At 60.7% G+C, this 98459-nt stretch carries 89 protein-coding genes and 3 pseudogenes (1 of these 92 only partly in view); 43 read left to right on the plus strand and 49 right to left on the minus strand.

Annotated features, from left to right (window positions below; genetic code table 11):
• The 5 genes from ACODSR_RS12255 to ACODSR_RS12275 form a co-directional block, all read right to left on the minus strand.
• Positions 1-213: the beginning of a tetratricopeptide repeat-containing sulfotransferase family protein gene (locus ACODSR_RS12255; protein ID WP_489076833.1), read on the minus strand. The gene continues 1353 nt to the left of window position 1, outside the view; only the first 213 of its 1566 coding nucleotides appear in the window; its start codon is at positions 211-213; its stop codon lies beyond the left edge, outside the window.
• A complete protein-coding gene (locus tag ACODSR_RS12260; RefSeq protein WP_489076835.1) occupies positions 210-1211 on the minus strand; it encodes a HupE/UreJ family protein in 1002 nt (333 codons plus the stop codon). Before ACODSR_RS12260 ends, ACODSR_RS12255 begins: the two co-directional genes overlap by 4 nt.
• Before the next feature lies 1 nt (position 1212).
• On the minus strand, positions 1213-2016 hold the full coding sequence (locus ACODSR_RS12265; protein ID WP_489076837.1) for a peptidyl-prolyl cis-trans isomerase: 804 nt from the start codon (positions 2014-2016) through the stop codon (positions 1213-1215).
• Between the two features lie 456 nt (positions 2017-2472).
• A complete protein-coding gene (locus tag ACODSR_RS12270; protein ID WP_489076839.1) occupies positions 2473-4656 on the minus strand; it encodes a xanthine dehydrogenase family protein molybdopterin-binding subunit in 2184 nt (727 codons plus the stop codon).
• On the minus strand, positions 4653-5105 hold the full coding sequence (locus ACODSR_RS12275) for a (2Fe-2S)-binding protein (RefSeq protein ID WP_489076841.1): 453 nt from the start codon (positions 5103-5105) through the stop codon (positions 4653-4655). Before ACODSR_RS12275 ends, ACODSR_RS12270 begins: the two co-directional genes overlap by 4 nt.
• A 168-nt stretch (positions 5106-5273) precedes the next feature.
• Here ACODSR_RS12275 and ACODSR_RS12280 point away from each other — a divergent pair, with 168 nt between their 5' ends.
• The 10 genes from ACODSR_RS12280 to ACODSR_RS12325 all read left to right on the plus strand — a co-directional run bounded on the left by ACODSR_RS12280 (position 5274) and on the right by ACODSR_RS12325 (position 16522).
• The gene (locus ACODSR_RS12280; protein WP_489076842.1) at positions 5274-6770 is read left to right on the plus strand and encodes an agmatinase family protein; all 1497 of its coding nucleotides are present in this window, start codon (positions 5274-5276) and stop codon (positions 6768-6770) included.
• A gap of 96 nt (positions 6771-6866) precedes the next feature.
• Positions 6867-7715: an urease accessory protein UreD gene (locus ACODSR_RS12285; protein ID WP_489076844.1), complete on the plus strand. Its 849-nt coding sequence runs from the start codon at positions 6867-6869 to the stop codon at positions 7713-7715.
• 4 nt (positions 7716-7719) lie between these two features.
• Positions 7720-8022 (plus strand): urease subunit gamma, encoded by a 303-nt coding sequence (locus ACODSR_RS12290; RefSeq protein ID WP_489076846.1) that lies wholly within the window; start codon positions 7720-7722, stop codon positions 8020-8022.
• A gap of 139 nt (positions 8023-8161) precedes the next feature.
• On the plus strand, positions 8162-8467 hold the full coding sequence (locus ACODSR_RS12295) for an urease subunit beta (protein WP_489076848.1): 306 nt from the start codon (positions 8162-8164) through the stop codon (positions 8465-8467).
• A gap of 127 nt (positions 8468-8594) precedes the next feature.
• Positions 8595-10307, plus strand: a complete 1713-nt coding sequence (gene ureC / locus ACODSR_RS12300; protein ID WP_489076850.1) for an urease subunit alpha — start codon at positions 8595-8597, stop codon at positions 10305-10307.
• Between the two features lie 127 nt (positions 10308-10434).
• Positions 10435-10929, plus strand: coding sequence for an urease accessory protein UreE (gene ureE, locus ACODSR_RS12305; RefSeq protein WP_489076852.1), 495 nt, complete (start codon positions 10435-10437; stop codon positions 10927-10929).
• Positions 10889-11599 carry an urease accessory protein UreF gene (locus ACODSR_RS12310; protein ID WP_489076854.1) on the plus strand — a complete coding sequence of 237 codons (711 nt, stop codon included), beginning with the start codon at positions 10889-10891 and terminating at the stop codon, positions 11597-11599. The genes ureE and ACODSR_RS12310 overlap by 41 nt, the downstream gene beginning before the upstream one ends.
• Complete coding sequence (gene ureG / locus ACODSR_RS12315; protein ID WP_489076856.1) at positions 11596-12228, plus strand: urease accessory protein UreG; 633 nt, start codon at positions 11596-11598, stop codon at positions 12226-12228. The genes ACODSR_RS12310 and ureG overlap by 4 nt, the downstream gene beginning before the upstream one ends.
• A complete protein-coding gene (locus tag ACODSR_RS12320; protein ID WP_489076857.1) occupies positions 12228-15587 on the plus strand; it encodes a hybrid sensor histidine kinase/response regulator in 3360 nt (1119 codons plus the stop codon). The genes ureG and ACODSR_RS12320 overlap by 1 nt, the downstream gene beginning before the upstream one ends.
• Positions 15584-16522, plus strand: a complete 939-nt coding sequence (locus ACODSR_RS12325) for a response regulator (protein ID WP_489076859.1) — start codon at positions 15584-15586, stop codon at positions 16520-16522. Before ACODSR_RS12320 ends, ACODSR_RS12325 begins: the two co-directional genes overlap by 4 nt.
• A gap of 119 nt (positions 16523-16641) precedes the next feature.
• Here the strand turns inward: ACODSR_RS12325 and ACODSR_RS12330 are convergent, their stop codons facing one another.
• From ACODSR_RS12330 to ACODSR_RS12355, 6 genes are all read right to left on the minus strand, one after another.
• A complete protein-coding gene (locus ACODSR_RS12330; RefSeq protein WP_489076861.1) occupies positions 16642-16920 on the minus strand; it encodes a hypothetical protein in 279 nt (92 codons plus the stop codon).
• Positions 16917-18500, minus strand: a complete 1584-nt coding sequence (locus ACODSR_RS12335; protein WP_489076863.1) for a PepSY-associated TM helix domain-containing protein — start codon at positions 18498-18500, stop codon at positions 16917-16919. The genes ACODSR_RS12330 and ACODSR_RS12335 overlap by 4 nt, the downstream gene beginning before the upstream one ends.
• Entirely contained in the window at positions 18497-18802 is a 306-nt protein-coding gene (locus ACODSR_RS12340; RefSeq protein ID WP_489076865.1) for a hypothetical protein, read from the minus strand. Before ACODSR_RS12340 ends, ACODSR_RS12335 begins: the two co-directional genes overlap by 4 nt.
• Before the next feature lie 111 nt (positions 18803-18913).
• Positions 18914-19948: a ribosome small subunit-dependent GTPase A gene (gene rsgA / locus ACODSR_RS12345; RefSeq protein WP_489076867.1), complete on the minus strand. Its 1035-nt coding sequence runs from the start codon at positions 19946-19948 to the stop codon at positions 18914-18916.
• Positions 19949-20001: 53 nt separating this feature from the next.
• Positions 20002-21501, minus strand: coding sequence for a UxaA family hydrolase (locus tag ACODSR_RS12350; RefSeq protein ID WP_489076998.1), 1500 nt, complete (start codon positions 21499-21501; stop codon positions 20002-20004).
• 70 nt (positions 21502-21571) lie between these two features.
• On the minus strand, positions 21572-22351 hold the full coding sequence (locus ACODSR_RS12355) for an N-formylglutamate amidohydrolase (RefSeq protein WP_489076868.1): 780 nt from the start codon (positions 22349-22351) through the stop codon (positions 21572-21574).
• A gap of 14 nt (positions 22352-22365) precedes the next feature.
• Here ACODSR_RS12355 and ACODSR_RS12360 point away from each other — a divergent pair, with 14 nt between their 5' ends.
• From ACODSR_RS12360 to ACODSR_RS12375, 4 genes are all read left to right on the plus strand, one after another.
• On the plus strand, positions 22366-22488 hold the full coding sequence (locus ACODSR_RS12360) for a hypothetical protein (RefSeq protein WP_489076870.1): 123 nt from the start codon (positions 22366-22368) through the stop codon (positions 22486-22488).
• Positions 22489-22564: 76 nt separating this feature from the next.
• A complete protein-coding gene (locus ACODSR_RS12365) occupies positions 22565-23392 on the plus strand; it encodes a transglutaminase-like domain-containing protein (RefSeq protein WP_489076872.1) in 828 nt (275 codons plus the stop codon).
• A gap of 112 nt (positions 23393-23504) precedes the next feature.
• Positions 23505-23957 (plus strand): PA2169 family four-helix-bundle protein, encoded by a 453-nt coding sequence (locus tag ACODSR_RS12370; RefSeq protein WP_489076874.1) that lies wholly within the window; start codon positions 23505-23507, stop codon positions 23955-23957.
• Positions 23958-24194: 237 nt separating this feature from the next.
• On the plus strand, positions 24195-25343 hold the full coding sequence (locus ACODSR_RS12375; protein ID WP_489076876.1) for an extracellular catalytic domain type 1 short-chain-length polyhydroxyalkanoate depolymerase: 1149 nt from the start codon (positions 24195-24197) through the stop codon (positions 25341-25343).
• A 100-nt stretch (positions 25344-25443) separates the two neighbouring features.
• Here ACODSR_RS12375 and ACODSR_RS12380 read toward each other — a convergent pair whose 3' ends face one another.
• Positions 25444-25740 carry a hypothetical protein gene (locus ACODSR_RS12380; RefSeq protein ID WP_489076878.1) on the minus strand — a complete coding sequence of 99 codons (297 nt, stop codon included), beginning with the start codon at positions 25738-25740 and terminating at the stop codon, positions 25444-25446.
• Between the two features lie 181 nt (positions 25741-25921).
• On the opposite strand from ACODSR_RS12380, the gene ACODSR_RS12385 reads away from it, so the two are divergent.
• The gene (locus tag ACODSR_RS12385) at positions 25922-28000 is read left to right on the plus strand and encodes a TonB-dependent siderophore receptor (protein ID WP_489076880.1); all 2079 of its coding nucleotides are present in this window, start codon (positions 25922-25924) and stop codon (positions 27998-28000) included.
• Here ACODSR_RS12385 and ACODSR_RS12390 read toward each other — a convergent pair.
• The gene (locus ACODSR_RS12390) at positions 27988-29052 is read right to left on the minus strand and encodes a LacI family DNA-binding transcriptional regulator (protein WP_489076882.1); all 1065 of its coding nucleotides are present in this window, start codon (positions 29050-29052) and stop codon (positions 27988-27990) included. The two genes, ACODSR_RS12385 and ACODSR_RS12390, sit on opposite strands and share 13 nt — an antisense overlap.
• A 255-nt stretch (positions 29053-29307) precedes the next feature.
• Between ACODSR_RS12390 and ACODSR_RS12395 the strand changes: the two genes are divergently transcribed.
• The 6 genes from ACODSR_RS12395 (at position 29308) to ACODSR_RS12420 (ending at position 39237) form a co-directional block, all read left to right on the plus strand.
• Entirely contained in the window at positions 29308-31683 is a 2376-nt protein-coding gene (locus ACODSR_RS12395; RefSeq protein ID WP_489076884.1) for a TonB-dependent receptor, read from the plus strand.
• A 136-nt stretch (positions 31684-31819) separates the two neighbouring features.
• A complete protein-coding gene (locus tag ACODSR_RS12400; protein WP_489076886.1) occupies positions 31820-33454 on the plus strand; it encodes a glycoside hydrolase family 3 protein in 1635 nt (544 codons plus the stop codon).
• Entirely contained in the window at positions 33448-35382 is a 1935-nt protein-coding gene (locus ACODSR_RS12405; protein ID WP_489076888.1) for a glycoside hydrolase family 3 protein, read from the plus strand. Before ACODSR_RS12400 ends, ACODSR_RS12405 begins: the two co-directional genes overlap by 7 nt.
• Positions 35383-35386: 4 nt before the next feature.
• Positions 35387-36319, plus strand: a complete 933-nt coding sequence (locus ACODSR_RS12410; protein ID WP_489077000.1) for a formylglycine-generating enzyme family protein — start codon at positions 35387-35389, stop codon at positions 36317-36319.
• A gap of 29 nt (positions 36320-36348) precedes the next feature.
• Entirely contained in the window at positions 36349-37956 is a 1608-nt protein-coding gene (locus ACODSR_RS12415) for a sulfatase family protein (protein WP_489077002.1), read from the plus strand.
• 24 nt (positions 37957-37980) lie between these two features.
• Complete coding sequence (locus tag ACODSR_RS12420; protein ID WP_489076890.1) at positions 37981-39237, plus strand: MFS transporter; 1257 nt, start codon at positions 37981-37983, stop codon at positions 39235-39237.
• A gap of 3 nt (positions 39238-39240) precedes the next feature.
• Here the strand turns inward: ACODSR_RS12420 and ACODSR_RS12425 are convergent, their stop codons facing one another.
• Positions 39241-40242 carry a GlxA family transcriptional regulator gene (locus tag ACODSR_RS12425; RefSeq protein ID WP_489076892.1) on the minus strand — a complete coding sequence of 334 codons (1002 nt, stop codon included), beginning with the start codon at positions 40240-40242 and terminating at the stop codon, positions 39241-39243.
• Between the two features lie 124 nt (positions 40243-40366).
• On the opposite strand from ACODSR_RS12425, the gene ACODSR_RS12430 reads away from it, so the two are divergent.
• Both ACODSR_RS12430 and ACODSR_RS12435 read left to right on the plus strand, forming a co-directional pair.
• On the plus strand, positions 40367-41146 hold the full coding sequence (locus ACODSR_RS12430) for an SDR family NAD(P)-dependent oxidoreductase (protein ID WP_489076894.1): 780 nt from the start codon (positions 40367-40369) through the stop codon (positions 41144-41146).
• Between the two features lie 28 nt (positions 41147-41174).
• On the plus strand, positions 41175-41948 hold the full coding sequence (locus ACODSR_RS12435; RefSeq protein ID WP_489076896.1) for an alpha/beta hydrolase: 774 nt from the start codon (positions 41175-41177) through the stop codon (positions 41946-41948).
• Positions 41949-42077: 129 nt separating this feature from the next.
• Here ACODSR_RS12435 and ACODSR_RS12440 read toward each other — a convergent pair whose 3' ends face one another.
• The 5 genes from ACODSR_RS12440 to ACODSR_RS12460 all read right to left on the minus strand — a co-directional run bounded on the left by ACODSR_RS12440 (position 42078) and on the right by ACODSR_RS12460 (position 48310).
• Positions 42078-44552 (minus strand): TonB-dependent siderophore receptor, encoded by a 2475-nt coding sequence (locus ACODSR_RS12440; protein WP_489076898.1) that lies wholly within the window; start codon positions 44550-44552, stop codon positions 42078-42080.
• A gap of 342 nt (positions 44553-44894) precedes the next feature.
• Positions 44895-45647 (minus strand): FadR/GntR family transcriptional regulator, encoded by a 753-nt coding sequence (locus ACODSR_RS12445; protein WP_489076900.1) that lies wholly within the window; start codon positions 45645-45647, stop codon positions 44895-44897.
• 64 nt (positions 45648-45711) lie between these two features.
• The gene (gene manD / locus ACODSR_RS12450) at positions 45712-46920 is read right to left on the minus strand and encodes a D-mannonate dehydratase ManD (RefSeq protein WP_489076902.1); all 1209 of its coding nucleotides are present in this window, start codon (positions 46918-46920) and stop codon (positions 45712-45714) included.
• A 70-nt stretch (positions 46921-46990) separates the two neighbouring features.
• Positions 46991-47362 carry an MFS transporter gene (locus tag ACODSR_RS12455; RefSeq protein WP_489076904.1) on the minus strand — a complete coding sequence of 124 codons (372 nt, stop codon included), beginning with the start codon at positions 47360-47362 and terminating at the stop codon, positions 46991-46993.
• A gap of 42 nt (positions 47363-47404) precedes the next feature.
• On the minus strand, positions 47405-48310 hold the full coding sequence (locus tag ACODSR_RS12460; protein WP_489076906.1) for a LysR family transcriptional regulator: 906 nt from the start codon (positions 48308-48310) through the stop codon (positions 47405-47407).
• Between the two features lie 113 nt (positions 48311-48423).
• Between ACODSR_RS12460 and ACODSR_RS12465 the strand changes: the two genes are divergently transcribed.
• The 9 genes and pseudogenes from ACODSR_RS12465 to ACODSR_RS12505 all read left to right on the plus strand — a co-directional run.
• Positions 48424-50715, plus strand: a complete 2292-nt coding sequence (locus ACODSR_RS12465; RefSeq protein WP_489076908.1) for a TonB-dependent receptor — start codon at positions 48424-48426, stop codon at positions 50713-50715.
• Positions 50712-51689, plus strand: coding sequence for an MBL fold metallo-hydrolase (locus ACODSR_RS12470; RefSeq protein ID WP_489076910.1), 978 nt, complete (start codon positions 50712-50714; stop codon positions 51687-51689). Before ACODSR_RS12465 ends, ACODSR_RS12470 begins: the two co-directional genes overlap by 4 nt.
• Positions 51690-51733: 44 nt before the next feature.
• Positions 51734-52849 carry an FAD-dependent oxidoreductase gene (locus ACODSR_RS12475; protein ID WP_489076912.1) on the plus strand — a complete coding sequence of 372 codons (1116 nt, stop codon included), beginning with the start codon at positions 51734-51736 and terminating at the stop codon, positions 52847-52849.
• Between the two features lie 11 nt (positions 52850-52860).
• Positions 52861-53763, plus strand: a complete 903-nt coding sequence (locus tag ACODSR_RS12480; protein ID WP_489076914.1) for a VOC family protein — start codon at positions 52861-52863, stop codon at positions 53761-53763.
• A gap of 3 nt (positions 53764-53766) precedes the next feature.
• A complete protein-coding gene (locus tag ACODSR_RS12485; protein WP_489076916.1) occupies positions 53767-54924 on the plus strand; it encodes an alpha/beta hydrolase family protein in 1158 nt (385 codons plus the stop codon).
• Entirely contained in the window at positions 54924-55400 is a 477-nt protein-coding gene (locus ACODSR_RS12490; RefSeq protein ID WP_489076918.1) for a hypothetical protein, read from the plus strand. The genes ACODSR_RS12485 and ACODSR_RS12490 overlap by 1 nt, the downstream gene beginning before the upstream one ends.
• A gap of 10 nt (positions 55401-55410) precedes the next feature.
• Positions 55411-55980, plus strand: a complete 570-nt coding sequence (locus tag ACODSR_RS12495; protein WP_489076920.1) for a cupin domain-containing protein — start codon at positions 55411-55413, stop codon at positions 55978-55980.
• A gap of 64 nt (positions 55981-56044) precedes the next feature.
• Positions 56045-57031: a fumarylacetoacetate hydrolase family protein gene (locus ACODSR_RS12500; RefSeq protein WP_489077004.1), complete on the plus strand. Its 987-nt coding sequence runs from the start codon at positions 56045-56047 to the stop codon at positions 57029-57031.
• Positions 57032-57427: 396 nt separating this feature from the next.
• Positions 57428-57672, plus strand: a pseudogene (locus tag ACODSR_RS12505) (IS5/IS1182 family transposase); the annotation flags it as partial.
• 130 nt (positions 57673-57802) lie between these two features.
• Here the strand turns inward: ACODSR_RS12505 and ACODSR_RS12510 are convergent.
• From ACODSR_RS12510 to ACODSR_RS12520, 3 genes are read right to left on the minus strand one after another with little or no spacing between them, the layout of a single operon-like run.
• On the minus strand, positions 57803-58192 hold the full coding sequence (locus ACODSR_RS12510; protein WP_489076922.1) for an EthD domain-containing protein: 390 nt from the start codon (positions 58190-58192) through the stop codon (positions 57803-57805).
• Positions 58193-58229: 37 nt separating this feature from the next.
• Positions 58230-59156 (minus strand): DUF6473 family protein, encoded by a 927-nt coding sequence (locus tag ACODSR_RS12515; protein ID WP_489076924.1) that lies wholly within the window; start codon positions 59154-59156, stop codon positions 58230-58232.
• A 58-nt stretch (positions 59157-59214) separates the two neighbouring features.
• A complete protein-coding gene (locus ACODSR_RS12520) occupies positions 59215-60216 on the minus strand; it encodes a sulfotransferase family protein (protein WP_489076926.1) in 1002 nt (333 codons plus the stop codon).
• 475 nt (positions 60217-60691) lie between these two features.
• Between ACODSR_RS12520 and ACODSR_RS12525 the strand changes: the two genes are divergently transcribed.
• Entirely contained in the window at positions 60692-62935 is a 2244-nt protein-coding gene (locus ACODSR_RS12525) for a TonB-dependent receptor (RefSeq protein ID WP_489076928.1), read from the plus strand.
• A 159-nt stretch (positions 62936-63094) separates the two neighbouring features.
• On the opposite strand, the gene ACODSR_RS12530 is transcribed toward ACODSR_RS12525, so the two are convergent.
• From ACODSR_RS12530 to ACODSR_RS12575, 10 genes are all read right to left on the minus strand, one after another.
• Positions 63095-63301, minus strand: a complete 207-nt coding sequence (locus tag ACODSR_RS12530; RefSeq protein ID WP_489076930.1) for a hypothetical protein — start codon at positions 63299-63301, stop codon at positions 63095-63097.
• Between the two features lie 310 nt (positions 63302-63611).
• The gene (locus ACODSR_RS12535) at positions 63612-64475 is read right to left on the minus strand and encodes an SDR family NAD(P)-dependent oxidoreductase (protein ID WP_489076932.1); all 864 of its coding nucleotides are present in this window, start codon (positions 64473-64475) and stop codon (positions 63612-63614) included.
• Between the two features lie 12 nt (positions 64476-64487).
• Positions 64488-65393: an LLM class flavin-dependent oxidoreductase gene (locus ACODSR_RS12540; protein ID WP_489076933.1), complete on the minus strand. Its 906-nt coding sequence runs from the start codon at positions 65391-65393 to the stop codon at positions 64488-64490.
• Between the two features lie 174 nt (positions 65394-65567).
• Positions 65568-67805: a TonB-dependent receptor gene (locus tag ACODSR_RS12545; protein WP_489076935.1), complete on the minus strand. Its 2238-nt coding sequence runs from the start codon at positions 67803-67805 to the stop codon at positions 65568-65570.
• A 158-nt stretch (positions 67806-67963) separates the two neighbouring features.
• Positions 67964-68350, minus strand: coding sequence for an EthD domain-containing protein (locus ACODSR_RS12550; protein ID WP_489076937.1), 387 nt, complete (start codon positions 68348-68350; stop codon positions 67964-67966).
• 44 nt (positions 68351-68394) lie between these two features.
• Positions 68395-69345: an SDR family oxidoreductase gene (locus ACODSR_RS12555; protein WP_489076939.1), complete on the minus strand. Its 951-nt coding sequence runs from the start codon at positions 69343-69345 to the stop codon at positions 68395-68397.
• A gap of 70 nt (positions 69346-69415) precedes the next feature.
• Positions 69416-71386 carry an oxidoreductase gene (locus ACODSR_RS12560; protein ID WP_489076941.1) on the minus strand — a complete coding sequence of 657 codons (1971 nt, stop codon included), beginning with the start codon at positions 71384-71386 and terminating at the stop codon, positions 69416-69418.
• Between the two features lie 78 nt (positions 71387-71464).
• Complete coding sequence (locus ACODSR_RS12565) at positions 71465-72217, minus strand: SDR family NAD(P)-dependent oxidoreductase (protein ID WP_489076943.1); 753 nt, start codon at positions 72215-72217, stop codon at positions 71465-71467.
• 357 nt (positions 72218-72574) lie between these two features.
• On the minus strand, positions 72575-73267 hold the full coding sequence (locus ACODSR_RS12570; protein ID WP_489076945.1) for a TetR/AcrR family transcriptional regulator: 693 nt from the start codon (positions 73265-73267) through the stop codon (positions 72575-72577).
• Positions 73268-73330: 63 nt separating this feature from the next.
• Positions 73331-73936 carry a TetR/AcrR family transcriptional regulator gene (locus ACODSR_RS12575; RefSeq protein WP_224551170.1) on the minus strand — a complete coding sequence of 202 codons (606 nt, stop codon included), beginning with the start codon at positions 73934-73936 and terminating at the stop codon, positions 73331-73333.
• A 147-nt stretch (positions 73937-74083) separates the two neighbouring features.
• On the opposite strand from ACODSR_RS12575, the gene ACODSR_RS12580 reads away from it, so the two are divergent.
• Entirely contained in the window at positions 74084-75382 is a 1299-nt protein-coding gene (locus ACODSR_RS12580) for an NtaA/DmoA family FMN-dependent monooxygenase (protein WP_489076947.1), read from the plus strand.
• A gap of 5 nt (positions 75383-75387) precedes the next feature.
• On the opposite strand, the gene ACODSR_RS12585 is transcribed toward ACODSR_RS12580, so the two are convergent.
• Positions 75388-76695 (minus strand): MFS transporter, encoded by a 1308-nt coding sequence (locus ACODSR_RS12585; protein ID WP_489076949.1) that lies wholly within the window; start codon positions 76693-76695, stop codon positions 75388-75390.
• Positions 76696-76922: 227 nt separating this feature from the next.
• Here ACODSR_RS12585 and ACODSR_RS12590 point away from each other — a divergent pair, with 227 nt between their 5' ends.
• Complete coding sequence (locus tag ACODSR_RS12590) at positions 76923-79307, plus strand: TonB-dependent receptor (RefSeq protein WP_489076951.1); 2385 nt, start codon at positions 76923-76925, stop codon at positions 79305-79307.
• A gap of 175 nt (positions 79308-79482) precedes the next feature.
• Here the strand turns inward: ACODSR_RS12590 and ACODSR_RS12595 are convergent, their stop codons facing one another.
• From ACODSR_RS12595 to ACODSR_RS12605, 3 genes are read right to left on the minus strand one after another with little or no spacing between them, the layout of a single operon-like run.
• Complete coding sequence (locus ACODSR_RS12595; protein WP_489076953.1) at positions 79483-79905, minus strand: nuclear transport factor 2 family protein; 423 nt, start codon at positions 79903-79905, stop codon at positions 79483-79485.
• Between the two features lie 55 nt (positions 79906-79960).
• Positions 79961-80386 carry an SRPBCC family protein gene (locus tag ACODSR_RS12600; protein WP_489076955.1) on the minus strand — a complete coding sequence of 142 codons (426 nt, stop codon included), beginning with the start codon at positions 80384-80386 and terminating at the stop codon, positions 79961-79963.
• Positions 80383-81294: an LLM class flavin-dependent oxidoreductase gene (locus tag ACODSR_RS12605; protein ID WP_489076957.1), complete on the minus strand. Its 912-nt coding sequence runs from the start codon at positions 81292-81294 to the stop codon at positions 80383-80385. Before ACODSR_RS12605 ends, ACODSR_RS12600 begins: the two co-directional genes overlap by 4 nt.
• 502 nt (positions 81295-81796) lie before the next feature.
• On the opposite strand from ACODSR_RS12605, the gene ACODSR_RS12610 reads away from it, so the two are divergent.
• From ACODSR_RS12610 to ACODSR_RS12625, 4 genes are all read left to right on the plus strand, one after another.
• Positions 81797-82306 (plus strand): SRPBCC family protein, encoded by a 510-nt coding sequence (locus ACODSR_RS12610; RefSeq protein WP_489076959.1) that lies wholly within the window; start codon positions 81797-81799, stop codon positions 82304-82306.
• Between the two features lie 209 nt (positions 82307-82515).
• Positions 82516-84090, plus strand: a complete 1575-nt coding sequence (locus ACODSR_RS12615; protein WP_489076961.1) for a Re/Si-specific NAD(P)(+) transhydrogenase subunit alpha — start codon at positions 82516-82518, stop codon at positions 84088-84090.
• A gap of 13 nt (positions 84091-84103) precedes the next feature.
• Positions 84104-85555, plus strand: a complete 1452-nt coding sequence (locus ACODSR_RS12620) for an NAD(P)(+) transhydrogenase (Re/Si-specific) subunit beta (protein ID WP_489076962.1) — start codon at positions 84104-84106, stop codon at positions 85553-85555.
• 60 nt (positions 85556-85615) lie between these two features.
• Positions 85616-86446, plus strand: a complete 831-nt coding sequence (locus ACODSR_RS12625; RefSeq protein WP_489076963.1) for an alpha/beta fold hydrolase — start codon at positions 85616-85618, stop codon at positions 86444-86446.
• A 39-nt stretch (positions 86447-86485) separates the two neighbouring features.
• On the opposite strand, the gene ACODSR_RS12630 is transcribed toward ACODSR_RS12625, so the two are convergent.
• From ACODSR_RS12630 to ACODSR_RS12665, 8 genes are all read right to left on the minus strand, one after another.
• A complete protein-coding gene (locus ACODSR_RS12630; RefSeq protein WP_489076964.1) occupies positions 86486-86806 on the minus strand; it encodes a nuclear transport factor 2 family protein in 321 nt (106 codons plus the stop codon).
• Between the two features lie 242 nt (positions 86807-87048).
• Positions 87049-87828 carry an SDR family NAD(P)-dependent oxidoreductase gene (locus ACODSR_RS12635; RefSeq protein WP_489076966.1) on the minus strand — a complete coding sequence of 260 codons (780 nt, stop codon included), beginning with the start codon at positions 87826-87828 and terminating at the stop codon, positions 87049-87051.
• Positions 87829-87850: 22 nt separating this feature from the next.
• Positions 87851-88237, minus strand: a complete 387-nt coding sequence (locus tag ACODSR_RS12640) for a nuclear transport factor 2 family protein (RefSeq protein WP_224551156.1) — start codon at positions 88235-88237, stop codon at positions 87851-87853.
• 55 nt (positions 88238-88292) lie between these two features.
• On the minus strand, positions 88293-88643 hold the full coding sequence (locus ACODSR_RS12645) for a Rieske (2Fe-2S) protein (protein ID WP_489076968.1): 351 nt from the start codon (positions 88641-88643) through the stop codon (positions 88293-88295).
• Positions 88640-89125 carry a cobalamin B12-binding domain-containing protein gene (locus ACODSR_RS12650; RefSeq protein WP_489076970.1) on the minus strand — a complete coding sequence of 162 codons (486 nt, stop codon included), beginning with the start codon at positions 89123-89125 and terminating at the stop codon, positions 88640-88642. Before ACODSR_RS12650 ends, ACODSR_RS12645 begins: the two co-directional genes overlap by 4 nt.
• Entirely contained in the window at positions 89047-90693 is a 1647-nt protein-coding gene (locus tag ACODSR_RS12655) for a methylmalonyl-CoA mutase family protein (RefSeq protein ID WP_489076972.1), read from the minus strand. Before ACODSR_RS12655 ends, ACODSR_RS12650 begins: the two co-directional genes overlap by 79 nt.
• A 9-nt stretch (positions 90694-90702) precedes the next feature.
• Positions 90703-92103, minus strand: a complete 1401-nt coding sequence (locus ACODSR_RS12660) for an aromatic ring-hydroxylating oxygenase subunit alpha (protein WP_489076974.1) — start codon at positions 92101-92103, stop codon at positions 90703-90705.
• Positions 92104-92387: 284 nt separating this feature from the next.
• Complete coding sequence (locus tag ACODSR_RS12665) at positions 92388-92567, minus strand: hypothetical protein (protein ID WP_489076976.1); 180 nt, start codon at positions 92565-92567, stop codon at positions 92388-92390.
• A 236-nt stretch (positions 92568-92803) separates the two neighbouring features.
• Here ACODSR_RS12665 and ACODSR_RS12670 point away from each other — a divergent pair, with 236 nt between their 5' ends.
• The 4 genes and pseudogenes from ACODSR_RS12670 to ACODSR_RS12685 form a co-directional block, all read left to right on the plus strand.
• Positions 92804-93694: an SDR family NAD(P)-dependent oxidoreductase gene (locus ACODSR_RS12670; protein WP_489076978.1), complete on the plus strand. Its 891-nt coding sequence runs from the start codon at positions 92804-92806 to the stop codon at positions 93692-93694.
• A 57-nt stretch (positions 93695-93751) separates the two neighbouring features.
• Positions 93752-94100: pseudogene (locus ACODSR_RS12675) on the plus strand (IS630 family transposase); the annotation flags it as partial.
• Positions 94101-94102: 2 nt separating this feature from the next.
• On the plus strand, positions 94103-94282 hold the full coding sequence (locus ACODSR_RS12680; protein ID WP_489076980.1) for a hypothetical protein: 180 nt from the start codon (positions 94103-94105) through the stop codon (positions 94280-94282).
• Positions 94283-94335: 53 nt separating this feature from the next.
• Positions 94336-94515, plus strand: a pseudogene (locus ACODSR_RS12685) (acyl-CoA dehydrogenase family protein); the annotation flags it as partial.
• A gap of 169 nt (positions 94516-94684) precedes the next feature.
• Here the strand turns inward: ACODSR_RS12685 and cofC are convergent.
• The 5 genes from cofC to cofH all read right to left on the minus strand — a co-directional run.
• Positions 94685-95272: a 2-phospho-L-lactate guanylyltransferase gene (gene cofC, locus ACODSR_RS12690; protein WP_489076982.1), complete on the minus strand. Its 588-nt coding sequence runs from the start codon at positions 95270-95272 to the stop codon at positions 94685-94687.
• Positions 95269-96201: a 2-phospho-L-lactate transferase gene (cofD, locus tag ACODSR_RS12695; protein WP_489076984.1), complete on the minus strand. Its 933-nt coding sequence runs from the start codon at positions 96199-96201 to the stop codon at positions 95269-95271. The genes cofC and cofD overlap by 4 nt, the downstream gene beginning before the upstream one ends.
• Entirely contained in the window at positions 96198-96956 is a 759-nt protein-coding gene (cofE, locus tag ACODSR_RS12700; RefSeq protein ID WP_489076986.1) for a coenzyme F420-0:L-glutamate ligase, read from the minus strand. The genes cofD and cofE overlap by 4 nt, the downstream gene beginning before the upstream one ends.
• 42 nt (positions 96957-96998) lie before the next feature.
• On the minus strand, positions 96999-97640 hold the full coding sequence (npdG, locus tag ACODSR_RS12705) for an NADPH-dependent F420 reductase (protein ID WP_489076988.1): 642 nt from the start codon (positions 97638-97640) through the stop codon (positions 96999-97001).
• Between the two features lie 25 nt (positions 97641-97665).
• A partial coding sequence (gene cofH, locus ACODSR_RS12710; RefSeq protein ID WP_489076990.1) for a 5-amino-6-(D-ribitylamino)uracil--L-tyrosine 4-hydroxyphenyl transferase CofH occupies positions 97666-98459 on the minus strand: 794 nt, incomplete at its 5' end.

Below are 98459 nucleotides of genomic sequence, written 5' to 3' on the forward strand. Positions count from 1 at the left end.
GGCCAGATGCTCGGCCACCGGCCCGCGCGCCACCGCCTGCTCCAGCATCGGCAGCGCCTTGGCCACCTGGCCCGCTTCCGCCGCCGCCAGCCCCAGCAGGAAGAAGCCGGCGGGCTGGTCGGGATGCATCATCGCCATTTGCTGCGCCGCCTGCGCCGCCTGCGCCAGATCACCCCGCTCCAGTGCCGCGCGCGCCCGCGCCTCCAGGCTCATGCCGACCCCATGGTGAAGCCCACCACCCGCTCGATCATCCAGAAACAGCCGACAATCCCCGCGCCATAGAGCGCCGCCTGCCGCACCATCTGCTGCCGGTCGAAAATTGCGGCAAGCGTCATAACGCTCAGCACGCAACCGACGAAGAATAGCTGCCCTAGTTCGACCCCGCCATTGAAGAAGAGTAGCCCCGGCAGTCGCTCCTGCGGCGCGACGCCCAGTTCGCGCAGTACCGTCGCAAAGCCAAGGCCATGGAGCAGACCGAAACTGGCCACCACCGCCAGTTGGCGACGTTGCTTGCCCGGATCGGGAAGCGCATCGTCGCGGGTACGGATCGCCTCACGCGCCATGAAGGCGATGGAGAGCGCGATCACCGCCTCGACCGGCGGCACCGGCACTGACACGACATCGAAAAAAGCCAGCGCCAGGCTGAGCGAATGGCCGATGGTGAAAGTGGTGACGAGCAGCAGCAGGAAGCGCCCGCGCGCCAGCAGGCAGAGGCACAGCACGAAGGCCAGATGGTCCCAGCCACCCAGAATGTGGACGATCCCCTCCCAGGTATAATCGACCGCAATCTCCGGCAGCGCCCGCTCGCGCGCGGCGACCGCGCCGATCGGCAACGACAGGCTGTCGCCGTCGGGCTGGAGCGCCTGCCGGACGCGGGTGCCGGTCGCGGTGGAGAGGAACGTGCCGCCATCGACTGCCCAGGGGGTGAGGATGACGTCATCGGGGGCGATGGCGCGGTCGCAGGCGATGGTGATGGCATAGCGGGTGACGGTCGCCTCATTGAACCGCTCACGCACACTTTCCCGGCACCCGTCGGGCAAACCGAGCGAGGCATTGCTGGCCAACACCGAGGGGATGGAGGCGCTGAGGTCAAAGCTGCCGGGGTCGATGCCCGGCTGGATGCTATAGTCGCCGACCCGGAATATATCCGCCTGCGCCGGGGCGGCCAGGCCCAGCAGCAGGAATAACATCCAAAGCGCGCGAACCATCATATTATGGCTCCACCCGGATATGATAGCGATCCTCCAGCCGGGCGACTTCCTTGTCCACCAGCGCGCCGGTTTCTGCCGCCAGATAATCCTGTTTCACCTGATCGCGCACCGCCGGATAGGGGAGCATCGCCGCTGCGCCCCGGTCCTGCACCCGCGCAAAATGCCAGCCGCGGGTCGAGCGGAGCGGGCCGATCCATGTGCCGGTCTGCGCTTTGTTCACCGCGTCGAGGAAGGGCGCGCCGAACATGCCGCGCAGCATCGAGACGCCATAATCGGGCAGGTCATGCCCCATCCAGAAATCATCGCCCTTCACCGCCCCGCCCGATTGCAGCCGTGCCAGCAGCGCAGGGGCATTGGCAGGCGCGTTTTCGAAAAACACATGGGTAAGCGACAGGCGCGGTTCGGCGCGGTAGAGGTCGCGATGGGTGGCGTAATAGCCGATCAGCGCGTCCTCGCTCGGTTCGGGCGGCGCACCCGCGATCAGGAAGCGGACGCGGTCGATCAGCCGCTGCTTGGTCGTCTTGTCGGTCATGTGCATCCCGCGATCCACCGCTTCACGGAACAACAGTTCGTCAGCGACATAATCATGGATCAGCCTGGCTTTGGCGGCCGCGTCGGGTGCCTTGCCCGCCATCATCGCATAATCGTCGGACAGGCTTTGCTGCACCGATCGCGGCACCTCGATCGTCTCGCGCCGGGCGGTGACCGCCCAGTAGAGCAGGAATATCGCGCCCGCCGCGGCCAGAAAGACGATGAACGGATCGCGGGCGGCGATCCCGCGCAGCATGGCAACCAGTCGGCGCATCAGCGCAACACCCTTTCACATGCGCCCGGCAGGCAGGCGTCGATAGCGGTTATGACGAGGCGCTGGATGCGTCCCTCTACGTCAAATGACGCATGGGTTGGGGTCAGAGCGGCGCGACGGCGACATGACAGGTGGGTTACGGCTGGCGAGGCAGGGAATGGTTCGTCCATCCGATCAAGTAGAACAGAGGAAATCCTGCATTGGAAGGGGTCATGATGGGGTGTGAGGTTAGGGGAGTGTGCTGACGCGAGGTGGCGTAGGCCCACCCCCTAACGCTTATGATGGCCGCCCGCCAATTATCGACGCCGTCATCCTGACGGAAGTCAGGATCCATTGGCTCTACCTCTGCGCAAAATGCGCAAAGGTTGCGTGAATGGATCCCGGATCAAGTCCGGGATGACGGGAAGTTAGAAACGCCACGCCATCTTCTACGCTTCCCGCTCAAAGGATGTCGCGTTACGCCAGCATCTCTGCCGTGACCGGCAGCGACCTTATGCGTTTGCCCGTCGCGGCGTGAATAGCGTTGACCAAAGCCGGGATCACCGGTGGCAGCGCGGGTTCACCAAGGCCGGTGGGCGGGTAATCGGTCTTGACGAATTCGACGTGGATGGTGGGCGTGTCGGGGATGCGCTGGAGCGGGTGAGTGTCGAAATTAGCCTGCTCGATCGCGCCTGCAGCTTGCGTGATGACCTGTCCAGCCAGCGCCTGCCCCAGCCCTTCGATCACCGATCCCTGCACCTGATGCAGCGCGTTGATCGGGTTGATGATCTGGCTGCCGACATCGCCCGCGACCCAGACATTTTTGACCTTCGGCACGCCGTCGGCAACCGCCACCTCCAGCACCTCGGCGAAATAGCCGGCATGGCTGTAATAGAAGGCAAAGCCCTTGCCCTGCCCCTTGGACAGCGATTTACGGTTAGCCCAGCCGCCCATGGCCAGCGCTTTCTCGATCACACCCTTTGCGCGCGCGGTGACGAAGGGCGGGCGGTTGGCGCCCTGGCTGACCTGCGCGGTTTTGGACAGGAGTTCGAGCATGAGCGTGGGCAGATCCTTGCCCGCCGCCGCCGCAACTTCGTCCATGAAGGCCTGATAGACGAAGGCCAGCGCATTGGAGCCGGGCGCACGCAGCCAGCCGGTCGGCATGTTGGTCGACAGGAAACTTTGTTCCAGCAGCACATTGTCCAAAAGGCCTGCGGGCAGTTCGCCGGGCGACAGTTCGGCCGACCGCACCGGCTTGCCATCCTTGCCGAAGGTGATGAAATGATCGTGGAAGGCGGTCAGCGCGCCACTTTTGTCCAGCGCGGCGCGGAAGCCGTGCCAGCCCGCCGGGCGATAGAAATCGCGGCGCATGTCGTCGGCGCGGCTGAAGAGCAGTTTGACCGGCACGCCCGGCACCTGCGCGGCAACAAGCGACGCCTGCACCATATAATCGTTCATCAGCCGCCGCCCGAACCCGCCGCCGATGCGCGTGAAATTGATGCGGATCTTCTCCGGCGGCAGACCCAGCGCCTTGGCCACCAGCCCGCGCCCGCTTTCCGGGTTCTGGGTCGGCGCCCAGATTTCAATGGAACCATCCTTGAACAAAGCGGTGCAATTTTGCGGCTCCAGCGTCGCATGGGCTAGGAAGGGATAGCTGTAATCGGCGGTCACGACCTTGCCCGCCGACGCGAAGGCGGTATCGACGTCGCCGGTGCGCACAATGTCGCCATCCGCTTTGCCCTTGGCGCGGGTCGCCGCCTGCGCGGCATAGCCCTGCGTTGAAAAGCCGGTGACCGCGCTGTCGTCCCATTCGACTTTCAGCGTCTCGCGCGCCTGATTGGCGGTCCACCAGCTTTTGGCGAGGATGGCGACGCCGTCAAAGCCCGATTCAGGCGTGCCGTTGCCCTTGAGCATCAGCACATGGGCAATACCGGGCAGCGCGCGGACCGCGTCCAGATTGGCCGATTTGAAGGTGCCGCCAAAGGCCGGACAGGTTTCCAGCACGGCATAGAGCATGTCCGGCAGCTTGAAATCGATGCCGAACAGCGGCTTGCCCGCGACGATGGCAGGGGTATCGACCCCGCCGATGGACTGGCCGATGATGCGGAAATTCGCCGGGTCTTTCAGGGTGAGCGTTGCGGGATCGGGCGGAGTGAGCTTTGCGGCGGCGGCCGCGAGCGCGGCGTAGGGGATCGACTTGCCCGATTTGGGATCGGTCACCTTGCCGCTGGCTGTCGTGAGCGTGCCAGCCGCAACGCCCCATTGCGCTGCTGCGGCAGCGACCAGCATCGCCCGCGCCGCTGCCCCTGCCTGCCGCGTGGGCAGCCATTCGCGCGGGGTCGTGCGGCTGCCGCCTGCGCTCTGGCCGCCGAAAATCCTGGCGTCGGCATGGGTCTGTTCGATGCTGACCTGCGCCCAGTCGACGTCCAGTTCCTCGGCGATCAGCATCGGCAGCATGGTCTTGGCGCCCTGGCCGATCTCAGCATTTTTCGCGCCGATGATGACGCGATTGTCGGGCAGGATGCGGATGAAGGCGTTGAGGATGACCGGCGTGCCGTCCGCCGCTTGCGCGATCGCCACGTTCAGGTCGAACAGCAATCCGCCGCCCGCAATCAGCGAGGCGGAGATGAAGCCCCGGCGGGAGAGGGTCGCGGCGCTCATGCGACTGCTGCCTTGATCGCGGCGCGGATGCGGACATAGGTGGAGCAGCGGCACAGATTGCCCATCATGGCCGCGTCAATATCCTCGTCCGTGGGTTTGGGCGTCTGGCTGAGCAAAGCGGTGGCGCTCATGATCTGCCCGGCCTGGCAATAGCCGCATTGGGGGACGTCCTGCGCGATCCAGCTGGCAGCAATGCGCTTGCCGACATCCGTGGCCGCCGCGCCCTCGATCGTGGTGATCGCCGCGCCCTTCACATCGCCCAGCAAGGTCTGGCAGGATCGCACCGCCTGGCCATCGACATGGACGGTGCAGGCGCCACACAGGCCCGCGCCGCAGCCGAATTTGGTGCCGACCAGGTCGAGATCCTCGCGCAATACCCACAGCAACGGCTTGGCCGGATCGCCCTCCACCTGCCGCTTGGCTCCATTCACCGTCAGACTGATCGCCATCTCGCCCACCTTAGACTGTATCGCGCGCATTAGAGGCTGATCGGCAGGCATCTGTCCAGTCGGTTCAGCACCACAGCGTCCCGCGCAAAGCTACGTCAATCGCCCCATTGGTTGCGGGTGGATCGCGCCCTAGCCTTACCGCGACGCAGTAATCGGGGGCAGGACTGTATGACGTTCAAACGCATGGCACTGGGCGCGCTGCTGGCCGCGACGGTGATTTCGTCGGCGGCGGTGATCGCGCAATCGGACAAGCCCGCCATCCCCGCCGCGCTGGAAGCCAAGATCAAGACCCTGTCCAAGGCGAAGCGCGACTTCCTGATTTCCGACCCGGCCGAAATGTTCGCCGGTTCCTACGACAAATTGTTCGAGCGGCTGCAAACCAAGACCCCGCAGGAGATCGACGCCTATATCGAAGGGATGATGGCGGCGGTCGAGGCGTCGAAGTTCAATGCCAAGACCGATATGGCAGCGATCCCGCTCGACACGGACAATGAGAATTTTAACGGCTGGAAGCTGCGCCGCCCCGACGGGCTGGACCCCAAGCGCGAACCGGGGCCGTTCGAGCTGAGCTATTACGCCAACGGTCGCGGCGGCGGCGTCTATGGCGGCGGGATTGCTACCTTTGCAGGAGCGCCGGTCGCGATCTTCCCTGAAGATCTGGTCGCGGGCAAGGTGGACGTGGCGATCGTCGGCGCGCCGCTCGACATGGGATCGGGCTATCGCGGGGCCAAGGGCGGGCCGTCTGCGATGCGGACCCAATATGGCGCGGGCGGCATCGACATGTACACCATGGTCGATCCATCCAAGGAACTGAAGATCGTCGATTATGGCGACATCGCGATCGACAATATGTCGACCGAACGTAGCGTTGCTCATGTCCGCGAACGGGTGGCGGAGATCGCCCGCACCGGCGCCTTGCCCTTCATCGTCGGGGGCGACCACAGCCTGGAATATAGCGATGTCGCGGGGCTGGCCGATGTCCATGGCAAGGGCAGTTTCGGCGTCGTCCATTTCGATTCGCATTATGATGCGGGCAAGGGCGGCGTCCATTTCATCACCCATGGCGCCCCGGTCTATCGCGCGGTCAAGGAAGGTCATGTCCAGGGCAAAAATTATATCCAGGTGGGGCTGCGCGGGCCGTGGCCGGAAAAGGAAGGCTTTGAATGGATGCGCGACAATGGCGTGCGCTACCATGCGATGCCGGAGATCGAGAAAAATGGCTGGGCCGCCACCATGGAAAGGGCGCTGAAGGAAGCGCGCGAGAGCGGCAAGAAGATCTTTATCTCCTTCGACGTCGATGTGCTGGACCCCGCCTTCATCCCCGGCACCGGCACCCCGGTTCCGGGCGGGCTGACGATGCGGGAAGCGATTCCGATCGTGCGGCGGCTGTGCGCGGAAAATGAGCTGGTGGGCTTCGAGATCGTCGAACTCGCCCCCGTGCTGGACCCGACCTATCGCAGTGCGTTGAACGCCAATTTCATCATGCACGCCTGCCTGACCGGGGTGGCGATGCGCAAGAAGGGGATCAGGCAGGTCGGTTATCTGTCCGACCTGACGACCGAACATGGCCAGCCGGGCTATGGCGAGAAAGCCGCGAAGGAGGGCAAGACCGAGAAGGTCGATCCGGGTTACGGGCGGGGTGGCAGGCGGCGTCCGACAACCTGAGGCTTGGCGCAGTAGATGGCGGGCCAGAGCCGCCCTTTCGTTCCATACGTCATATGCCCCATGTCGTGACCTGCCGCGCCTGATCAGATGCTGTCCATGACCCTGCAACGCGCCATCACCGTGCCGCCCAAGTCCCGGCACCAGCGCGTCGATGGCCGCGCCATGGTGGCGTTCGGGCCGCGCGGCATTCGCGACATGATGCAGGTTGCCCCGGCCCGGCTGCTATTTCCCGACGGGCGGGAGGGTGATTTTCCGCTGGCCGTCACCGTCACCACCTGCGGCGGTCTGACTGGGGGAGACCGTCTGGCGCTCGACATCATCGTCGATCCTGGCGTCGCCGCGACCATCGTGCCGCAGGCGGCGGAGAAACTCTATCGCGCGCTGGACGAGGATGAACCGACCCGCATCGACACGCGCATCAGCATCGGCGCAGGCGCGACCTGCGAATGGCTGGCGCAGGAAGCGATCCTGTTCGATCGCAGCCGGATGCGCCGCACGCTGGAGGCCGACATGGCCCCTGACGCGCGCATGCTGGCAATGGAGATGCTGGTGCTGGGGCGCAGCGCCATGGGGGAAAGCTATCAAAGCGGGCTGATCCACGACAGCTGGCGCATCCGCCGGGGCGGACGGCTGGTCTGGGCGGATGCGCTGCATGTCGAGGGTGATTTCGCAAAAGAGGGCCGCGCGCCCTTCGGCTTTGGCGATGCCAGCGCCATCGCTACCTTGGTCTATGCCGGGCCGGATGCCGCCGACTATCTCGATCTCGCCCGCACTTTGGTCGAGGCACCGACCGGCGGCGCGACCAGCTTTGACGGGCTGCTGATCTTGCGCCTGACCCGCAACGACGCGCAGGCGCTGCGCAAGGATGTGATGCGCGCGGCGGGCGTGTTGCGCGCCGCGATATTCGGCCTATCGCCCTCCATGCCCACCATCTGCTACTGTTGATCCCATGAACCTGACGCCGCGCGAAAAGGACAAGCTGCTGGTCGCGATGGCCGCGATGGTCGCGCGGCATAGGCTGGCGCGCGGGGTGAAGCTGAACCATCCCGAAGCGATCGCACTGATCACCGACCATGTGGTGGAGGGCGCGCGCGACGGCCAGTCGGTCGCCGCGCTGATGGCCAGCGGCGGTCATGTCCTGACCCGCGACCAGGTGATGGACGGCATTGCCGAGATGATCCACGACATTCAGGTCGAAGCAACCTTCCCGGACGGCACCAAGCTCGTCACCGTGCATCGGCCGATCCGGTGAGTAACAACGCGCTTGCCTCTACCCCCGCGTTCGCCCTGAGCTTGTCGAAGGGCAAGGCTGAGCCTGTCGAAGCCCCTTCACTTCGTTCAGGCGAGGGCTTCGACTTCGCTCAGCCCGAACGGTCGTGGAGGAATAGCGCATGATCCCCGGCGAAATCATCCCCGCCCCCGGCGAAATCATCCTGAACGCAGGGCGGGTGCCTATCAACCTGACCGTCGCCAATAGCGGCGACCGGCCGATCCAGGTGGGCAGCCATTATCATTTCGCCGAGACGAACCCGGCATTGCTGTTCGATCGCGAGGTTTCGCGCGGCTATCGGCTGGACATTGCGTCCGGCACCGCCGTGCGTTTCGAGCCGGGGCAGAGTCGCGACGTGCAGTTGATCCCTTATGCGGGGGACAGGATCGTCATCGGTTTTCGCGGCGATGTGATGGGGGCATTGTGAGAACGTTTCTCTCTCCGTTCGCCCTGAGCGAAGTCGAAGGGGTCGGCAGAGCGAAGCGAAGCCACTTCGCTCCGCTCAGTAGAAGGCTTCGACTTCGCTCAGCCCGAACGGGGAAGAAGGAAGCATTATGCCCGTAACCATCCCCCGTCGCGCCTATGCCGGGATGTTCGGCCCCACCACCGGAGACCGGGTGCGGCTGGGCGACTCTTCCCTCCTCATCCGGGTCGAGGACGACCTGACCGTCTATGGCGAGGAGGTGAAGTTCGGCGGGGGCAAGGTGATCCGCGATGGCATGGGGCAAGGCCAGATGAGCCGCGCGGACGGCGCGCCCGACACGGTCATCACCAACGCGCTGATCCTGGACCATTGGGGGATTATCAAGGCGGACGTGTCGATCCGCGACGGGCGCATCGCCGCGATCGGCAAGGCGGGCAACCCGGACGTCCAGCCGGGCGTCACCATTCCCATCGGTCCCGGCACGGAGATTATCGCAGGCGAAGGCCGTATCCTGACCGCAGGAGGCATCGACGCGCATATCCATTTCATCTGCCCGCAACAGGTGGAAGAAGCCCTCAACGCAGGGATCACCACCATGCTGGGCGGCGGCACCGGCCCGGCGCATGGCACGCTGGCGACGACCTGCACGCCGGGCAGCTGGCATATCGGGCGGATGTTGCAGGCGCTGGAAACCATGCCGATGAATTTCGGCCTGATGGGCAAGGGCAATGCCAGCCAGCCCGCCGCGCTGGTCGAAATGATCCGCGCGGGGGCGTGCGGCCTGAAACTGCATGAGGATTGGGGGACCACCCCTGCCGCGATCGACTGCTGCCTGTCGGTCGCGGACGAGTTTGATATTCAGGTCGCGATCCACACCGATACGCTGAACGAAGCGGGCTTCGTCGAAAGCACGATCGGCGCGTTCAAGGGCCGCACCATCCACGCCTTCCACACCGAGGGTGCGGGCGGCGGTCATGCGCCCGACATCATCAAGCTGGCGGGGCTGCCCAATGTCCTGCCCTCCTCCACCAACCCGACCCGGCCCTATACCGTCAACACGATCGAGGAACATCTCGACATGCTGATGGTGTGCCACCATCTCGACCCGCGCATTGCCGAGGATGTCGCCTTTGCCGACAGCCGCATCCGCAAGGAGACGATCGCGGCGGAAGATATTCTCCACGACCTGGGCGCTTTCTCGATGATGTCGTCGGACAGTCAGGCGATGGGGCGGGTCGGCGAAACCATCATCCGCTGCTGGCAGAGCGCCGACAAGATGAAGCAGCAGCGCGGGTCTTTGGGATCGGACGATGCTGACAGCGACAATTTCCGCGCCAAACGCTATATCGCCAAATATACGATCAACCCGGCGATCGCCCATGGCATCAGCCATATCGTCGGGTCGATCGCGGTGGGGAAACTCGCCGATCTGGTGCTGTGGTCCCCTGCCTTCTTCGCGGTAAAACCCGATCTGGTGATCAAGGGCGGCAGCATCGCGACCGCACCGATGGGCGATCCCAATGCCAGCATCCCTACGCCCCAGCCGGTCCACTACCGGCCGATGTTCGGCGCACTGGGTCGGGCGGGCGCGCTGTCGGCAGTGCATTTCGTGTCGGCTGCGGGGATAGCGGACGGGATTGGCGAGCGGTTGCAACTGGCGCGGCCATTGGAGGCAGTGCGCAACACGCGCGGGGGGATCGGCAAGGCGTCGATGCTATTGAACGATGCGATGCCGCATATCGAGGTCGATCCCGAAACCTATGAGGTGCGGGCGGATGGCGAATTGTTGACGTGCGAACCGGCAGGCGTGCTGCCGTTTGCGCAGAGATATTTCCTGTTTTGACAAGCTACCCTAACCGCCCTTCACCCTTCATCCCCGCGAAGGCGGGGACCCATCTCCGGGCCTCGCATCTGGGGATGGGGTGGGAGGTGGGTTCCCGCCTTCGCGGGAATGATGGAGTGATTACATCATGTTGACCGCCCACACCGTCCTCCCCCACGGCCACTGGTCCGGCCCCGCCGCCGACCATATCATGCTGGACCATGACGCGCGCCACCGCCGTCGCTGGGTCTATACTGCCGACCATGGCACGCTGTTCCTGCTCGACCTGGCCCGTGCGACGGTGCTGAATCATGGCGATGCGGTGCAACTGTCCGACGGGCGGCTGGTCGAAATCCTCGCCGCACCCGAAGCGCTGGTCGAGGTCACCGCCGCCGATCCTTCCGCGATGATCCGCCTCGCCTGGCATATCGGCAACCGCCATATGCCCGCCGAACTGCACCCCCACGCGATCCGCGTGCGCGACGATCATGTCATCAACGCGATGCTGGAGGGGCTGGGCGCGACCGTCACGAAAATCCACGCCCCCTTTACCCCCGAAGGCGGCGCATATTCCGGCGGCGGCGGGCACCATCATCACGGGCATGATCATTCCCACGATCATCATCACGATCATGCTGGCTGACGCCGCGCTCCACCGCCTGCTGGCCTGGACCTCGCCCTCCTATCCGGTGGGCAGCTTCACCTACAGCCATGGCCTGGAAACCGCGGTCGAGGATGGCCGCATCACCACAGCTGGCCATGTCACCGCCTATGTCGAGGCGGTGCTGGCACGGGGCGGCGGCTGGATCGATGCTGTGCTGTTCGTTCACGCCCACCGCGCCGCGCATGATGAGGCAATGTTCGACGCCCTGTCCGAACTCGCCGCCGCCTTTCGCGGCAGCAGCGAAACCGCGCTCGAAAGCCGCCAGCAGGGTGGCTCCTTCCTGTCGGTCACGCGGCGGGCATGGCCGCACCCCGCACTCGACTCTTTCGCGGCGCGCAACGGCGATCACCCCATCGCCCATGCCACCGTCATGGCGCTGGCCTGCGCCGTCCACGCCATTCCACTGGAGCCCGCGCTGCACGGCTGGCTGCACGCGACCGCCGCCAACCTTGTCTCGGCGGGCGTACGGCTCGTGCCGCTTGGCCAGACCGATGGCCAGTTGGCGCTGGCCGCGCTATCCCAGGCCATTCCAGCCATTGCAGAGAGGGCGCTCCACACGTCGCTCGACGATCTCGGCACTGCCGCGCCAGACCTCGAACTCGCCAGCCTTTCCCACGAAACACTCTATACAAGGTTGTTCCGATCATGACCTCTCATAACGGTCCCCTGCGCGTCGGCATTGGCGGCCCGGTCGGCTCCGGCAAGACCGCGCTGACCGACCGGCTGTGCAAGGCGATGCGCGATCATTTTAATATCGCCGCCATCACCAACGACATCTACACGCGCGAGGATGCGGAGTTTCTCACCCGATCCGGCGCGCTGGTGCCTGAACGGATCATGGGGGTGGAAACCGGCGGCTGCCCGCACACCGCGATCCGCGAGGATGCCAGCATCAATCTGGCCGCCGTCGACACGATGCACCGCAAATTTCCCGGCCTTGAACTCATCTTCATCGAAAGCGGCGGCGACAATCTGGCCGCGACCTTCAGCCCCGAACTGGCCGACATCACCATCTATGTCATCGACGTGTCGGCGGGCGACAAAATTCCGCGCAAGGGCGGCCCCGGCATCACCCGGTCGGACCTGCTGCTCATCAACAAGATCGACCTGGCCCCGCTGGTCGGCGCGGATCTGGGCGTGATGGACCGTGACGCGAAGAAGATGCGCGGCGACCGCCCGTTCCTGTTCACCAACCTCAAGGACAATATCGGGCTGGCTGCGGTCATCGACTTCATCGTCTCCACTGGCGGGCTGCGCCCCTACCCTGCCGCGATCTGATGGATCGCGCCGCCTATGTCCTGCGCGAAAAGCGGCTCTACAATAAATGGGTCGCCAGCCAGACATTGGAGGATTATGCCCTGCGCTACACCGCCGACAACGCCCGGCGCTGGTCGGCGGGGCAGGTCGCCAACACCGCGATCGGCGCGACCGCCTTCCTCGCCTGCGAAGCGATCGGCGCGTCGATTACGCTCACCTATGGCTTTGCCAACAGCGTCGCGGCCATCGCCGCCGCCGTCGCCCTGATGTTCGTCATCGGCCTGCCCATCGCCTATCACGCGGCCAAACATGGGCTGGACATCGATCTGCTGACGCGCGGCGCAGGGTTCGGTTATCTTGGTTCCACCCTCACCTCGCTGATCTACGCCAGCTTCACCTTCCTGCTCTTCTCGGTCGAAGCGACGATCATGGCGGTCGCGCTGACCGCGATGACCGGCATGGCGATGAGCGTCGCCTATCTGGTGAGCGCCCTCATCGTCATTCCGATTGCTCTCTACGGCATGAGCGCCATCACCCGGTTCCAGAATGCGACGCAGGGCATCTGGATCGCGCTGCAAATTGCGCCGATCGCCTATATCCTCTGGTCCGGCCCTTCGGCGCTGGCGGAATGGTCCCGCTTCACTGGCCAGTTGGGCGCGAAAGATGGCAGCGTCAGCCTGCTCTATTTCGGCTTCGCGCTGTCCACCCTGCTCTCTCTCCTCCCCCAGATCGGCGAGCAGGCGGATTATCTGCGCTTCCTGCCTAGCGCCAAAAAGATCGGCAAAGGCAAATGGTGGGCGGCGATGCTGGCCGGGGGGCCGGGCTGGACGCTGATCGGCGGCATGAAGCTGCTGCTTGGTTCCTGGCTCGCCCATTATCTGATCGGCGGCGCGGCTTTGGCCAGTGACGCCTCCAACCCGACGGCGATGTTCCACGCGATCTTCACCGCCATGTCGGGCCATGCCGGACTTTCGCTGGTGCTGACCGGGCTGTTCGTCATCATCTGCCAGCTCAAGATCAACGTCACCAATGCCTATGCCGGGTCGATCGCCTGGTCCAATTTCTTCGCCCGTCTGACCCACAGCCATCCCGGCCGCGTCGTGTGGCTGATCTTCAACGTGTTGCTCGCACTATTGCTGATGGAAGTCGGCATTTTCGACGCGATCGAGGCGATATTGATCCTCTACGCCACCGCCGCGGCGGGCTGGATCGGGGCGCTCGCCGCCGATCTGATGATCTCCAAGCCGCTCGGCCTCTCCCCCGCAGGCATCGAATTCAAGCGCGCACACCTCTATGACATCAACCCGGTCGGCATCGGCGCGATGCTCTTGTCGATCCTGATATCAGGCTGCGCGCATCTGGGCCTGCTGGGCGATGTGGCGCAGGCCTTCGCGCCGGTCATCGGCATGGCCGTCGCCTTCACCGCCGCACCGCTGATCGCGCTCGTCACCCATGGCCGCTATTATATCGCCCGCCGCGCCGAGGCGACGGAGGGGGACGACGCCAACAGCTGCATCATCTGCGAAAACAGCTTCCAGCCGGTCGACATGGCGCATTGCCCCATGTATGCCGCGCCGATCTGTTCGCTCTGCTGTACGCTGGAGGCACGCTGCCATGATCGCTGCAAGAGCGACAGCCGCGCGACCCAACAGGCCGCGCGCTGGCTTGAACATCTGCTGCCGCAACGCATAGCCCGTTATGTCCACACGCCCGTGGGTCATTTCTTCGCCGTCATGGCCGCCATCACCATCGCCAATGCCGCCTTGCTGGGCGGCATCAACTGGCAGATCGGTCGCTGGATGCCGAACATCGCTGCGGAGATGTCCGGCCTCATGCTGGGGCTGTTCCTGCTCTTCTCCCTGTTTGGCGGAGTCATCGCCTGGATGATCGTGCTGGCCCATCAAAGCCGCCGCTCCGCGATGCAGGAAAGCGAGCATCATGTGCAGAAGCTGATGGAAGAGGTGATCGCCCATGACGTCACCGGCGCGCAGCTGCAAAAGGCCAAGGAGGCCGCAGAATCCGCCAATGCCGCCAAGAGCCGTTATCTCGTCAGCGTCAGTCATGAAATCCGGTCGCCCTTAAACTCCATCTACGGCTACGCGCAACTGATGGAGCGCGGCCATGACATTGCGCCCGTCGAAGCCGCCAAGATCATCCGCCGCAGCGCCGAGCATCTCACCAATCTGGTCGAAGGGCTGCTGGACATCAGCCAGGTCGAAAGCGGCGTGCTGCGCATCAGCAGCGAAACCGTGCGCCTGGCCCCCTTTGTCGATCAGATCGCCAACATGTTTCGCCCGCAGGCGCAGTCGAAGGGCATCGATTTCCTGTTCGAGCGCCCCGCCCAGCTGCCCGATTTCGTCCGCACCGACCAGAAGCGCCTGCGCCAGATACTCATCAACCTGCTGTCCAACGCGATCAAATTCACCCGCACCGGCTCCGTCACCTTCCGCGTCGCCTATCGCAGCCAGATGGCGACCTTCGACATTATCGACACCGGCATCGGCATTGCGCCTGATGATTTGAAGCGCGTGTTCGACCCGTTCGATCGTGGCAGCAACCCCGACGCGCAACGGCAAAAGGGGATCGGCCTTGGCCTCTCCATCACCCAGGCGCTGGTGCAGATATTGGGCGGCGACCTGTCCGTCGTCAGTGAAGCGGGGAAAGGGACACAGTTCACCGTCCGCCTGATGCTGGGCCATGTCGCCAACCCGGTGGAGGACGCGCCACCAGTGGACCGAATTTCGGGCTATGTCGGCGATCGCCGCAAGATATTGCTGATCGACGATGATCCGGCGCAGGTTGCGGTGCTGCGCGGGCTGCTCGAACCGCTCGACTTCACCGTGATGGAGGCGCTGAGCGGCCGCGCGGGGCTGGAGATCGCCGCCCGCGACGCGCCCGACATCATCCTGCTCGACATCTCGATGCCCGGCGAATCCGGCTGGGACATCAGCCGGGCGCTACGCGCAACACTGGGTGGGACGGTGCGGATCATCATGGTGTCGGCCAACGCCCATGAATATCATCGCGGCGGGGACGGGCAGGCGGCGCATGACATGTTCCTGATGAAGCCGGTCGATCTCGACGCGCTGCTGGATGCGATCGCCGATCAGCTCCATATCCGCTGGACCGGGGACGCCCCGTTGCCGCCTGCGCCAGCGCCCGACGAGTTTGACCTGCCCATCCTGCCAGAGGACGCGCTGCCCATCCTGGCCGATATCGAGCAGAAGGCGATCATCGGCCATGTGCGCGGCATCGAATCGAGCATCCGGGCGCTCGAAGAGGCCGTGCCGGAGGCTCAGCCGCTCACCGCCCGGATGCTCGCCCATCTCGACCGTTTCGACCTCAAGGGGCTGATAAAAATCATAAGGGCCGTCAAATGACCACTCCCCCTACCCATACCCCTATCCCTCACCGCGACACCGTCCTTGTCGTCGACGACACGCCGGAATCGCTCCGTTTCCTGACCGACACGCTGGAGGCGGCCAACATCTCCGTCCTCATCGCCACCAGCGGCGAAGCGGCACTCGAACTGCTCGCCCATGTAACGCCCGACCTGATCCTGATGGACGCAGTGATGCCGGGCCTCGATGGCTTTGAAACCACGCGCGCGATCAAGCATATGCCGCGCGGCGCGGCGGTGCCGATCATCTTCATGACCGGTCTTACCGAAAGCGAGCATGTCGTCCATGCGCTGGAGGCGGGCGGCGTCGATTATGTGCGTAAGCCGATCGTGGTCGAGGAATTGCTCGCCCGCGTCCGCGTCCATATGGCCAATGCGCGCAAGACGCAGGGGGGGCATTATGCGCTCGACGCGACCGGCCGCAACCTGATCGCGGTGGGCAATGACGGCGCGCTGTCGTGGCGGACGCCCGGCGCGGACAAACTCATGGAAGCGCTCGAACCCGGCTGGTTGCGCACCGACGCTGCACTACCCGTGATGCTGCGGACGCCGGTCGCCCGCCTGCTGCCCGACGATCTGCCCGCAGGCACCACGGTCAAGACCGATAGCCCCGGCGGCGATACCGTGGAACTGATCATCGTCGGCCGCCCGCGCGCCGGCGAAACCCTCATCCGCCTCAATCATCTGGACCCGCAGGCCGACATTGCCCGGCTGCAAAGCCATTTCGCCCTGACCCAGCGCGAAGCCGAAGTGCTGCTATGGATCAGCTATGGCAAACCCAACCGCGTCATCAGCGAGATATTGGTGATCAGCCCCCGCACGGTGAACAAGCATCTGGAGCAGATTTTCGAGAAACTGGGGGTGGAGACACGGGCGGCGGCGGCGGCCTTCGCAGTCAGGATCATCGCGCAATAGGCACGCCTTATTGGTGGCTAGCCTCAATGCGTTTCGAGCGTCGTGCGGAAAAGTGGGAACCGGTTTTCCGCTAAAAACGATGCGAAAACAAAAAACTAGAGCGCGCGACTGGCGTCCGATTAAACGCAGCGCGCTCTAGTCCATGCGGAAAAGGCGAGGGTGACGAGCCAGCCGACCACAGCATAGCCGCCGAGCCACAGCAGAAACGCCGCCGCATCGCCCATCAGGACAAAGACAGCCCCCGGCAACAGGCTGGCGGCGGCAAGAATTCGGCGCGCGGTCGTCCCCTGCACCGCGCCGGGCAATTTGATGCTCCGCCGTCGTTTGGGATCGCGTAGGCACAGGAGCGCCAGAAGTCCGGCGGAAACAGCAATCGCGGCGATCAGCACGGCCATCATTCCGCAGCCTGCAAGACACGATGCCCAGCGCTCCGGCGGTTCTGGCTGGTCCGAAGAACCGACCATAGCAACCAGCCGCCGGTCAGCAGAAAAGCCAGATCCAGCGCGACGATGACCGGCTGCCCCGCCGCCATTGCGCTCGCCCAGCCGGGGCCACCGGTCAGCAGGCGCAGCGGCAGCAGGACCAGCATGATGACCGCCATCGCCCCTTGCAGCACACGCGCGAAGGCGGTGCTGGTCGGCCACAGGAACCCGGCCAGGATGATGACGGCGGACGCAATCAGGAAACTGGCAGGCGTCCAGTAGGTCGCGCTGCCCATCGGCATGGCGACAAGGAAGGCAGCGGTCGAAGCAAGCAGCGCGACCGGCAGGCCCAGCCCGACGATGACCAGCGAACGATCAAGCCAGCCCAGCGACCGAGCGCCCTCCTCCCGCCGTACCAGCCAGAGACGGATGCCGGTATAGGTGACATAGCACATGGCAAAGCCCAAGCCGAACCAGATCGCCTTCGACAGCATCCCGGCGAAATTGCCAAAGTGCAGCGGCGACATGATCGCGGCCAGCGTGCCGCCCGCGGATGGCGCGGGACCGATCAGTGGCTTGACCTGATTAAAGCGCGCGGTCGCGCCGTCGTACAGCAGCGAAATGGGGGCAAGGCCGCCGCTTTTGGGCGGGTGGTAAGTTGTTACTTTGGCATCGGCCCGCCCGTAATTCTCGACCGCGACGAAGGTCGGGATCGCGCCTGCCCGCGCAATCGCATCGCTGGTGATACGATCAAAATCGCCGATGGCAGCGGGCCGGGGATCGGGCTTGCCGGGGGTGCCATAGACCGCCTCGGTCAGCGCGACGACATCCCCGCCAAAGGCCGCCATCGCAACGATCGGCACGCCGATCGTGCCGAAGAAGGAGAAGAAGCTGCCGGTAAAGGCCAGGATGAAGGCGAAGGGCAGGCTCCATGTGCCAGCCACGCTGTGCCGGTCGCGATTGACCAGCACCGGGTTCGCCTTGCGCCGCAGCGTGAAGATATCCTTGAACAGATGGCGATGGATCAGCAGGCCCGATACCGCGGCGACCAGCATCGACAGGCCGACGATCCCGGTCAGCAACAGCCCCCAGGGATTGGGGACATGGAGCCGCACATGGGTATCGACCAGGAAGCTGCTCAGCGCATTGTCGTTGCGCGGGCCGTATACATCCTCGTCCGTCCCCTGCTGACTGTGGGTGACGCGGCCATCCTTGCCGACGACATAGAAGATGCCCCGGCTGATCAGTTCGCCCTTGTCCACCTCATGCCGGTGGAAGAAAGCACCCAGGTCATGGTCACGCACCTCGAACAGGTCGACAGCTTCATGATATTGCTTGGGCGTGCGATCGCCCAGTGTCCGCATCGTGTCCGCCATCGGCCGCTCGAACGCCGATTGCGACGTGATATGGCCCGCGGACCAGATGCCGATCTCCTCGGCGAACACCGCCGCCGTACCAGTCAGTACCACCGCATAGAGCAGCAGGCCAAGCAAGATGCCCGACCAGCCATGCACCGCGACCATCGCCTTGGTTTCATCCTTGGGCAGGTGGATCATCGATGGTTCTCCGTTGCGACGGGTTGTGTTGCGCTAAATTTCTGCGCGATCAGACCGCCATGGATCGCTAATAGCCCCCCGGCCACGATCGCGACCCGGCCGAGCCGCCGGTCAAGACAGGCGTGGAAGAACAGCCCCGCCCAGATCAGCGGCACCAATATCAGCGGGAGCACAAGATTATCGATCCCCGCCGCCCCGCCGGGCAGCCACAGCGCCATGCCCGCCATCATGACGAGCGCCACGATCACCGCCCCCGGTCCGGCGAGCGCTATGCGTATCCAGCGGCGTGATCGGGATGACATGGCAAGACCTCAATGGAACATCGCTGATCCCATATCGCCGTTACTGCATATTGCAAGTCATTATCATCAGTCGCGGCTGACATTATGCCGCTCAATGCAGCGGATCGCGTCTCATTTTCGCTTGGCTGCCGCCGCCGCTGCGATACGATCCAATGCGCGGCGTTCGGCGGGGCTGGCGCTGTTATAGGTTTCTTCCGCCACCAGTGCGCGCCAGCGATCCAGACGGGCGGGTGTCAGCCTGCCATTCGCGATCGCCGCCTGAACCGCGCACCCCGGTTCACCTTTATGGGCGCAATCGGAAAAGCGGCACTGCTCCGCCGCCTCGACTATGTCGGCAAACACGACAGCCAAGCCTGACGCTACGTCGGTCAGTTGCAACTCGCGCATCCCCGGCGTGTCGAGCAACCAGCCGCCTTGATGCAGCCGGTGCATCTCCCGCACTGTCGTGGTATGCCGCCCGGTGCCGTCGGCCTTGCGAACATCCTGCGTCGCGATGCTGTCCGATCCGCGTAACGTGTTGACCAGCGTGGACTTGCCAACGCCGGACGATCCCACCAGCGCGACGGTCTGCCCTTTGCCACACCAATCGGAGAGGCGCGCCGCACTGGCGGGGTCTTTGCCATTGATGGTTTCCACCTGCAATTCCGGCTGCAAGTCACGCGCCGCCGCCGCGAAAGCCTCTGGCGTGTCGGTCAGATCGGTCTTGGTCAGGATGATCACGGGATGCACGCCCACCTCGCGCGCCAGGATCAGATAGCGCTCCAGCCGGGGGATGCTGAAATCCTGATTGCAGGACGCGACGATGAACAGCGTGTCGACATTGGCCGCGATCAGCTGGGTTTTCTGGTCACCGCCGGGTGCACGCCGCTTGAACAGGTTGGCGCGCCGGAGAATTTGCGTGATCTGAAGCGTGGCAGGATCGACCAATACCCAGTCGCCGACGGTGGGATGATCCTCCGCCGCCAGGCCATCGCCAAAGCCGGGCTGGATATCGAGCGCCCCGCCCTCGCCTGCCACCGCGATCTTGCCGCGATGCACTGCCATTACGCGACATGGCTTGCCCGCGTTGTCGTCAGCCTCTGGGACTTGCGCGCTGAAAAAGGCGCGCCAGCCCAGCTCGTCCAACGTCTGATGAGGTGATTCCATACATTCTGCCATGCCGCTCAAATGGCCGTTTGTATAGGGAGCGTTGCGCGCGCCTAAAGGGTAACGCCGCGTTTCCAGATGCCGATGGAGCGTTCGTCATTACGCTCATTACAGGCCTGCGCGCCACTGGCGACCGCGACGATGCAATCCAGCAAGGCGTCCGCGGCGGCATCCATGCCGTCGGTCAGAACCATCCCGGCGTCAAAGTCGATCCAGCCCGGCTTGGCCGCTGCCAGCGCAGTGTTGGACGCGATCTTCATCGTCGGCACCGGACTGCCGAGCGGGGTGCCACGGCCCGTGGAAAACAGCGTCAGCGTCACGCCCGCTGCCGCCAGCGCCGTCGTCGATACCGCGTCATTGCCCGGCGCCTCCAATATCGTCAGCCCGTGCCGGGTTGCGATATGGCCATAGTCGATCACATCGACGACGCGTGCCAGCCCCCCCTTTTGCACCGCACCGAGCGATTTCTCCTCCAGCGTGGTGATGCCGCCTGCGATATTGCCGGGGCTGGGATTTTCCGACACCGGCTCACCATGGTCCAGAAAATAGCGTTTGAAGCGATTGACCACTTGCGTCAGCCGATCAAAAACAGCCTCATTCTCCGCCCGCGCCAGCAGCAACTGTTCCGCGCCGAACATTTCAGGGATTTCGGTCAGGACCGCCGTGCCACCCGCCTGGGTGACCGCGTCCGCCATCCGGCCGATCAGCGGATTGGCGGTCAGGCCGCTCATCGCGTCGGAGCCACCGCATTTGACCCCCAGCCGCAGCGCCGACAGCGGCACAGACTGGCGCACATCCTGTGCCATCAGATCGGCGAGCGCTTCCAACGCCGCTTTACCCGCGGCAAATTCATCCTGCTCGCTCTGCGCCCGCACAGTGCGGACCCGCGCCCGCTTTTCTGGCGGGATCTGCGCCAATATCAGGTCGAGCTGGTTGGATTCGCATCCCAGCCCGACAATCAGCACGCCGCCTGCATTGGGGTTTTGCGCCAGCGAAGCAAGGATCGCTGTCGTACCTTCCAGATCATGGCCCAGTTGCGAACAGCCAAAGGGATGGTTGAACGCATGGACGCCATCGACATGGGCGCCGACCAGACCTTCACCCCAGCGCGCCAGCCTTTCGCCCAGACGGCCGACGCAGCCGACCGAGGGCAATATCCAGATTTCATTGCGGATACCGACGCTGCCGTCCTGCCGGACATAGCCGTTAAAGCCGGGCACCGTATCGCCCGGCGTTTCGACAACCTCTACAGGCTTGGCCACATAGTCATAGGCCAGTTCACCGCGCAGAGCTGTCTGCACATTATGACTATGCACATGCTCACCTACGCCGATCGGCCGAGTCGCAGTGCCGATCGGCGCACGATAACGACGGACGGCGCTACCGACGGATATGTCATGAACGGCAAATTTGTGGCCCGGCGCGATCGCGTCGACAATGGTCACTTCGCGATCACCGATGGCAACCACCTGCCCCGGCACGAGCGGCATCAACGCAACGGCTACATCATCGTCCCGCGCGACTTGCAGCGCCATGATTTCTGGGTCTGGCATGGCATTGGAATAGATGGTTGCCAGCGCTAGCACAAGCCATATTGGCCAGACACATGATGCGGATTCGCCATCAACTGATGCGTTGCAAAGCGTCTTCTGCGGCGTGCGCCAAATGATCGGCCCAGAGAAGTTGTCCCTCGATACTGGCGATCAAATCCTGCCGGACTTCTATCTCCGCATAGGCAATGTCGTGGGGAAAGGCATGGAAAGGAACGGTAAAGTCTGTCGCATCCATAGCATAGGGGACATTGTCGCCCACGGTAAGGGTCGCTGTGTCGCGCAACGCCGCCAGCATGGCATAGGCAAAATCGGTGCGACCGCGCCAGTGCAGGACACCCACCTCCCACGGTCGGGCAATCCCGCCCATGACCGGCGTGAAACTGTGGAGCGATAGCAGGATCGTATCACGACCGGCAGCGCTCCGCGCGTCGATCATGTCACTGATCGCCTGATGATAAGGCATGTGGATCGCCGCAACCCGCGAAGCGCGCGCAGCTTCGCCCAGCGCTTCATTGCCGCTGATCCGGCTGCCGTCGGACACCGCAGAAATCGCGTCATCCCGCGCGGGATCGCGGTTGCAATCAATAACCAAACGCGAATAAATCTGGTGCAGAAAGGGCGCATCAAGCCGCTCGGCCAACCTATCGCCCAGACCATGGACGCCAATGTCGATGGCGATGTGGCGGCCGCGGTCGGCTACGCCCAGGCCCAGATCACCCAGCGCCGCTGGTATCGCCGCCCCGGCATGATCGCCGATCAGCAGGAACGGGGACGCGCCTGCTGCGTTTAACAGCCCGAACGGTGCCGGATCGTTCAGACCCAATAGCTCGTTTGCCACGCCTTTGGCCATCAGGATCCTCCCCCATGACCATGCTGACGATCCTTCCTGTCATCCGCACTCGCGATCGGCATTGGGCTTTCCTGTGCGACCATGCCACCTTGATGCACTTGCCAGAGACATTTGGCCAGCACCCCGGTCTGCACTGATCCCCGGACTGCGTCGTCCTGCGCCACCCAAAGCCAATAACGGCCGCCCTGTCGGCACTTCAGGAAAGTCCCCTCCATGCTGATCCGCTGCGGATATGAAATCAGATTTGAAACCCAGAACAAGACCGCGATGATGGCGATGCTCAGCCTGCATCCCTCCCGCCATCTCGACCTGCGCACGCCCCAGCGGCTGATGACCAGCCCCGACGTGCCGCTCTACCATTTCGAGGATGACTTCGGGAATGTCGCGACGCGCCTCACCATTCCGGCGGGCGGCGTTACCCTGTCATGCGATTTCGTGATCGAGGATAGCGGTGAGGTGGATGTGCCGGCTCCAGATGGTCCGCACACGCCAGTCGAGGAATTGCCCGATGCGGTGATGCCGTTCCTGCTGGGCAGCCGCTATTGCGAGACGGACCGGTTGATGGCGTTCGCCTGGGGCAATTTCGCGCACTACACGACGGCAAAGGCGCGGGTCGATGCCATAGTCGATTTCGCCCACAACCATATCGAATTTGGCTATCATCATGCCCGGTCCGACATGACCGCCTGGAACGCTTTTCAGGAAAAACGTGGCGTGTGCCGCGATTTTGCGCATTTGGCCGTCACCCTTTGCCGCTGCATGAATATCCCGGCGCGCTATTGCACCGGCTATCTGGGCGACATCGGTATCCCGCCCGTCGATGCGCCGATGGATTTCAGCGCCTGGTTCGACGTCTATATCGACGGCAACTGGTACACGCGCGACGCCCGCCACAACCGGCCCCGCATCGGTCGCATCCTGATGGCGCGGGGTCGCGACGCAACCGATGTCGCGCTGACCACGGCCTTTGGGCCGACAAATCTCGTCAGGTTCGACGTTCACACCGACGAGGTGCAGTCGATCGACGAAAAATCATACTGATGGAGGTTAAGCGGGGCGCAATCGATGCGACTTTCACGAAGGATCGTCGTTGATGGACCAGGCAGTCGCCAACCGCCGCGGTGACTGCCACCCCCTATAAGAGGAAATTCCTATGTCCGATAACAGCCACGATGTTTCGACCCTTAACGGCCTGATCGCTACGACCATCGACAGCGCCGATGGCTATACCGAAGCGGCCAAGGACAGCGAGAATAGCCGCTTTACCGCGCTCTTCACCAGCCGGGCCAGCGAACGGCGCGCCATCGCCACCCGCCTGCAGCAGCAGGTGACCGCACTGGGCGGCAACCCGGAAGATGACGGCACGCTGCTCGCCGGGGCGCATCGCATGTTCCTGAACCTCAAGTCCGTGGTCACCGGCCATGATGACAAGGCGATCATCAACGAGGTCGAGGCAGGCGAAGATCATATCAAGGCCAAGTTTGAGGATGCGCTGGAGGACACGAAGCTAAGCCCGGCTGTGCGCGGCGTGATTGAAACCAGCTATGCATCGGTCAAGGCCGGGCATGACGAAATGCGCGACATCAAACATTCGATGCAGCATTGATGCAGAAATGGCGGGGGTGACCCCGCCATTTTTCTTTCCGGTGCAACCATATGCCGACAGGGCCGCGCACCGCACCGGGCTGCGACAACTCTCCGCCCTTACTCAGCGGCATTACCGATAAATTTTGAACTCTCACCTTGTCGCATCGGCGCGGATAGCCATATTGTGCAGTGCAGCATAATCCGCCGCCGACTATCATGGCCAATGTGGCCGCTCTTCAAGGCCGGAGGTCATGTCATGAGAAAATTATCCACCAATATTGCCCAATTGATGGCCATGCGGACAGCCGCGGCCGCGCCCATGGACCGGAACGAACCGGGCCGGTTGCAGGATTTCGCACCGTTCGGCAGCAATCCGGGCGCGTTGAAGGCGAAATGTCACATACCCGCGCATGTCGCCAGCAAGCCAGCTTTGGTCGTCGTCCTGCATGGCTGCACCCAGACCGCGGACGGCTATGATCGTGGTGCCGGCTGGTCGCAACTGGCCGACGAGCATGGCTTCATCCTTCTGTTCCCCGAACAGCAGCGCGCCAACAATCCCAATCTGTGTTTCAACTGGTTCTCGCCCGCTGATAATGGGCGCGATCGCGGCGAAGCCCTCTCGATCCGCCAGATGATCGAGACCATGATCGACACTCATGGCATCGACCGGTCGCGCATATTCGTGACCGGCCTGTCCGCCGGTGGCGCCATGACATCGATATTGCTGGCCAGCTATCCTGAGCTGTTTGCTGGCGGCGCGATCATTGCAGGACTGCCCTTTGGTGCTGCGTCCAATGTCCCGCAAGCGCTGGAGGCGATGCGCACACCGGGTCCATCCAGTGGCGCTCAGCTTGGCGATCGCGTGCGGGGCGCGACCGACCATGCCGGTCCCTGGCCGCGTGTTTCTGTCTGGCACGGCGCGGCGGACCCCACCGTCAACAGCAGCAATGCCGATGCGATCCTCGCCCAATGGTTGTCGGTTCATGGGCTGGATCACAAGCCGAGCGCGACGCAAAATGTCGCCGGTCATCGCCACCGCATCTGGAAAGACGCCAAAGGCCGCGCCTTGGTAGAGGATTATCGGATTGCAAATATGGGCCATGGCACGCCGCTCGCCACCACCGGGGATGATGCGTGCGGGACGCCAATGCCCCATATGCTGGAGGCGGGCATTTCATCGACCCGCAGGATAGCCGCGTCCTGGAACATACTGGGCGACCGCAAAGCTACGCCGAAATCCAAAACCGCTAACACGATGAAAACTGAAACGCCCAATCTGCCGATGTTAAAAGCGGCGAAACTTGAACCGCTGTCGGCTATCCAACCTCCGCCGACCGCGGCAGCCAAAAGCAGCGTTCAGAAGATTATCGAAGACGCCCTGCGCACCGCCGGACTGATGCGCTAAGCTGCGCCGGCCAGGCGGACGCCGCCATGGCCACATCACCGAACATGGTGGCAAGCTGACCGACATGCCACGCAGCATGTCGGTTGGCATTGCGCCGACATCAATTGCCGTTGATGACTTTCGCCCGCTCGGCAGGCGTCAATGCAGCTGCGTTGATGTCGGATTCATCGATGGCCTCTTCGCGGGCATCGCCCGCTTCGCGCGTCGCATCCGCCTTGGCCTGCATCATATCCTCAGCGGTGCCGCTCATATTGTCGGCCATGGCGTCCATCTTGTCGGCCTTGTTCTCTGCCGCTTCCTGGGCCTGTTCACCCAGTTTGTCGTCGCCCTTGCCGCCACATGCGGCCAGCGCCAAACTCAAACCGACGATCGCTGCCAGGGTGGATGCACGCTTCATAGTCTCTCTCCCGATGTGGAGCGGGTATAACGGCCAGGTGCGTGGTTGGGTCCACAGACATCGACATCGAGATAGTGTCCCGCGAGAAAGTGGCGGTCTCCCAATTATATATTGCGAATGAATATTAATAGCGTTACGCGCTTTCCCTGCTGAGAATCAATTGCAACAGGGAACTGAAACCATGTCCGCCACCCGCTCCTTCGCGCTTTGCGGCGCCGCGCTTATCGCCCTTTGCGGCACAGCCGCTCATGCGGCAGAACAGGCTCCCGACGCTGCCCAACCCTCTTTTGACGATAGCGAAAGCCAGATCATCGTCACCGCCGCCAATGCCGGGACGAAAACCGAAACGCCGCTGATCCAGCTGCCTCAGCCGATCAAGGTCATTACGTCCGACCAATATCTGGCGCAGGGCGCGATCAGCATCAGCGACACGGTGAAATATGCCGCAGGCGTGCTGGCCAATCCCTATGGCCGCGACACCCGTGTCGATGGCTTCAACGTGCGCGGCCTTGATGCGCTGCAATTCCGCGACGGGATGCGCGACATATTCTCTTATTATGCCAGCATCACGTCCGACCCTTATAATTTCGACCGTGTGGAAATCGTGCGCGGCCCGGCCTCCGTGCTGTTCGGCCAGGGGTCGATTGGTGGCCTCGTCAATCTGGTGTCCAAGACGCCGGGTTTTGAAACGCGGGGCGAAGCCAGCCTGGTCTATGGCAGCTTCGACCGCAAGGAAGCGCTGGCCGACGTCAACCTCGCCCTGGCCGACACTCTCGCCATCCGCGCCGTCGGTCGCGTCCGCGATGCCGACACCTATGTCGATCATGTCCCCGACGATCGCGTGATGTTCGCGCCGTCGATCCGGTGGCAGCCGACGCCTGATACCGACATTGTCCTGACTGGTCTCTATCAGGAGGACGATACCGGATCGACCTCCCAATTCCTGCCGATCGTCGGCACCTTCCTGCCGAACAATGCCTATCCGGCGGGCAAGCTCGATCAATATGCGTTCGTCGGCAAGCCGGGCTGGGACCGCTATAATGGCCGCTCGATTCAGGGCGGCGGCGCCATCACCCATACTTTCTCCGACTATGTTCGGCTCAGTGTCAAGGCACGCTATATCGACAGTGACCTGGAATATAAGACCCACTACGCGAACAGCTACTCCAACCCGACCAATCCTTTTGCAGCCGACGGCCGCACCATCGGTCTCTACGCAGAAGCCAGCGATGCGCGGATGAATGTCTTTTCGACCGACAATAATCTCCAGTTCAACTTCAACACCGGCGCAAATATCGAGCATAAGCTGCTCGTCGGTCTTGATTATAGCTGGAACAAGGTCGGCAAGCGCGGTGCCTTGGGGGTCGAGACGATCGATCTTTATGATATCGATCAGGACGCGCTCCAAACCTATGATCCGACCGGCCCCTTCACCTATGAATCGCAAAAGCAGCTGGGCGTTTATTTGCAGGACCAGATCCGCTTTTTCGATCGTGTCTCCGTCGTGCTGGGCGCACGCCGCGACCGTGTCACTGGCTCCTCCGGCCAGAAGGACACTGCCACCACCTTCCGCGCGGGTATCATCGGCGAGATCGGCGCGGGCCTATCGCCTTTTTTCAGCTACACCGAAAGCTTCCTGCCGATCGCCGGCTCCCTTACCGGTCCGGGCGGTGTCATCGGCGATCCGTACAAGCCGCAGACCGGCACCCAGTTCGAGGCGGGCGTGAAGTGGCAGCCAGCCCCCAATAGTCTGGTCACCGTCACCGCCTTCCACATTAAGGAGCGCAACCGCGTCCTCTATCTGGCCAATGGTGCCACGACCCAGTCCGGCGAGTTGACAACCAAGGGCTTTGAGATTGAGGCCAGTCACACCCTGCCTGGCCAATTCGAGCTGCTCGCCAATTATGGCTACAGCAAGCTGCGTTCGGAAGTGAATAGCAGCCTCGATTATATGCCGCGCCATACCGCCTCGCTCTGGTCGACCAAGAGCTTTGGCGTCGCCGACGGCGCGCAACTGCGCCTGGGTGCGGGCGTGGTCTATAGCGGCAAGAGCATATCGACCAATGCGCTCTGGTCAATCGTCACCCCGGCGCGCACTACGGTCGATGGTCTGGCGGAGATCAACTGGCAAAGCTGGCGCTTCGCGCTCAACGCGACCAATCTCCTCAACAACCGTTATTATGCGTCGTGCCTTGCCCGTGGCGACTGTTTTATGGGAGCACCGCGCAACGTCATGGGGACAGTCGGCTATCGTTTCTGATCGACTTGCCCAAGCATTGCGGTGGATTCGCGAACGACCAGACGGTGGTCGAGATATTGCTCCGTCGGCGCGGCTATGCCTTCCTGGTCTCCTCTAGCGAGCGAGACAGCGAGCATAGCCGCTTGCGCCGATATGTCCTTGCCCGGATGTTTGACCGTGGTTAGCGATGGCCAGATTTTGACTGCGATCGGCGTGTCGTCAAAGCCTGCCACGGACAGGTCACGCGGCACATCCAGCCCGCGCCTGTGGGCGAGCGAGATGATCGCAGCAGCCATGTCATCATTGCTGGCGAAGATTGCGGTAGGCCGATCCTGCAGGTCCAGCAGCTGCGCGCCGACCGCAAGGCCCGATTCAAAGCTCATGTCGCCGGTCACGATCAGGTCCGGCCGGATCGGCAGCCCTGCGTCGCGCAGCGCCGCCTGATAGCCTTCGCACCGGGTCCGGTGGATCATATGACCAGCGCCGCCCCGAATGAAACCGATGTCATGATGGCCCAGGCCGATCAGATAGGTGGTCATGTCGCGTGCTGCGCCGAAATCGTCGATCCGCACCATATGGTCGCCCGGCAATATGTCGCCCGGTGACATCGCCACGACCGGCACGGGGAAGTCGCGGGTCAGGCCGTGGCGATTGGCAACCTCGCAATAGGGCGGGACGATCAAAATCGCGTGGGCGCCGCTTTCCACCAGCCCCTGCATCTGTTGGGCAATTTCTTTGGGATCGCCACTTTCCAGTGGGCGCAGCAGCAATTGCGCACCAAGCCGGCTGGTCGCATCCAGCGCGCCGACCAATATGGAACTGAGGAACGCATTTTCGATGTTCCGATAGAGCAATCCGATCCGCGTCGCGCTGGCACTGGCCAGCGCCCGCGCCGCCATGTTGGGAACATAGTTGAGTTCCCGCACCGCCGCCATCACCGTGTCCCGCGTCGCCTGGCGCACGCGCGGGCTGTTGTTAAGGACGTTGGACACGGTCATGGCCGACACGCCGGCGCGTTCCGCAACGGTCTGGATGGTGATAGCCTGGCTGGTACGACGCCCCAAACGGGCCATGGCTGGAAACTCCCTGAACCGACGCAGACACGCCTTACATGCCGTTTAACTCTATATTCCTGACGGTTGCAAATGGATGACCCGCGCGCTGTTGCAAGAAATCCGCAATTCGCAAAAAAATGTAGCGCTAAAATAATCATATTGACTCTGGCGCTACACAGGAAGATTTAGCGCTACAACCGAGCGGGCAACTGCTGGTCGGACTCATAGTTGCAAGACCGCGCGTCGATACAGGCGCCGGACAGGGGAGGATATATGCGTTTTTCCAAAGCCATGACCATGCGCCGCGCCGCAGTGTCGCTTTTCAGCCTGAGCATCGCGATGATGTCTGCCGCCGTGATCGCGCAGGACGCTGCGCCGCAGGAGCCGCTGGACGGCACCGACATCGTCGTCACCGCGCAGAAGCGCGCCGAGCGGCTGCAGGACGTGCCGCTGGCCGTCACTGCGGTGAGCGCCGACACTCTGGCCAACCGCCAGATCAATGACAGCAGCTCGCTGGTTCAGGCCGTGCCGTCGCTCACCTTCCAGCAGGGCGCGACGCCGACCAACAGCAGCTTCCGCATTCGCGGTATCGGCACTGCGCTGTTCGGCCAGGGCGTTGAATCCTCGGTATCGACCGTGGTCGATGGCGTGGTCGCGGTGCGCCAGACCCAGGGCTTTACTGACTTGGCCGACATTGAGCGCGTCGAAGTGCTACGCGGTCCGCAGGGCACATTGTTCGGCAAGAACGCAACCGCCGGCGTCATCAGCGTGACGACCGCCCGCCCCTCGCGCGAATTTGAAGGCCGTGGCGAAGCGACCATCGCCGAACATGGCGAATATCGCGCTCGTGGCACCGTGTCCGGCCCGATCAGCGACACGCTGCGCGCCCGCCTCACCGGCTTCTACAATGACGTGCGCGGCGTTGCCCGCAACATCGCCACCGACAGTTGGGACAATGGCTCAAAATCCTGGGGTGTGCGTGGCAAGCTGGAATGGGATGCGACCGAAAATCTGAACCTGCTGTTCACAGGCGAATATCGCAAGACGGAGGCGGATTGCTGCGCATCGACCTGGATCGCGATTACCAACCCCAATCTCCAGGCGCTGGTCGGCCCGATCACCGCCACCCGCAACAACCGCACGCTCAATGACGAGACGGTCACCTATTCCAACAGCGACCAGCAGACCTATTCGTTGCAGGCCGACTGGGATCTGGGTGCCGCGACGGTCACGTCCATTTCCGCCTATCAATCCTATAATCTGGACGTGAACCAGCCGATCGAGCGGATCAACAGCAATGTGCCGCTGTTCGTGGGCGCGTCCGCCGCTTATGCCGACTGGAGCCAGAACCACGGCCAGTTGGACCTGAGCGCCTTCAGCCAGGAATTGCGCATCGCCAATAATGGTGGCGGCGACCTCAACTATGTCGCCGGTGTGTTTTACATGCATTCCGACATCAAGCGGCCGTTCGACCGCCGCCGCGTACGTTGCACCGCCGGCACCTTTGGCCAGCCCTGCGCGCCTGCCAACACCATCTATCAGTCGTCGGCCAGCAATGTCCGACTGAAGCAGGACAGCGTCGCCGTCTTTGGCCAGGTCGATTATCGTATCGTCGGCGGTCTGAAGGCGATCGGCGGTCTGCGCCTGCAATATGAAAAGGGCACCAACAGCGGTAGCCGCATTTCGCCGCTGGTGCCGGGCGACGCGGTACTGCCGGGCAATGCGCCGGTCAGCGGATCGATCACGGCGAGCGATACGGCCGTGACCGGCAAGGCGGGCCTGCAATATGAATTCAGCCGCAATGCACAGGTCTATGCCAGCTATACGCGCGGCTATAAGGGGCTGGGCTATGACATGGAAATCGGCACGGACCTGGCCAACCAGACTGTTCTGGAGCCAGAACATGTCAACGCCTATGAAATCGGGTTTAAGGGTCGCACCGCCGACGGCGTTCTGAGCTTTAACACCGCGCTGTTCTTGGCGGACTATACGAACCTTCAAGTGCAGGCGAACCGGTCCGATCTCGCCGCGGGCGTGGTCCAGTTCGCGTCGACCAACGCAGGCAAGTCGCGCACCAAGGGGTTCGAGATCGAAGCGACCGTACGGCCCGACGATCATTTCAGCCTGACCGGCGCGGTCACCTATTCAGATGCGCGGATCGACATTGACGGCCTCAACTGCCCGCAGCAGTTCAACGCGGCAGCCCCTTTCCTGTCGGGCAAGCCGACGAATATCTGCTACCGCTCCGCCCCTGGTGTCACCCCAACGCAAAATCTGCGCGATGCGGCCCAGCCGGTCAGCCCGAAGTGGAAGATCACCGTCGCCCCGCGTTACGAGGCGGACATTCCCGGCACCGACTTTGCCGGTTTCGCGCAGGTTGGCGTGAACTTCCAGAGCGCGATGAACTTTTCGGTCGAGCAGGACCCGCTGCTGGAACAGCCCGCCTATACGCTGGTCGACGCCAGCATCGGCATCAAGCAGATTGACGGCCGTTACAGCCTGACCTTGTTCGTCAAAAATCTGTTCGACGAAAATTACCTGACGAGCATCGGCCACTCGTCGTTCCTGGGCGGTACCACCGATCTGGTCGGCACCTTCAACAAGGATGCGGACCGCTATTTCGGCGCGACGCTGGGCTTCAAATTCTGATCGAAGGGCGCGGCGGCCAACACCGCCGCGCCCAGCACGACGACGCCTCCACCGATCAGAAATGAGTCCCGTCATTCCTACCCAGTCTTCTTCGCTTTCACCCAGCGCCGGTCCTCTCGCCCTCTCCCCGGAGGACATGGCCTGGGTCGAAAGCACGCGCGACGCCATGAGCGTAGAAGCGCAGATCGCGCAGCTGTTTGTCCTGTCGGCGCGGCATGACAGTGCAGAGGAGAATGCGGGATTGCTAACCCATGCGCCGGGCGGCCTTCATCGCTTCCCGACCCGTGATCTCGACACGGCATGGGTCGCGACCCGCGATGCGCTGGAACGTTCCGAGATTCCCCTGATCCTGTCGGGCGATATTGAAGGGGGCACGATCAGCTATCCCTTCACCACTGCCATTCCCAACCAGATGGGCATCGCCGCCTGTAACGACCTCACCCTCAGCACCGACTTGGCCGCCATCGTTGGGCGTGAAAGCCGGGCGCTGGGCTATAACTGGTCCTTCACGCCTGTCGTCGACATCAACCGCGCCTTTCGCAACGCGGTGGTCGGGACCCGGTCCTACGGGTCCGACCCGGATCGCATATTGGCTCAAGCGCGCGCCTATGTCCGCGCATTACAGGCGCAGGGGGTCGCGGCCTGTGCCAAGCACTGGCCCGGAGACGGGCTGGACGATCGCGACCAGCATCTCGTCACCAGCGTCAATGACATGGACATGGCCGAGTGGCACGCGACCTTTGGCCGGATCTTTGGCACGTTGGTTGATGATGGCGTGATGACGATCATGTCGGCGCATATTGCGCTGCCCGCTTATATTCGCGAGAAACTGCCGCAGGCGCGCGCGCAGGCATTCGAGCCAGCCTCTGTCTCCCGCCTGCTGAACCAGCAGTTGCTGCGCGAGGAACTGGGCTTTGCGGGTCTGATCGTGTCCGACGCCACTGTCATGGGCGGTCTGACCAGCTGGATGGCGCGCGCCGAGGCGGTGCCTGCGGTGATCGAAAATGGCTGCGATGTTTTCCTCTTCAGTAGCGATCCGGCCGAGGATATGGCCTTCATGTTGAAAGGGTTGCGCGAGGGTCGATTGTCGGAACAGCGGCTGCACGACGCGGTCACCCGCTTCCTGTCATTAAAGGCAAAGCTTGGCCTGCACCGCATGACGCTGGATGAGCGGATCGCCCCATTGGAACAAGTGCGCGATACGCTGCGTCAGCCAGATCATCTGGAAACAGCGGCCCGCGCCGTCGCGGGGAGCCTGACCCTGGTCAAGGACAGCGCCGCCCTGTTGCCGATCAATCCCCAACGTCATCGCCGTGTCGTCATTATCTCGGACGAAGGAACAAGCTTCTTTTCCGGTGCGCTCGACCGCGACTTCACGCCGCTGCGTGCGGCGCTGCAAGACCGGGATTTCATCGTGCGCAGCTTTGACCCCGAAGCGATGCCCACGCCGCAGGATACCGACCTGGTCCTCTATCTGATCGGCCAGGAAGCAACGCCATCACTCAGCCATATCTTCCTGGATTTCGCCAAACTGCACGCCAGCCCGCGCAACGGCATGATCCAGTTCAACCGCGAAATACCGACCTTGCTGGTATCCTTCGGCCAACCTTATTATCTGTATGACGCGCCCAATTTCGCGACCTATATCAACGCCTATGCTTCACTGCCCGATGTCCAGATGGCATTGGTGGAGAGGCTGACAGGCGATGCGCCCTTCACCGGGGTCAGTCCGGTCGATGCCTTTTGCGGGAGGGAACAATTGATATGGTAAAGGTGCGCTGGATCGTCGCGGCATCGCTTTTCGTGCTGGCAGGGAGCGGTGCGGCAGCGGTACCGACTGGCTGGCGCGACCTCAACCATAATGGCCGACTGGATCGCTATGAGGACAAAAGTGCCCCCATCGAAGCGCGGGTCGAGGATCTGCTGGGCCAGATGACGCTGGCGGAAAAGGCCGGGACACTGCTGCACGGGACGCTGCCAACGCCCGGCTCTCCCATTGGCTTTGGGGGCAACATCTACGATGCCGACGCGACCGCCAAACTGCTGAACGATCGCCATATCAGCAGTTTCATCACCCGGCTGGTTGTGTCGCCCGCAGAACTGGCGGCGCAGAACAACGTGGTGCAAAAGCTCGCGGAGGCTGGGCGGCTTGGTATCCCGGCCACGATCAGCACCGATCCGCGCCATCATTTTCAGGCGACCCTGGGCGCCAGCACCACTGGCGGCGGCTTTTCGCTATGGTCCGACACGCTGGGGTTCGCGGCGCTGGGCGATGCCGATACGGTTCGGCGCTTCGGCGACATTGCGCGGCAGGAATATCGCGCGGTCGGCATCCATATGGCGCTATCGCCGCAGGCCGATCTTGCGACCGAACCACGCTGGCCGCGCTTCGCCGCTACCTTCGGGTCGGACCCCGCCCAAGTATCACGCCTCGCCGGTGCCTATGTCGAAGGGTTCCAGCATAGCCGCAGCGGCGTGAAGCCCGATGGCGTCGCCACGGTAGTCAAACATTGGGTCGGCTATGGAGCGGAGCCGGAAGGGTTTGACGGCCACAACTATTATGGCCGTAACGCCATGCTGAGCGACTCATCCTTCGCCCAGCATGTCCGCGCCTTTGACGACAGCCTGGCCGCCCGCAGTGCCGGGGTCATGCCCACCTATGTCATCGTCCATGGACCGAAAATTGCAGGCCAGCCGATCGAGCCGGTCGCGGCGGGCTTCAACAAGCAGATGCTGACCGGGTTGTTGCGGGGACAGAAGAAGTATCGTGGCCTGATCGTGTCGGACTGGTCGATAACCCGCGATTGCCCGCAAGCCTGCATGGCCCCCGACGCCACCAACCCGCAGACGCCAGCGTCGATCGGCACGCCCTGGGGCATGGAAACGGCCGACAAGACGACCCGCTTCGCCAAGGGCATTGAGGCGGGGATCGACCAGTTTGGCGGCGCGGACGATCCCGCGCCCATTCTGGATGCGATGGCAAAGGGACTGGTCAGCGAAAAGCGGATCGACGAATCCGTGCGCCGCGTGCTGAGGCTGAAGTTTGAACTGGGGCTGTTCGACAATCCCTATGTTGACGAGGTCGCCGCCGCCCGGATTGTCGGGAGCCGCGAGGCGCAGGCTGAGGGCGACGCCGTCCAGCGTGCCAGCCAGGTGCTGTTGCGCAATGACAAGGCGACCCTGCCGGTCGCGCCGAGCAAGCGGATATGGTTGTATAGGGTCGATGCAGCGGCGGCCCGCGCCGCAGGTTTCACGGTGGTGGATGATCCGGCGAAGGCGGACGTTGCGTTGGTTCGCACCGCCACCCCGTTCGAGACGCTGCATCCGCATCATTTCTTTGGCGCGCGCCAGCATGAAGGGCGGCTCGATTTCCGCGCGGCTGACAAGGATGTGCAGGCGATCGCCCGCGCGTCTGCCCATGTCCCCACCATCGTCGCGGTCGAGATGGACCGCCCCGCCATCCTGACCGCGATCGAGCCGATGGCCCGCGCCCTGATCGTCACCTTTGGCGCGACCGATGCGGCAGTGCTGGACATTGTTACAGGTCGCGCCGTGGCGAAGGGACGCCTGCCCTTCGCGCTGCCCCGCTCCATGGCCGATGTCGAGGCGCAACGCCCCGACTTGCCCGACGACGGCCCGCCGCCCGCCTATCCGCGCGGTGCGGGCATATTGCTGAAGGCTGCCCCCAGCCGTGACTGACGGGATGATCCATCTGCCCGGCGGCGCTTTCCTTATGGGATCGGATCGATTCTACCCCGAAGAAGCGCCGGTGCGCCGGGTGCAGGTGGATGGGTTCTGGATCGACGAAACGCCCGTTACAAACCGAGACTTTGCCCGTTTCGTCGAAGCGACCGGCCACATCACGCTGGCGGAAATAGCGCCCGATCCGAAGGATTATCCCGGCATGGACCCGGCGATGGCGCAGGCGGGATCGTTGCTGTTCCAGCGCACCAGCGGCCCGGTGCCGCTGGACGATGCCAGCCAGTGGTGGCGCTTTAGCATCGGCACAAACTGGCGGCATCCCCATGGACCCGACACTGAGCTGGACATATTGGCGGATCATCCCGTCGTCCATGTCGCCTATGCAGATGCGGAGGCCTATGCCGCATGGGCGGGCAAGGCGCTGCCGACCGAGGCGGAATGGGAATATGCGGCGCGCGGTGGGCTGGATGGTGCGGACTATGCCTGGGGTGACGAACTGGCGCCAGGCGGTGTTTGCCAGGCCAATTATTGGCAGGGCGCTTTCCCCTTCGCCAACATATTATCGGACGGTTATGAACGTACATCGCCCGTCGGCACCTATTCCCCCAACGGCTATGGCCTGTTCGACATGATTGGCAATGTCTGGGAATGGACGAGCGACTGGTTCGCCCAGCCCCGAATCGAGCGCAAGACCAAAGGGAGTTGCTGCGTCCCGGCCAATCCGCGCGGCGGCACGAAGCGCGAAAGTCTGGACCCCGCCAATCCGGCCATCGCCATTCCGCGCAAGGTGCTGAAAGGCGGATCGCATCTATGTGCGCCTAATTATTGCCAGCGCTATCGCCCCGCCGCGCGCCATCCGCAGGCGGTCGACAGTTCGACCGGCCATATCGGCTTTCGCTGCATCATCCGGGACAAGAAGGGACCACGCCCGTGAACACTGCCCGCCGCGCGCTGAGCGCCGCCATGATCGCCGCCTGCACTTTGCTGGGACCGGGCGCACTGGCCAAGCCGGTGAACGCGCCGACAAAGCCGACGAACATGATCTTCGTGCTGGTAGACGATCTGCGCTATGACGCGATGGGCTTCCTGACGCCGGGCCTCCAGACTCCCAATATCGACGCGCTGGCGAAAAATGGGGTCTATTTCCCCAATGCGGTCGTCACATCCTCGCTCTGCTCGCCCAGCCGCGCCACCATCCTGACCGGCCAGACTGCGCGTAACCATGGCGTGGTGGACAATAATAATAGTTCCGAGGAAGGGCTGACCTTCTTTCCAAAATATCTTCAGGCAGCGGGTTACCAGACCGGCTTCTTTGGCAAATGGCATATGGGGTTTGATACCGATGCACCGCGCGACGGTTTCGACAAATGGGTCAGCTTCAAGGGGCAAGGCACCTATTTCCCGACCGAACAGCTCTCGCCAGCGCGGATCGCGGCGGGTGATCGGCAGATGCTCAATGTCGATGGCGCACACGTCAAACGCACCGGTTACATCACCGACGAACTGACCGATTATGCGATGAACTGGCTGGAAAAGGGCCGCGATCCGTCCAAGCCCTTCTTCCTGTATCTCAGCCACAAGGCGGTCCACAGTGACCCGCTGCCGCCAGACCGCTACAAGACCCAATATAGCAAGCTGGACATCAAGCTGCCCGCCAGCATGGCGAATACGCCTGAAAACAATGCAGGCAAGCCGCTATGGGTGCGCAACCAGCGCAACAGCTGGCATGGCGCGGACTTCCCCTATCATACCAACAACCCGATGACGGAGCAGGTGCGCGACTATTATCGCACTCTGTCCCCCGTGGATGAGAGCCTGGGCCGGATCATGGCCTATCTCAAAAAGAACAAGCTCGACCGGAACACGATGGTCGTCTTTTATTCCGACAATGGCTTCCTGATCGGCGAACATGGGCTGATCGACAAGCGCAATGCCTATGAGCCATCGGTGCGCGTGCCGATGATCGTCTGGGCACCCGGCATGGTGCCCAAGGGGGTGACCAACCCGGCGGTGGTGCGCAATCTCGACCTGGCGCCCACCTTCCTCGACATCGCCCATGTCGCCAAGCCCGCGCAGATGGAGGGCAAGAGCTTCCTGCCCGTCGCGGAGGGCAAGATCGATGAAATGACCTGGAATCCGGGCGATTTCGTTTATGAATATTATTGGGAATGGAGCTTCCCGCAGACGCCCACCACCTTCGCGATCGAACGGGACCGGGTGAAATATATCCAATATCACGGCGTTTGGGATCTGGAGGAACTGTATGACCTCAAGAGCGATCCCGACGAGATGCATAATCTGATCGAAGACCCCAAGTGGTTGGATACCAAGATCACGTTGCGCAAGGCGCTGTTCGACCAGCTTGGCAACAATAAGGGCCAGCATGTCGTTCCCTACACGCGCAAGACCAGTTCTGGCCTGGTGAACCGCAATATGGACGGGCCGCACGCGGCGGATTTTCCGGTCGACTGGTATGTAAGGCCCAACCTGCCGACCAAGATGAACGACCTGTTCGCCGACAGCCCTGCCAAGGCGAAGGCCGATGCGGAAGGCAAAAGCTATCACCCCTGATCGCCCGTTTGAAAGATCGCTTCGATGACCCCTTCGCCATCGCCGCAAGCTACCCGTCCGCCGGTGTCGCTTGGCTTCGTTGCCGTCTATGTACTGGCGCAGTTCGGCATATGGGTCGCGCTGCTGACGCCGGTGGTGCTGACGCTGGCGTTGCGGGTGGGCGACATTGCGAGCGAGGCGGAAAAGGGCCGCTGGCTGGGCATCATATTGGCGATTGGCGGCTTCGTCGCGCTGGTCGCGACGCCGATTTGCGGCGCGCTGTCGGACCGGACGCGCAGTCGGTTCGGGCGGCGACGGCCATGGCTGGTAGGCGGGCTGGTGGTTGCAGGTTCGGGTCTGCTGATCCTTGGCCTGGCCACCAATTTGCTGCTGCTGGGGCTGGGCTGGATCATTTGCCAGGCCGGGTTCAACGCGATGCAGGCGGGCTGCCTGCCGATCCTGCCCGATGTCATTCCCGTGCGCTGGCAGGGCCGCGTTGCCGGGATGCTGGGCATGACATCGACGATGGGGACGTTCGCGGGTAGCTGGATCACCCAATATACGCAGGGGTCGTCGCTGCTGATGTTCCTCGCGCCCTTCGCCATCACGGTGGCAGGTATCGGTGCGCTGTGCCTGATCCTGCCCGATCGCCCGGCGCAGGGTGGCGATCTTCGCCGGCTTGGCCCCTTCGCCATGCTGCGCGCGATCGGTGCGCCGTTCCGCGACCGGGACTTCAGCTGGGCGTTCGGCAGCCGTTTCCTGATCATGATGGCCTGGTCCTTCCTGCTGACTTACCAGCTGTTTTTCCTGACCGATCAGCTCTCGTTGCCGCGTGGCGAGGCGACGCAAGTGATGGTGAAATCCATGGCGATCATCGCGACCGCGACCATCGCCATCTCGCTGGTTGGCGGCTTCATCACCGACTGGACCGGGCGTCGCAAGCCGCTGGTGTTCCTGGCCGCGACGCTGGAGGCCGCCGGTTTCCTGACGATCGCGCTGGCTCCGTCCGTCCCGCAATTTCTGGTCGGCGTGGCGATGGCGGGGATCGGCAAGGGGCTGTATTTTGCCGTCGATCTCGCCCTGCTCGCCGCCATCCTGCCCCGGCCGGAGGACAGCGCCAAGGATATGGGCGTGTTCCAGATCGCCAACAGCCTGCCCCAGTCTCTGGCCCCAGCGATCGCCCCGATCATCCTGGCGATCGGCAGTGCGCAGGGCGACGATTATGCCATCCTCTATATAGTGGGCTGCGGCTTTGCCCTGCTGGGGGCCGTCACCATCTGTCCGGTACGGCGGTCAAGATGACCCTCACGCCGCGACGGGCAACTCCGCCCCGCTGGAGAAGCGGTTGCGATAGTCGCCCGGCGACAGGCCCATAATGCGATGGAATATCCGGCGAAAGGCAGTGGAGTCTTCATAGCCCACGGCCCAGGCGATCTGGTCGATCGATCGCTTTGTAAATTCCAGTAACTCGCGCGCCTTGCCCACACGCAGATTCTGGACATATTCGATCGGCTTCATGCCTGTCGCCCCCTTGAAGCGGCGCAGGAAGGTGCGTTCCTCCAGCCCCGCTTTCCCAGCCATGTCGCTTACGCTCACCGCCCGCCCGGCCCTTTCCTGCAACCAGTGCTGGACTTTCAGCACAGCCTCATCGCCATGGGTCAGGCGCGGGGCGAAGCTGCTGAAATGGCGCTGTTCGCGGCCAGACGCGTCGATCAGCAGGAATTTGCCCGTCTCGATCATTACCGTGGGGCCAAGCAGGCGATCGACGATCCGCATCCCAAGATCAGTCCACGCCATCAACCCGCCCGCCGTGATGATGTCCCCATCCTCGATCACCATCTTGTCGATATCAAGCCGCACGTCGGGGAAGCGGTCACGAAACTGGTCGGCAAACAGCCAGTGCGTCGTCGCCGGCCGCCCGGCGAGCAAGCCGGTTTCCGCCAGCAGGAATGCGCCGCCGCAGGTTGAAACCAGCACCACGCCCTGCGCGTGGCGATTGAGCAACCAGCGCGCATAGGGGGCCGCTTCCTGCGCGTCGGGCGGGCCGGTCAGGCGGCCTGGGCTGATCAGCATGGCGGGCAAGGTCGCCTCAGCCGCGTGGGTGTCGAATGCGCGGGAGAAACCGCCCTGCTCGTCCATCGCCCAATGGCTGACGCGCAGCACGCCGCCGCCCCGGTCCACCGAAAAATGGGAGGCTATGGCAAACAGGTCGGTGATCCCATGGACCATCGCCAACTGGCAACCCGGATAGAGGACCAGTCCCACTTCGGCGACCACACCGGCCACCGTCCGCGCCGCACCTACCATGCTGAACTCCCGTTTGTCGGTTTTGGCCTGCTTATTGTCGGAACTGCCGATCCGGCCGCGACGCCAATGATAGTATCTACTGGATCACGGGGCGCAACCGCCCGATCAACGAAGGGATCACACCATGACCAAAGGCACTTTCCTCATCACCGGCGCGTCCGATGGCATTGGCGCGGTCTATGCAGACCGGCTGGCCCGGCGCGGCCATGACCTGATCCTGGTAGCCCGACGGGCCGACAAGTTGGCGGCGCTTGCGCAGAAGCTGGAGGCTGAGACCGGCGTTGCGGTCGAGACGCTGAGCGCCGATCTCTCGACGCCGGACGGGCTGGTGAGCGTCGAGGCGCGGTTGCGTAGCGATGAAGCGATCATCGGCCTGGTCAACAATGCCGGGATCGCGGGCGAGACAAGCCTGATCGATGCAGACACCGCCTATCTGACCGGGATGATCAACCTTAACATATTGGCGGTGACGCGGTTGACGGCTGCCATCGCGCCGCGACTGACCGCACTGGGCGGCGGCACAATCATCAACATGACGTCGGTAACCGCGCTGATGCCCGACGGCTTCACTGCCGTCTATCCCGCCAGTAAGGCTTTCGTCCTGGCTTTTACCGAAGCGTTGCAGGTCGAACTGGGCGCAAAGGGCGTGCGCGTGCAGGCGGTGCTGCCCGGCATCACCCGCACCGCCATCTGGGAAGAAGAGCAACTGGCCCATATCCCGGCGGAGATGGTGATGGAGGTGAACGCCATGGTCGATGCCGCTTTTGCCGGGCTGGACCTGGGCGAGATGATCACCATCCCCTCGCTGCCCGACATCGCCGACCTGGACGCCTATCTGGCCGCTCGCGCCGCGCTGCGCCCCAACCTGTCGCGGGACCGGGCTGCGGCCCGCTACACCGCCTGACCCCCCGTCACCAACAGGGAGATTTGCCATGACCAAGACCATCCTGCTCGTCCACGGTGCCTGGCTCAATGCTTCTAGCTGGGACGCGGTGAAGGCACGTTACGAGGCGCGCGGCTATAGCGTGATCGCGCCCGACTGGCCGCTGGACGATCGGTCCCCCGCCGACCTGCGCGCCAGTCCCGACCCGGCGCTACGCACGCTCGGCCAGCGGGCGATCGTCGCCCATTATGAAGCCATCATCCGCGCCTTGCCGGAAGCGCCGATCCTGATCGGTCATTCGGTCGGCGGGGTTTTCGTCCAGCATCTGATGGACCGGGGGCTTGGCGCGGCGGGCGTGGTGATCAACCCCGCCCCCACGCCGGGCGTGCCGCTCTATCCCCATGCCATCGTCTCTGCGCTGCCCGTGTTCCTCGACCCGTTCAGCCGCAACAGGGTAAAGCATATGTCCCGCCACTTCTTCGCGCGCCGTTTCGCCCAGACGGTCGCTGCCGACCAGACTGACGCCCTGTATGACCGCTATGTCGTGCCAACGCCGGGCCGGGTCTATTGGGACGGGGTCATCAACCCGATGCGGATCAACTGGCGCAACCCTGCCCGCGCGCCGATGCTGCTGATCGGCGGCGGAAAGGATCTGATCGCCGACGCCACCATGACCCGCGCGATTTTCGCCAAACAGCAACGCGCCGCGTCGCTCACCGAATATCGCGAATTTCCCGATCGCTCACACTGGACGTTGCTGGACGCAGGCTGGGAAGAGGTAGCCGACCTGGCGCTGAACTGGGCGGAGCGGCATCAGCGCTGATGGCAGGGCAAGACAGGCCGCCGCGATGCCGATCTTTCCCAAGACGGTGCGCAAACCCGTGGCGCTTATTCTTTTCAAATATATAGGCGTCCCAGCCAAGCTGACCGGGACGCCCAGCCTATATCATCGTCAGAACTGGAAGCTGACCGTTGCACTGATGTTGCGGCCAGGGAAGGCGCGCGCCGTGTTGATCCCGTTTGCCGGGAGGGTGTCGGTCGACATGCCCAGCTCGGTGATCGCCAGAACGTTGAAGATGTTTTGCGCATTCACCGATACGCGCAGGTCCGGCGTGATCGCATAGGATGCAAAGGCACCGGTCAGGACATAACCCGGCATCTTGAGTTGATTGGCATCCGAAGCATAAGACGAAGTGGTGCCGATGATGTTCGCGCCGAGGGAAAAGCGATCCAGCACGATGGACGGGCTGGCCTGGAAAATCAGCGCGGCCTGACGATAAGGGGTATTGCCGTTGAGCGCGGGCGACACCTCACTTTCGGTGATCCGGGCATGGGTGTAGGTTGCCCCACCGGTCAGGTGGAATATGCCATAGTCAAAACCGGCTTCCAGTTCGACGCCATAAGAGCGATATTTGTTGTTGATCACCTGCTGCTGCGGAATGATGATCTCGTTTGCTTCGGCGGTCGTCGCGCGGAATGCCGTGACGTTGGCAAAGATGCCACCGGAACGGAACTTCACGCCTGCTTCCTGCTGGTTCACAAAATTGACTGCAATCTTGTCGGCAATGCTGCCGTCGTCACGGACGCCACCGCCGAACAGAACACGGTCGGCGTTGAAACGCGCGCCACGGCTGACCCGTGCAAAGAGCGCGAGGTCGTTCTGGATCTCAAAATTTGCGCCGACCGACCATGTGAAATAATTTTTGCGATAACTCACCGATTTGGCGGCGGGCAGATTGACCACGGGAACAGACAGTTCCGGCGTCTGGATCACACCATCCTGATTGACGTCGATCGTGCTGACGCCCGTATTTGTGGCGTAAGTGCCGTCAGCCTTGGAACTGTTGAAGCGCACGCTGCCGTCGATGTTGAGACGGCCCGTCTTCCATGTGGCGGCGATGTAGGGGGCATCGATCGTGTAATCGACATCATATTTGCGCACACAACAATTGCCCCAGAGCGGCTCACCATAGGCGACCAGGCCGTTCTGCGTGACCGGCTGGCCGCCAGCATTATAAACATCGAGCAGCGCCGGCTTGTTGCCGCTGACTTCCTGGAGATAGCTGTTCCAGTGCCAATCCATTTCGACGGCCTGATAGGATTTGAAATAGCCAAGAGTCACCGACCCCGTGCCCAAATTGCCGCCGTCAAAATTGCGGGAAAGGGTCAGGATATTGGTCGCGTTGGTGAAATCATCGAGCGTCACGTTGAACAGATGAACCGTGGTTGCCAGGCCATTGCCGTTGAGCCCGGCAGGATTTGCAATCACCTGCCCAGCATTGGGACCATTGGCGTAGCGCAACGTGCCACCGACGCCGCCAAGCGACGTGACAAAGGAGCCGGCCGGCGCGACATTGGCCGCATAAGGCGTGGTGAAGCCGCCGAAATTCTTGGCGACGTTGAACTTGTCCTCTACCTTCCAGCCATCGCCCAGATCGAACGAGGCTTCGCCACCGATGCCGCGCACTTTGGTCCGGTATCCGTCCGCAACGTCGGTGCGGATGCGGTTGCCATCAGCACCGATCGCCAGATCCGAACGAAGATAAGGGGACTGGATCGGATCCTTTTTGGGATCGAAATTCGGGAAGCCGCTGAATTTGGGATTGCTGTTGGTGCCGGTATTGCGGATCGGCACGGGAATATAGGCAGGCGCACTGTCATCCAGATATTTGAAGTTGAGCCGCAGAAAGCCATTGGAGAAAGTGCGCGTGATATTGGCCTTGATCTGGCCGCCATTCTCGGCGTTGTAGCCGATCTTCTTCACGCCATCGCCGATCCGGTAGAAGCCGCCGATATGGAAGTTCCAGTTTTCACCCAGCGGCGCGCCATAATCCGCGTCGATGCGGGTACGATCAAAATCGATGCCCTTGGTCAGCGAGATGCTGCCGCCTTCGGTCTTGCCCGTCTTGCTGATGAAGTTGATGATCGCGCCTGGCGCATTGCTGGTGAAGGTGGACGCGGAACCGCCACGGACGACTTCGACCCGCTGCACATTATTGTCAGGCCGCACAAAAGCGTCAGCAGTCGCGAAGGCGATATCGCCGAAGTTCAGAACCGGAAGGCCATCTTCCTGGAACTGGACGAATTTTGCGCCGCCACTGGCGACCGGCAGACCGCGCACAGCGATATTGGCATTGCCCTCACCACCCGACGATTCAGACCGAAGGCCCGGCACGTTGCGAATGAGGTCCGCACTGCCAAGCGGCGCAGCGCGCGAAATCTGGGTAGCGTCCAGCGCGCTGACCGAGATGCTGGTCGTCAGGCGACGTTCGGGGCGCGACGTTCCAGTAACAATGATGTCACTGCTGCTGCTGTCGGTCGGCGCGTCAGCAGCGGGGGCTTCCGCCGCGACATCCTGAGCAGATGCGGAAACCGACGGAATAGCTACCAACGCAACGGTGGCAAGCAGATATGATGCTCTTTTCATACAACCCCTCCTGAAATGGTCGACCGTTTGCGGTGACCTATTACCGAGAGGCTCTATGCACCATTCCGCAAACGATTGCAACAATCGATTGCGGAATGGTGCAGGCTTACAGATTCTCGTTTCAAAAGGTACAAAAATCCTCCATTTCGAACACGTCCGCAGGAATGCCGGATCACATGGGCAACAGTGGCGCAAATAATCGTCCATTCTCGCCGTCTACAGCACCATGTGAGATGATGCCTCCGGAGCAACGTGATCTGGCTATGATAGTCTCTGGGTCACTCAGCGGGAGCAGATCATTATTGGCGAACGACTCTCAGTTTTGACGCGAGATATCACCAGCTATCGACCCAGCCTGCCGTTAGCTAAGCGCTGCCGTTTGCTACCAATTTCCTTCTTCGCGTTCTCGATCATCTCAAGCTCGGTAACAGCCAAAAGATCTTCAGACACCCGCATCAAATGGTCCCGCATCGCTAATCGCGCCAAATCGCTGTCGCGCGCCACCAGCGCGTCGTAGATGCGGCTATGTTCATCGGGCCTGGGATTGATGCCGCCCTGCCGCGCCTGCTCAAACATATGGCGACAGAGCGGCGATGATTCGCGCAAATCCCATAGATGCTCGACGGCCTGCTCGATCAGACTGTTCTTCGTGCCCTGCGCGATCATCAGATGGAAGGAACGGTCCAATGCCAGTTCAATCGCCGATGCCGGGTCCGCTGCTTCCATGCGGCTCAAAATGACTTTGAGCTCAGCCAATTCGGCTTCGGTCATGACGGCCGCCGCCAAAGCTGCCGCCTCCCCTTCAAACATCAGGCGTGCTTCGATCAGTTCGAAGGCGCCGACGTTCAGCTCTGCGGCAGCATGCACATTGGGCGGCGCGACGACGACATAGACACCAGAACCATGCCGCACTTCGACAAGCTGGCGGATTTCCAACGCGATGATCGCTTCCCGGATCGTCGGGCGGCTGACGCTGAACTGTTCGGCCAGATCGCGTTCGGGCGGCAGCCGGGATCCCGGCAGATGCACGCCCTCGCGAATGCCGCGCTCGATTTCAAGTGCGACGCGCTGATAGAGTTTCAAACGTTCTGCCATAGCATCGGCATGTCACAAGGTAGAACCGTCCGCAAGTCATCTTACCAATCGCCCGCGCCCGCTGTCACCAGTTCCACATCGTGCCATCTTCCAGCCGGGCGACCGGCAAATAGGCGGGCTTGTAGGGATATTTGGCGGCCAGTGCCTCGTCGATATCCACGCCATGACCGGCCGCTTCGCCGCAGAACAGTTCACCCGTGTCGAAGTGATAGTCGTGCGGGAATACGGCGTCGGTCTCTTCGGTATGGCGCATATATTCCTGGATGCCGAAATTGGGCACCCAGGTGTCGAAATGCAGCGCGGTTCCCATGGTGACGGGCGACAGGTCGGTCGCGCCATGGCTGCCGGTGCGAATCTGATAGAGGGCAGCCAGATCGGCGATGCGACGCAGGTGCGTGATCCCGCCCGCGCTGACGATAGTGCAGCGGATATAATCGATCAGCTGGTTCTGGATCAGATCCTTCGCGTCCCAGATCGTGTTGAAAATCTCGCCCACGGCCAGCGGCGTCACGCTATGCTGGCGAACCAATTTGAAGGCTTCCTGATTTTCCGCCGGGGTAACATCTTCCAGCCAAAAGAGCTGATAGGGTTCCAGCATCTTGGCCAGATTCGCGGCCTCCTGCGGGGTGTAGCGATGATGGCCATCGTGCAGCAGATGCGGGCCAAAGCCATAGGTGTCGCGCAGCGTCTCGAACAGCTTGGGCACATAATTCAGCGCCTTGCGCGTATCCCATCCGGTGACCGACGGCAAAGCGGCGTCGGCGGGTTCGTAGAACAGCTTGCCCCGGCCCACGCCATAGGCGTCCTTGATGCCGGGCACGCCCGTCTGCGCGCGAATGGCCTTGTAACCCAGATCGATATATTGGCCCACAGCATCCACGGTTTCGGCAATATCGCTACCATTGGCATGACCATAGACCATGATGCCGTCGCGGCTGCGGCCGCCCAGCAACTGGTATAGCGGCATATTGGCCATCTTGGCCTTGATGTCCCAGAGCGCCACATCGACCGCCGCGATCGCACGCATCGTCACCGGGCCGCGACGCCAATAGGCGCCGCGGTAGAGATATTGCCAGATATCCTCGATCCGGCGCGGGTCCATGCCGATCAGGCAGGGGACGACATGATCCTCCAGATAGGCGACGACCGCCTTTTCCCGACCGTTCATGGTTGCATCGCCAATGCCATAAACGCCCTGGTCGGTCATGATCTTGAGCGTGACGAAATTACGCCCCGGACAGGTGACGATGACCTTGGCCGATATGATCTTCACTGACAATCTCCCCAAACTGATGCAGGCGTTGCGCCCGATACCATCTTAATCTCTCCCATATTGGACTTACCTATTTTCCACAATAGGTCGGATCACCATAAGAAGCACCTGGGCGATTGCGCAACAATAGCCAAAGCGTCGCCATCCCGATGATATCCAGCGCGCCCAGAATCACGAACAGCGGGGAATAGCCAAACACGTCCGCGCTCTGGCCGATCAGCAGGGTGAAGAGCATCCCGCCGATCCAGGCGATCGTGCCCGCCATGCCGCTCGCCGTGCCGACCATGCGGCTATCGAACACGTCGGAACACAAGGTAATGAGCGCGCCGTTCAGCATCTGGTGCGCGAACCCGCCGATGCAGAAGAGCGCGATGGCCAGTCCCGGCGAACCGGCAAGGCCGATGCAGGCCGGGCCGATCATGCACACCGCGCCGATCGACATGGTGATCTTGCGCGATGCCAGGACGCTCGCCCGATCGCCGCCTTAACTGATCCGATCGGCAGTGGCGTTGCGCAACTGTTCGCGAAACCATGTCAGTCCAGTGTCCGCTGCCCGTGCGTGATGATATTGCAGCATTTCGCGCATGACCGGCAGGTCGATAGGCGGGTCCATCACCCGCAGGGGCAATCGCGATGCCATGACCTTCGCCAGACGCTCATGCATCAGGGCCAGCCTGGTCGTTCCCGGTAACATCCAGGCGACCTGACTGAAGGCCGCGCAAATGATCTCGATCCTGCGGCGGTCGCCCTGCTCCCGCAGATGATTTTCGATGAATGTGCCGTCGCGCGACACGCTGACGGCGACATGGCCGGCGCTGTAATAATAGTCTTCCGTCAGCGGTTCCTGCAACATGGGGTTTTCTGACCACCCGACGACGACATGGCGTTCCTCGAACAGCAGTTCGCGCGGATGGGGTCCCTCCAAAAAGCGTTCGGGCGAGACGATGAAGTCCAGTTCGCCATCCTCCAGCCGAGCGTGAATGTCGCTGCGCGGCAGCGTGATCTCGATCCGCACTCCCGGCGCTGATTTTTGTATGCGTTCAAGCATCGGACCGATCAGCACCGTGGTGACATAGTCGGACGCGACGATCCGGAAAATCCGCTGGCTATGGGCCGGGTCGAAGGAGAGTCCGCGCGCGATGATACCGCGCAGGTCTGCCACGACGGCGGCGATTTCCGGCGCAAGAGACAGTGCGGCGGCTGTCGGGATCATTTTCTTCCCATGCTGCACCAGTATCTCGTCGGAAAAGGCGTCACGCAATCGGCGCAAGGCCGCGCTCATCGCCGACTGCGTCAGATTGAGGCGTTTCGCCGCCCTGGTGACGTTCCGTTCCTCCACCAATATGTCGAACGCCACCAGAAGATTGAGATCAAACCGGTCCAGCCTCATTATCATGAATCCTATTGATCATATTCAACATATATCATCCATTTTACTGCTTTTTAAAAATATGTCACCCCTCCGCCATCCCCGCGAAGATCGGGGGCAATTGGGGAGGACGTATGAAAAACATTCTTTGGTGCGCCACGATATTGGCCAGTGGAATCGCACCGCAGGTCGCCATGGCGCAGAAGGCGGATACGCAGGTGTCGGACGGTGGATTGGCAGAAATCGTTGTAACGGCGCAAAGGCGCGAAGAAAGCCTGCAGCGCGCGGCCATTGCCGTAACAGCCGTTACGGGCGACGACCTGACCCGATCCGGTATCACCGAAACGTCCAACCTGGGCAAACTGGTACCCGCCCTTGTCGTGCAGCCCACCGGCGGCACGACCAGCTTCTTCCTGCGCGGCGTCGGCACCAATTCGCAGAACAGCTTTTCCGAAAATGCGATCGCCTTCAATTTCAACGGCGTCTATGTCGGCCGCCCGACCGCACCCGCAGGCGTCTTCTATGATCTGGAGCGGGTCGAAGTGGTCAAGGGACCGCAGGGTACGCTCTATGGCCGCAACGCGACCGGCGGCGCGATCAACGTCCTGCCCAAAAAGCCGATCCTAGGCAAATTCGGCGTCGAAGGGCTGGCCGAATATGGCAATTATGACAGCAAGAAGGGCTTTCTTGCGGTCAATGTCCCCTTCGGTGAGATCGCCGCGCTGCGCGTCGCGGGCCAGGTGGTCGATCGCGACGGCTATATTTCCGATGGCCATGACGACGACAAGGGCGAAGCGGTGCGCGCCTCCTTTCTGCTCAAGCCTTCGGACATCTGGTCGATCAATATTGTCGGCGACTATTATCATCAGGGCGGCAAGGGGGGCGGCGCAGTGCTCCTGCCCAGCAAAGCCTTCGCCGTGCCGTCGCTCGACGATCGGGTCAGCGTCTCCGATCCGCGCGCGATCGCTGCAATCAACGGCTATGCATCCACCCTATTCGCGCCGCCCTTCTGCGCAGGCGGCTTTGTCGCCAGCGGCTGCATCGAAAATGCGCGCTCGGACGGCTATCTTAACAATCATTTCTATGGGCTGAGCGCGCAGGTCGACGGCGACATGGGTTTTGCCACGCTGACCGTCATTCCCGCCTGGCGCAAATCGAAGGCGGATTTTCGCACCTACCTTCCCGGCTTCCGGGGCGAGATACAGGATAATGCCGAACAGCTATCGCTGGAAATGCGGCTGACCTCGGCCGCCGACCAGCGTCTGCGCTATGTCCTGGGTGGCTTCTTCTTCAACGAGCAGCAGGACACGCTCAATTATTTCCGCCAGGGCCGACTGTCCACCACCCGCTTCACCCCCCGCCTCAAGACGCAGAGCCTGGCCGCTTTCGGTCAACTGACCTTCGACGTCACCGATGCGCTGCGCCTGATCGCTGGCGGACGTTATACGCAGGAAGACAAGTCGCAACTCACCGCGTCGGTGGGTGGCGGATTGCCCGGTCCCGTCGACCCGCCACTGGGCGCGTCTTTTACTGGCGACCTTAGCTTCAAAAAATTCACCTGGAAGGCAGGGGTTGAACTCGACGCCGGTCCCACCTCTCTGGTCTATGCCAATGTCGCCACCGGGTTCAAATCCGGCGGCTTCTACGTCGCGGCTCCGCCGAGCAACAGCTTCCGCCCGGAAAGCCTGACCGCCTATACGATCGGTGCCAAGAACCGCTTCTTCGGCAACAAGCTCCAACTCAATATCGAAGCCTTTTACTGGGATTATAAGGACCAGCAGGTAACGTTCGTGGGCGGGGTGCGGACCGGCACCGGCCTGTTCGCGCAGGGATCGCTCACCACCAATGCGGGCAAGTCGCGCATCTTCGGCACCGAATTCGAGGCCCGCTTCGCGCCGACCCGCGACGATCTGTTCAACCTCAACGTCCAATATCTGAACGGCAAATATAAGAGCCTCCAGACCGCCAATTTCTCCCCCACCGGCGCGCCCGTCACAACCGGCTGCGCGACCATAGGATCGCGGCTCGCCAATCCGGGCGTCAACGGCGCGCGTTTCTACGACATCGACTGTTCGGGCCGACCCACGGTCAATTCACCCAAATGGGCGCTCAATATGGGCTATCAGCACAGCTTCCGCATCGGCGGCGACATGGTGCTGGTGGCGGGCGCGCGGTCGAACATCGAATCCAGCCGCTACATGAACGCCAACTTCCGCGCAGAAGAAAAGCAGGGCGGCTTCATGATGTCCGACGCGTTCCTGACTCTGGAAGGACCGCAGGAAAAATGGAGCGTCACGGCGTTCGTCAACAATGTCGAGGATAAGGAAGTGCTGGCCCGCGCCGGCACGCGCCCTATCCTCGACTTCCCGGTCGGCACGCTACGTCCGCCGCGCACCTACGGCGTGCGTGTAGGGTTCAATCTGTGAAGTTCCTGTCCGCCCGGATCACCGGCGTGGTGCTGTCCAGTGTGATCGCCGTGCTGGGAACAACAGCGGCGCTCGCCGGGCCGCCACCCGCCTTCGTCACTTTGGGAACAATGGGCGGTCCGGTGCCGGACGGACATCGGTCGCAACCGGCCAACGCCATCCTGCACGATGGCAAAACCTATCTGGTCGATACCGGCGACGGTACGGTGCAACAGATGGCGCGGGCGGGCCTGCCGCTACCGTCCGTCCGCGCCATCTTCCTCAGCCACCTGCATGTCGATCATATCGGCGGACTGGCGGCGATATTGGGATTGCGCAACCAGACCGAGGCGCGCGACATACTGAACATCTACGGCCCGCCCGGCACGCGCGAACTGGTGGCAGGCCTTGTCGCCAGCCTCCAGCCGTCGGCCAAGGCTGGCTACGGCATTCCCGGCAAATCCTGGACCCCGCCTGAAAATACCGTGATGGTCATCGAACTGCGGGACGGCGAAACCATCCGGGTGGACGACATGACAGTCCGCGTCGCGCAGAACACCCATTATGACTTCGCGCCCGGCAGCGTGGAGGATCGCCACTATAAATCCTTCGCCCTTCGCTTCGATCTGCCGGACCGGTCCATTGCCTATACCGGCGATACCGGACCCAGTGCCGCGGTCGAACGGCTGGCGTCTGGCGCGGACCTGCTGGTCAGCGAAATGATCGACATAGACGCCACGCTGGACCGCGTCGCGCGCACCAGCCCGAATATGCCTGCCGCCGTCAAGGCGACGATGGTCCAGCATCTGACCACCCATCACCTGACGCCGCAAGAGGTCGGCGCGCTGGCCGCCCGCGCCAGGGTGAAGGCGGTGGCCGTCACCCACATTGCTGGTGGAACGGCCGATGCCGCTCGCACCCGCGCCTATGCCGCCATCATCGCCAAAAGTTTCACCGGACCGGTCGCAATCGCCAACGATCTCGACCGCTTCTGATCCCGCTTCCTCTCGCTCCCTTCTCACGAGGCACTAAACCGACCATGGACATCAAGAACATCCTCATCATCGGCGGAGGCATAGGCGGCCTCACTTCCGCCATCGCCTTGCACCAGAGGGGGTTCGACGTGACCGTCATCGAACGCGACCCGGAATGGACCGTCTATGGTGTCGGCATCATCCAGCAGTCGAACGTCCTGCGCGCCATGGATCATTTGGGCCTGCTGGACGAATATGTCGCCGCCGGGGCTGGCTTCGATACGGTCGAGGTGTTCGCCCCCGACGGCACGAAGGTAGCCCGCATCCCGTCGCCGCGCCTGGTCGAGGGCCATCCCGCCAATCTGGGCGTCGGTCGCCCTGCCCTGCACAAGGTATTGGGCGATCGCGCGATCGCCTTGGGGGCAAGGGTGCGACTGGGCGTCACAGCCACCGACATCGACGACAATGGCGATCAGGTGTCGGTTCGCTTTTCCGACAGCTCACAGGATAATTTCGATCTGGTCGTCGGCGCGGACGGCGTCTATTCGCAGACCCGTGCGCTGCTGTTCCCCGACGCACCGTCACCGCATTATACGGGGCAAGCCGTCTGGCGCTACAACCTGCCCCGTACCGAAGGCATGGATTCTCTTCAGGCCTATAATGGTCCGACCGGCGTCGGCCTGGTGCCGATCTCGCAAGAGCTGATGTATATGTTCGTCACTACCGCCGAGCCGGATAACCCCCGTTATCCGCGCGAAGGACTGGCCGCCGCCATGCGCGCCAAGATCAGCCGCTGCTCGCCCGCGATTCAGGCGCTGGGCAACCATATCACCGACGATGACGGCGTGGTCTATCGCCCGCTCGAAGCGTTCATGCTGGACGGGCCCTGGCATAAGGGCCGCGTCGTCCTGCTAGGCGATGCGGTGCACGCCACCACCCCCCATCTGGGCCAAGGCGCGGGCATGGCGATCGAGGACAGCATCGTCCTGGCGGAGGAACTGACGAACCATGAAGATCTGGACAGCGCGCTGATCGCCTATCGCGAACGCCGTCACGACCGGTGCCGCTACATCGTCGAAAAATCACTCGAAATCTGCATGGGCCAGCTTGGTAAGGGCGCGCCCGTCGACAATCACAAAGCCACCGCGGAAATGTTCGCGATGGTCTCCCAGCCGATCTGAAGGAAACCGCTATGAGCCGCGTTACAGAAATTCGATATGTGGGTTACGCCTTGCCAGACCTGGAGGCCGAGCGCGCCTTTTATGCCGACCAATGGAAACTGGTCGAGGCGGGCGAGAAGGACGGCATGGTCTATTTCGCCGCCGATGGCGGGCATGAGCATCATGTCGTGCGCCTGCGTCAGGCCGAAGAACAGCGCATCGACGTGATCGCGCTGGCCGCCGACAGTCGCGCCGATGTCGACGCCCTGCATGACAAGGTCGTCGCCTCCGGCTGCCGCATCATCTTCGCGCCGAAGGATCTGGACTCGCTGGGCGGCGGTTATGGCTTCCGCTTCTTTTCGCCCGACGGCCTGACCTTCGAGGTGTCGAGCGATGTGGCGCGCCGCACCGCGCGTGAGCTGACGCGTTGGGAAGGCGTGCCGGAAAAGATCAGTCACATCGTTCTGCACTCGCCCGATCACAAGGCTATGGTGGCATGGTTCTGCGACGTGCTGGGCTTCAAGGTTTCCGACTGGCTGGGCGACTTCATGTGCTTCCTGCGCTGCAACGCCGCGCATCATCGCATCGCCTTCCTGCCCGGACCGCCCTGCCTCAACCATGTCGCCTATGACATGCTGACCGTCGATGACATGATGGTGGGCATCAACCGGCTGCGCTTGAAGGGCACCGACATTCGCTGGGGTCCCGGTCGCCACACGGCGGGCAACAACACGTTCAGCTATTTCACCACGCCCGCGGGCTTTGCGGTCGAATATAGCTCCGAACTGGAGGATGTGGATTTCGAAACCCATCAATCACAGGTCCACGCCCCCGCCCCCGGCATCATGGACCAGTGGGGCATCGGCGTCGGTGGTCCGCAGACCATGCCGCACGCCGCGCCCGACAAGGGCTTGTTCCAGGCTGTGGAGGTCTGATCGATGGCATTGTTCGAATATTTCCCCAATTATATCTGGAACCTGTCGGTCGCGATCGCGATGGAGAGCGGCGGGCGCATCGGCGAAATCGTCGATATGTGCCAGCCAATCAAGGACGCGGCGGCATCCGGCGCGGATGCAGGCACGCCCATGTTCATGGCGCAATGGGTCGCGATGGCCGACAAGCTGATCGGGCTAGCGGCAGAGGATGAGGCGGAAGGCCGCGCCTTTTCCGCTTCCGACAAACTGGAGCGCGCGTCGCTCTATCTGTTCAACGCCGAACGGATGCAGGGCCATGGCCATCCTGGTCGCGAAGCCACCTATGCCAAGGCGCGCGATACGTTCGACCGTTCGACCGCTCTGGGCCGGATCAACCGGCAGCGTGTCGATATTCCGCTCAGCACCGGCACCATGCCCGCGCTCTACACCCGCGCGCCCGGCGATGGCCCCCATCCGGTCGTCGTCTATTGCAATGGCCTCGATAGCTGCAAGGAACTGCTCTATTGGTCGCGCCTGCCCGAAGCGCTGGCGCGGCGCGGCATCTCCACGCTCTGCGTCGATCAGCCGGGGTCAGGCGAAGCGCTGCGGCTTCAAAATCTCCCTGTCGATCCACATAGCGAAAATTGGGCGAGCAAGGCGGTGGACTGGCTGGAGCAGCAGGACGATGTCGATCCCACGCGGATCGGCATGACCGGCATTTCGCTGGGCGGCCATTTTGCCCCCCGCGCTGTGGCCTATGAACCGCGTTTCGCATCCGGCGCGGTCTGGGGCGCGAACCATAATTGGGCCGAGGTGCAGCAGAAGCGCATGAAGCGCGAAGGCGAAAACCCCGTCCCCCATTATTGGGCGCATGTCATGTGGGCTTTCGGCGCGAGCGACATGGACGAATTCCTGGCCAAGGCGGAGGACATGAACCTCAACGGCCATATGGACGGGATCAAGGTGCCCTTCCTGGTCACGCATGGCGCGAAGGACCGGCAGATCAGCGTCGATTATGCCCATGACTGCTATGACCAGCTGGTCAACAGCCCCAGGCGTGCACTCAAGCTGTTCACCGAACGCGAAGGCGGCGTCGAGCATGTCGGTGCAGACAATATGTCCTACGGTCGCGACTATATCGCCGACTGGTTCGCCGATACGCTGGGCGGCAAGACCGCCTGATGGCCGTGGAAGGACAGATGGGCCGCAGCACCCCCTATATCGCGCGGGAGACGATCGTCAGCGCCACGATCAACGGGGCGATCGGCGCGCTGTTCTTCCTCGCCGTCTTCGGCACGGCGGGGCGCGTTGCGGTGGGGCATTGGGGCCGCTACGCCTTCGATTTTCTGCCGCAAAGCGTGGCGGTGGCGCTCATGGCCTGTTTCGTGCCGGGTGTGATCGCGCGGCGCGCGCAATTAGCGGGCCGGTTGGGCGGCAATCCCGTGACAGTTCGATGGCTGTTGCAGGCCGCCCTCGTCGCGGTCGTGTCCGGCCTTACGCTGGGCGCGGCGGTCGCGCTCGTCTGGCTCGCCAGCGGCGTCGCTACGTTGGACTGGCGAACCGCCCTTGCCATCAAGATCATCTACGGCGCCGCGCTTGGCGCATGGGTCACATGGCGCGTGCTGCGACGCATGGTCGGCGGCGCGCCCCTCATTTAGGAAACTGCTCATGGAATTTGCATCCGTTCGCCGCATCGTCACAGGACACGACGCCTCCGGCCGCGCCATTATCCAGGAAGATGGCCCGGTCCAGCGCGTCCAGCGCATCGGCGGCGACATCGGCCCGATGTTCCACGAAGTCTGGAACACGCAGGCCACGCCTGCCCCGCTCGACGCGTCATCGGGCGAACCGGCCGAAACCGGCATTATCCTCGCCCCGCCCAAGAACGGTACTCGCATCCGCGTGCTGGACATCCCGCCTGAAGGCGATGGCATCCGCACCATGTCGCCCGAAGAAGCCCGCGCCCATTTCGCCGAAGTCGGCGCGCATGACGCGTCCGCCCATGATGGCGAAGGGTCGCGCCACGCCCTGATGCACCGTACCGAAACCATCGACTATGGCATTGTGGTGGAAGGCGAACTGGTCCTGATCATGGACGAAGGCGAAACCACCGTCCGCGCCGGCGACATCGTCATCCAGCGCGGCACCAACCATGGCTGGTCCAACCGGTCCGATCGCAATTGCCGGATCGTTTTCATCCTGATCGACGGCACGTTCGACGCCGAGTTGAAACGCTGAGCCTGCGTCCGGCGCGCACCGTTGGCGCGCCTCCATTGTGAAGATATCGGAAAGGAAGCGACCCATGCGTTTCGCAACGCGCGCCAACGGCACAGCAGACGGGGAATTGTTACTCTTGTCGCAGGATGGTACGCGCTGCCTGCCGATGGGACCGCGCTGGCCCAACCTGCTGCACGCCATTGCCGATTGGGATGCGCTGCTGAATGACGCTGCAGCCCTCTCAACCACGCTGGCGGCAGGCGGCGGTGAGGATTTCGATAGCGCCACGCTCCTCGCGCCCCTGCCGCGCACCTGGCAGTGGCTAGACGGGTCGGCTTTCGCTAACCACGGCGTGCTGATGCAACGGGCGTTCAACCACCCCCCTATCGAAACCGACCTGCCCCTCATGTATCAGGGTATGAGCCACTGCTTCCTGGCCCCGCATGAAGATGTCGCCTTTCCCACCGAAGCCGACTTCATCGATTTCGAAGGGGAATTCGGCATCGTCACGGATGATGTGCCGATGGGCTGTTCGGCGGCGGATGCCATGGCGCATATCCGCCTCATCATCCTCATCAACGACTGGTCGCTGCGCGCCGTGGCACCAGCGGAAATGAAGACAGGTTTCGGCTGGATTCAGGCAAAGCCGGCCTGCAGCGCCGCGCCGATCGCGATCACGCCTGACGAGCTAGGCGACCATTGGCGCAATGGCCGGGTCTGCCTGCCACTGCGCGTGGAGCTTAATGGCCAATGGTTCGGCCATCCTTCGGGCGAGAGGATGGGCTATGGTTTCCATGAGCTCATCGCGCATGCCGCCCGCACAAGACATCTGTGCGCAGGCACCATTATAGGCTCCGGCACAGTGTCCGACGCTGATTTCAAGCAGGTGGGATCGACTTGCATTTCCGAACGGCGCGCAATTGAAATGATCGAGCATGGCAACGCGATGACGCCCTTTTTGCGCTTTGGTGATAAGGTTTGCATGCAAGCAGGGGAACCCGAAAGCATATTTGGCGAACTGAATCAAAAAGTCGTGAGATGTAATTTGGGTACTAATACCACAGTGCTGTGATTGTGACTCATCTCCCCTGCCCGGCGGGGAGGGTTGATTGGAGGCACGTGACTCCAATCAAGGGGAGGGGGAGCAAGGCGAAGCCGCGCGTCCCATACTGGCGGCAGTACACCCCCACCCAACCTCCCCCTCAAGGGGGAGGAGCCTAATGGGTCGTGATCATTGCACCTTGGTATAAACCCAATCAGCCTCTTGAAAATCTGCGCATATATTGATTCAGCTACTCTCCATTGATGTATGAGGCTATTGGGGCTGTCGCGTTCATTGTTCTGGTTGTCGGACGAAGCATGGGCTGCGATCGAGCCGCACTTGCCGACGAACCAGACTGGGGCGTGACGGGTCAATGACCGGCGGATATCTCCGGCATCATTCCCATGCTCAAGTGCGCTGGCCGCTGGCTACGATGCCAACCGCATCAGGGCCGCCTTGCGCGAGCAGGGTACGATCCAGGTGATCCCCGGACGGCGCAACCGCAAGCGTCCGATCCAGTATAACGAACGCCGCTACAAGGACCGCTGGGGGGCGAGGCTATGTTCTGCCACCTCAAGGACCTTCGACGCATCGCCACCCGTTACGACAACCGCGCCAGAAACTTCCGATCCGCCATAAGCCTCGCCGCTGCCGCGGCATTCTGGCTCTGATCGAGTCTGGACCCTAGCGCTCGCAGAATTGCTGATCCGACAGCTGCGGCACCACCTTTGGCAATGGTAGAGCCGCGGATCAGCAGCGCGTGCCGAGCGTGCGACTGCACAGGGTGCAAGGCTAGACCTTTCAACCCATGCCAGCCCGGGTAATTTCCTCGGTCACCGTTTGTCGCGAACGAGCACGATCGACGAAATTCGCTTCGTCCTCGGTCACCCACCGGGTAAATTCGGGATCGACTGCTATCCGCATCACCTCGGCCAGTGCCGCTTCATCCCTAACAGTGTAGACCGAGACCGCATCATAATCGACGCCGCCATCATCGGTGGGCGCCTGGTCGGCATCGGGGCGGCCAGCATAGAAGTTGACGGAATGTTGCGGATAATAGCGTTTTGATTCGGTGAACAAATGCCCGACCCATTTCGCTACCGCAGGAATATGGACATTCTCGTAATGCGATCGGAAATCTTCGAAGGAAATGCCTTCCTTCCGCTTCATGAACATCATCAGCTTATGCATGGCCTATACCTTCATAGAGTTGGCCGGAAACGCCGGACTATTGCTCTTGCAGCTTCAGGGCGGGCATAGCGTCCGCCAAGGCATCGGCTGCATCCTCATGCATTTCGGGCGAGGGATAATAATGGTTTGTGCTCCATTTCAGCCCCTTGGCATAATCTGCCATGCTGCCGCCGTCGACTTCCACAGGTTCGCCGGTGAAACGGCTGACGAGCGGATGATTATAATTCCGCATACTCCGGCACTCGACATAGGTGTCAAACAGCGGACGCACTTCGTCGATCGCCTTTGCATCGACGAACTGCGGAAATTTGCCAAGAATGGCCATCATATCGGATGCCGTATAATCGACCGGCTCGTTCAGATCCTTGTCGGAGAAATAGAAGAGGATCTTGGGCACCGTGATTTTTTCCGCCAGTTCTTGATAGCGCTTGATCCAGTTTCGTAGACTCTCGGAAACATATTTGGGCGCGTCCGTCCTCTCTTTGTTGAAAACATGCGTCCAGGCTTCCATCGTGGACGTCTGCCTCCCTGTCTCAAGGTCGAGCAGCGCCTCCACGAAGCCATAAGGGCCGTAGCGCGAATTGGGTTCGGTCCGTGCGGTCATGACCTGAACGACAGTGAAGCGACCGGCATTAACCAGATCGAGAAGGCCACGAGCCTGAAGATAGAAGCCGGCGCCGCCGCCGCCGACACTCAGATTAAGTACCGGAATGCCGATCCGTTCAGCCAGAATATCCCCAAAGGTGCGCTCGACGAAGATGCCGTTGGCTTGCGCACCGCCAAGGCAGGTAAAATAATTGCCGCTGGCAATGACATCTTCCGCGAGAGCGGGACCGCGAAACTTGACGCCCGGAATGCCGTCGATTTCATAATATTGATAATCGACAACCTCATGGTCGCGCTTGCTATAGTCCAGGCTCCATTCCGCAGGATGATCATCCGGCTTGAACGCATAATTTACCATGAGATATCTCCATTAGTATATTTGCGACGGCGACATATGTTCGCATGTTCAGACTTGTTCAAATATAGTCCCTGAACGCGGTCGTGTAGCGCGAAAAGATATTGGCGATCTCAGCATCGGTGCTGCCAACATCTTCCGCTGAATATTTGGCTTCGCCATGCTTGCCCTTGGGGTTATCGGCTTCCCACCCCCGGATGGCCGACAGCGCACCAGGCGAAAGATCGATACCAGCAAAATCATATACGGTGCGCGCGACCGACACGCCATCTTTGACCACGTCGCGAAATGCCAGGTCCAATACCTGAATATGGGGATTGCGCGCCCGCCAATCCATGTGCCTGTCCATCGCGCCGGAAAGATGGCCAAGCATTTTTGAGGCGAACAGGTGCCTGTTGTCGAGATCGGAAAAAATGCCCCGTGAGGCCATCACCGTGCTGGTCACCGAAGGAACACATTTGACAGGGTCCCGATGCGTGACGATGAAGCGGGGATTTTCATATCTTTCAGTCAGGAAATCTTCCTGGCCCAAGTGGTTCGGGTCCTTGAACAGCCATGGTTTTGGTGGCGACCCGTTTTGCCACTGCAGATATTTGACGACCGAAACGAGATAGTCATAGGCCGGAGTCATGTCAGCCTGCGCAATCCAGGCCGCGAAAGATGGCGCGTCATACATGCCGAAAATAGCCGGATGGCGATAGGTCGCCTCCATTAGATAACATTCCTCTTCCGGTTCTTCGGCATGCAGTGGATGCCCGACGAGCATGTCGGGCGATTGCTCATACATCCAGGCCTCATAATCCCTGACATTCTGGATGCGCTGACTGACACCGCCATCGCTGACACCCGGCACGCGGGCAAATTTCATCGTCTGCCAGAATTTGAGCGTCTGGAAGTCGCCTGTGGAGCCGAGCATGCGGTGAAGCTTGGTGCTGCCGGTGCGCGGGAGGGATAATATGATCAGCGGTGAGCGAATCTGCTCTCTCGCGATCTCAGGGTGCGCGGCCAAGTCTGCCGCAAACCAGAGGCGCTGGGTCAGCAGGTCGACGAATTTTTCGCGCAATTGCGCCCGGCAATCCTCCCGGATCGCGGATTCGCGATCGATTGCTTCGACCAGCACACAAAAACCGTCGCGAAAATCATCAGGACCAAAATCGCTCAATCCCGTCCGCGCAGACGCAATCTGTAACAATTCCGATGCTTTCATGGCATCCCTCCTGTGCAGCTTGCTACGGCACGCACAGGCCGTGCAATTTAGTTTGCGCCTACTAGACACTAGCCAACAAGCCCTCGTCAAGTTGTTACTATTTGCTCGGCTGCTCAGTGAGCGAACATCATATAAATGTTCACCCCGTGCATTTTTGTCACAATAGGCGTACATTGATCGTCACAGCATAAGCGAGCTTGAATCACGCACAATTCTTGAATAGTATATAGGTCCTTGATACCTCAGAAGGCGCCGTCCAAGGTGCACAGGGGTGAGCGGAAGATAAAATCAGTGCCATCATCAAAGTTGGCATATAATTTTAGGGGAGAGTATGATGCGGAAAATTGGACCATTATCAGTTGCGTTGAGCGCCCTGCTTGTGCCGGTCGCCCATGCACAGACGCCAACGAACCGCGCCGACCCAACGGCGGAATCGACCACCGACATTATCGTCACGGCGCAGCGGAAGTCTGAAAGCCTGCAAAACACGCCGATCGCAGTGACCGCGGTGACGGCCGATACCGTTCAGACGCTTGGCCTGACCCGTGCCGTCGATGTCGCTTCGATCACGCCCGGCGCCAATTTCACCACGGCCCAAGGCTTTTTCGCACCGCATATCCGCGGCATCGGTTCGGATTTCGTGTCAGTGGGCATCGAAACGCCCGTCGCCATTTACGAAGACGGCGCCTATCTTACGCGGACCCTGTCCGTGAATGAGATAGTCGACAATTTCGATATCGGCAGCATCCAGGTGTTGCGCGGGCCACAGGGTACGCTCTATGGCCGCAACGCCACCGGCGGCGTGATCATTATCAACAGCGCCGACCCCACAGACAAGTTCGAAGCCCGCGTGCGCGGCGAGTGGGGCAATCTGGAGCATCGCTCATTGGCCGGCATGGTCAACATGCCGCTCGGCGAAGATCTCGCCCTGCGTGTCACGGGCGGATACAAGCATGACGGCGGCTTCGTCCGCAATCTCAACACCGGTGACAAGAATGCAGGCGGATCGCGCACATATAATGTTCGCGGCAAGCTGCGCTGGCAGCCCGGCAACGCCGACATCATCCTGGGCGCGCAGTTCTACGACACCAAGGCCTATCTGGGTTCAATCGCAGCACTGGAGCGTCGCGACGATACCTGTCTCGCCTGCAACCTCGCGCCTGGGGCACTCAAGCCCAATGTCGGCTATTATGATACCGAGGGCATCACCACTATTCAGCCGTTGAGAACCAAATATTACGGCGCCAATCTGAACATGACATTCGACATGGGCAGCTTCACCCTGTCGAGCATCACGACCTTCCGTCAGCAAAAAACTGCCGACAGCGCCTCGGATCAGGATTTGACGCCGCTGCCTTTGTTCGAATTCTCAGTACCCAGTTCCGGCGGCAAATCCTATACGCAGGACCTGCAGGTATCCTCCACGCTGGATGGCCGGTTCAACTATTTGTTCGGCCTGAGCTATCTGTACGACAAGGGCTATTTTAATCCCGCGTTCCTCGGCAACTTCTTCGGGGGCAGCTTCGATCCCGATACGGCCGCTGGTTTCAAGAACACAGCGACCACCCAATCCTACGCCGCCTTCCTCGAAGGCTATTACGACCTGACCGACCAGTTGAAGGTTACCGTTGGCGGGCGTTACACCTATGAGGAACGCAGCGGGACAGGCGAAACCAACGCCGCGCTCGCCGCCGCGTTCGGCATTCCGAATGCGTTCAGCTTCAAACTGCGGACGTCACAGCGCGCGTTCACCCCGCGGTTCGTGCTGGCATGGGATAACGGGCCGACCAATGTTTATTACAGCTTCACGCGCGGCTTCAAGGCGGGCGGCTTCCCCGGACCCTATGCCGCGCCCGTCGCCCCCGTTCAGCCCGAAAAGATCTTCAGCCACGAGATCGGCATCAAGCAGTCGATGGCTGACAACCGCATTCGTGTGAACGCCGCGATCTTCTATGCCAAGAACAAGAACCAGCAGGTCCAGACGCTCGATCTGAACTCAGGCGGCACGCTCACCGGCAATGCGGGCGCGATGGAGAATTACGGTGTCGAGGTCGAGGCGCAGTTCACCCCGCTCGACGGGTTCAACCTGGGTCTGACCGGTGCGTGGCAGCATGCCCGTTACGAATCCTTCCCCAACGCGTCGCTCGTTTGCTATGATCCGACGCTGAACACCCCGACTGCCCCCGCCGCCACCATCTTCCCGTGCGCGATCGATCTGTCCGGAACCAAACCACCATTCGCGCCGACCTGGTCGGGATCGGCCAATGCCAGCTATAATTTCGCGATCGGATCATGGACCGCCCAACTATCCGGCCTGGCTACCTATCGTTCAGCAATCGACTTCCTGCCGGGCGCTGGTGGTGAACTTCGAGCAGATCGAGACAATAAGCTGATCGTTGTCAATGCGTCGGGCTATATCAGCCCTCCCGGCGAAAATCTGCGGGTGGGCTTTTTTGCCAATAACGTGTTCGACAAAAAATACCCCTCTTATGTTCAGACCGGCCAACCTTATGGCGTTTACAAGAATGTGGCGAGGCCGCGTACCTATGGCCTGCGCGTGGAATATATTTTCTAGGCATCAACACTGTCGGGATCTGATATCTCGGTAGACCTCGAACCCACGGCACCAAATGGTGCTGTGGGTTCTTTTTTTGTGATCGATAGAAATAATGTTCGGAGAAAAGTAGGCCAGAATCATGTCCGCATAGGTCGAACATGATTCTTTTCTTCGCTATCAACGCGCGATGTATTTGTGAGCAAGGGCATCAGCAGCGGAATGACAAAATCGACCTCGACCATTTTCAGGGACGATCAAGTACGGCAATATATCAACCAGCGCTGAAGCCGATGATTGTTCACCTGTTCCTTTCGCCCCGGCCGCTTCTTTGGTCACCGCAGCAAGCCACAATGCCAGCCATTCGACCATCAGGCTACCGGCCATGCGGTGCCGGTATTGCCATTTGTCGCCTAGCCCACAACGGACATTCCTCCCGTCAGGCCAGCGCCGACATATGCATGGAGCGAAAAGCCGAAAAATCGATCAACTGGACCATCCCTTCAAGCGGGGGCGCGATCTGCCGATAGTCGCTTTGGACAATCCGAGTTGCAAAGCCCCTGAACCAACGACTGCGGCAAGCGTCAAGATAACGCATTTGCACTACTCAATTGAGTTTCGGAACAGCACCCAGATTGTTGACCAGCGCTCAACATTTACCGGACCAATTCATAAAATTGGCGAAAGCACCTGTGCGTTATTCTCGCGCGGCTTGTGTTGGTGTGGTACCGAATGTCTCCGCGAACACTACATCAAGTTCCCGATCAGACATACTGGTAGCCATGGAGTAGAACTGCTCGGCATCAGGTCCGCCAAGATAGCGGGTGGCAGGCTCCTTGGCGTCCAGCGCGGTTAATATAACGTCCGCAATTTGTTCGGGCTGCGAGTAGGATTGCTCATAGCCAAAACTTACCACATGAAGGAACTGGCGATACAGAGTGCCATACTGGGCCTCCTCGTCCACCGACAGATTGGCAATGCGTTCTTCGATATCACGCAACTGGTTAAGCGTCATCGACGTTTTAACGCCGCCAGGCTGAACGAGAATAATATCTACGCCCGATCCATTCGTCTCCCGGCGCATGCAATCGGTCAAACCCTCCAACGCATATTTTGATGCGGAGTAATTCCCAAGCATTGGCATCGCAACCTTGCCGCCAATCGAACTGATCATGATCAGGCGACCTTTCGTCCGGCGCAACATAGGCATTGTGGCCTGATAGATCGCAAGGCACGCAAAACAGTTAACTTCCATGACTGTTCGGAGCTGCGATATAGCGGCAGTTTCGAGCGGACCTGCGACCGACATCCCCGCACACACGATGACCGCATCGACATCGCCGGACTTTTCAAGCACAGCAGGCATGGCAGCCAAAAGTTGTTCTGAACAACTAAGGTCGAGCAAGCTGATCGAAGCAAGCCCCGGATTCTGGTCACCTGCCAAACGCAGTTCGGCATCGTTCAGAACCGTTGCATGCACCCTATCTCCACGTCGAAGAAGCGCACCTACTGTTGCCGATCCGCTACCCCCGGCCGCGCCGATGACCAAGACTGTCTTCATGATGACGCCGTCTTACGCTAATGATAGCAGATTAGTCGTTTGCCGCAGCGCGTCCCAGTCCGCATTCACGTCCCGCTCACCGCCCACCGGGGGATGATCCGCCGCCCGGATCGGATTGATGATGATGCGCGAAGCCCCGGCAGCCGCATATTCTTCCGCCCGCGCCTTGATCATTTCAGGCGTTCCCCAAGCAATAATGGCGTCGAGCAGCCGGTCGCTGCCCCCCTGTTCGAAGTCCTCCGGTCCGAAGCCGACTTTGGTGTACGCTGCCTGATAATAAGCAAGTGGGATGTAATGCGTCATGAAGGCACGACCGACCCGATGTGCTTCGTCTGGATCCTCCGTCAAGATCACCGGGAAGTTGGCAGTGACTTCAAGGTCGGGTCCAACAAAAGCACGCGCTTGCCGTATATTCTCGACTGGCAGGATCCAGGTGAAAATTCCCTGGCCGTGCTTCATAGCGAGTTTCTGGAGTCCGGGCGCATGCGCAGCTATATGAAGCGGTGCCATCTCTTTGGGTTTAGCGTGAGCAAGTTCCGCATCGTCCATATCTTGCAGATATGCTGTCATTTTCTGTACAGGGGGCGCCCACTGCCCTTTGCGCACGCCCACTATCCATTCATTGGATGCGCCCAAGCCCATTATAAATCGTCCAGGATAATATTCCGACAAGGTCTCCCGTGCCTGTGTCGCGGCCATGGCGTCACGGCTATAAACGGTTGCAATCCCGGTCCCCACCTTCAACGTGGTGGTGTTTCCAAGAATGAAGGAGGCCGCTAGAAATGGGTCCCGGCTGAAGGAATCGAGCAGCCATACGCTTTCATAACCCAGCGCTTCCACGGAAAGGGCCAAGCGCGATAAAGCGTCTGCGTCCAGGTCATAGGCATGCTGATTGAGAAGAACACCGATACGAGCCATGATACACTCCAATAGCTTATCGTGATTTATGAGCACCTTGATCGTGCGGGATATCAGAAGGCCAGTGTTGACCAATCCAATAGTTGCGCCCGCTAAACCCTGTCTCGCAGACGTTATTGATAGGAGAAACAGGGCAGCCGAACCCGCCAAAGCAGGAACGGCTGCCCAGTCACTCTAGAAGCGGTACTCCGCGCGAACACCGTAAGACCGGGGCTTGGCCGCGTTGAAGTTCACGCCATAGGGTGCACCCGTAGTACGATTCTGGGTGTATTTCTTGTCAAATGCATTGTCGAGGTAGAAGCCCAGACGCAGTTGCTCGCCTGGAGGGCTGACATAGCCGGAAAAATTGGCAAGGACATATCCGCTCTGCCGATCATATCCCAAAGGTCCGCCGGCGCCTGGCCAGAACAGAAAGTTCGACCGATATTGGGCAACGCCCGCCAGATTGCCGGTCCAGTTCCCCAGGCCAAAACTATAGCTGGCGTTCAGCGATGCCATGAAGCGTGGCGCATGAGGCACTCGCGTGCCCGAAAGGTCCGCCGAACAGGCAAAGAGCGTCGCTCCCGGCGCATTCGGATTGGACGTGCCGGTGGGGTCAAAGCAGATTTGCGAGGCATTCGGGTAGCTTGCATATTCGGCATGGAGATAGGCAAGCGACGCGCCGACGACCACACCGGACAATGGATCGCCATTGACTTCCAACTCGGCACCATAGCCTTCGGCCGCGCCGACATTCTCGGTCTTGGTGCCCGAACCCGTGGCGTCGATGATCTGCTGCTGAAGCCCCTTATTCTTATAGTAGAAGACCGCAAGGTTGCTACGCAGCTTTCCGCCCAGGGCCGAATTCTTGATGCCGACCTCGTGATTGAACACCTTTTCCGGATCGATAGAATTGCCGGGGAACGGTGCAGGCGTAGAAAATCCGCCGGCCTTGAAGCCGCGCGTATAACTATAATAGAGATTAACCGGCCCGTTATCCCAGGCCAGCACGAACCGCGGCGTAAACGCACGAAACGACGCTCCGTCCGTGAAATTGGCAGGGGCACCGAACAATTGGAACCCGGTGCTGTTATTAACGGACAGATCGCGCTTGTCGTAGGTATAGCGCCCTCCGGCGGTCACCTTGATCTGATCGGTGATGTCGTAGGTGCCTTCGACGAAGGCCGAGATGGATTCGGTTCTTACGTCGGCGTCGTTGCGCGGATAGGACCCAGCAAATGCCACTGCGAAATCATAAGCAGCACCGGCAAGCTCGATGTTGATGAAACTTTTATCATGAAAATAGTTGACACCGAACAGGTAATTAAATCGCCCATCCAAGTTCGATGCCAGCTGAATTTCTTGCGAAAAAGCCTTACCGCCATTGCGCGGGACATTAAACAAAAAGGTGTCCGATGATACGAAATCATTGTCGGCAAACTGCTTGCTTATGTTGTTGAAGTAGGTTGTCGTACTGGTCAGGTCGAATTGATCACCCGACAGATCGACACGCAGGTCGGTGCGGAACATCCGATTATAATAAGGCCCCGTATCGGTCTGTATCGACTGATAAAATCCGGGCGGCGTTTCACCACTGGACTGGCACACATAGCAGGTCGGGGCACCCAAACCGAGCGCATCATTATAGTTGCGCGCTTTGCTGCGCTGCCATTCGACACCACCGGCGACCGTCACATTATCACTGGCATCCCACTTGAACCGACCGCGCAATGTGTAATTATTCTGCGCCGCCAGCTTCGTGCCATCGACGTTAGTGATATATCCGTCTTCTTTTTTGTAACGGCCTGCGAAGCGCACACTCAATGTGTCCGTCACCGGTATGTTCAACATGCCATCGACCTGCTTGTGATCGAAACGGCCATATTCCGCGAGGATTCGCCCTTCAAACTTGTCCGTCGGCGCGGCGCTGTTGATGCGCACGACGCCGCCGGTCGCATTTCGTCCGTACAATGTGCCTTGCGGGCCACGAAGTACCTCGATCGTGCCGGCGTCGACCAGGTCGAGCAATGAATTCACGCCGCCGGCGCGGGGAATATATGCGCCATCCATATAGATCGCGACCGGAGATTCGAGACCTGGTGTCGAATATTGGATGCCGATGCCGCGAATGAACAGTGACAGGAATCCGCTTGCTGTCGCAAAATCGGTCCCAGGCATCGCCAACTGGATATCGCGCATGTTACGCAACCCAAGCTGCGTCGCTGTCTCGAAGTTGACCGCCGTTATAGCGAGCGGCACGTCCTGAAGACGTTCGGAGCGTCGCTGCGCCGTGACGACAATGTCGCCGGACGATGGCGCAGGCTCTTCGGCCCCGACAGACGACTGGCTTTGCGCGAATACAGGCTGCGCAGCGGTAATGCCGAACAAGCCGGACACTCCGCACAGCAACGAGATTTGAAACAGTTTCTTCATAACATCCCCTTTTGCAATCGCCGCCTTATCTACGGCAATTTCTCGATCATAATTCGCTGGATAACGGGCCAAGACGTTCGACTGTCGGCGAATTGTAGTTCCTATATCCTATAAAACGACGCGATTGCTAGAGCGACTTTGTCGCATGCATCTGTTCGCTATCCGTTGATCCCCAAGCCGGTAAACTCGTCAGCCACGCCCTCGCGCGTTGCTGCGCGGTCGCAGAACCGCTCCTCATCCTCGGTGATGAGCCGCTGAAACTCGACGTCTTGACCAATCCGAACGAGTTCCGCGAGCGCCTCCTCGCTCTTGATCGTATAAACAGCGATCGCATCATAAGAGGTGCCATCATCATAGCTGGCGTCGGCATCGGGCCTGCCATGGTAGAGATTGTTCAGGTTCTGGGGATAGTAGCGCCGGAAATCTTGAATAAGATGACCTATCCGCTCACCACATAATGGAACATGAACATTTTCGTAATGATCACGAAAATCTTCAAATGACATGCCCTTTTTCTTCTTAAGAAAAACAATCATTTTCTTCATTTCGGTTCAATCCTTATCAACTCTGAAAACGGCGTAGTGGAATTTCATCCAGATACGGACCCGATCGACGCTGTGCTATCTGTGTCGGACGTCCAGTCCTGGCTTTCTGCCCATTCGCGCAAGGTGACCATCGGGACAGCCAGTTCGTTGAGGATCGGATGCATATCGACCTCAAACGGTCGATGCGGCGATTCATTGTTGAATGTGTAGAAACTGCCCATCGCCTGTGCGTAGACATCGCGCGGCATGAGATTCGATAGCCCGACTTCGCCGTGCACACGCTCGCCCCAGTCGTATGGGTCTTCATATTCGTAGGCGATCGGGCGACCGAGAACGTCGGAAAGGATATCGACAACCTCCTCGACCGCCAGGCGCTGGGGTCCACCGATGGCGATGCGCCGACCGATGAGTTCATCTTTCATAATGGCCGCCACCATGAACTGCGCGACGTCGTCCATCGCGATCCAGTTCGCGAGCAGTCCTGGGCGCTGGCAATATTTATAAAGACCGTGATCGACAAGATTGGGCTTGGCAAAACGCGTCAGCAGATTGTCCATGAAAAGAACCGGGCGGAAAATGGTGACATCAAGCTCCGCGCCCGCGATGATGTTCTCCAGCCACAGAACGCCGTCATAGAAGGGTTCGCCGCAGGGCGCGTCAGGCGCCCACATCATCGAATTGTGAATAATCCGCCGAACGCCCGCCCGACCTGCAGCCTCGACGAGGTTCTGGGCATATTGGCCCGATTTGTCACCCGCCAGCGAAGGGATGGCGCTCAGGACAGCATCCGTCCCCGCAAAAGCGGCGGCCAGGGCATCGACATCGGAAAAATCGGCGCTGACGACCTGCGTGCCCTGAAACTCATCACGCAAAAAAATGTCCGCCGTCCGCGAAATTGCGCGAGGCGTGTAGCCTTTTGCAAGAAGCTCGCGCACCTGGGCCTGACCCATTCTGCTACTGGCGCACAGCACCGCGATTATCTTTTGCTCGGTCATTCCATGTTCCTCACAATTGGGAGAGCATTCGGGCATCCCGCCCCACCGTTCCTGTCCATCGAGATCGGCGTCAGACCGCCGCGCCCGCGAGATGACCTTCGCGGATCGCCGTCTGGACATATCGCGGTGAATTGGCATCCCCCACGATATGCAGATGATCGACACGCCCCCTCAGATCGTCGTAAACTTCGCGGTTCTGGCGGTTGCTCGATACGAGAACGACCGTGTCGGCATCCAGCACCGTCCTGTCCTGGCTGCCATCTTCGAGATAGGCCGGCCCGACGATCACATGGCCGTCCTCGATCGCTATGCCACGCGTGCGGATCATGTGACGGAACGGCTTGCCCTGCATCCGTTGCAGATATGGCTCGACCATCAATGTGGGGCGTGCGAGCGGCGCGATTTCGCGCTTCGGCGTAACGTAGGTGACCGACAACCCCTGGTTGATCAGAAACTCGGCCGATCCAAGTCCCTCATAATGGCCGACATCATCGATCACGACGGCGCTTCGACCCAGATTTGACGGTGTCATCATGAAGAGTTCCGTCGAGGAGATGACGCCCTTGCGACCGACGCCACTGATCGGTTCGCCCAGATGAGAGGATTGGATTCCATCCATTCGCTCCATCGCACCAGTCGCGACGATCACCGCATCTGCGCCCACGCCCAGGACATCGTCGGCATCGGCGTAATTGCTCAATCGCACCTCGACGCCCAGCCGATAGACTTCCTCTTCCAGCCAGGTCACAATATCGACCATGTTATGGCGTGTCGGCGCTTTGGCGGCGGCGCGCAGCGATCCGCCAAGCTGTGGGCTGGCCTCCATCAATATGACTTTATGGCCACGAACTGCTGCGACACGCGCCGCCTCCAGCCCCGCAGGTCCGCCGCCGATCACCACGATAGTGCGCGGTTCGGCCACGACCTTGAGCAGATGGTCGCCACGCTCCAGTTCATGTCCGGCACCGGGATTGACCGCACATTCGATCGGCAGGCCGAAAACCTGATTGGTCACGCACGCCTGGTTGCAGCCAATGCAAGGCCGTACGCGATCCCCCTGCCCTGCAAAGCTCTTGGACACCAGTTCAGGATCGGCGATGGTCGCACGCACCAGACCGACCATGTCGGCATCGCCATCGCGAATGACCTGATCGATTTCCTCCAGCGTCCGAAACCGCCCCGTCACCAGCGTCGGCAACGTCACATTATGGGTGATGGGAATGCTCGTTGGCATTTCATAGCCGGTAGGCTCGTTCATCCCGCCGATCATTTTGTCGTTGCGGCAATAGTTGCCCATCGACACGTTGACATAGTCGATCAGACCCTGGTCCTGGAGCATCTGGGCCAGGCGCAAATTATCCTCGATACCGACGCCGCCGACGGCCAGATCCGTGCCGACCCTGACGCCGACCACGAAATCCCTGGAAACAGCATTTCGGATGGCCGTCATCATCTCCATGATGAAGCGGGTCCGGTTTTCAAAACTGCCGCCATATTCGTCTTCACGCTTGTTGGTGTTGGGCGAGAAAAACTGGGCAGGCAGATAGCCATGGGCGCAGTGGACATCGACCCCGTCCAGACCATATTGCTCCATGCGGTGCGCGCATTCCGCATAGGCGCCGACGATCTCGTCGATCATGCCTTTGGTCATTGGGACCGGCACGGTGCCTACCTCCACATTGGGGATATCGGATGCGCTCCAGGGTGGCGAGCCGTCGAGAGCCCCAAGATAATGGCCGGCATGCCAAAGCTGTTGGAAAAGCTTTGTCCCATGCGGCTTGACATGATCGACGAGCTTGCGCATCCCGCCTTCGATGTCGTGATTATAAATGTTGAGGTTCAACGGCGTGGAGGGATGGACCGAACCGACTTCGCTGATGATAAGGCCAACACCGCCGCGCGCCCGCTCTGCATGATAGGCGACCAGCGCATCGTTCATCTCGCCCCAGCCGATCCCGGTGCCATGCGCGGGCCGAAACGTCCGGTTTTTAACCTCGACATTGCCAAGCCGGATCGGCTTGTCGACATGGGTGTAAGCCATCCTCTCGTCTCCGTTCATCTGGACGACCCTGTCATGCCGGGCCGCGCCTTATAGGCGTTGGAAAAATGCGCAGCGATCCTACGCGGAAAAGCCACCGTCGATCGTCAATGTCGCGCCAGTGATGTAGGCGGCAGCGGGGCTGGCGAGAAAAGTGACCAATCCGCCTATTTCCGTGAGATCGCCAAAACGCTTCAATGGTATCCCCGCGCGGATACGTAGCTGATCCGCTTCCGGCATATTGTGCGCCATTTCCGTATTCATCATGCCGGATTCGATGATGTTGACCGTGATCCGGCGCGGTGCGAGGTCATGGGCCGCGCCACGCGTATAGCCCGCGACCGCCGCTTTCGAGCCGCAATAATCAGCCGCGGTGGCCATGCCTGCCTTGCTTCCGCTGACAGAACCAATGGTGATGATCCGGCCTTCATCTGCCATGACATGGGCCACGGCCCGGATGGTCGCGATGACGCCGAACGTGTTGACGGCCCACAATTGATCAACTTCCTGATAATCGTGGCTTTCCCCCAGGCGTTGCAGGCTCGCCAGGCCGGCATTGTTGACCAGGATATCGACCCGGCCGAATGCCTCCATAACGGAATCGACAAGCTGCCGGGCGGCTGCCGGGTCGGACTGATCCGACCGGAATGCCCTGGCCCGCGCGCCCTGCCGTTCCAGTTCGCCAATGATGCTATCCGCTTCGGCTTGCGAAGATCTGTAACTGAAAGCGACATCAGCGCCTGCCTCAGCCAAAGCTGCCACAACCGCACGGCCGATGCCGCGCGTCCCGCCTGTTATCAACGCGCACTTGCCCGACAGTTCTCGCTTGCTCATCTAAGCCATCCCATCCATCCGACCGGCTATAAATTCCACCAGTGACCAATAGCCGGACTTGCGGTTAGGTCCCCGATATGGTCGCCCAGGCAAGACAGCATTGGAATTTTCAAGGTCGTCCTTGCAATCAATGCGCAGACTTATCTGATCTGGAATTTGGGTTACCAGCCCTGCATCCTCCTCAATGTCCCAACCCCCATGAGGTTTTTAAGACATATATCCCAATGACTGATTTGCACGAGACCATGATCGAGTCAATACGCAATCCAGGATTTAGGATTTGATTCCTAATCGAGCTTCGGTTGGGGGATAGGAGGATTGCAAGGGCCGGAACGAAATCGGAGACGGCCTGTTTGCTCATACATCCAGAAATAGTAGATGGGCGGACGCTTTCAGCCCATCCTGGAATATCTTTTTGGCCAGCGCGGCATCGGGAACGCGGCTTTGATTTTTATCCTGGTCCGTGATGGCCCCGTAACATATTTCGTTGATCAGTCGTACACGGGCGTCAAACAGCGGCTGCGGTACATGGTTCGCCTTGCGCATCAATATTTGCATGACAAGAAAGGCGCTGGGGGCAAGTTCCTGGGTCCATGCCTTGCCGTCCCATTCCGAGAAGCGGTTCACGGCACGCAGGAACGCCGCAAAGCTGTGGCAGCCCTGCGTGTCGATCTCGTCAAACACCGGCTGATATGTAATTTCTATCAACGTCAGCGGATCATCCAGCAATCCGCGCACCCTGGCGTCCTCCAGCAAAAGTTTGCGCCGTTCCTCCAGCCCCGGTATGCGCGCTCGAAAGATAGCCTCGATGAGGCCGCGCCTGTCGCCAAAATGATAGCCGATAGAGGAGTTGTTGGCGGAACCGGCAGCGATGCTGATTTCCCGCAATGAAGCACCGTCTACGCCGCGCGCGCCCCATAACTGGATGGCTGCATCGATGATAGCTTCGGCAGTTCCGGTTCCCCTTGCTGGCGTGGACGGGGCCTGGGCATGTCCCGTGATCATTCGCTTGGTTTTCTTTTGTGTCATTGTTGATCGTGCTTCTTTCATCCGTGCCATCGCTCCAGTCAGCCCGCTCCATCACGCTGACCGACGCCAAACCCCTGCGCCGCTCTACCGACCGGCCCTGCCTGTGTGGCCGTCGCCGGTGGCCCATCCCTTTTTCAGCATGACGCGAAGGACATCCCGCGTGTTCGCATCAGAAGCACTGGCTCCACCTGCCCAGGCCACTGCCAGGCTGCCCAGGAAAATATCCCGTCCTGTCAAGTCGTGGCGTGCAGCGCCATCCTCTTGCGCGGCACGCAATATCCTGTCTGTCGTATCGATGACGTTCTGGCAGGTAAGGGTCAGAGGTGAATTGGCGCTCGACCAGGCCGCGCGCAGCGGTTCCGACAGGCCATCATAGACCAGCATCCAGTCGCCAAGCGCGTCGATCCACCGCTCCAATATCCGATCCGGGCGCATTTCTTCCGCCTCGATCAAGCCGCGCTCGCGCTCCAGGTCTTCATGGTGCGCGTCAAGCAAAGCGGCGAGCAACGCATTCTTGTTCGCAAAATGCCGGTAAAGCGTTCCTGGACCGACCTGCGACTGGGTGGCAATGGCGTCCATCGAAACATCCACACCCTCCTTCCTGAAAGCCTCCCGTGCGACTTCCAGAATGTGCGTCCTGTTTTCCCGCGCATCCTTGCGGGTTCGACGAGCAGCGGAAGCGTGCGGCATGACAATGCGCCCTTGTATAACGGAGATTGTCTCCGTATCTCATGTTTAACGGAGATTGTCTCCCTTTAGCAATGACCGGCTCTTGTGAAAAGGATGAGCGCTCACGGCAGCGGAAGGGCCATGATGACTAGACAGATGATAATCGGCATGCATTTCGGGAATGGCTATGGGTCGCAGCCCGGTGCGTGGCGCATGCCTGGGGTCGATCCGACCAGCTACACCAGTTTCGATAATCAGGTCCGCTATGCGCAGGCCGCAGAGCGCGGCAAGTTTCAATTCCTGTTCGTGCCTGATTTTCCGGCGCTCAAGGGCGACATAGCGACCGAAGCGCCGCAGATCACCATCGATCCGATGATGACGCTCGCTGCGGTGGCGCGCGGAACCCAGCGGATCGGGATGGTCGCAACAGGGTCTACCACCTTTAACGAACCATATAATCTCGCCCGCCAGTTCAAAGCCCTGGACCTGATGAGCCATGGCCGGGCGGGATGGAATGCCGTGCCGACCAGCGATCCCCAGATCGCGGCAAATTATGGACGGCAACTGCCGCCGCGGGGCGAGAAATATCAGCGGCTCCATGAATCCATCCAGATCGTCCAGGCGCTGTGGGGCAGTTGGGAACAGGATGCCTGGATCCATGATACAGCCTCCGGGCGGTTCGCTGACCCAGCAAAGATAAGGCCGATCAATTTGCGGGGGCGGCACGTCGGTGCCAGTGGACCGCTTCCGCTCCCGCCGTCCGAACAGGGGCAGCCAGTGATTTTCCAGGCCGGGGGCGGAGATCAGGGGCTGGAAGTTGCCGGACGTTATGCCAGTGGCGTCATCGGCGCCACCTACACGATCGAGGATGCGCGTGCCCAACGCACTGCACTCCGCAACGCCGCCGAACGCGCAGGTCGTGACCCGGACGAGATCAAATTCTTTCCCGGCCTGATGACTACGATCGCGCCCGACAGGCGGGCTGGGCTGGATCGGCGGATCGCGGTGAGCGGCCATACATTCTCCGATCGGGCCGGATACCTCGGACAGATGCTCTCGTTGCGGCTCGATGCGCATAATCTCGACGAACCGCTTTCGAAGGCCCAACTCGCCGCGGCCCGCCCGTCACCCTATGATCCTCGCTCTCGTCATGCGCTTGGCATCGCGCGTGAGGGCTGGAGCCTGCGCGACATATTGGCGCACGGCGTGATCGACTATCATCCGGTGATCGCTGGTCCGCCTGAGGACGCCGCCGACCATATGCAGGCCTGGTTCGAAGCAGAGGCGGCCGATGGCTTCTGGCTATCCCCGGACGTCTACGAGGATGGCATCGATGCGTTCGTGGATGGCGTGGTCCCGATCCTGCAGGAACGCGGACTGTTCCACCTGGACTATCAGGGAATGACCTTGCGGGATCATCTTGGCGCGCCGAGCCAATACGGTCTTGATCCACGCGTGTCCGGCTGACCGTTTCAGGCGGTCTGGGACACCGCATCTCGATATCTGCGCCGCCCCATAAGGGCTGCCGCAATGGATGCGGCCGAACAGATCAGGCATGTCAGGGAAATGCTGTAGCCCAGCCCCTTGATGCTGTCGGCAAAGACAGTGGCCGACAAGGCGCCGATGATCGACGTGCCTGCGGACAGAGAGACGATATTGTTCCAGAGTATGAAGATCGCAGAATTGATGCCGCGCAACGATGGCGGGGTGATCAGTTGCAGCGCCGCCACAAGATTGCCGAAAAAGGAGCCGAGGGCGAGCGACTGGAGCACGAGCATGGCCAGGGAAAGGGGGAGGCTGTCAACCGCGCTATAGCCGCTGGTGGCAAACGCGACGAAGGAGAAAAAGGCCACGGCGACGAGCGGGGCATCGGCCATTCCGCGACGTTGCAGCCTTTCGGCCAGCGCCACCCCGAACAAGGTGCCCAGGCTGCTGCAGCATAGATACAGGACGCCAAGAACAAACCCCGCCTTGCTGGGTGAAAAACCGAACACACGGATAAGATGGGTCGCGTACCAGACGAACCCTGCATAATAGACGATGCCCAACAGGCCCGAACATAGAAACACAGGAGCAAAGCCCCCCGCTCGCGCGCGCAGAAGCTTGAAGCCGTCCGACAGACGAGCCGGGGTGTCGGCGATCGCCGCAGTGCGTTGCGGCTCCTTTATCCCAAGCAACAGCAGGGCCACCAGGAAGCCGGGAACGCTGATGATCCAGAATGCCACCTGCCATCGTTCATATCCCGGAATGAGCGGCAGGCTGTTGACGAGGTTGATGACCGCGCCGCCAGCAACGAAGGCGGCCCCCACCCCCAGCGTTGCGGCCATCGTGAAGATGGAAAGAGCGCGCACGACCCTTTCTTTCGGGAAAGCGTCGGTAATCATCAGATAAGCCGCAGGAGACAGGATTGCCTCTCCCAGTCCAACCACAATCCGGGCGGAAAACAGCATCGGAAAACTCTGCGCCAAGCCGCACAGGATCGTACCAAAGCTCCAGAATAATATGCCGCCAATCAGCACGTTGCGGCGATTGTAACGACTGACGATGATCCCGGCCGGCAGCGTGGCTGCGCAAAATGCGAGCGAAAAGGCAGGCCCCTGGAGCAGCCCGATGCGGAAATCATCGATCTGAAGCGATGCCTTGATGGGCGCGACAAGCAGCGCGATGATCTGACGATCGAGAAAGGCGACAATGTAAGCGATGACGAGTACGCCGAGCATCTGGTATGCGAGCCGTAACGAGCGACTTGGCTGCACAATGCCGCCAGCGAAATCGTTCATCTTTCATCCTCTTTACAATGTTCGAGATCGGTCTTGGCAATCGTCGACAAGGCTGTGCCGTAGCGTAATATGAATGGAATTTTGCGTGGAAAGCCACGTCAAGAGCGTTGACCGCCCCCGGCAACAAAGCTATCCCACAAACAATCTCTAGTCTTTCGATCCTAAAGTCTAGAAGGAAAAAATGATAAAGAATGCAAACAGCATCATCTGGGAGGAGGATAGGTTAAATGTCAAAGATTCTTAGGGGCATGTGGCTCGTTTCAGCTTGCGGCAGCGCCCTCTTTGCCAGCGGCGCCGCGGCGCAGCCCACCGCTGTTGGCCCAACCGCTCCGGCCGAGGAGGACACACAACAGGCCTCGACTGGTGAGAGCGCCGATATCGTCGTTACCGCCAACCGCAGATCGCAGACATTGACGGATGTCGGCATCGCCATCAGCGTGCTCGACAGTTCCCAGCTTGAAACCCGGCAGATCTCCAACGTCGGCGATCTTGCCGCTCTGGTCCCTGGCCTGTCCATCGGCAATAGCGGCTATGCAACGCCGATCTACAGCCTGCGGGGCGTGGGCGTGAACGAGCCGACCGTCGGCGCCGGTTCCAGCGTCACCGTCTATGTTGATGAAGTGCCCCTCACCCTGCCCATCTTCACGCGCGGGGCGACGTTCGATCTGGAACGGGTCGAAGTCGTAAAAGGACCGCAAGGCACGCTCTATGGCCAGAATGCCACCGGCGGTGCCATCAACTATATTGCCGCCAAGCCGACCGATAATTTCCAGGCCGGGATCAGGGGCAGCTATGGCCGGTTCAATGCCGCGTCGCTGGAAGGCTTCGTCAGCGGCCCCTTGTCCGATACGCTCAAGGGCCGGATCGCAGCGCGCGGAGAGCGCGGCGATGGATGGCAGGAGAGCATTACGAGAGATGACAAGTTGGGCAAAGTGCGCAAGTTCGCAGGGCGCGCCATGCTCGAATGGGAGCCGGGCAGTGATTTTCGCGCGCTGCTCAATGTAAACGGCTGGCAGGACAAGTCGGACACGCAGGCGCCGCAACTCGTCAAGATCGTTCCCACCAACCCCGCAGTGCCGCCCTTTTCCTTCGTTCAGTCCGCGCCGGCCGCAACCGGCAACGCCCAGTCGGCGGATTGGGACAGGGACACCGATTTCGACCAGAATGCCTGGTTTTATCAAGGCTCGCTCCGCCTGGAATATGATGTCTCGGATGATGTGACGCTGACATCGCTGACGGCCTATTCCAAGTTCCGCAATCGATCGGTGCATGAAGCCGACGGCATCGGATATTCGCCCGCGCTGGGCAGGGATATCATCAACGGCCGCTACGATCTCGCGTCCGATGCAACCAGCTTCACGCAAGAACTGCGCCTTTCGGCCAGTTTCTCGATCATCAACTTCGTCATAGGCGCGAATTACCAGCGCGACAATGTTGATGATATTCAACGCGGTTATTTCGACGACTTCTCTGTCGTGTCGAATTTCTTTGGCGTGGATTTGAATTCAACGCGAAATCTCAATAATCAGCGCATTCGCGGCTATGGTGTGTTCGCCAATATCGAAGCTGAACTGACCGACTTTCTCACGATTTCCGGCGGATTGCGCATCAACAACGAAGAGCGGAAGTTCAAGGGATGCAGTGCTGACAGCGGCAATGGCAACGCAGCCGCCGCCTATAACGGTTTTACCAACTTTCTGCGTTCCAGTAACGGGCTGCCGCCCCTGTCGGCCTCTCAGCGCATCATGCCGGGTGGATGTATAACGTCCAATGCCGATTTCATCCCCGGGTTCAAGCTCGATCGCCTTGAACAATCGAACACCCCCTGGAACATCAACGTAAACCTCAAGCCGTTCGACCGCTCGCTGATTTACGCGCGCGTCAGCCGCGGGTTCAAGGCGGGCAACTACCCGTCCCTGAGCGCCGGCAACAATGCGTCGTTCACCCCGGTCGTGCAGGAAGACTTGCTGGCCTATGAACTGGGGTTCAAATCCAACGCGATCGACGGACTGTCCGTAGAGGGCGCAATTTTCCGTTACGACTATGCGGACAAGCAGCAGCGTGGACGCAGTAACACCGGCTTTCCGTTCGGGCTGGTGGCAACGCAGGTCAATATCCCCAAATCAAGGATCGACGGAGCGGAATTGTCGGCAGCCCTGCGTCCGGTCAAAGGGCTGACCCTGTCCGGTTCGGCGGTTTATATCGACACGAAGATCAAGGATTACATCGGCTACAGCATCGAAGGGCCGCTGGTAAACATGCAAGGCTTGCCGCTCAATTTCTCGCCAAAATGGAGCGTAAACGTCGATGCCAGCTATTCCACACCGATCACGCCCAGCTTGACCCTCTTCGGGGGCACGGGCCTCGCCTATCGCAGCAAGACGTCCGCGCAACTCGCCGCATCGTCACTCTACGATATTGACGCTTACACGCTGGTCAACGCGCAATTGGGCGTTGAAGATAGCGAAGGCCGGTGGCGGCTGTGGGCCTTTGGCAACAATATCACCGATAAATATTACTGGACCAACGTCGTGAAATTCGCCGACACGGTCACGCGCTTTACCGGCATGCCCGCAACCTACGGCATAAGCTTTTCCTACAAGTTCGACTGATACCCACGGGTAACCATCGCTCCGCTGTGCTCCTGTCGAGCACGGCGGAGTGCCAGCGGTCTGACGAAGTGGCACCATTTTGTCGGTGTCGCCTCCAAGCCTGCAAGACCCAGCCGATGATGCATATGTCCTGATCGGATCTCGCAGGCATCAATAGCTGGGAGGCTTGGCTGGACTATCCGGCGACAATATTCTCGAATGGGAATGACTTGCCGAGGATTTTGCGCTTGATCAGCCAATCGTCGCCGATTTTGACATAGTCATCGTCATATCTGACATGAAATCGGATACGCTCGCCGTTCTTCCGCATCGTCTCGACCAGACTGACGGATGTGCCGCGCGCGGTCGTCGCTGTCAGGTCCAAGATGATGTGATTGTTTATCAGATGAACAATATGGTCGACCGTGTCGCAGATCTTGGCACCATAGGCGCGTATCGCTTCGCGCCCGGTAAAAATCGCATCGTCGAAAAATGCGCTTTCGTCCAGTATCCCGTCCGGGGCAAAGATCGCCGCCCAATTATCCGGCTCGAAATTGTCGACATAATAGGCATATTTATAGTTTAATTCCTGTAGATTGAGGCGATCCTCTATACTCATCATCATGTCCTCGATGCAGATTGGGTTAGCGCGGATAGCGTTAGGTGCGCGATTTTCAGACTTGCGACGACGTCAAGGCGTCGCGAAGATGCTCGATCCGAGAGGGATAATATTGTTCCAGATAGGCATCGAGCGCCGCCGCATCTTCTCGTGCCGGATCGACGCCGGATGTCCAGTTCAACGCCGTCCGGCCTTCGCCATCCGCTAACAGGGCAATCGCGCCCTTCAGGCCGATGGAGGACGGCTTGTCACTGTCGATGATCGCGTAATGCAGGACATGCCTGTCGTGATCCAACCGGTCGAGCCGTTCTGCGGCCCAGGAATCGGCGAAGTACACGGTGCGAATTGCGCCCTCTCCTTCGCCTTGCGTCTCACAGCGCTGAACTAGCGGATGCCAGCGTTTGAGATTGGCAAAGTCCGAGATCATGGCCCATGTGTCGGGCAGAGGCGCATCGATCACTGCATCTATCGAAATCGTCATGGGGTTGCTCCATCATAAAGCCAAGGCCCGATCGCATGGGCAATTTTCCCGATCGCGGCCTTTACGGCCTCCGGGCGCCGACAATTGAGCGCAAAGATCATGTCGGTCGCGCCTGCGGATCGGTAAGCGTCAACAGCGGTCCGCACGTCGTCGGCGCGATCCACGTCGATCGCCGCCTTGCGTTCGCCTTCGGTGCCGCCTTCTCCGTCGAATGCGACGTTGAGGCGCATGCTCGCCGCTATCTCCCTCGGATCGCGCCCTATCGCAATCGCGTAAGCGGCGATTTGCTGGTACATCGACTGGAATTCGTCGGGCGCTACCGCGACCGCCTGCCACCCTCGTCCGATACGGGCTGTCCGTCGCAAGGCGGCGGGACTGATCCCGCCTACCCAGATGGGAATCGTGGCCCCGTAGGGCTTGGGCGAGCTATGGATGTCGGAAAATGACCACGCCGTTCCTTGGTGATCGGTTGGTCCTTCGGACCAAAGCGCCTGGATGATGGCGATAGCCTCGTCGGTCCGTGCGCCACGCTCTTTCCATGGAATCCCCACCGCCTCGAATTCTTCGGGCACATTGCCGATGCCCGCGCCCAAAATGGCGCGGCCCTTCGACAGATGATCCAGGGTGGCGAAATATTTGGCGATGAAGAAGGGGCTGTGAAACGGCAGGACCAGCACCGATGTGCCAAGCTGGACCCGCTTGGTCGTAACGGCCAGGGCCGACAGGATGGACAAGGGACTATAATAGGGCGCGTCGCCGATACGATCCCGCACATAGCTGACATTGACCAGATGTTCGGACGTCCAGACCGAGTGGAAGCCGCACTGGTCGGCAAGGATGCCGATGCTGACCAGCTCGCTCACATCGGCGATGCCCCAGTTATTGGGAAGGGACAGGCCGATCCTCACCGCCCGGCAACTATTTTGGCGACTGCTACCGCGCCGCAGCCTCGTGCCGGACGCAATGGCGAACAACCTTGGGGCAACAGCAGCAGGACGGTTGACTGACGGCGCTGCATCTTTCTCGTTTCCGATTAGGGTGCATATACTATCGGCACCGGTCATGGTGTCAAGCGCGATGCCGTGAATGGCACCGCCGATATATTCATACACGCTGCCACGACCTGTTGACTCAAATAGGATATTTATACTATTGCCTTGGTTTAACAGGGAGGTGCGTTGGGAACTAGGTCATGACGGCATTTTCGCGGCGCGGAGAGCCTGTTTTTGGCTCAGTCCGAGAGTGCGCCACGCCGACCAGAGCGTGCGCCGCACAACTCGCCGGGAGCGCACAAAATGGCCTCGTGACCGCACGCTAACGCACGGCCCCTGATTGTAACACAGATGTTATGGCTCCAGACGCAATGGCAAACAGGCCATGATCGTCAGCCCGCAAATTGGAGAGATGCTTGTGACAAAGGTGCATAGAGTTACCGGGTTTCACCAGGGAAGGATTGACGCGGATATCGAGGATATCTGGGCGCTGGTGACCGACTGGGGCAGCCTGGCCTGGTTCGATGATGGCAGCAATTCGGACGGGCTGAAGCTGGTGGACAGCTGGCTGGAAGGCGAGCCGGGCGTTGTCCCTCGCACGCGCGTGATGGCGCGGGGCGAAGGTGCCGTTCAGAGCGGCGCGCCGGAACATAATCGCGAAGTGCTGCTGGTCGAAGATAAGGTAGCGCACCGCCTCTATTATGACGCGTCGGACGGTTTTGTGCCGGGCATTCGTAACTATATCGCCAGCTGGAGCTTCGACGCACTGGACGATGGCGGCTGCATGATGACGATTTCGTCGAATTTCGATTGCGTCCCGGCAGAGACCGGCGAACAGAATGCGGAAATGCTGCACACCGTTTACATCGCTATCGTTAACAGCATTCATAAGCATTTTGCCAATGCGAAGGCAATGGCACCGCAATAACGGCATTGAACGCGCACAAGGATAACGCGCGGCCATGCATATGGACGTCGATTGACCAAATGGCATGCCAAACGATCAAATATTGATCCCGGCGGAAAAAACGTTTCAGCCTTAAGGCGGAAAAATTTCATAATGGATCAACCGCACCGGGCCGACCAATATAATGGGTACGCCATAACGGTTGCGTGTGAAAAGGGGAGGAAGACGGTTTGAAAATCGGTGCTCCAGGAGAAGTGGCGCAGGGCGAGGCGCGGGTTGCGCTGACACCCGACAGCGCCCTGCAATTGCAGAAGCTCGGCCATGAATGCCTTATCGAGAGCGGCGCGGGCAAAGCGGCCGGGTTCGACGATGATGCCTATCGCGCCGCTGGCGTAGAGGTCGTTGCAACCGCCGACCAATTATGGGCGGCATCCGAGGTGATCGTAAAGGTGCGCCCGCCCGAAGCGGAGGAGGCAGCCCGCCTCCAACCCGGCAAAACCTTGATTTCCTTCTTCTATCCCGGTCAGCGCAGCGAAGAGTTGGCGGCGATCAGCGCGACTGGCGCCAATGTCCTGGCCATGGACATGGTGCCTCGTATCTCGCGTGCGCAAAAGATGGACGCTCTGTCCTCGATGGCGAACATCGCGGGCTATCGCGCGGTGATCGAGGCGGGGGCGAATTTCGGACGCTTCTTCACCGGCCAGGTGACCGCGGCGGGCAAGGTGCCGCCCGCCAGGGTGCTGGTGATCGGGGCTGGCGTCGCCGGCCTGGCTGCGATTGGCGCGGCGACATCGCTTGGCGCGATCACGCTGGCCTTCGACGTCCGGCCCGAAGTCGCCGAACAGATCGAATCGATGGGCGCGCAATTCGTCTATCTGGACTTTTCGGAGGAGCAGCAGGATGGCGCGGCGACCGGCGGCTATGCCGCCCCGTCCAGCCCTGAATTTCGCGACGCGCAGCTCAAGAAGTTCCGCGAACTGGCGCCAAACGTCGACATCGTCATTTCCACCGCGCTCATTCCGGGCCGCGATGCCCCGGTCCTCTGGACGAAGGACATGGTCGAGACGATGCGCCCCGGCTCGGTCATCGTCGATCTGGCGGCGGAACGCGGCGGCAATTGCGAATTGACGGTTCCCGATCAGAAGATCGTATCGCCCAACGGCGTCACCATCATCGGCTATACCGATTTCCCCAGCCGCATGGCCGCGCAGTCCAGCTCGCTCTATGCCAGCAATATCCGCCACATGATCTTCGATCTGACCCCGGCCAAGGATGGCGTGATCGTCCACAATATGGACGACGACGTGATCCGGGGCGCGACCATCGCCCACCAGGGTGAGGTCAGCTTCCCGCCACCGCCGCCCAAGATCAAGGCGATCGCGGCGCAGAAGCCCAAGCCCAAAGCAGAAGAGCTGACTCCCGAACAGAAGCGTGCGAAAGAAGTTGCGGCATTCAAGGCCCAGACCCGTTCGCAGGTCACGCTGCTGGTCGTGGCCGCACTATTGCTCATGGCGGTCGGCGCGGTTGCCCCTGCCAGCTTCATGGCCCATTTCATCGTGTTCGTGCTGGCCTGCTTCATCGGCTTCCAGGTGATCTGGAATGTCAGCCACGCACTGCACACCCCGTTGATGGCGGTAACGAACGCCATTTCGGGCATTATCGTGGTGGGGGCGATGCTCCAGGTCGGGTCATCCAACACTCTGGTGCTTGCGCTGGCGTCCGTTTCCATACTGATCGCTTCGATCAACATCGTTGGCGGCTTCCTGGTCACGCGCCGGATGCTGGCCATGTTCCAGCGGTCGTAAGGGGGCCTTTTCCATGTTTGATACCGGTGTGGTGTCCGCAGCCTATATAGCCGCTGCGGTCCTTTTCATTCTGTCGCTTGGCGGCCTGTCCAATCAGGAAAGCGCCAAGCGCGCCGTGTGGTACGGCATTGCCGGCATGGCGCTGGCCGTGGTGGCGACGCTCTTTGGTCCGGGCGCAGCCAATCTGCCGATCGTGATCGGCACCTTTGCGGTTGCCGCCGTCATCGGCTGGATCGTGGCCGTCCGGGTCCAGATGACGGAAATGCCGCAGCTTGTCGCCGCGCTCCATTCCTTCGTCGGGCTGGCGGCCGTGTTCATCGGTTTCAACGCGCATTTTGAACTGGAAACGGTCAGCGCGCTCACCCCCCTGGCGCGGGAAGCACTGACTGGCTTTGCCGCCGTTCTGGCGCACAAAAGCCCGGTCGAAATCAATATCCTGAAAGTCGAGGCGTTTCTGGGCATCTTCATCGGTGCGGTGACTTTCACCGGATCGATCGTCGCGTTCGGCAAGCTCGCGGGCAAGCTGGACGGCAAGGCGAAGAAGCTGCCGGGCGGCCATGTCCTCAATGCCACGGCCCTGCTGGCATCGCTGGTCCTGCTGGTAATGTATGTGGGCAACATCGGCGCGGAAGGCCGCGAACTCATCCTGCTCGGCGCCATGGCGGCGTTCGCGCTGTTCATCGGCTTCCATCTGGTCATGGGCATCGGCGGTGCCGACATGCCCGTGGTCGTTTCGATGCTGAACAGCTATTCGGGCTGGGCGGCAGCCGCGATCGGCTTCACCCTTGGCAACGACCTGCTCATCGTGACCGGCGCGCTGGTCGGTTCTTCCGGTGCGATCCTGAGCTACATCATGTGCAAGGCGATGAACCGCTCGTTCGTGTCGGTGATCCTCGGCGGCTTCGGCAACACGACGGGACCAGCGGCTGAAATCGAGGGCGAACAGATCGCGATCGATGCCGATGGCGTTGCGTCGGCCCTTAACGAAGCGGACAGCGTCGTCATCGTGCCGGGATATGGCATGGCCGTGGCGCAGGCGCAGCAGAGCGTGAGCGAACTCACGCGCAAGCTGCGGGCGGCGGGCAAAAATGTGCGTTTCGCCATCCATCCCGTTGCAGGGCGCCTGCCCGGCCACATGAACGTCCTGCTGGCCGAAGCCAAAGTGCCCTATGACATCGTGCTGGAAATGGACGAGATCAACGACGACTTCCCGTCGACGGACGTCGTGATTGTCATCGGGTCGAACGATATCGTCAACCCGGCGGCGCAGGACGACCCGAACTCGCCAATCGCGGGCATGCCTGTGCTGGAGGTCTGGAAGGCCAAGCAGGTCTTCGTGTCGAAACGTGGCCAGGGGACCGGCTATTCCGGCATCGAAAATCCGCTTTTCTACAAGGATAATACGCGGATGTTCTATGGCGACGCCAAGGTCGCGGTAGACAGCCTGTTGGGTAAAGTGACTTAATGGGGGAAGAATGGGGAAAGGTAAGCCTTTCCCCTTCGCACATTTTCCGGAGGAAGCGCCATGCCGATCAGGAAAGCCTATGTCGACACAACCGACGGGCAAATTCACTATCGATTCTGCGAAGGTGGATCAGGACTGCCGATCCTGTTTTTTCACATGACCGCCAGTTCATCATCCTCGTTTGAAAATCTGATGGCTGCACTGGACGGCTTCTGCCCGTTATATGCTTTTGACCTGCCCCATTACGGGCAAAGCTTCATGCCAACGGCGGAGCCTTCCTATCCCTACATAGCCGATGTGCTGATAGAGGCCATCAACGCTTTGGGTATTAAAAAATTCCATTGCTTCGGGCATCATGGCGGCACGAATGTGTCGGCACAGCTGGCCGCGAACCATCCCGACAGAGTAGCTTCCATCATGCTGGCTGGCGTGACCTATCCGACCATGGAGGAAAGTGCCCGCAACAGCGCCTACATCTACGACAATCCACCAGACATAAGGGGATCACAGGCGATCACTGCATGGACCCGCGTGGTAAAGGATTGCGACAGTTCTGCCCCGGTAGAGCCAGATGCCCCATTTTTTCCCGTGCCACCTGAAATCTATCACAGCGAGTTGATCGATACGCTGACCGCAGGCACAGAATGGCATTGGGGATATCGGGCGGTATTCAAGCATGACATGCCAAAATTGCTCGAAAAAGTCTCTTGCCCGATTCTCTTGGTGTGCGGCAAGCGTGACATCGTCTTCTTTTGGCATGAGCGGGCGAAACAGGCCCTGCCCCACGCCAAGGTTGTTGAACGAGAGGGTTATGGCAGTTATTACTGCACGTTCGCCGGTAATGACCTGGCGCCCTATATAAGAAACTTCGTCAGTGACCTGGACGCGTAAATCATGTTTACTGGCGCATTCAAGCGGCGCTCACCAGCTTTATCGGCTGCGTTGGGTAGGGGCATCAGCAGACCAATCCTGATAGATCGGATCATGCGGATGGAAAGCGCCCCAGTTTGAAAGAGCAGGAACATTGACGATATCCCAATCGGGCGCGATCGTTCCAACATCGCACCAGTCCCAGATACAGGTACGTCGCAAGATCTTCCATTCGCCATCGCGTTTTTCGCACAGATCGCGATAACGACCGGCCTGAAACATCGTCACTTGCGGCTCCTTGAATTGGACCACGCAGATGAACATGCTCTCACGCTTTGCTAAATTGCCGTCGATTGTTGTCGTGCAGGCATTGCTTGTCATAAAGCATCTGCAATTGCTCTTGGGTTATACCACAGTGCTGTGATTATGACTCATCTCCCCTCCCCGGCGGGGAGGGGTCGGGGGAGGGGGAGCAAGGCGAAGCCGCGCGTCCCATACTGGCGGCAGTACACCCCCACCCAACCTCCCCCTCAAGGGGGAGGAGCCTATGGCTCGTGATCATTGCACCTTGGTATTAGAGACACGATCCTTTCCGTTTATGGCTGGTCCGACGAGGGCGCCGCCTATTGAGCGGTCAATCCACCGTCGGCGGGAAGCGCCGCACCGGTGACGAAACTCGATGCGTCCGATGCCAGAAATGCGAAAACGCTGGCAATTTCGGAAGGGTCGGCCCCGCGATTGAGTGGCATGCGGGAAATGAAAATATCCGCGTCGGAACCCAGTTTCTCCATGGTGCTCTTGACCATGGGCGTCAGTACGACGCCGGCGTGGACCGAGTTGACCCGGATATTCAGTGGGGCATATTCGATCGCGGCAGCCTTCGTCATCCCCGTCACCGCGAATTTCGACGCGCAATAATCCATATTGTTCGCCGCCCCTACCAAGCCATATCCGGACGAGTTATTGACGATGGAACCGCCTCCTGCCCTGATCATCGAGGACAGGACCAGTTTCATGCCCAGGAACGGGCCTTCCTGATTAATCGCGCATACCATGCGATATTCCTCAAGGCTCAGGTCCGCGATCGGCTTCCAGTGGCCCGGATGCCCGGCGTTGTTGACCAGGACGTTTACGGGACCAAAAGCCGCTTCGGTCTCCGCGATCACCCGTTCCCAATCCGCAGCCTGGGTCACATCGAGGCGAGAGACCAGCACTTTCTCGCCCAATTCGCTCGCCAGATCCCGAGCCGCATCGACCTGGATGTCGCCGATCATGACACTGGCACCCAGGTCATGAAACATGCGTGCCGCAGCAGCGCCGATGCCGCTGGCCCCACCGGTTATAATCGCCACTTTGCCTGTAAGATCGAACATCGCTCGCCTTCCTGATTTTATCTGTGACACCCAAAGATGCCAATCCTTCGGTTCAGACCAGCACGCTGTCCGCCAGTTTGGTGTCGATCAACTCGCGCATGGCCAGAATCCTGTCGCCCCGGAAATGGCAGAATATCGCATAATCCCCGTCGAACCTCTTGCCGTTTGCCAGTTCGCACTTGCCCGAGAACATGGCAGAAACGATATCGCCTTCCTCCACCATCTCCTGAAAGGTAAATTCGCCCGGTCGCGCCAGGGCTGCCATGAACGCGTCGAGTTGGCCCAAAATGTCCGCCAATGATCGTTTGCCGCGCAACACCGTGGTGCCTAGAAACTCGTGGGTATAATCTTCGGTTACAGCCGCCTGGATCGCTGCAGCATCGCCACGGCCTACCGCGTCGATATATTGACGAACGGCTTTCTTCTTAGCGCTTTCCAATACCCGACTCCTGCTTCATCAAGTTGCTGTCTTCTCTCAAAGCGACAGCGAGCGTTCAGCCCGCCTGCCTGACGAAAGGGTTCCGCCCCTGCTCCGCAATGGGTTTCACCTCAACCCGCCCCTCGCGGACGCGAACGGAAAAGCGGCGTAGTGGATCGACCGCAGGGCCAACGATGGCCTTTCCTGTACATATATCGAAGCGCGCACCATGTTTTCGGCAAATGATGTTCATGCCGATCTGCCGCCCCCCTTCCAGCGGGAAATCGAGATGGGTGCAGCGGTTCTCCAATGCATAAAACTCAGCGCCGATGCGGAATATCAATATGGAGGTGTCATCGACCAGGAATGCGCGATGTTTGCCGCTTGGAACGTCTTCCACCGCGCAGACATCGACATAGACCGTCATATGCTAGGCACACCGGCATTTTGCACGAACAGGATGATGTCTTGCGTCTTGGACCCGGCCCCAAATACGCCAGCTACGCCCATTTCCTTAAGTTCGTCGACATCATCGGGGTGAATGATGCCGCCCAGGATCACGGGGACGTGCCCCACCCCTTTTGCTTTCATCGCTTCGATCAACTGGCGCGTATATTCGACATAGGCAGCGGACGAGAAGCTGATGCCCACGACGTCGGACTTCCGCTCGGCGACGGCAGCGGCCATGCCCTCGACGCTGTTATGTTCGCCGATATAATCGACGTCAATGCCTCCGGCTTCGCTTAGCAGACGCGCCAATGTGCGGATGCCTTTCGAATGGACATCCGTGCCCAGCATTCCAAGCATGCATTTTACAGTATTTGGCTTGCTCATGTGTAACTCAGCGGTGCTTGAAGGTGACCATAGGGGTCGAAGGCATGACCATAGGCGACGCGTACCGTCCCCCATATCTCGCCGATGCTGGCATCGGCAACGAATGCGTCGATCATCGCCTGCATCGGGTTATTACCGTCACGAACGACATTGTGGACATGCTTCAAAGACTCTGACCAGCGGCCCTGATCGCGCTGCTGCTTGAGTTCCGAAAACCGGCGAATATGGGCGTATGTGTTAGTGCGATCAAACTTGAAGCGCGTAGGCGATGGCTCGTCTTCCGGGACAAATTGATTGACGCCGACCATGATGCGCTCGCCGCTATCCATCTCGCGTTGCAGATCGAAGTTGAAATCGTCCATCATCTGCTCGATCTGGCCACTGGCGATTGCTTCGATAAGGCCGATTTTCTCGATCCGCGTCAGCATGGCCACGGCTTCGGCTTCCACCTGATCCGTCAGCGCCTCGATATAGTAGCTGCCGCCAAAGGGATCGGCCACGCGGGCCGCGCCGACTTCATTGGCCAGGATTTGCTGCTGCCGGGTAGCAAGTTCGCGCGCCTCATGGGTCGGCACGCAAACCGGCTCGTCGAACGTGCAGGCTTCCAGCGACTGCACACCGCCGCACAGCGCCGCCAGGCCCTGAATGGCCGTCCGTGTCAGATTGTTGAGCGGCTGCTTATACACCAGCGATTTACCAGACGTGTGGCAGGCAATCCGCAGGCGTTGAGCGCGCACATCTTGCGATGCGAACCGCTCCTTCATCGTCCGCGCCCAATAGCGGCGCAGCGCGCGGAACTTCGCGATCTCTTCAAAAAAGTCGATGTCGGAGGTCGAAACCCACGCCAGGCTGGGCGCGACCTGATCCACGGTCAGGCCGCGATCGATCAGATCCTCCATCGTCTTGTTGATCATGGCCATGCCCAGAGCGATTTCACCTGCGGGAGAAAGACCACGTTCGCGCAGGTCATAGGCTTGTGGCATGCCAAGCGCCCATTTCGGGCTGTTGCGGACACTGAATTCTATCTCGTCGACCGCTATTCTGTGACCAAATTCAGCAGGCACCAGATGCTTGCCCCAGCCGCATAGCGTCTGTTGCAGCATGTCCGGCATGTTCGAGCCTTGCAGCGTCGACAACGGCTGGCCGCGCTTGACATGCACCGATGCGATCAATGGATAGGCCATGGCCGCCCAATGCCAGGCGGTGTCGACCTTCGCCAGATCCACGCCATCGAGAAGGCGTTCGGCGTCGCGCAACGTCGGGAGCGAACAGCCTTCCAGGCCCACTTCCGGTCCGAAGGCAGGGTGATCAGGGTCTACGCTTTGCGTAGTCAGCGGATCCGGAACGATACTGACGCCCGTTCCGCCGGAGGCCAGCACCATTTCCAGGCCTTGGCGTGTATCCTCTGGCGATCCATAGCCTACAATGTTTCGCAGCGTCCACATTCGGCTGCGATACATTTGGGGATAGGCACCCCGCGTGAACGGATAGCTGCCTGGATCGCCGAGATTTTCCCTATACGCGTCGTCCTTTTCCTTGGGGAAATAGGCCGGGTCCGTCTCCAGCCCGCTCCAGGTCTTGGTGCGGGAAAGCTTGATTTCGACGTTTTCGACGCTCTCGAAGAGATTTGCGGTCTCGCTCATATTGCTCGCTCAGCCCCGCCCCATCAGTCGGTCAAGCTCAGCAAGATAGTGTCGGATGCGGTTCTCAGATTCTGAAAGGACGTAGCCGTCAAACGCGGACGACTCGATGCCCTTTTGCACTTCCGGCACGCGGACGGCGTCCTGCGCAAGGACTGAGCCAAAATCCGCCAGCGTCTGGGGAACGATCTTTTCTGGCCGTATCGATCCGTCCCAACCCGGAGGGGACACGGCTTCAGGGCCGAACTGACCGGGATCCATGACCATATCGTTCGAACCGCCCACTGGCAGGCATAACGAAATGGCGCGATAATAGCTCTTGCGCGGTTCGGTTTCGTGCGGACGGAAAATCTGGAGCAGCAGGGAGTCACTGAACGCATTGATCGTCACGTTCGGGAAGATGAAGTAATTCCAGTCATCATTGACCTGATCGTCGGTCAGATTCTCGAAATGGTCGTAGCCGTGCCGCTTTGCCCATTTCCGCCGCGTTTCGGCAAAGGCCTTGTTATATTCATAGCCCTTGAGATGGGTGAAATCATCCGGGTTGCCGCCATAAAATTGCAGAAACGCCTTCATTCCGTCGGGTACCGATTCGCGATCCTCAAACCGCACGGGAACGCTGCCGATCGGAATGATCATCCGGCTGTTGCCATTGCCATAGAGATCATACTGACAACCCAGCGTCTCGGTGAAAGGCGCAACCTGGGGATGCACGTCATCAGCGTGATAAAATTCAATGAACGCATCAAGCGCGGTCTTCCAGTTCGCATCCCAACAGGTTTCGATATCGCGCAGCACCTTGTATTTTTCGAACGGATAGGGCGCGAGATGCTTCGGGATGACGTCCAGTTGGTCCAGCAAGGGCTTGGCATTCAGGTCCATATTGATGAACACCAGGCTGTTCCAGACGCTGCATCGCACCGCCTTCAGGCCGGGGCGATGGGCAACCGCCTCCTTGCGGAAAATCATCTCATCGCGAATCTCGACATTCTTGCCGTCGAGGCCGAATTTCCAGCCATGGAAATCGCAGGTGAAGGCGCAGCCTCCCTGGCTTGCATCACCGCCGACGCTGCCGAAATCGTCATGCACGATGCGGTTTCCGCGATGCGGGCAGACATTATAATAGGCCGCGATCCCGTCATCACCCTCGGCATTGCGCACGATGATGAAGGATTCCTTGCCATAGTCTGCCTTGAACCAGTCGCCGACCTCCGCGATGTCATGGCTCAGCCCGACGAAAAGCCAGGTCTTCGTCCACATCTTGTCCCACTCAAGGTCGGCTTCTTCTTTGCTGTAGAAGCGTTTGGGATCGATCCGCGCGGTGCCATGATCGATATACGGCGCCTTTTCGCCAGAGCTACCAGGTTCCGCATCGGGGTAAGTGACGAAGCCCCGCTGGTAATCGTAATCCATGGCACCCTCATCATTTATAAAAACAGTATGTAGGACCTAATATGGTATCCGTCCCAACGCAATCCATTTTCGCAGCCATCCCTCTAACGGGACGCGCCTCAACGGCCATTTTACACAGCACGCCGTGTTCCACAAACGAGGTTTGAACGCGCCAAATTAGCGCGCTTTCGCCGGCTATGCGCAAGCAGTCTTTATATAAATATAGGGCACGGAAAAGCCGCTGCCAAGGGACGTGATGACAGACATCGCCGCCTGCCCCGTCCGAACCGCATGACCAAAAATTCTCAACTCGGCTGCGCGCTGAAATCGCCTTCTTCGATCGGAAGCTTCATGGCGATTGGATCGTCAACCGCCTGCCCACTATCATCATCGCCAACATGATCCGTGCCGACGAGATTGCCGATATTGTCAGCATCAGAAAACTCATGGTCCCTTGAAATCGATCGCCTGCCTTTGTCGTTCATAATAAATTCCCGTCAAAAATCGAACAACGCGGTCCCGACTATCGTTCCATGGCGCAGGCGATATCCTGCTGCTGCCCTATTCACATCGGGGCATGCCATGTAGTATATAGGTTCTAAACAATGGATTCGTTGCGTTGGCGCTTCGCTTTTGGCCTATTGGGGGCGCGACCGGTCAAGCGCGCAGTCGAGCTGGAAGCTGGCGCAACGATGATATGATTCTTGGTAGAGGATAAACAATGTCAGCAGGTGCAGCACAGTCCGGCACGATCTTGGTACTGGGAGCCTCAGGCGGCGTCGGGCAATGTCTGACACGACAGTTGCAGGACGCAGGCTATAACGTACTGGGTTCCGCATTGAATGACGCCGATCTTGAGGGGATGAAGGCCAACGGCCTTGACGCGGTAGATCTTTTCGTTGCCGATTTCTCCTCTGCCGATGTGGGCGCGTCCCAACTTGTGAAAGCCCTTGAGCGCAGCGACCGCCCGCTCTACGCCGTCATCAGTTGTGTTGGCGTCAATCCATCCGGCCCTTTGGAAACGACGCCTATCGAGACGTTCCGACGCACGATGGAAATCAACACGATTTCCAATCTCGCCATCTATCAGGCTACGCTTCCGCATATCCGCAAGAACAAGGGTCGCTTCATCTTCGTAGGATCAATGTCCGGCAAGATCGCGTTTCCGCTACTTGGCTATTACACCGCCTCGAAATTCGCGCTGGAAGGCCTGGCCGATACCATGCGCCTGGAAGCGGGTCAGTGGGGCATACCTGTCTCGCTGATAGAGCCCGGCGCGATCGCGACTGCCATGGTGCATGGTTTTGGAGCGCAGCTGGATCGCGGGCTTGTGCAGCTCGACGAAGAAGGGCGGCAGAATTACGGACATTATTTCGAGCAGCAAAAGGCGTTTTCCCAGAGCGCCGACAAAGTCGCGGTCGCGCCCGATGTGGTGGCGGCAACTATCATTGAAGCGCTGGAAGCGCCGGTACCCGCCAGCCGCTATGCGATCGGAAACGCGGTCGAGCTTCTGGATATGCGGCGTATCTCTTCCGACGTCGAGATAGATGCGCTTTTTAACCAGATGCTTCCAGGCAACCGCTCGGTTCTGCAATCGACCGATCCAATATAATCTGGTTCATTCGCCGATCCGCTATAAGGCTTTTCAAGGCAATGCAGCGGGTCGGTTTCGCGTCGGATCCAGGGGCGAGCGGCGGACGTCCTCCCTATCTGGAAGGCGCGTAAGGCCATCTCGCTGGAAGAGCTTCGGGTAGCGCTGGCCGACACCGGCTTGATCGTCTCGGTGGCAGGACTGGATTGTTTCTTCGTCCGCCGAGGCATGACGCGCAAAAAAGACTGGCCATGCAATCGAGCAGGACCGCCCCGACGTCCTGAAGCAGCGGCATGATTGGTTCGAGGGGCAGGTCGATCTTGAACAGGAACGGCTTGTCTTTATCGATGTAACCTGGACCTTCACCAACATGACCCGCAGCCATGGTCGCTGCGCCAAAAGCGCGCGACTGCCGATGGGGTTTCCATCGTGCCGATCCCTTCGAAAAGCCCTGCACTCAATCCGCAGGAAAACATCTGGCAATTCATGCGTGACAATTGGCTATCGAACCGGGTGTTCGGTTCCTATGAAGAGATTGTCGATCGGCCTCCGAGACTGGGCACATGGGTTCTGATCAATGAAACTTGGTATCAGTCCGTCAAAAGATGAACGACCGCCCTGTCCTGGAATTATGATCGCCAGTCCGATTCCCATCTGTTGCCGGCAAAGCTGGGGAAGCCGCGATCAAGATCGACTCCGCCTGGATGCATGTCTACCGCGCCTGCGACGTCGTCGATCGCATCGCGCAGGAGCGGCCCGTCACGAAGATAGAGAAAGTGAAAACCCAGGCCGACTGCGGCTACGCCATGCGCCTGGCTCACGCGGCGGCGGACATGGCGTGACCTGAGCGTCGGCTCCCGCCACAATGCGCTCAATGCCGGCCTGTCGCTCGAACTGCTCCGGCGTGCGCTGACCGGGGGGAAATCCAACATCCGCAATATGCCAGAAATCTGACTATTGCAGCTGGTATAACGGATCAAGGACGCGCGTCTGTGGAACTCACAAGACCCGTTACGCCGCTGTCCAGCGCCTGATTTCCGGCGCATGACGGCAGGCCCGGTCATAATCCTCCGGCGTGTCGACATCGAGCGACAAGCCGGTGCGATGGATGATGGCAGCTCTGTCCTGCCCGGCTTCGACGTGCTGCACGAAGCTATTCGGACCAAAGTGAAAGGCGAACCCGGCCGGGTCGACCAGCGCAATCGCATTCGTGCCAGTCCCTGCATGATCCGGCGCGATGGCCATTGACGCCCTGCCCGCCGCTTCCAGCAGGTCGCCAATGTCCTGCAGTCCCAGTAAAGGAAGGTCGGCATGGATGACGAGCAGACATTGTGTCGCCAGATCCGCTGCAAGACTGTTCAACTCGGCATTGAGGCCCCGTCCCGCGTCCCCGATGAGGCGACCGTGCCACGCAGGCGGGCGTATGTCGGACAGCACGGCGATCTCCCCCACAGCATCGCAGCCAGCGAGCACCGCGCATGTGCGATTGAACATGGCATAGCTCAAACGGTCACGCTGCTCTTCAGAGAAAATCCCCGCAAGACGGGTCTTGCGCGCCGCGCGCCCCTTGAACGGGATTACCGCCGTCCAGTTGATCACCGCAATGTTTGCGCCAGCGCCAGCGTTGCCCGCGCCACCCGCGCCCGGTCCGTAAGGCTGTTCATCATGATATCCGTTGCTGCCGATGCGACGCCGAGCGCACTGCCGTCGTCGCCGGAATCGATGAGCAGGCCATCGATCAATCCTTCATAATGCCGCGCGATCGTCGAAAGCGACACAGACTGGCCAAGTTCGGCCATCAGTTTCGCGGTCGGCCCCTTTACTGCCTTGCCACCGACGATCGGCGAGACCGCAACTATCGGTGCCACGCTGTTTCTAAGGGCGTCACTTATCCCAGGCACGGACAGAATGGGGTCGATGCTGAGATAGGGATTGGACGGCGCGATAACGATGGCGCTGGTTGCAGGGTCGGTGATCGCCTCCAGGACGCCCGGTGCTACACGGGCCGTCCCCGCACCCTCAAAGCGGATGGCGCTGACCTGCGGCATACACCGGCGCTCGACAAAATAACGTTGGAACGCTAGATCGCCCTCATCGGTCGTCACGATCGTGGCGACGGGATCGTCGCTCATCGGCAGCACGGACACGCCAATATTCCATGCGGCGGCAAACTGCGCGGTCACGGCGCTCAACGCATGGCCGGCCCGCAATTGGGCAGTCCGCAGGATGTGCAGCGCCAGATCACCATCGCCAAGCTGGAACCAGTCTTCCCCGCCCAGTGATCGCAACGCAGCCATGAAGTTCCAGCTTTCATCCGCGCGACCCCAGCCTTTTTCGCGATCGGCTTTCAACGCCAGCGTATAGAGCAGCGTATCGACATCGGGCGATATATTGAGACCAAGATGCTCGAAATCGTCGCCTGTATTGACGATCGCTACGATCCGATCGGCTGGCATGACTTGACACAGGCCCAGAACCAGCTTCGCGCCGCCGACACCGCCCGTCAACACGACGATCTTTTCCGTCATCGGAACAAATCCTCCGTTATCGGGCGGACGATCACGGATGCAGGTCTATCCGCTTCGGTCCAGTGCAGCCCACGGACGAGAGCCGCAGGCACGCCTTCGGACCCTTCGCCCATCGCCAGCCCCGCCGCTGACGCTACCATGTCTGCAAGCGCGATCTGCGTCACTTCCAGAACCCGTCCGTCCCGGTCGATCTCGCCCCTCTTGTCCTGGAGCGCTGGCAGCCCGCTTGCACCGAGGGCGACGCAGACGACCCCCATGCGCCAGGGACGACCAAAGCTGTCCGAGATAACGACGGCGGGCGCATGACCAAAGCGCTGCTTCAGCCCCTGCCTGATACGCTCGGCCGACCCGTCCGCGTCTTCAGGCAGCAGCAGCGCATAGTCACCCTGTCGGTCGCCGATGTTGGAGCGATCGATCCCGGCGTTGGCCATGACATGGCCGCTTCTGTGCTGGGTAATGAGCACATGGGGAACCGCACGCAGCACCGCGCGCGATTCCGCGAGGACGAGTTCGACAAGCTGCGCGTCCTTGCGCGTGATTTCAGCAAGGCGCAGCGCCTCTGGCCCAGGCACGACCTGGGCCAGATCGACAAACCGGTCTTCCGCTTTGGATACGATCTTTTGCGTAACGACCAGTATGTCGCCATCGCGAAAGGGTGCGAGACCGAGCGCTTCTAGGCTGTCTGCCAGTATTTCATCGAGAGCGGCGTGCTGTTCGATTTCGCCGATCCCCGTTAGGGGGCAGATTTCTATCATTCGTCATGCCATTTCGGTTCATCGGGAGCGTGCCGATCGCGCTTATTCCAAAATGCCGGTCAAGCGAATACCTGCTTCGCCGGGGCCGTAATTTTTATTGATGAAGATCAATATCGAGGTCAGTGCCTCCGCGGCAGCCGAATTGCAGAGCGCGCCGGCATGAAAGGCACGCAGGCCCATCAAACCGGCCAGTTCGACGACCTGTTCGCGCGCTGCCTTGTCATCGCCGAACACCAGCACGTCGCAATCGATCGCCTCATCGGTCGCAAGCTTGTGGGCCGCGACATTGTGAAAAGCCGATACGACGGTGACGCCTTCTCCCAACTGGGACTGCGCGCGTTGGGCGGCGCTGCCTTCGGGGGGCAGCTGAACGCGCATCACCTTGGGCGGCACCAGTGGCACAGTGGTATCCACGACGATCTTGCCGGCACAATGCGGCGCGATGTCGGCAATGGTTCCTGCCTGGGCCGCGAAGGGTACGGCGATGATGATGATGTCCGCTTCACGGGCCGCATCGGCGTTCGCCCGGCCGGAAAGGCCAAAGCCCAATTCTGCCGCAGCGCGTTCCGCGCTCTCCTGCGAGCGGGAACCGATAAGGACAGTACGACCAGCCTTGGCCAGTCGCCGCGCGATTGCCGCACCAAGATTGCCGGTTCCGCCGATTACTGCGATTGTTTCTGCCATCTCAATCATCCTCTTCAAATCAGGGCTATTCAGCCGCTTCAAGTGCATAAGTGTTCATATGTCCGTACAGCGTCGTCCGCTGCGTGGCTTGGCGGCCTGCCTCGCGTGCGAACCCATGCATTTGCGTGGGATCGCACAATTGGCCGTTCAGACCGCCGGCAGCGCGGGTGATGGATTCGTCCATCAATGTGCCGCCAAGGTCGTTGACACCGGCTCGCAGGGCCGCTGCAACGCCGCTTGGTCCAAGCTTCACCCAACTTGCCTGGATATTGGTTATCAGCGGATGGAGGACCAGGCGCGATATGGCGTACATCAGGATCGTTTCGCGGAAGCTGGGACCCGACCGTGCGCGCCCTTTCATCCAGATCGGCGATTCCATATGGACGAAGGGCAGCGGCACGAATTCAGTAAATCCGCCCGTCTCCTCCTGAAGATCGCGGATCTTGAGCAAATGGCGCGCCCAATGTTCATAGCCCTCGACATGGCCGAACATCATCGTGGCGGTCGAGCGAAGGCCGACGCGATGGGCGGTCCGCATGACATTGAGCCATTCACCGGAATCGAGTTTGTCCGGGCAGATGATGGCGCGAATCTCATCATCCAGTATTTCTGCCGCCGTCCCTGGCAGCGTCGATAGCCCCGCATCGCGAAGCCGAACCAGATAGTCCTCAAGGTCCAGGCCGAGCGTCGACGCGCCATGTGTGACCTCCAGCGGCGAAAAAGCGTGAATATGGATATGCGGTGCCGCGTCACGGACAGCCTTCAGCACCGAAAGATAGGTGTGACCGTCATAATCGGGATGGATGCCGCCCTGAAGGC

This window comes from Sphingobium sp. FG125 (assembly GCF_057809795.1).

Bases quoted from the DNA above. Each gene is read 5' to 3' on its own strand.
- ACODSR_RS12260 (WP_489076835.1), bottom strand. From the start codon at position 1,211: ATGATGGTTCGCGCGCTTTGGATGTTATTCCTGCTGCTGGGCCTGGCC.
- ACODSR_RS12265 (WP_489076837.1), bottom strand. From the start codon at position 2,016: ATGCGCCGACTGGTTGCCATGCTGCGCGGGATCGCCGCCCGCGATCCG.
- ACODSR_RS12270 (WP_489076839.1), bottom strand. From the start codon at position 4,656: ATGAGCGCCGCGACCCTCTCCCGCCGGGGCTTCATCTCCGCCTCGCTG.
- ACODSR_RS12275 (WP_489076841.1), bottom strand. From the start codon at position 5,105: ATGGCGATCAGTCTGACGGTGAATGGAGCCAAGCGGCAGGTGGAGGGC.
- ACODSR_RS12280 (WP_489076842.1), top strand. From the start codon at position 5,274: ATGACGTTCAAACGCATGGCACTGGGCGCGCTGCTGGCCGCGACGGTG.
- ACODSR_RS12285 (WP_489076844.1), top strand. From the start codon at position 6,867: ATGACCCTGCAACGCGCCATCACCGTGCCGCCCAAGTCCCGGCACCAG.
- ACODSR_RS12290 (WP_489076846.1), top strand. From the start codon at position 7,720: ATGAACCTGACGCCGCGCGAAAAGGACAAGCTGCTGGTCGCGATGGCC.
- ACODSR_RS12295 (WP_489076848.1), top strand. From the start codon at position 8,162: ATGATCCCCGGCGAAATCATCCCCGCCCCCGGCGAAATCATCCTGAAC.
- ureC (WP_489076850.1), top strand. From the start codon at position 8,595: ATGCCCGTAACCATCCCCCGTCGCGCCTATGCCGGGATGTTCGGCCCC.
- ureE (WP_489076852.1), top strand. From the start codon at position 10,435: ATGTTGACCGCCCACACCGTCCTCCCCCACGGCCACTGGTCCGGCCCC.
- ACODSR_RS12310 (WP_489076854.1), top strand. From the start codon at position 10,889: ATGATCATTCCCACGATCATCATCACGATCATGCTGGCTGACGCCGCG.
- ureG (WP_489076856.1), top strand. From the start codon at position 11,596: ATGACCTCTCATAACGGTCCCCTGCGCGTCGGCATTGGCGGCCCGGTC.
- ACODSR_RS12320 (WP_489076857.1), top strand. From the start codon at position 12,228: ATGGATCGCGCCGCCTATGTCCTGCGCGAAAAGCGGCTCTACAATAAA.
- ACODSR_RS12325 (WP_489076859.1), top strand. From the start codon at position 15,584: ATGACCACTCCCCCTACCCATACCCCTATCCCTCACCGCGACACCGTC.
- ACODSR_RS12330 (WP_489076861.1), bottom strand. From the start codon at position 16,920: ATGATGGCCGTGCTGATCGCCGCGATTGCTGTTTCCGCCGGACTTCTG.
- ACODSR_RS12335 (WP_489076863.1), bottom strand. From the start codon at position 18,500: ATGATCCACCTGCCCAAGGATGAAACCAAGGCGATGGTCGCGGTGCAT.
- ACODSR_RS12340 (WP_489076865.1), bottom strand. From the start codon at position 18,802: ATGTCATCCCGATCACGCCGCTGGATACGCATAGCGCTCGCCGGACCG.
- rsgA (WP_489076867.1), bottom strand. From the start codon at position 19,948: ATGGAATCACCTCATCAGACGTTGGACGAGCTGGGCTGGCGCGCCTTT.
- ACODSR_RS12350 (WP_489076998.1), bottom strand. From the start codon at position 21,501: ATGCCAGACCCAGAAATCATGGCGCTGCAAGTCGCGCGGGACGATGAT.
- ACODSR_RS12355 (WP_489076868.1), bottom strand. From the start codon at position 22,351: ATGGCCAAAGGCGTGGCAAACGAGCTATTGGGTCTGAACGATCCGGCA.
- ACODSR_RS12360 (WP_489076870.1), top strand. From the start codon at position 22,366: ATGACCATGCTGACGATCCTTCCTGTCATCCGCACTCGCGATCGGCAT.
- ACODSR_RS12365 (WP_489076872.1), top strand. From the start codon at position 22,565: ATGCTGATCCGCTGCGGATATGAAATCAGATTTGAAACCCAGAACAAG.
- ACODSR_RS12370 (WP_489076874.1), top strand. From the start codon at position 23,505: ATGTCCGATAACAGCCACGATGTTTCGACCCTTAACGGCCTGATCGCT.
- ACODSR_RS12375 (WP_489076876.1), top strand. From the start codon at position 24,195: ATGAGAAAATTATCCACCAATATTGCCCAATTGATGGCCATGCGGACA.
- ACODSR_RS12380 (WP_489076878.1), bottom strand. From the start codon at position 25,740: ATGAAGCGTGCATCCACCCTGGCAGCGATCGTCGGTTTGAGTTTGGCG.
- ACODSR_RS12385 (WP_489076880.1), top strand. From the start codon at position 25,922: ATGTCCGCCACCCGCTCCTTCGCGCTTTGCGGCGCCGCGCTTATCGCC.
- ACODSR_RS12390 (WP_489076882.1), bottom strand. From the start codon at position 29,052: ATGGCCCGTTTGGGGCGTCGTACCAGCCAGGCTATCACCATCCAGACC.
- ACODSR_RS12395 (WP_489076884.1), top strand. From the start codon at position 29,308: ATGCGTTTTTCCAAAGCCATGACCATGCGCCGCGCCGCAGTGTCGCTT.
- ACODSR_RS12400 (WP_489076886.1), top strand. From the start codon at position 31,820: ATGGCCTGGGTCGAAAGCACGCGCGACGCCATGAGCGTAGAAGCGCAG.
- ACODSR_RS12405 (WP_489076888.1), top strand. From the start codon at position 33,448: ATGGTAAAGGTGCGCTGGATCGTCGCGGCATCGCTTTTCGTGCTGGCA.
- ACODSR_RS12410 (WP_489077000.1), top strand. From the start codon at position 35,387: ATGATCCATCTGCCCGGCGGCGCTTTCCTTATGGGATCGGATCGATTC.
- ACODSR_RS12415 (WP_489077002.1), top strand. From the start codon at position 36,349: ATGATCGCCGCCTGCACTTTGCTGGGACCGGGCGCACTGGCCAAGCCG.
- ACODSR_RS12420 (WP_489076890.1), top strand. From the start codon at position 37,981: ATGACCCCTTCGCCATCGCCGCAAGCTACCCGTCCGCCGGTGTCGCTT.
- ACODSR_RS12425 (WP_489076892.1), bottom strand. From the start codon at position 40,242: ATGGTAGGTGCGGCGCGGACGGTGGCCGGTGTGGTCGCCGAAGTGGGA.
- ACODSR_RS12430 (WP_489076894.1), top strand. From the start codon at position 40,367: ATGACCAAAGGCACTTTCCTCATCACCGGCGCGTCCGATGGCATTGGC.
- ACODSR_RS12435 (WP_489076896.1), top strand. From the start codon at position 41,175: ATGACCAAGACCATCCTGCTCGTCCACGGTGCCTGGCTCAATGCTTCT.
- ACODSR_RS12440 (WP_489076898.1), bottom strand. From the start codon at position 44,552: ATGAAAAGAGCATCATATCTGCTTGCCACCGTTGCGTTGGTAGCTATT.
- ACODSR_RS12445 (WP_489076900.1), bottom strand. From the start codon at position 45,647: ATGGCAGAACGTTTGAAACTCTATCAGCGCGTCGCACTTGAAATCGAG.
- ACODSR_RS12455 (WP_489076904.1), bottom strand. From the start codon at position 47,362: ATGTCGATCGGCGCGGTGTGCATGATCGGCCCGGCCTGCATCGGCCTT.
- ACODSR_RS12460 (WP_489076906.1), bottom strand. From the start codon at position 48,310: ATGAGGCTGGACCGGTTTGATCTCAATCTTCTGGTGGCGTTCGACATA.
- ACODSR_RS12465 (WP_489076908.1), top strand. From the start codon at position 48,424: ATGAAAAACATTCTTTGGTGCGCCACGATATTGGCCAGTGGAATCGCA.
- ACODSR_RS12475 (WP_489076912.1), top strand. From the start codon at position 51,734: ATGGACATCAAGAACATCCTCATCATCGGCGGAGGCATAGGCGGCCTC.
- ACODSR_RS12480 (WP_489076914.1), top strand. From the start codon at position 52,861: ATGAGCCGCGTTACAGAAATTCGATATGTGGGTTACGCCTTGCCAGAC.
- ACODSR_RS12485 (WP_489076916.1), top strand. From the start codon at position 53,767: ATGGCATTGTTCGAATATTTCCCCAATTATATCTGGAACCTGTCGGTC.
- ACODSR_RS12490 (WP_489076918.1), top strand. From the start codon at position 54,924: ATGGCCGTGGAAGGACAGATGGGCCGCAGCACCCCCTATATCGCGCGG.
- ACODSR_RS12495 (WP_489076920.1), top strand. From the start codon at position 55,411: ATGGAATTTGCATCCGTTCGCCGCATCGTCACAGGACACGACGCCTCC.
- ACODSR_RS12500 (WP_489077004.1), top strand. From the start codon at position 56,045: ATGCGTTTCGCAACGCGCGCCAACGGCACAGCAGACGGGGAATTGTTA.
- ACODSR_RS12510 (WP_489076922.1), bottom strand. From the start codon at position 58,192: ATGCATAAGCTGATGATGTTCATGAAGCGGAAGGAAGGCATTTCCTTC.
- ACODSR_RS12515 (WP_489076924.1), bottom strand. From the start codon at position 59,156: ATGGTAAATTATGCGTTCAAGCCGGATGATCATCCTGCGGAATGGAGC.
- ACODSR_RS12525 (WP_489076928.1), top strand. From the start codon at position 60,692: ATGATGCGGAAAATTGGACCATTATCAGTTGCGTTGAGCGCCCTGCTT.
- ACODSR_RS12530 (WP_489076930.1), bottom strand. From the start codon at position 63,301: ATGGCCGGTAGCCTGATGGTCGAATGGCTGGCATTGTGGCTTGCTGCG.
- ACODSR_RS12535 (WP_489076932.1), bottom strand. From the start codon at position 64,475: ATGAAGACAGTCTTGGTCATCGGCGCGGCCGGGGGTAGCGGATCGGCA.
- ACODSR_RS12540 (WP_489076933.1), bottom strand. From the start codon at position 65,393: ATGGCTCGTATCGGTGTTCTTCTCAATCAGCATGCCTATGACCTGGAC.
- ACODSR_RS12545 (WP_489076935.1), bottom strand. From the start codon at position 67,805: ATGAAGAAACTGTTTCAAATCTCGTTGCTGTGCGGAGTGTCCGGCTTG.
- ACODSR_RS12550 (WP_489076937.1), bottom strand. From the start codon at position 68,350: ATGAAGAAAATGATTGTTTTTCTTAAGAAGAAAAAGGGCATGTCATTT.
- ACODSR_RS12555 (WP_489076939.1), bottom strand. From the start codon at position 69,345: ATGACCGAGCAAAAGATAATCGCGGTGCTGTGCGCCAGTAGCAGAATG.
- ACODSR_RS12560 (WP_489076941.1), bottom strand. From the start codon at position 71,386: ATGGCTTACACCCATGTCGACAAGCCGATCCGGCTTGGCAATGTCGAG.
- ACODSR_RS12565 (WP_489076943.1), bottom strand. From the start codon at position 72,217: ATGAGCAAGCGAGAACTGTCGGGCAAGTGCGCGTTGATAACAGGCGGG.
- ACODSR_RS12570 (WP_489076945.1), bottom strand. From the start codon at position 73,267: ATGAAAGAAGCACGATCAACAATGACACAAAAGAAAACCAAGCGAATG.
- ACODSR_RS12575 (WP_224551170.1), bottom strand. From the start codon at position 73,936: ATGCCGCACGCTTCCGCTGCTCGTCGAACCCGCAAGGATGCGCGGGAA.
- ACODSR_RS12580 (WP_489076947.1), top strand. From the start codon at position 74,084: ATGCATTTCGGGAATGGCTATGGGTCGCAGCCCGGTGCGTGGCGCATG.
- ACODSR_RS12585 (WP_489076949.1), bottom strand. From the start codon at position 76,695: ATGAACGATTTCGCTGGCGGCATTGTGCAGCCAAGTCGCTCGTTACGG.
- ACODSR_RS12590 (WP_489076951.1), top strand. From the start codon at position 76,923: ATGTCAAAGATTCTTAGGGGCATGTGGCTCGTTTCAGCTTGCGGCAGC.
- ACODSR_RS12595 (WP_489076953.1), bottom strand. From the start codon at position 79,905: ATGAGTATAGAGGATCGCCTCAATCTACAGGAATTAAACTATAAATAT.
- ACODSR_RS12600 (WP_489076955.1), bottom strand. From the start codon at position 80,386: ATGACGATTTCGATAGATGCAGTGATCGATGCGCCTCTGCCCGACACA.
- ACODSR_RS12620 (WP_489076962.1), top strand. From the start codon at position 84,104: ATGTTTGATACCGGTGTGGTGTCCGCAGCCTATATAGCCGCTGCGGTC.
- ACODSR_RS12625 (WP_489076963.1), top strand. From the start codon at position 85,616: ATGCCGATCAGGAAAGCCTATGTCGACACAACCGACGGGCAAATTCAC.
- ACODSR_RS12630 (WP_489076964.1), bottom strand. From the start codon at position 86,806: ATGACAAGCAATGCCTGCACGACAACAATCGACGGCAATTTAGCAAAG.
- ACODSR_RS12645 (WP_489076968.1), bottom strand. From the start codon at position 88,643: ATGACGGTCTATGTCGATGTCTGCGCGGTGGAAGACGTTCCAAGCGGC.
- ACODSR_RS12650 (WP_489076970.1), bottom strand. From the start codon at position 89,125: ATGGGGGACGGTACGCGTCGCCTATGGTCATGCCTTCGACCCCTATGG.
- ACODSR_RS12655 (WP_489076972.1), bottom strand. From the start codon at position 90,693: ATGAGCGAGACCGCAAATCTCTTCGAGAGCGTCGAAAACGTCGAAATC.
- ACODSR_RS12660 (WP_489076974.1), bottom strand. From the start codon at position 92,103: ATGGATTACGATTACCAGCGGGGCTTCGTCACTTACCCCGATGCGGAA.
- ACODSR_RS12665 (WP_489076976.1), bottom strand. From the start codon at position 92,567: ATGAACGACAAAGGCAGGCGATCGATTTCAAGGGACCATGAGTTTTCT.
- ACODSR_RS12670 (WP_489076978.1), top strand. From the start codon at position 92,804: ATGTCAGCAGGTGCAGCACAGTCCGGCACGATCTTGGTACTGGGAGCC.
- cofD (WP_489076984.1), bottom strand. From the start codon at position 96,201: ATGACGGAAAAGATCGTCGTGTTGACGGGCGGTGTCGGCGGCGCGAAG.
- cofE (WP_489076986.1), bottom strand. From the start codon at position 96,956: ATGATAGAAATCTGCCCCCTAACGGGGATCGGCGAAATCGAACAGCAC.
- npdG (WP_489076988.1), bottom strand. From the start codon at position 97,640: ATGGCAGAAACAATCGCAGTAATCGGCGGAACCGGCAATCTTGGTGCG.